This window comes from Corynebacterium sp. LK26 (assembly GCF_014335085.1).
Taxonomy (GTDB): Bacteria; Actinomycetota; Actinomycetes; order Mycobacteriales; family Mycobacteriaceae; genus Corynebacterium; species Corynebacterium jeikeium_D.
The window spans coordinates 1-115,343 of sequence record NZ_PDHB01000011.1 but is presented as its reverse complement, the minus strand read 5'-3'; the positions used below and the strand labels follow the sequence as shown (position 1 = coordinate 115,343).

The following is a 115,343-nucleotide window of genomic DNA, read 5'->3' as shown; positions in this document are numbered from 1 at the left end:
GGCATCGGCCAGGCTCTGACCGAAGACCGAATTCCGGAAGCACAGGCTGTTTCCACCGATGACGCTCTGCTTGGCGGTGTCGAGTACGGTCAGCGTTAAGTTTTTAACGCTAACCCTCCTTTAAAGCTATGCCCACCTTTGTTCGAGCGCGTAAGCGCGTGCTTGTACCTTGGTGGGCTTTGCTGTGCCTGCTGGCATTCATCCAGTCCCCCGGCAAGACTGTCGCTGACACAAAGCACGACCTGACAGAAGACCCCATCGGGTTTTTGTCCGCCTCGCTCAACATGTGGTCAGACACCATGCCGCTGGGACAGCTCCAAAACCAGGCATATGGCTATCTCTTTCCACAGGGCGCGTTCTTCGCGCTGTTTAGTTTGCTGCCCGATGTCCTAGCGCCTGGCTGGCTGATTCAGGCGCTGTGGTGGAGCCTTACTCTCTGCGTGGCTTTTACCGGCGCATATCGCGTGGCCGAAGCTATAAACGTCGGCACGCATACCTCTCGCGTATTGGCGGCATTGTTGTACGCGTTGTCGCCGCGTGTGATTACGACGTTGGGCGCGATTTCGTCCGAGACCTGGCCCGTCGCGCTGGCACCGTGGATTCTGCTTCCGCTCCTGCGGGTCGCAGCCCGGCGCGAGGAACTGCCCTGGCGTGCGACCGCCCGTGCCGTATTGCTGTCCGGTCTAACGGTACTGTGCACTGGCGCGGTCAATGCGGTCAGTACAGCGGCGGCTTGCATCCCCGCAGGTCTGATGCTGCTCTTCTTCGCTTTTACGGGGCCTCGTCGCGGGCGTGCGTGGGCGATGCTCGGCGGTTGGCTGGCTGCGTGTGCGGCGGTCAGCATGTGGTGGATTGTGCCGCTACTGCTGCTGGGCAAGTACTCACCACCGTTTACGGACTACATTGAGTCCTCCGGTGTGACCACTCGTTGGTTGAGTCTCGGCGAGACGCTCCGCGGTTCCACCTCGTGGACGCCGTTTGTCTCTTTCGAACGAGTCGGCGGAAATGCGCTGGTCGCGGAGCCCATTCTCATTTACGCCACCCTGGCTGTAGCGGCGATTGGCCTACTTGGCTTGGTCATGCGCTCGCTGCCGCTGCGTCGAATGTGGCTGATGATGCTGCTCCTCGGCCTTGTCATCATGGCGGCCTGGACGGAGCCGTTCGGACTGGCGTGGGAATCGGCTCGAGAGGTGCTCGATTCCACGCTCGCAGCAGTGCGCAACCTGCACAAATTTGACACTATTGTGCGTCTGCCACTTGTTATCGGCTTCGCTCATGCGACAGCCCAGCTGCCATGGCCGTGGCGAGAGCCGGCGAATGAGCACACGAACGAGACGGCGAGCGATTCAGCGACCACTGGCTGGCAGCAGTGGCTACACCCGGAGAAGCACCCGCGCGCTATCGCATCGATGCTGGTTCTGGTGGTTATCGCCAGTGCCACCGCCCCTGCGTGGAGCGCACGCCTCGCCCCGACAGGTAGTTTTTCCGAGGTTCCGGGCTACTGGCACGAAGCGGCCGACTGGCTGAATGAGCAGGGCGAGGACACCCGCACGCTGGTGGTGCCGTCATCGCCGTTTGCTGATCAGACATGGGGCAATACTCGCGACGAACCGCTCCAGCCGCTTGCCGACGTGCCCTGGGCCGTCCGCGATACGGTGCCGCTAGTGCCTCCAGAGGCGATTCGCGGCCTCGATGGTCTGCGCAATTCGCTGACTCGGGGCCGTGAGGTACCGGCACTGGATGCCACCCTGCGCAACAACGGTATCGGCTACGTGCTGGTCCGCCACGACTTGAGAGTTACCTCGAGGGGCGATTCGCTGCGCGCCATCACTTCCACGCTGCAGGACTCTCCGACCATGGAAAAGGTGGCGGAGTTCGCGGACGAGGACGGCCATACCGCTATCCAGATTTGGGGTGCGGGCCCGAAGGAGCTGCGCAATCACGCACTTTCACCGCGGTTGGTGGACACTACCCAGGTACCGCTGGTCGCCGGCGGCCCCGAAGTGCTCCCGCGGCTTGACGAAGTCGATTCCGATGCTCCGGTGCGCATCCTGTCTGGCAAGGATGCCGGCACTGTCACCGACACCCCCGCCCGCCGCGGCCGCAACTATGGTGAAGTCGTCGGTGCGGAGTCAGCAATCCTGGCCGAAGACGAGGACTCATATGTCCGCAACCTCGTTCCGGACTACCCCGTCGTGGGACTGCCACTGACGCAGACAGCAACGGGTCGCGCCACAATTGAGGTTTCGTCGTCGGCCTCTGAGCCATACAACGTCGGTGGTGCATCGGCTGACCACTCGGTCAACGCAATGCTCGACGGCGACACCTCCACCTGGTGGGAACCCTTGGCGGGCAAGAGCCAGGCTGAGTGGGTCAAACTGTCGTGGAAGGAACCGACCGATAACGCAGTGCTCAGCCTGACCGGTGCTCGCGTTCCAGTGCAACTGCGCATCCAGACTGATACGGCTTCGAGCTCCGTACAGTTGGTCCCGGGTGAGACGACTCGTATTCCGCTGCCCGGCGGCAAGACCACATCGGTGCTCATCACAGCGAAGATTGCTCCTGTAGGCTTTGCTATCTCCGAGCTAGGCCTGGTGATTCCAAAGCGGGACACTGGCTTCGACGCATTCGAATCCAGCAGCCCCGATTCCGATGAAGATACAGAGTTTTCCACCGAGGATATAGCGGAGGACCTCACGCCGGTTCGTGTCCCGGTGGTGCCGAATTCCTCGTCGCTGGCTCAGCGTTGGGTCTTCGGCCAGGAGATTCATGAGGGCACGCTGGTGCGCCTGTTCACCGTTCCAAAGCCGGTAAACGTAAAGGTCGATGCTGATACCTGCCGCAGCAGCATCGGAGCCCCGTGGGCCAGCCTCCAGCGCGGTGACGGCTCTGATCACCGCGAGCTGACCTGCGGTGAAGAGATTGAGCTCTCACCGGGGCCATGGCGCATCGATGCCAAGTCCGATTGGGTGTCGCTCACCTCGACTGACTACTTCGCGCCGTCAGCTGAGCAGCAGAAAGTGACGCCAATCGATCTGAACAATCCCATTGACGCTGCCGACCACGATCGCATCGTGTGGTTGCCAATCTCTGTCAATGCTGGCCATGAGCTCCGTGTCGGAGGCGCCGCCATGAAGCCGGTAACGGTCTCTGGTTGGCAGCAGGGTTGGACGATTCCGGCCGGTATTGGCGGTGCGGTCGAGCTGACCTACCCACCGCAGCAGACCTGGCGTACTGGCATCCTGGCAGGCGGCGCACTCGCAACTGTGTACGTACTGGTCACTGTGGGGCTGGCTTTCGCTTGGCGACGCTTCGCTCTCACCACCCCGATTCCCGCGTCTTCGCTGAGCAATGACTTGCCGCGGGCGGCTATTGGCATTGCGGCTGCCGCGACAGTGACGCTGGTATCCAGCTGGCCTGGCGTGGTCGTTGCCCTCGTGGTGGTTGCCACTACCCTTGGTGCGGTTTTCTGGGCACGGAAGCGTGGGGACGTCGTCAAGCCATGGCTGAACGTGCGAAACGCCCTTATTATGATACTTGCTGCGACGATGTCGATTGCGGGCTTGGTGCTGGCGGCGAACCCGTGGCCGAAGGATGACTACGCCGGTGCCGACTGGCCGCTTCAGTTACTGCTGACGGCGGCGCTGACGATCGTTGCGTGCTGCTCGATGCTTTCCGATGGCGGTGCTGATAACGACACCGACAGCGACGTCGACGACACCGACAACACCGCTGATTAAGAGCTGTTAGCGGTTGACCCAGACGCGTGCGAAGAAGCGGCGGGCAGGCTCCTCGACGAGCGCGTAGGAGGCGGCGGCCACTGGAATCGACAGTGCGACCGTAACAATGGTGACACTGAGCAGATGGCCGGTAAATAGCTTCACACCAAGCAGCGGGAATGCGATGGAGAGCATCGCCACGTGCCAGAGGAAGATGCCGTACGACCAGCGCCCCAGCGCCTGCATGATGGGGTGTTCGAGGAAGCGCGACTCCGGCGCCATCGTCCAGGGACCGATGATGGCGGCACCGAAGACCAGCCCACACAGCAGGCGGCGGGTGAATTCCCAGCTGGTCAGTTCGACGAGTCCTTCGGGGCCCAGGTAGGAAGCCAAGACCAGCGCACCAACGGCGATCGCCAGCCACAGTGGGCGGCGGCGAGCCCAGCGCTGCATGGTTTCCACCCTCGCGCGGGCAGCATCGGTATCGACGCCCTGGAGCGATTCCAGCTCGGCGAGAATCATGCCAGCTGCGAACCAGGAAAAGTATGCAATCGGCTGAATATGCGGGTTAACGCCTTCTGGGTACGGCAGTGGCAGGTAGGGCCAGCCAAAGCTCAAGATTGCGAGCACGGAAATTGTCACTATGCGGCGCCCCTGCTGGCGATGTGGGTCCAACCGGCTAAGCCCGATGGCAAACAGCGGCAGCGCGATGTAGAACGCGACCTCCACCGACAATGACCACAGGTGCGTCAACCCACCGTGCAGAGAGCCGGAGAAATACACCTGTGTCAGCGTCAGGTTTGTCAGCCAAATCTTGAGATCCGCGCCACGCCCCACCGGCAGTGCGATGAGCACAATAAGCACCAGCACCCAGTACGCAGGCATAATGCGCGCAACGCGCTTCTTGTAGTACTTCGCCCAGCTCTTCTTCCGTCCGCCGTCGGCATCGGCCAATGCTTTACGACGGGGGATTCCGCCATAACCCGAGCGGTGAGAACGCCACAACAGGAATCCGGACAGCACGAAGAAAACAGCCACGAAGAAGTCGAAGCGGCCGAGGACGCGTTCCCACAGGGCTCCCACATCATGCCCGGTCTGGAATGCGACGTGCGTACCGATGATGCCCATCGAAGCCACAGCGCGCAGCCCCTCCAGCGAGGGCAGGAAGCCTGGGCGGAATGTGGTGGCAGAGTTCGGCACAGCGCTCGACACTGTGTCTTGCCCAGCGTTCGACGCTGCCGCAAATGCCTTGGACGTCATAGTACTTTCTTACACGGATACCGGAATGAGTAAAATCACTTGTATTCTATTATGAAATAAGTCCTGTTCAGACCTGTTTTTCCAAAACTCTTTTGTTTTCCCGACAAGTTATTTTTTAAAAACACACCACATAACTCCTAACTTCCTGCTAGGTTTTGCAGCAGAAAGTTACGTACAGTTAAAGGACTATCCGCTGATGAAGAGAACTCTCGGACATGCACTGATTATCATCGGTGCTGCATTGATTGTCATTGCCGTCCTTCTGCCAACCTTCCTGGTGCCTCGCCTCCGGGTCATCCCACTTGACACTGTGAGCGACACCATCACGGAGGTGCGCGACGGCACTCTGTTGGACTCCAGCCAGCTGGGCAAGAATGAGCCAACGTCAAACCGCAAGAATGACCCGCGTTGCAAGGCAGAGACGGACGAAGAGAAGCGCGATCTCCCGGTCCACTGCTTCATCAACGACAAGACTCCGATGCAGTCGAAGCGCCACGTTGAGATTGAGGAGCCGGCTGACGACAAGATCGCAACTCTCCAGGTCGGTACCACTCTGCTGCGCGATGACCGCGAAGAACCGAAGAACCTCATCAATGCAACCCTCGACCGCATCACTGTTGACCGCAGTACTGCGTACCCGGTAGATGACCCGATCTCCAGCGTTGCTATTAACGCACCCCAGGGTGGTTCGGACACCAAGCCGCCGACGTTCACCCGTCCGGGCATCCAGTACCAGTTCCCGTTTGGTGCTGAGAAGAAGTCCTACCCATACTACGACGTCCAGGCGATGCGTAACTTCGAGATTGACTTCGTCGGTGAGGAAACTCAGGATGGCGTCAAGGTCTACAAGTACTCCATGACCATTCCGCCGCAGAACCTCTACGAGTCCCTGACCGAGCACTTCACTCGTGACGGCCGCAAGCTCACCGAGGCTGACAAGTCCTCGCTGGCTTCCATGCGCCTGAGCTTCCCGGCTCACAAGTGGGGCCTGGAGGGTGACGACGACGTCGAGTTGGATCGTTACTACACCAACGTCCGTACTGTCCGCGTCGAGCCGACTTCTGGCGTGATTGTCAACGGTACTGAAGAGATGTTCATGTTCTACGCCAAGGACGACAAGGAAGCTGAAGAAATTGCTTCCAAGGCTGGCCGCGAAAAGGAGGCCAAGGAGCAGAACCGTACCGCGATGAAGTACACCGCTCAGTGGGACGAAGGCTCCAAGGGCCGCCAGATGGACCGCGCTAAGGAAGCACGTAAGTCGCTGACTATCGGTGGCACTGTCGCACCGTGGATCCTCGGTATCCTCGGCCTGGTTCTCATCGTGATTGGCTTCCGCATTCGCAGCAAGTCTGCCTAAGAGACCAAGCCACGAGGCCCTTAAGATGCCTCATGCTCTCGCTTACCCTAAGTTTCACTGAGGAAAGCGAAAAATAATTTAATATAGGGCACGTGACACAACGTTTCCGCACTACTCTGACCCAGTCGGCTCGCTCTCATTCGGAGCGAGTCGCCTGGGTTTTTGTGTTGTCGTGGATTCTCTTACTGACCGCTGCCGTGTGCTGGCCTCTCTTTGCGCCCCTCAAGGCCCCGGCTGATGGTCGCTTTGGGGCGCCGATTTTCCTGCTGCGCGACATGGTCATCCCCAATCACCCACCGCTTACCGACGCGGCCCTGGGGCTCGGCCCCGCTGCGGCACGAGCTGTTCCTCAGGACACCGCACTGTGGGCACTGGGATACTTTGTGGATGCCAGCCATTGGGTGCGCTTCGCCATGGTCGGCGCCTGTTTGATTGGTGGTCTTGCAGCTGCTGAGCTCGCCCGCAGGTTCACTCGCCGCGGCTCTGGCGCCAGTAGCGCATCCAGTGCCGGCCTTATCCCCATGACTCCGAGCTTGGCCAGTCAGCTGATCGCACCGACGATGCTGCTCTGGAACCCGTTCGTGGTCGAGCGCTTACTCCAGGGACAGTGGTCACTGGTCATCGCCGTATTGTTACTTCCGGCAGTTATTCTGGCAACACAGATGGGTAGTGCTTTGTGGCGCACCAGCGCCATTGCCGCTGCGGGCCTCACACCGACCGGTGCCCTTTTAGCTGGTATCACCGGCATTGCTGCCACCCGCAATAACCGCGACCGCGCTTGGATTGCGGCCACAACAGTGGCGGTCAGTTCACCGTGGCTGGTGGCATCTTTGCTGAACCCGAGTGCAGCTGGGTCCTCCGATGTTGCTGGCGCTGCCGCATTTGCGGCCAGAGCAGAGGCACACGTCGGCACGCTCGGCAGCCTGTTGGGGCTGGGCGGTATCTGGAATAAGCAGGCTGTGCCGCTAACTCGCGAGGCTGGTTTTTCGGCGATCATGGTGCTGGTGCTCTTGGTACTCATGGGCCTGGGATTCCGTCGTGTCTGGCATTCGCAAGAGCGCTGGCGGGGGCTGATTATCACCGGCGCCGTAAGCATTGTGCTCGTCGCTCTCGCCGCAACAACGCCGGGCATTTTGATGATGGGTTGGGCGCTCGAGCACATCCCGGGGGCGGGTCTGCTTCGTGATGCACAGAAGTGGATCGCGCTCGCTGTCCCTGCCTATGTCATCCTCGCCGCCAGCGGTGCGGAGTACCTGGCACGCCGCGCTCGCAGCGCCACCGCCAATATCGGCCAGTGGTTGGCTACTGGCGTCAGCGCGCTCATCATCATTGCCGCTGTCCCCACGCTGCCCGCCGATGTCGCTCCACTCCGCCCCATTCCGTCATGGGAGGGCTGGTCGGCGGTTTCCGGTGTCGTCGCGCTTGACGACGATCGCGTTGCGGTTCTACCTGCCGGTTCTTACCGCATCATTAATGGGCGCCCTGTCCTCGACCCGGCTACGAAGATTTTGCCCGCTCCGGTGGTGAGCTCCGGCGAATTGATCGTTTCTGGGCAGTCGGTGTCTGGCGAGGGAGCCACAACCGTTGAGCGTACGCTGCTCGGCGGTGCAAAGAGGCAGGAGGAGCTTGCGTCTGCGCTCCAGAGCCTTCGGGACCAGGGCGTTGGCTGGGTCCTAGTGGAGAATTCGCCCGGCAACTTCGGCGATTCAGCTGACATTGTGGCAGCGCTAGATCCCGTCTATGAAACACCTGACCTGCAGCTATACCATGTTCCCGGCGTTATCAATCCGACCACAGAACCAAGCCAGGGGGCCTATGCAGCTGCGTGGATAGCCTTTGGAATCTGGACTCTTTGCCTGCTCGCTGGGCTACTGGCGGGACTATTGGCTGGAGTAAAGGAAGCGCTACTGCCCCGCCGCAGGTAGCAGCTTGTCCAGAGTTGGGTTTTCCAAGACATTCAGAACTGCCTCGCCAGTTTTATCCCAACCGAATTCCGCAGCACGCGCGACGCAGGCCTTGGACATGGCGCGATGCAGTTCGCCGTTATCGAGAATCTGTCGTGTCTTGGTAATTAGGTCCGCTTCATCGCTGGCCAGCAGGCCAGTTTCACCGTCGTTGACCGAATCGCGCAATCCCGCCGAGGAACGGTAACCGACCGTCGGCACGCCGTGCTGCGCCGATTCGATGACGGCGAGCCCCCAGCCCTCCTTGCGCGAAGGCATCAGATGCAGACATGCCTTGGAGAGGATGCGGTGTTTATCCGCCTCTGTGACCTGCCCGTGGAAGACCACGTGATCCGAAACGCCCTTGTCACGGGCGTATTCCACGAGGTTGTCGTGCCACCACCCCGAGCCAATAACATCGAGAATCGCACCTGGACGATCCTGCACAAGATCTGCGAGCACATCGATGGCGTGCTCAATCTGCTTATGCGGGACCAATCGCGACAGCGTCACCAGATGCGGTGCCGGACCGTCGCACTCGGATAGGTCTGCCATGATTTCGGTCGACTGCAATTCCTCCGGAATCGGGTCCACACCATTGCGAATCACCGCGATGCGCCCCGGCGACACTCCGAGTTCTACCAGTTCAGCGGCACTTGGTTCGGAAACGGTGATGTAGCGGCTGCGGCGGTGAATCATCGGCGACAGACGCGACTCGATGAACCACCCCAGCTGGCTAATAATCGGCCCCGCCACTGGCCACTGTTCACGGTGGCAGTGATGTGTTAGCAGCACCGTCGGTGCGCCGGAGAAAATCCGCGCGAAGAAGGGGACACCGTTTTGGGTGTCGACCACGACATCCGGCTTGCCGCCGAGCACCTTGGCAATTGGGCCCACGCCAAATCGCGCACCCAGCATCGCGGTCCAGGAGCGCACATAGACGGAGAAGTTTCCACCAGCGCGGGAGAACGTCACGCCATCACGACGCGAAAGGGCTGGTGCGTCTGGGTAACTGGCCGTGCGGAACACCACGGTGTGACCTTGGTCGGCAAGGTAACCTGCGACGCGCTCCAAATAGCGCTCACTACCTCCACCTTCGGGGTGACCAGTGTCGCGCCAACACAACAGTAAGATTTTCATAACAATATGAGCCTAACGCTCGGCGCGGCTTTCGTTGCCGCTTTAGCTCAAATCCATACTCCCAAACCCAACCAGTCCATTAGATTGTTTGACGTGACCAGCTTTCGCTTTCCCGCTTTTATCGTCCCGCCCGCTCTGAAAGAGCTGCGCAGCTTTGCTACGCTGTCGCGCTCATTCGGGCTGCTCAACGACTTCAAATACGAGCAAACCGATCCCGATATCTTCTACGGGCACCTGGCTGAGGACACCATCGGCCTGTTGGAAGGCATCGCAGCTGGGGCGGATGGTGCGGCGGGGTCGACGGACACAGGGGGCACGTCGTCAAGCGTTACGACGAATACCGCACTGCGTGGCAAGCGCATCCTTGATGTCGGCGGCGGCCCTGGGTACTTTGGCCGAGCATTTGCCCAGCGTGGCGTGGAATATTACACCTGTGAACCAGATGTGGGCGAGATGGCGGCGGCGGGTATCAAGCTGGAGTCATCGGTACGCGGATCGGGGCTGGAACTGCCATTTCGCGATGACGCCTTTGACCTCACCTACTCGTCGAATGTCGCCGAGCACGTGCCCGAGCCGTGGACGATGGGCGAGGAAATGCTGCGCGTGACCAAGCCGGGCGGGCTGGTCGTGTACTCGTACACCATTTGGTACGGCCCGTTCGGCGGCCACGAGATGGGGATGACGCATTACCTGGGTGGCGACCGCGCGCGGCGCATGTATGAGAAGAAGCACGGCAAGCGACCGAAGAACTATTTTGGCGAGTCCCTGTTCAAGGTCGGTTGCGGTGAAGGATTGAAGTGGGCGCGCGCTGCCGCGGAGGCCGGCGACTGCGAGCTGCTGGCCGCTTTCCCTCGCTACCACCCGTGGTGGGCCTGGTGGATGGTGCACGTGCCGGTGCTGCGCGAGTTCGCGGTGTCGAACCTGGTGCTGGTGCTGCGGAAGCGGTAGGGGGTTCATAGAGGAAGCCTTTAGAGCCCCTGAACGCAAACCGTCACCCTAGCCCCCCCCCAATACCACCCCTGCTTTTAGGATAGCCTGCCCTTTGTTACTGTTTCCGACATTCGGTAGAATGCTGGGCTCGGGAGTACTCAACGAGACTCTTCGCACAAACAAAGGACCTACATGAACAAAACCTTCAGGACCCTGACAATCGCGGTGGCCAGCGGAGCCATCGCATTCACCATGGCAGCCTGCGGAAGCAGCGACACGAGCAGTGAAAACAACGCCAGTAGTGTCAGCGCCTCGGACGCCAACACACAGCTCCCTGTGACCATCAAGCACGCGTTCGGCGAGACCACTATCAAAGAGGCACCGCAGCGAATCGCGACTGTCGGCTGAGCGAACCATGAAGTACCGCTTGCTCTGGGACAAGTGCCCGTTGGCATGAGCAAGGCCACCTACGGTGACGATGACGGCGATGGCATCCTCCCGTGGGTTGAAGACAAGCTGAAGGAACTCGGCGCAGATTCCGGCGACAAGAAGCCGGTGCTCTTCGATGAAACCGACGGCATCCCGTTTGAAAAGGTCGCAGACACAAAGCCTGACATTATTCTTGCTACTTACTCCGGAATTTCTCAGGAGGACTACGACACGCTCTCCAAGATTGCGCCTGTCATTGCCTACCCCGACATGGCATGGGGCACATCATTGGAAGACATGATTCTGATTAGCTCCAAGGCGATCGGCAAGGCCGATGAGGGCAAGAAGCTGTCCGAGAACTTGGACACCACTATTGCCGACGCTCTTGAGAAGTACCCGAACCTCAAGGGCAAGAAAGCACTCTTTACCTCCTTCGGTGGCAGCTCCGACCCATCAAAGCTTGGTTTCTACTCCACCGAAGATCCACGCATGGGATTCCTTGTAAACCACGGTCTTGCAGCACCGAAGATCGTCGAGGAACAGTCCAAGACTGCTGACAAGTTCTGGGTTGAAGTCTCCACTGAGAACCCGGAGCAATTCGATGACGTCGATGTCATCATCTCCTACTCCTCGGGCGATAAAGCCGAGGATGAAAAAACGTCAAGGATATGCAGGCGGATCCACTGCTTTCCAAGATTCCGGCGGTGAAGAACGGCAACATTGCCTTCCTTGAAGATGGCCCGCTAGGAGCCGCCTCGAACCCCTCACCGCTCTCCATCCCTTGGGGCATCGACCGTTACTTCGCAGCGCTTAACGAAGGATTGAAGAAGTAATAGTGCCAACCTCAGTCCATGCTGCTTCAACAAAGTCCACTCCCCCTCCTTCGACGACCACCAAGTCAGCTGTATTTGTTCTCTTGCTGATACTTGGACTGGTATCGGTGGTCCTGTCGGTTATGTTCGGCATACGCAGTATTACGTTCACCGAGGCGCTTTCCGCCTTAGGTGGAGCTACCGACACCGCGGGAGAAGCTGCAGCGTGGACACGCATTCCGCGTACCGTGCTGGCACTGTGCGCGGGTGCAGCGCTCGCCACCTCGGGCGTAGCCTTTCAAGCTGTTACTCGAAACCCGCTTGCGGACCCCGGAATATTCGGCGTTCTTGCTGGCGCTTCTCTAACAGTTGTTATCGGTATCACCTTTTTCAACATCAGTCGCACACTGCCGACAATGCTAGTTGCGTCAATGGGCGCCTTCGCAGCTGCAGTGTTTGTCTACTGCGTGGGATCAATCGGCCACGGCGGAGCCACTCCACTCAAGCTAGCTCTTGCTGGAGCTGCCACGGCCGCCGCCCTATCTAGCTTGACCAGCGCCATCTTGTTGCCGCGCGCCGATGTCATGGACGAATTCCGCAACTGGCAAATCGGCTCCGTCAGCGGTGCGCAGTGGGAATCACTGACGGTCGCTTTCCCGTTACTTGGGCTCGGGTTCGTCATCGTCTTTTTAACCAGCAGCGGCCTCAACGCACTCTCCCTTGGCGATGATGTCGCCACCAGCCTCGGCATCAACTTAACCCGCACGCGAGTCCTGGCAACACTCGGCGCGGTGCTGCTCTGCGGGACCACCACTGCCGTCACCGGTCCGATTGCCTTCGTCGGTCTCATCGTCCCCCACGTACTCCGGATGATCCTTGGAACCGACCACCGCGTTCTCATCCCAGCAAGCGCTCTGGCAGGAGCAGTATTGCTCACGCTTGCTGACACCGTCGGGCGCCTCGTCGGTGACCAATCCGAGATTGCTGTCGGCATCATCATGCCCTTCCTCGGAGCTCCACTGTTTATTTGGATCGTGCGACAGACAAGGATGCGGGAACTATGACAAACCTCGCCCCCGAAACGCGCCCGCAGAATAGGGCCAGCGAATTAGCGACCGCTATCCAAGAACAACGCGGTCACGCCCGAATTCGTTTTACGCTCACATTATTGGTTCTAGCAGCGATTACGGCCGTACTGTGGCTGCTGAGTCTCATGCTTGGAGATTCCTTCTATTCCCTTGCCGATGTCATCGGCGTCATTCGCGGTGACACCGTCCCCGGGGCATCTTTCACAGTGGGAGAGCTACGCCTACCACGCGCCACGATTGCAATTGTCGCCGGCTTCGCGTTTGGCGTATCAGGAACAATCTTCCAAACGATGCTGCGAAACCAGTTAGCCTCACCGGACATTATCGGTATTTCCGCTGGTGCGGCCGCTGCTGGTTCGACCATGATTGTGCTGTTTCAGGCCTCTCAGACTGCCGTGTCAACGGTGGCGCTGATGGCGTCGTTAAGCGTGGCCGCTCTGACCTACCTGCTGGCGTTGAAATCGGGATTTGCCGGCACTCGCCTGATCCTGACGGGAATCGGCATTGCGGCGATGCTGCAGGCATGGACCACCTACGTGCTGTCGAAGGCTTCCGCGTGGGATCTGCCGACGGCCACACGTTGGTTGACTGGATCGCTGAATAACATCTCGTGGGAGCGCGGATTACCGCTGGTTATTACCGTTCTTGTCGTAACACCGCTGCTCTTGATTGGCGCGCACAGGCTATCAATCTTGGAGCTTGGCGACGACATCGCCACCTCACTCGGACTGCGCGTGAACCTGCTTCGCGGAGCTCTTATTGTCGGCGCCGTCATGCTCATCGCAGTGGCGACATCCGCAACCGGACCAATCTCATTTGTCGCATTCATGGCAGGCCCGATCGCGATGCGAATCTTTAGGCCCGGCGCGAACCTCATAGTGCCATCTGGATTGGTTGGAGCATTCTTGGTGCTTGTCGCAGATTTAGCCGGCCAATACCTCTTCGGCACGCGTTATCCCGTCGGAGTTATTACCGGCGCGCTCGGAGCACCCTTTTTGATCTATCTGCTCGTCAGAACATCTCGATAGCTGCGCTTTGTTCATCAAACCAAGGAGTCACTCACCGTGTCCGCACAACTGAATGCTCAGTCCCTTACTTCTGGATATGGGGAAAAACCCATTGTGAAAGACCTGACTTTGTCATTCGAAGCAGGCAAGATTACTTCGATTGTCGGACCAAATGGTTGTGGCAAATCAACGTTTCTACGTACGCTAGCTCGTTTGATTCGGCCATCAGCTGGATCCGTCGAGCTGGACGGCAAGGAGCTAGGTTCCTATTCTTCCCGCGAATTGGCAAAGCGGCTCGGGCTGCTTCCGCAGACCCCTATCGCTCCTGACGGCATCACTGTCGCAGACTTAGTCGGCCGTGGTCGAACCCCCTACCAGGGAATTCTGGGTCGCTGGAGTTCAGCCGACTACGACATCGTCGCCGAAGCTATGGAAGCTACCCGAGTCGCAGACCTCGCAGGGCGGTGCGTCGAAGAGCTCTCCGGCGGCCAGCGTCAACGTGTGTGGATTGCAATGGCACTCGCACAACAAACCGATGTGCTGCTTCTCGACGAACCTACAACCTACCTAGATCTAAAACATCAACTAGAAGTCCTGGATCTACTAACTGATCTCAATCAACGCCGAGGCACCACCATCATCATGGTGCTGCACGACCTCAACCTGGCTGCTCGGTATTCGGATGTTCTCGTCGCCATGCGCGACGGACGACTGCATTCCGCAGGAGCGCCTGTCGACGTGCTCACACAAGAGCTGACCCGGGAGGCGTTCGACCTCGAATCGCTGATTATTACCGATCCGGTCTCAGGGCTACCCACGGTTACGCCCATTGGGCGCCACCACTCGAAATTAGCCCAGTACTAGCTCAGTAGATGTAAGTAACTCATCAGATTTAAGGATTCCCATGGGATACCAGCCACACCGCGTCCGCGTTGCCCGCACGCAACAGATTTCCCCGCACTTTCAGCGCATAACACTTCACGACGTGGAGAATGTCGGGCCGAAGGACACGATTCGGGACCTCCGTATCAAAGTCATTATCCCAGCCGCTGGTCAGCTTCCAGAGCTGCCGGAGGAGAATTGGTTCGCCACCTGGAAAACCCTTGACCCCGACACTCGCGGCTATGTCCGCACGTATTCCATCCGCGCTTTTCGGCGCAACTTGCCAGACGACGCTCCCGATGAACTCGACATCGATTTCGTGCTACACCCCGATGCCGCTGGGCCAGCGTCTGCATGGGCTTCAAAGGCACAGATCGGCGATGAGCTGCTCATCATCGCACCGACACGAGATGATGAATCCGGCAGCGGCATCGAATTCGCCCCTGGAGCTAGTAGTCGCATCGTGATGCTTGGAGATGAAACTGCCTTACCTGCAATTGCGAAGACCCTGGAGGAATGGCCAGCGGGAGTGCAGGGAGAAGTGTTTATTGAGGTTCCATGTACAAGCGATGCCCAGAAGCTAGAGGTGCCATCTGGAGTCTCGGTGAAGTGGCTGGCGCGAGCGGAAGATGAGCACGACACTTCGGGCGAGCTGCTGTACTCCAATCTGGTGAAGCTTGTCAGCAATGCGCTAAGCCCGGTCTCACAAGAAGCACTGTCAAACGTTCTCGAGGGGAATACGGCGGCGACCACTACGTCGACGGGCGAGGATGACCCCAGCTTTCTGGTGTGGGAGACCCCAAGCTATTCACAGTCGGGTGAAGATATTTCCAATTCCAGCGGCGAAGACAAGGCCAACACCGAATCTCCGAATCCGAGGCTAACCGGGACTTACTTTTGGATTGCAGGTGAGTCTTCAGCGGTGATTCGGATGCGGAGGCTGCTGGTGAAGGAATGCCACGTCCCGAGGAAGCAGGTGTCGTTCATGGGGTATTGGAAGCGGGGTCAGGCAGCGAAGGGATAGCAAGAAATGCAGTGCTAGCAATCGCTGCAGGCCGGATCGTCACTACGCAGGCTCGACTGGAGTCCACGCGCCGAGCTCGTGACCTGCGGGCGTCGTGAAGTAGAAGCGACGACCGCCTGGGAAGTCGTACGGTTCCTTCGTAATTGTGCCACCCGACGCCTTGACCTGCTCGTATGTGGCATCCAGATCCGACACCCGGATGAGTGGCATGATTGCGCGCGTTGGATCCTCGGCGTTAACGCCACTGGCGGTGCCGGAATCTCCAGTGTCGGCGTAGTCGTCGCCGTACATGGCGTAGGTCCAGCCGAAAACGGATGAGAAGAAGTCGCGGACTGTGTTCAGTTCTTCAACGGAAGAGGCGGGGAACTCGATGTAGTCGATGCGGGAGTCGCTCATGAGCCAAGTCTAGGAGAATTGGAGGAGCCACAATCGCCACCTAAAAATACTTATGTAATTACCCCCGGTTTCTCACATAACCGCAGGTGGGAGACTACAGGGAGTCAACTTTCTCCCCAGCACCCCTCAAATCACCCCCGGCAATCCGCCATTCGTTATAGAGTGACGCACGACACTTTACGACGAATCTGTGAGGTAAAAACACATGACTTCCGCCACCATTCAGCCGGGCGGCGAAGCCTTCATCTACGAGGCAATTCGCACCCCGCGCGGCAAGGGCAAGAAGGACGGCTCCCTCCACGAGGTACGCCCGGTATCACTTCTCGTCGGCCTCATCGACGAAATTCGCAACCGCTTCCCGGACCTGGATGAAGAACGCATCAGCGACCTCATCGTTGGCTGCGTCAGCCCGGTCGGCGACCAGGGTGCGGACATTGCCCGGACCGCAGCACTCACCGCAGGTCTGCCGTACCGCACCGGCGGTGTCCAGATCAACCGCTTCTGCGCTTCCGGCCTCTCCGCCATCAACTTGGCTGCTCAGAAAGTCCGCTCCGGCATGGACGAGCTCGTCCTCGCCGGTGGCGTCGAGTCCATGTCCCGCGTGCCAATGATGTCCGACGGCGGTGCAATGGCGATGGACGCACAGGTCTCGTTTGCGACCGACTTCGTCCCGCAGGGTATTTCCGCTGACCTGATTGCATCGCTCGACGGCTTTGACCGTGAGTCCCTCGACGAGATGGCAGCACTCTCCCACGCTCGTGCCGCAAAGGCTTGGTCTGAGGGCCGCTTTGACCGCTCCGTCGTCCCAGTCAAGGACGCTAACGGCCTGACCATCCTCGATCGTGATGAGACCATCCGCGAAGGCGTCTCCGCAGAGTCCCTCTCCGGTCTGCGCGCAGCCTTCACCATGATGGGTGAGCAGGGCGGCTTCGACGCAGTTGCACTGAAGAAGTACCCGCAGCTTGAGCGCATTAACCACGTCCACCATGCAGGTAACTCCTCCGGCATCGTCGATGGCGCTGCACTGACTCTGGTTGGCTCTGAGAAGGCCGGCGCAGACATGGGTCTGACCCCACGCGCACGCGTTGTCGCCACCGCCGTCAATGGTGTCGAGCCGACCATCATGCTGACCGGTATCGAGCCGGCTGTCCGCGAGGCACTGGCCAAGGCCAACCTGACCGTCGACGATATCGACGTCTGGGAAATCAACGAGGCGTTTGCCGCCGTCGTCAAGCACGCTCAGCAGAACCTGGGCATCGACTACGACAAGCTCAACATCAACGGTGGCGCAATGGCCATGGGTCACCCGCTGGGTGCAACCGGTGCCATGATCACCGGCGCCGCAATCGACGAGCTGCACCGCACCGGTGGCCGCTACGCTCTCATCTCGCTCTGCGTGGCTGGCGGCATGGGTGTTGCAACCATCATCGAGCGCGTCTAAAGCAAACCGGAACGAAACTCACAGCGACAATTACCGCGGTCACACCGCGATAACCACAAAGGACTGACTGATTTATGAGCACAGATAACATGTTCCGGTGGGATCAGGACGACGCCGGAATCGTCACCCTCACCATGGATGACCCGAATGCGCCGGTCAACACCATGAACAAGACCTTCCAGGACGACATCTGCGCCACCGTGGAGCGCCTGGAAAACGAAATTGGCGACGGCTCTGAGACCTCCATCAAGGGCATCATCATCACCTCTGCGAAGAAGACCTTCTTCGCAGGCGGCGACATCAAGCAGATGTCCAAGGCCACTGAAGACGATGCAGCTGACATGTTCGGCATGGTCGAGGACATGAAGGCCTCCCTGCGTCGCCTGGAGAAGCTCCCGGTGCCGATTGTTGCTGCCATCAATGGCGCAGCACTGGGCGGCGGCCTCGAGGTCGCGCTGGCTGCTAACCACCGCGTTGCTGCCGATGTCCGCGGTTCCAAGATTGGCCTGCCAGAGGTCACCCTCGGCCTGCTGCCGGGTGGCGGCGGCGTTTCCCGCGTCGTGCGCATGCTGGGCATTCAGGACGCGCTGATGAAGGTCATTCTGACCGGCGCTCAGATGAACCCGGGCAAGGCCCTCGCAGCTGGCCTCGTTGACGAGGTTGTTGCTCCGGAGCAGCTCATCGACACCGCCCGCGCATGGCTGACCAGCGAAGACGCCAAGGCCGCACAGCCGTGGGATGAGAAGGGCTTCAAGATCCCAGGCGGTGACCCGAAGACTCCTAAGTTCGCAATGAACCTGCCGTCCTTCCCGGCAAACCTGACCAAGCAGCTCAAGGGCTCCCCGATGAAGGCTCCCCGCCTTGCGATGCAGGCTGCCATCGAGGGCTCTCAGGTCGACATCGACACCGCACTGCGTATCGAGTCCCGCTACTTCACCGAGCTGGTCACCGGCACCCAGTCGAAGAACATGATGCAGGCGTTCTTCTTCGACCTCAACCACGCTCAGGGCGGCGGCTCCCGTCCGCTGCAGGCTGATGGCACCCCGTACCCGAAGCGCGAGTTCAAGAAGGTTGCCGTTGTCGGCGCCGGCATGATGGGCGCAGGTATCGCCTACGTGTGTGCAAAGGCTGGCATGGAAGTTGTCCTGAAGGACATTTCCCTGGAGAACGCCGAGCGCGGTAAGTCCTACTCTGAAGGTCTGGAGGCCAAGGCTCTCAAGCGCGGTCGCACCACTGAGGAGAAGTCCGCAGCGCTGCTGAACCGCATCAAGCCGACTGAGTCCTACGACGACCTCTCCGACGTCGATCTGGTCATCGAGGCCGTCTTCGAGAACACCGACCTCAAGCACAAGGTTCACGCCGAGATCGAGGCTGCAGTTCCGGAGACCTGCATCCTGGGCTCCAACACCTCCACCCTTCCGATCACCGAGCTGGCTTCCCACGTCAAGCGTGAGAAGGACTTCATCGGCCTGCACTTCTTCTCCCCGGTGGACAAGATGCAGCTGATCGAAATCATCTCCGGCGACAACACCGACCCGGCAATCCTCGCCGCTTCGCTGGACTTCGCTGTTGCAATCCGCAAGATTCCGATTGTCGTTACCGACTCCCGCGGTTTCTACACCTCCCGCGTCATCGGCACCGTCATCAACGAGGCCCTGCGCATGGTTGCCGAGGGCTACGACCCGGCCATCATCGAGGCCGCTGGTCGCCAGGCTGGTTACCCGGCACCGCAGCTCCAGCTTGCCGACGAGCTGAACCTCAAGCTCATGGAGAAGATCGCTGGCGAGACCCGCGCTGCCGCCGAAGCTGCAGGTCAGACCTTGGACGAGGGCGGCGTGCCGGCTCTGGTCGAGGCCATGCTGCACAAGTTCGAACGCCCGGGCAAGCTCGAGGGCAAGGGCTTCTACGAGTACGTCGACGGCAAGCGCTCCGGTCTCTGGCCGGGCCTGTTCAACGAGCTGCGCGAGGAGCTGAACATCACCCCGATCGCTCCGGAAGACACCGACCTGCAGGAGCTGGTCGACCGCATGCTCTTCATCGAGGCCATCGAGACTCAGAAGTGCGTCGACGAGGGCGTTCTGCTTCACGACGCCGACGGCAACATCGGCTCCATCTTCGGTATCGGCTACCCGGCCTGGACCGGTGGTACTCGCCAGTTCATCAAGAACTACGACGGCGCCACTGTCGTCGACCCGGCTGCAGCTCACCCAGAGCGCCGCGGTGTCGCAGGCTTCGTCGAGCGCGCCGAAGAGCTGGCCGCTAAGCACGGCGAGCGCTTCAACGCTCCGGAGTCCCTGAAGAAGTAAGTTTCTTCGCGCATCCACCCCAGTTGCTGGAATTGTTCCAGTAACCGGGGTTTTCTGCCTTCGAGGCCCTGCAAGGCGCATAGCACCGCTGAACGCACGAGCGCGGCAACACCTGTAAGGACATCCCCGTTAAACTGCGCACATGGCTAGAAACGTCGTTGATCTGCCCTCCGCACTGCCTGAACTCGCTATCGACCAGCAGGGGTTTGACGCCCCATCGCCGCAGCTAATCATGCTTAACGACGAACTCGCGACCCAGCTCGGTCTCTCCCCACAGTGGCTCCGGTCAGACGCTGGCCTGAAGTTCCTCACTGGCCGCGGAGTCGGCAAGGAAACCGATACCCCACCCGGCGCATACACAACCCCGGTGGCCACGGCCTACGCCGGCCACCAGTTCGGCAACTTCGCAGGCCTACTCGGTGATGGTCGCGCGCTCTTGCTTGCCACTGTTGAGGCTGAATCGGGGCTGACTGGGCTGCACTGTCCGCCAAACCAGCACAGCCAACCCAACCACCCCGATTCCCCCAAAGAGAAAGCCCGCAGCGACAACAACCAGGCCTACGAGATTCAGTCTAAAGGCACAGGCCCCACGCCCTTCTCCCGTGGCGGTGACGGCAAAGCTACGCTGACCTCCGCCCTGCGGGAGTACCTCATCAGCGAGGCCATGTATGCGCTCGGTGTCCCCACCACCCGCGCGCTGGCAGTCATCGCAACCGGCGAGGAAATCTACCGCGGCTCACAAACCCCTTTCGACAACACCGACCCCACCACCGAACTCCAACCGGGTGGGATCGTCGTGCGCGTAGCATCCAGCCACCTGCGAGTTGGCACGTTCGAGCTGGTCGCTCGCTCCGGAACGGACACCGGAATCATGGATCGGCTCATCGAGTTCGCCGCGCAGCGGCATGGCTACGAGGGTTCGGCGGAGTCGGTTCTCCGGGACGTCGTCAAGCGGCAAGCTAATCTCGTTGCGGCGTGGCTGGCCTGTGGATTTGTCCACGGCGTGATGAACACCGACAATGCCAGCATCGCGGGCGAGACCATCGACTTTGGGCCGTGTGCGTTTCTGGATGCGCACGATCCGCGGGCGGTGTTTAGCAGCATTGATCGAGGCGGTCGATACGCGTTCGGCGCGCAGCCGACGATTGCCGGGTGGAACATGTCGAAGCTTGCGGAGACTTTGCTACCGCATTTCGCAGGCACCCCGGAGGAAGCCCTCGCACGCGCCCGCGACCTCCTGGGCGAATTCGCCGACGAGTTCACCGATGCGCTCAGCCGCAGGTGGCTGCCCAAGTTGGGGATTCTCCCCTCGCTTTACGACGACCCGCTGGCCATCCCCCTGGTGCAGCAGTGGCAGGCGTTGCTGGCGAAGTTTGGGCTCGACCATACGAATGCTCATCGGGCGCTGATTGAGGTTCTGGCCAGCGATGATGGGCAGGATTTCACTGCGCTGACCGCGCTGACCAGACTGTCTGATGATCCTGCGTTCCCCGCTGCCGCGACTGAGTGGAGGCAGTTGTGGCAGCGGACGCGGGAGGAGCTGGGAATCGACCAGACGACGGCCCTGGCACTTATGGAGGAAACGAATCCGCTGTATATTCCGCGAAACTACCTGGTCACGGAAGCGTTAGCGGCGGCAGGGGCGGGGGATCTGACCGACTACCGGCACCTGCTGGAGGCGGTAACCAACCCCTTTGAGTCGCAAGACGCCCCTGCGGGGTTCACGGAGCCGGCACCGCGGGAGTTGGGTGCTTTCCACTCGTACTGTGGGACTTAATGCGCTGCCTCTCCGCCTCCTCCAAAGTCCACTTCCTCTTCCAAAGCCCACTTCACGACACAGGTGTCACCTCGTGCCAGCTGTGGAGGTGGCATGAGGTGACACCTGTGTCGTGAAGTCGCGGATGGGGCCGGACAGGAGCCCGGCGGTGGGACAGCCAGAAATTCAGCAGCCCCAACCCCTGCGGGGGTGCCAGGATGTTACAACGTTGCACCACTGCACAGGATTAACTCCCCAATCGAGGGTAAAAGACACCGTCAAATAAGGGATGGTTCGCCTGATTAATACTCATATGTTTTTTGGACTTGTATGGTTAGAGACTGTATTGAACGGTCGTATCCAAACCTTAGAGCCCACCACACCCAAGTTGTCACCACCACCATTGCCTATGCAGGTGGGAGGTGGGTATCTAAGTCATTTGGAGTGAGCCGATCACCAAATTCATATCGCCTATCTGGCAGAATCTAGAAAGGCTCGCGATGCATAGACCCGTTGCCTCCGGCCCCTTCCACACCCGGCAGAAACTCCGGCGGAAGCTCCGACAGCGAGAGAAGTCCCGTGCCACAAAACTGCACGCAACAACGCTCAGCGGAAAAGGAAAGTTCACGCTGCATGTCCGCCAGATCCTGGCGGCTTTGCTGGTAATCGCCTTGCCAGGAAGCGCGCTCGCTGCCTGCAGCACTGACCAGCAACAGGTCGGCGCGGGGTTCATTGTGGTCCAGAACTCCGAACCACAGTCGCCGCTGTACACCACTGACACCAATGAAACCGGTGGTGGCGATATCCTCCGCATGCTCTACTCAGGTCTGGTGCGCTACGACACCGACGGCTCGATGATCCTGGACCATGCGGCAGAAATTAAGCCCAACGAGGACTCGACCCATTTCGACATCACGCTAAAACCGGGCTGGACCTTCCACAACGGCGAACCAGTCACCGCGCAGAGCTACATCGATGCCTGGAATTACGCTGCCTACGGCCCGAACCTGCAGAAGCAGCAGTCCTTCTTCGCCAACGTGCAGGGTTTTGATGCTGTTTCGGGAGAAAAGGCCACGGAGAAAACACTCTCCGGCCTGAAAAAGGTCGATGACCTGAGGTTCACCGTGGATCTGACCAACCCAGATTCTTCCTTCCCGCTCAGCCTCGGCTATGTCGCGTTTATGCCGCTGCCGAAGGCCGCGTTCGAAGACAAGAAGGCTTTCGGTGAACACCCAATCGGCAATGGACCGTACAAGATGGCCGAAGGCCGCGCTTGGCTGCACAACAACCAGCTAACTGTGGTTCGCAATGATGACTTCGCCGGTGAGCACAAGGCCCGTAACAACGGCCTGGTATACCGCTTCTACTCGGACGTGGACACCGCATATGCAGACCTCCAGGCCGGCCGCCTGGACACGCTGCCACGCACAATTCCACCAACGGCTCTCGCCAGCTTCCAAACCGACTTCCCCGACTCCAGCGCAAACGTCCCGACCTCCTCTTCGCAGTACTTCGCAATTCCGCGAAATCTGCCAGGTTTTTCGGGTGAAGAGGGCAAGCTTCGTCGTCAAGCGATTTCCATGGCGATTGACCGGAAACTAATCACTGAGAAGATTTTCTTCGACACCCGCACCCCGGCGCGCGAGTTCAGCTCGTTGACGCTCGGCGACCTTGACCCGAACGTACCTGGCCAAGAGGTGCTGGAATACAACCCGAAGAAGGCCCGCCAACTGTGGGCCGAAGCCAACAAAATTGCGCCGTTTACCGGCTCGTTCGACATCGCCTACAACGCCGACGGCGGACACCAGCAGTGGGTCGAAGCGGTGACCAACATGATTGGCGAGACCCTCGGCATCGATTCCCACGGCAAGGCCTACCCGACCTTCAAGCAGCTGCGCGATGAAATCTCCAACGAGACCATCACCAGCGGCTACCGCACTGGCTGGGCAGCTGACTACCCATCTGTGGCCAACTACATGCTTCCGCAGTTCGTCACCGGTGGCTCCTCGAATGACAACCACTACTCCAACCCGGAGTTCGACAAGCTGATTCAGGAGGCGGCCTCGGCAAAGAGCGCAGACGATGCCAAGCCAATTTATGTCAAGGCTCAGTCTGTGCTGATGGAGGACCTGCCAGCGATTCCGCTGTGGTACCCCAATGCTTCGGTGGCGTGGAACCCGAAGCTGCGCAATGCCGTAGTGATGTGGGACGGCATCTTGGACTACCCAATGATTGAGAAGGACTAGCACCATGGGTTGGTATATCGGAAAGAGACTCCTACAGATGGTGCCGGTATTCTTCGGTGCCACACTGCTGGTTTATGCAATGGTCTTCGCCATGCCAGGCGACCCCATCGCTGCACTGGCTGGCGATAAGCAGCTGCCACCGGAGCAGGTCGCAGCACTGCGCGCTCACTACCACCTGGATGAGCCTTTCCTCGTCCAGTACTGGGAGTACCTCAAGGGCCTGTTCACCCTGGATATGGGCGAGACCTTCTCCGGCCGCTCGGTCGGCGAGGAAATTGCGCTGGCCTTCCCTATTACGATTCGCCTGGCGCTGATGGCCGTTGCCATTGAGGCCATTTTCGGTATCGGCCTCGGCGTTATTGCCGGTATGCGCAAGGGCGGCTTCTTCGACTCCACCGTTCTGGTGATGTCCCTGCTGGTTATCGCAACTCCGACCTTCGTGCTCGGCTTCGTGGCCCGCTACCTCTTCGGTGTGCGCTGGGAGATTGTCTCCCCCACCGTTGGTAGTGATGCCTCCTTTACCTCCCTGCTGCTGCCGGCATTCGTGCTGGGTCTCGTCTCGGTTGCTTATGTTCTGCGACTGACGCGTTCCGAGGTCTCGTCGGCACGCCATGCTGACTTCGTACGCACTGCCCGCGCCAAGGGCTTGCCAACCTCTGAAGTCACCCGCCGCCACATCTTGCGCAACTCGCTAATTCCCGTTGTGACCTTCATCGGCGCTGATCTCGCTGCTCTGATGGGTGGCGCAATTGTCACCGAGGGCATCTTCAACGTGCCCGGTATCGGTGGCCTGATCTTCCACGCCGTCCAGATTGGTGAAGCTCCCACCGTGGTCAGCATCGTGACCATCCTGGTGGTTATTTACATGTTCGCCAACTTGCTCATCGACTTGCTCTACGCAGTCCTGGATCCGAGGATTCGTTATGCCTAAGCCAGATTCGACGCAGTTAGATTCGACTCAGCCAGAAAAGCAGGCCAACGCCGTGCATACCGGCACCGCGCAGGCGACGAACCCCGACCACAAGCAGTTGCCGGATACCCCACCACTGGGGCTCTGGGGTTCGGCCTGGCAGAACCTGCGTTACCGCCCACTGTTCTGGGTTTCCGCATTCATTATTTTGCTCTCCATCGCAGTGGCCGCATTCCCGTCGCTGTTCACCTCTGTGGACCCGACGGCGGCAAACCTGCGTGACTCGCTGGCCCCAGCCCGTGACGGCCACCCGATGGGCTTCACTCAGCAGGGCTACGACGTCTACGCCCGTGTCATCTACGGTGCCCGCGCCTCGGTCATCGTCGGCATCGGCGTCACCCTGGCCGTGACCGTGGTGGGCATCATCCTCGGTGCCATCGCTGGCTATCTCGGCGGTTGGGTCGACGCGGTGCTCTCCCGCATCACGGACATGTTCTTTGCCATCCCCCTGATTCTCGCCGGCATCGTGCTGATGCAGCTGTTTACCGAACGCACCATCTGGTCCGTGGTCTTCGTGCTCGCTGCTTTCGGCTGGCCGCAGATGGCGCGCGTGGTGCGTTCCTCGGTGATCTCGGTGAAGAACGAGGAATACGTCACCGCCTCCAAGGCGCTCGGTCTGTCCAGCACCGGCATTCTCTTCCGCCATGTGCTGCCGAACTGCCTCGCCCCTGTCATCGTCATGGCCACGACCTCACTGGGTATTTACATCGTCGCCGAGGCCACGCTGTCCTACTTGGGCATTGGCTTGCCGACGACCACCGTTTCCTGGGGCAACGACATCTCTGTCGCACAGCAGGTGCTCCGCCAGGCCCCGTCCAACCTGTTCTGGCCAGCACTCGCCCTGGCGATTACCGTTCTCGGCTTCATCCTCATGGGTGACGCTTTGAAGGATTCTCTCGACCCGAAGGAGCGTCGTCGATGAGCACCGACACCAATACTTCCGCAGCGCCCATTCTCACCTTGAAGGATGTCTGCATTGGCTTTCCGACGACCACAGCGTCCGGCCGCCGCAGTAAATCGTTGACCGATGTGGTGCATGACGTCGACCTTGAGGTTTTCCCCGGTGAGACGGTCGCCATTGTCGGCGAGTCCGGCTCGGGTAAGTCCACCACTGTCCACGCCGCGCTGGGACTGTTGCCCGGTGATGGTGAAGTCACCGGTGGCACCATCACCTTCGATGGCCGTGACATCACACACCTGACCGACCGCGAGTTTGTTAGCATCCGCGGCAACGGCATCGGCCTGGTTCCGCAGGACCCGATGACCAATCTCAATCCGGTGTGGACCGTCGGTTCCCAGATTAAGGAGGCGCTGCGCGCCAACAACATCGCCACCGGCTCCGAGGCCCACAAAAAGGCGATTGAGCTGCTGGAACAGGCCGGCCTGCCGAACGCTAAAAAGCGTATCGACCAGTACCCGCACGAGTTCTCCGGTGGTATGCGCCAGCGCGCACTTATCGCGATGGGCTTGGCCGCGCACCCAAAGCTGCTGATTGCCGATGAGCCCACGTCCGCTCTCGACGTGACCGTGGCGAAGAAAATCCTCGACCACCTCGACAAGCTCACTAGCGAACTCGGCACGTCCGTGGTGCTTATTACTCATGATCTCGGTTTGGCTGCCGAGCGCGCTGACCGACTCGTCGTTATGCAAGCAGGACGTGTCGTGGAGACCGGCCCTGCCCTGCAAGTTCTCACCCGCCCGCAGCATCCATACACCAAGCAGCTAATCGCGGCGGCTCCATCGCTGGCTGCCCGGCGCGGTGATCGCGTGGTGGCGGCGCCGACGACATCGGATGCGGACCAGAAGGAGATTCTGGTCGCGAAGAACTTGGTGCGCGACTTTGCCATCCGCGGCGACCGTCCGTGGCGCAAGGATTCCTTCCGTGCCGTCGATGACATCAGCTTTACGCTGCGTCGCGGTCGCACCATTGGAATCGTGGGCGAATCCGGTTCGGGCAAGTCCACTGTCGCCAACATGGCGCTGGGGCTGCTCGATCCGACCGAAGGCGAAGTGCTTTTCGACGGCAAACGCGTCCAGGGCCGGAATCGTAAAGAGGAGCTGGAGCTGCGGCGTCGCATTCAGCCGATTTTCCAGAACCCGTATGCGACGCTGGACCCGATGCGCACGGTGCATTCCTCCATCGAGGAGCCGCTGCGGATTCACAAGATTGGCACCAAGAAGGAGCGTGAGCAGCGCGTATTCGAGCTTCTCGACCGCGTCGCTCTTCCCGCGGAAATGGGGCGCCGCTTCCCCGGTGAGCTGTCGGGTGGTCAGCGTCAGCGTGTGGCGATTGCGCGTGCACTGGCCCTGAACCCTGAGGTTGTGGTCTGTGACGAGGCGGTGTCAGCACTCGACGTGGTGGTGCAGGCTCAGGTGCTCGAACTACTCGCTGAGCTGCAGGAAGAGATGGATTTGGCCTACCTCTTTATTACGCACGACCTCGCTGTGGTGCGGCAGGTGGCTGATGAGGTCATCGTGATGGAGCACGGCAAGATGGTTGAACACCGTCCGACCGACGATCTCTTCGACCACCCGGAGAAGGAATACACCCAGCGGCTGCTGGACGCCATCCCAGGTGCGTCGTTGGATTTGGATCTGTAGCTGGGCAGTGGCCTGTTTCCCCAGGGCACTTCGCTCCGCCCCCCTCTGGGCCACTTCACGACACAGGCGTCACCTCGTACCAGCTGTGGAGGCGGCATGAGGTGACATAGGTGTCGTGAAGTGGCTGGGCGATTTTGAGTCGGAGCGGATTGAGCGGGAGAAGAGAGAAAGCTATCCGGAAAGACCGTCCAGACAGCCTGCTAGTCCTCCGGAGCAAGCTCGCTTTCAGTAACCCACTTGTGGTTCTTCATGGTCATACCATCATCGTCAATGTCGACCATGTACACCGGCTCCTGGGTGGAGTAGTCAACAGTGCCCTTGGCCCCCTTCATGCCCGCCATATGCTCGGCGTTGATGGTGATCTCGGAGCCGTCGGCAAGCGGTGCTTCGCCTGGGTTCTCCAGCTCCTCATGAACGACCCAGCGGTGGTCCTTCACCGGCTCACTGCCATCGGTCGGGGTGTAGGAAACGGAGTAGGTAGTGGTGTTGAAAACACCAACAACCTTGCCTTCTGCACCCTTCATGCCCGGCATGTGATCGGCGAGAACCTGCACTTCACTGCCGACCGGGAACTTCGCGTTGTCCGCCGCAATCATTCCCTCTGGAGCCGGACCACCATCGGCCGGATGGTCATGGCCGGCCATCGCGTCATCACCATGGTCACCATGACCGCCATGCTCATCGGCATCGTCCATATCATCCATGTCGTCATGCCCCTCAGAGCTGGTGGCCGACACGGAAGAGCTGGTTTCGCTAACAGTGCTGCTTGCCTCAGTACTAGCCGAATCATCGGAGGAGCAACCGGCCAGCACAAGGACGCTGGCGGCACCCGCGGCTACGAGAGCATCTAGTGGTCGAATATTCTTTGCCATGGTTGAGCTCCTTTGTTGTTGATGTCAATCAATCTATGCCCTCACCCTAACAACGCTCCCCCAGCTTCACCAGGGCTTATCGCCCGCGGCGGACGGAAATCGTCCAGCCAGCTTCACCGGTCTGCTCAAAGTTGGTGACCTTGTGGCCATCCTTCGCAGCCCAGCGCGGAATCGCATCCGTGGCCTGGGTGCAGTCGAATGGGATCACCAGCTCCTCGCCGACCTCAATCTTGTTGATCGCGTCCTTGGCCTCGATCAGCGGGAATGGGCACACCGCGCCGACGGTGTCGAGCTCGTAACGCCCATCGCCCAGTGGCGTGAGCTTGCCGTCTTCCTGCTTGACGACGCTCCGGTCGAGCAACGCTACCGGCGCGACAGTAAAGGCACCCGCCAGCGGGGAGGCCTCGGTGCCAGCGGCACCGGCACCTTCGCTACCCGGCAGGGACACAGGCGAAGTAGCAGTCGAAGTGACCGGAGCAGTTGCCGATACCGCTGTGTCGTTGGTGGTGGAAGGGGTGCTCGGGACGTCGTTAAGCGAAGGTGCGGACGGCTTCAGCCAGAGCTTTGCGGCGATAGCGACACCTGCGGCGATGGACGCCAGTGCGAGCCAACCCTGGTAGCTGAACAGCGAGGTCTGGACCATGCCGTTACCGACGGTGCAGCCGCCGGCCCACGCAGCGCCGACACCCATGAAGATGCCGCCGACGACCGAGCGTGCACCCTGGGTGGCGTCCGGGACGCGGAGGCGGAATTCACCGGAGGCCTTGGCCGCGATGAAGGAGCCGACGAGGATGCCGAGGACGAGGAGGACGCCCCAGTCGAAACGCTCGGTGTCACCAGTGACAACGTAGTTGGCGAGGTTGGAGGACGGAGTCGTGATGCCGAGGCCGTCGTTGCGGCCGGTGGCGGCGGACAGCGGCCATGCGATAACGCCAAGTACACCGACGATGGCGGCGGTGGCGTACACGTGCCAGGTCTTTTCAGTCAGAATGTGCGCGAGACCGGACTTGCGCGGCGCCAGAGTGGCCGGGCGCGGACCGGAGAATTCTTCGCGCAGGAAGCGGACAGCGAAGTATGCCGTGACGGCGCTCAGCGCGATGACCAGTGGCCAGATACTAATGCCCAGAGAGGCGTGGATGCTGGTCAGGCCGACGGTGCGGTCCTTCAGGGAATCCTGCAGGCCGTTGAGGAAGCCAGTCTTCATGGCAGCAGCGGATAGGGCGTAAAAGACCAGTGCGATCCAGGAGCCGATCAGGCCCTCACCGGAGCGGTACCAGGTACCCGAGGCGCAGCCACCGGCCAGGACGATACCCAGTCCGAAGATAACGCCACCAATAATGACAGCCAGCGGTGCCAATTCCTTGTATTCGGGAGTAATCACGCCGGCGCTGGTCAGTGCGGCCAGACCGATGGCGTGGACGGAAATAACAATCAGCAGGGCGACAAAGCCGCGCCAGCTGCGCTGAGTGAAGATGTCGCGCAAGAAGCCGGTGACGCAGAAGCGTCCTCGCTGCATAACAAAGCCGAGCACGGCACCCAGCGCTAGTCCTGAAATGAGCATGAGAGTGTTTCTCCTAAATTTATGAGCCAGTCCGCCATCAAAGCCATAATGAACAGACCTGTCTATTAGTGGATTAGAAGCTACTCTACACAGCGAAAAAAGTCCAACTTAATGAAGTTTTCACAGGGTAGAACACCTGCCAATAGACAGACCGAACCGTATAGTTGCTGGTGAGAAGCGCAAGTTGTGGCAAGCTAAAACACTATGAGCGCACAGAATTCAGCCCTGGTTGGACACCAGCGACACCAGCGGCTCCTTGCGATGCGCTCGATACTCGACCTTCCTTTTACCCATGCTTTCGCCCTTGACCCTCAGGCGGTCATCGATATTTCCGGCGTGGCCCGCCTCAACGAGCTCAATGCCAAAAATGTCGTGACAATCGACAGCTTGCGTTCACTCGCCCACACCAACACGCAGGACTTTTACGCCATCGATGACGCGGCAGAAGCTCTGGGCACCGCCTTGCGGATGGCAATTTCCTCCCGGCAGCTACTCTGGTTCAGCTCGCTGCCCGAAAGTGATGTGGACAAGGTACAAAACATCCTCGGCGGCGACATCGTTCATGTGGTGGGCCCGGAACTGGCCGTCGATAAGCTCGATGACAGTACCCTCGAGCTTCCAACTGCACTGAAGCAGCGCGGAGAACCACTGGTGCCCATCGCTATCTCGCCAAGCGAGCTGGTACAGGCCTGGGCACACGGCAGTCGCGTGCAGCAAAAACTGCTCGCTTACCTGCTGGAGGGAACAAATACGCTGGTCATGCAGCAAAAGGATCTGCATGCACTACGCAAAGTCGGGACCAAACTCATCGAGCGCAACCCCGTGTGGCGCCTGCTCTACAACCCGAAAGTGTTGGCCTACCTGGTGGTGATGGTCTACTCTTCGCTCCGCGCGCTACCTGTGGTTTTCGTCCCCGGATTCCACGGCAATGTCTGGGTGCTGTGGAGCATCGACATCATTACCGCTATCCCCTACACCTGGGGAATTGTCGAGATGATCACCGGCCGCTCATTCGGCCGAAGAATGCTGGGGCTCCTGATCACCCTAGTGACTTTCGTCTCGCCTTACGTCTACTTCTGGGCCAATGGGCGCGATTATCCGATGTGGGTCACCATCTTTGTCATCGCGTTAATTGTCGCAGCCTGCGCCGTCGAATACGTCCGCTGGCTGCGCGACCGCGCCATCTCCGCAATCCTGCGCCAACCACCCACCAACTGCCGCTAGCGACCGCTAAGCGAGCGCCGCACGCCGCCAATAATCAGCCAGGCACCGGCGGCAACGTTGACAGCCACAAGCCCGTGGATAGACGCCTTGCTTAACGACGCTGCCATCGTCTCACTTGCGATAAGCATGCCGGTCGAGACAATCCAGATGAACGTTGCGGCAATGTTGGCAATCCGGCCGCGTTCCACGCGGAATGGATGCGTGTAGTGCAGCGGCACCAGCGTCATTGCGCTGAAGATAAAAATGGCAGCGATGCACACCGCCATGGGCGCGTTCCATACCCACAGCAAGACTGCCACGATGTTCCACGCGGCAGGGAAACCAACGAAGTAGTAGTCGCCGGACTTGGCGGCTTCGTTGGCATAGCAGAACATCGACGACACCAGGACCAAAATAATCAGGGCAATCGCCAACGGCCGTGGCCCCAGTGGCAGATACATAACCATGAAAGCCGCGGGTATGGCGGTCCAGGTGAGATAGTCGACGATGTTGTCCACCACTGCGCCGTTAAACCACGGGACGACTTCCTTGATGTGATGCTTACGCGCCATATTGCCGTCGACACCATCGACGACGAGGGCAATGCCCAGCCAGAGCCACATCCAATGTGGGCTGCCCTCCAGCAGTGCGACCGCAGCCAGCGTTGCCCACACCAAACCGGTCAGCGTGAAGGCATGCACAGCCCAGGCGATGACATGCTGGCGCCAGGTGAAGCGGGTGAAGGTCGCGGCGGTGCTGGCAGTATCGGCGCAGGCAGTATCTGGCCCACTGGCGGTACTAGAACTGGCATTGTCGGAGCGAGTAGTAGCGTTCACGGCAGATGTCCTTTAGAGAACAAAATGCGCACAACTGCAAACCTTTATCGCAGTTGTGCGCAGAGTCGATTTTTTTCAATCGGTGAGTATAACGGCCGATGGGTCGTTTTCCCGTATTTTTACTCGGGCTTGTTCCGAGTTATTTAACGACGATCCTCGAACCAACCGGTAACAGCCGGTGCTGTGTTCTCGTAGACCAGCTTGGCTTCGGTGTACTCCTCCAGGCCGGTCGGGCCCAGCTCGCGGCCAATACCGGACTGACCAAAGCCACCCCACTCGGCCTGTGGCAGGTAGGGGCCAAAGTCGTTGATCCAGACGGTACCGTGACGCAGCTCGCGGGAAACGCGCTCAGACACCTCGCGGTTGGATGACCACACCGCACCGGCCAGGCCGTATTCGGTGTCGTTGCCGATCTCGATGGCCTCGTCAACCGTGGTGAAGGTCTCCACCGTCACTACCGGGCCAAAGGCTTCGTCGTGGACGCAGTCCATATCGCGGGTGACCTGGTCAATCACGGTTGGGAGGTAGAAGTAGCCGTCGGCAAGCGAGGCGGAACCATCGGCGGTGGTGCCCGTGGCGATCTCGCCGCCTACGCGCACACGAGCGCCCTGCTCACGAGCTCGATCGACGTATGCCGCGACCTTATCCAGGTGCTGCTTCGAAATCAGCGCACCGGTCTCGGCCTTCTCGTCGAGCGGACCGCCGAGCTGGATGTGTCCGGCGCGCTCGACCAGATCGTCGACAAACTTCTCGGCGATGGACTCCTCCACAATCAAGCGAGCGCCCGCCGAGCACACCTGACCGGAGTGCAGGAACGCAGCATTGAGGGCATTGTCCAAAGCGGCTTCGTAATCGGCGTCGGCGAAGATGATGTTCGGGTTCTTGCCGCCGAGCTCAAGCGCGACCTTCTTCACAGACTTAGCCGCTTCACCAGCAATAATCTTGCCAGTGACAAGACCGCCAGTGAAGGAGACCATGTCCACCTTCGGATGCGAGGACAGCGGTGCGCCCGCTTCGGCACCAGCTCCGGTAATGAGGTTGGCAACGCCCGCCGGAACACCCAGATCATCGATGACGTGCATGAGTAGAATTGCTGTGTGCGGAGTCAGCTCCGCCGGCTTGAGCACAAAGGTATTGCCCGTGGCCAGCGCCGGTGCGACCTTCCATGCGGTCTGCAGCAGTGGGTAGTTCCACGGCGTAATCAGACCACAGACACCGACGGGCTCACGCACAAGACGCGCGACGACGGACGGGTCATCCGCATCCACGAGACGACCGGCATCATTGCCTGCAAGCTTCCCGAAGTACTCAAAGCAGGCGATGATGTCATCCATATCGGCTGCCGCCTCTGGCAGGCGCTTACCGGTATCCATGGCCTCTGCCCAGGCAAATTCGTCCTTGCGCTGCCTGATGGCAGCACCGATGTCGAGTACCAACTTGCTGCGCTCAGCTGTGCTCCAGGATGCCCAGGAACCTTCCCCGGTACGTCGGAAGGCGGCGTCGGCGGCGGCGATGGCGCGCTCGGTGTCGGTCGCATCTGCTTCCGCAACTTCGGCGATGAAAGAGCCATCGGCCGGGCACTCGATAGTGCGAGTGTTGCCAGCGGCTGCAGCGGACCAGGTGCCGTCGATAAACAGCGTGGCCGCGCCTTCGTGGGATTTGGCGGTCTCGGGTGCGAGGGCCTTATCAGTAGTTGAAGGCTTAAAGGTCATTTAGGAATCCTCCTTGGCGTAGTCATCAGACCATTCGCGGACAGGTTCGGCATTATCGGACAGATCTGAGGTGCCCGGGAGATCAGACTGCATGTGCAAAAACTCCAAGTGCCGTTCGTAGAGGTCGAGGACGTCGGAAATCAGCTGCTCTTGGGTGTAGCCATAGACGTCGTAGCCGAGCGAACCGGTCAGCGTGAAGACCTCGAGGCGGTAGTAGTAAATATCAGCATCACTGTCCAGGTGTACCAGGCCAGCAAAAGACGGCGTCAAGTGTTCAACCGGATAGACCTGGTAGCGGAAGCTCATCTCCTCGCCGAATCCGACCTGCAGGTCAATCTGGTCAATACCGACTTCTTCTGCTGGTTCACGGTGCAGCGTCACTTCACCGCCACGTTCCCTGATAGCATCTGCCACCTGTTCAAGTGCGGGCTGCACCACTCGGTCGAGGTAGCGCATGACTGGCTTCTTGCCCGGGAAGGACATGGAGCGGGCAAGTCGATTGCGCCAGTCACCCTGTTGGCCATCCACGGCGCGGCCCGACATCGCCCCGTGGAGGGCTCGACGTGTCGAATCCTGTTGCAACAGCTCCAGTCGCAGCGACTTAAACAGGCCATACATCACCAGATAGATGACAAAGGCAAACGGCAGACCCATCACAATCGTTGCCGACTGCAGCGTCGGAATACCACCGACATAGAGCATGGAGATGGTCAGCACACCGACCACGACAGCCCAGAAAATACGGGTCCACTTCTTACCGTCCTGCTGTGTGTCGGTGATCTTCGAAGTGAAGTTACTCATCACCAGTGCCGCCGAGTCCGCCGAGGTGATGTAGAGCAACAGGCCAATCAGAGATGCGACTGCAGCCACCATCATCGGCGCCGGGTACTGCTCCAGCAGCAGGTAGAAGGCACGCTCCGGGTAATCCAGTGCAGTCTGGCCAAACTCCGAATCGCCATTGATGACCAGGTCCAGCGCCGAGTTACCGAATACCGACACCCACATCAGGACGAAGAGGAATGGAATGGTCAGCGTGCCGACGACAAACTGGCGCAGGCTACGGCCACGGGAAATACGAGCCAGGAACAAACCGACGAACGGTGCCCAGGCCACCCACCAAGCCCAGAAGAACAGGGTCCAGGAATTCAACCATTCCTGCGCTCCGGAGAACGCGTAGGTATCCATAGTCATGGATGGGAACTTGGAGACGTACTCGCCGACGTTCATCACCAGGGCGTCAAACAGGAACGCCGTGCGACCAGTGACCAGGATGTAGAGCATCAAGCAGATGGCCAGGCCAACGTTGAGCTCCGAGAGACGGCGAATCCCCTTGTCAACACCGGAAACCGCGGAGGCGATAGCCACCGATACAGCCACGACGATTAGAGCGATCTGCCAGGACGTACTCTCATCCACCCCGAACAGCACGCGCAGGCCGTAATTCAGCTGGACGACGCCGATACCCAGCGAAGTTGCGACACCGAAAACGGTACCGAGCATCGCTGCGATTTCGACCGCTTCACCAGCGGGGCCGTGGATGCGCTTGCCAATGATTGGGTAGAGCGCCGAGCGAATGGTCAGTGGCATGTTCAAGCGGTAAGCGAAGTAGCCGAATGCCATGCCCATCAGCGCGTAGAGCGCCCAACCGGTCACACCATAGTGGAAGAGCGTGAACACCACTGCCTGACGCGCGGCTTCGATGGTCTCCGCATCTCCGGTCGGCGGGCCATAGTACTGTGCCACCGGCTCTGCTACCGAGAAGAAGAGCAGGTCAATGCCGATACCTGCGGCAAAGAGCATAGAGGCCCAAGAAAACAGGCCGAACTGAGGTTTGGCGTGATCGGGGCCGAGCTTAATCTGCCCCGTTCGCGAGATGGCGATGTAGAGCATGAAGAGCACTGCCACCGTCGCGGTCACGATATAGAACCAACCGAAGTTCTTCGATACCCAGGCGACAATGCCCGCTAGGGTGTCCGCTGCATTGTCCGGGGCAAAAATAGCCCACAGGGCAATGGCGAGAATACCAACGCCTGAAATAATAAATACAGGCCAGTTGACCTCAGGCTCAGAGGTCACACTCGCTTGCGCTTGTTGTGGAGGGACCGACTGCGATCGCTGCATTTCTTGCGACGATCCAGATTTTTCCTCCGTTACCTTCTCAGTTGGCGGAGTATCAGACATAGGAAAATCCTTCAGATTCGGGAACTAACCCAGCATACCTAGTTTGAATAATCCCTCAAGTCTTAGAATCGATTCAGAAGAATTCTCCACCCCAACATCAACATCTTCACCTGCATATTTATCCAGTTTTCAAGGCGTTTAAAATCATTCCAACTGGAATTGAATACCAATTGTGTGGCATTCTATATAGGTGAAGGGGATTTGAGATACGCCTCCGGCCACTTATTCCAATATCAATATATAGGGCCTGCCTTTAAATATTACTTGGGGCTTATCGGGGCTTATCGCAGTCCTTGAAAACCAGTCCGATATACATCGGCAAACAACCTACGGAGGTACACCAGAACATGGGAGCTTTCCCGGCTGTCTTCAACTTCGGTAAAAAGAATGGCAACACCACAGTCGAACACCGCGACGTCGTCATCGTTGGCGCGGGCTCTGCCGGCTCTGTGCTGGCTAACCGGCTGTCCGCAGACCACACTCAGCAGGTGCTCGTACTCGAGGCCGGCCGCATGGACTCCCTCTGGGACCTCTACATTCACATGCCTTCGGCGTTCTCCTTCCCAATCGGCAACAAGTACTACGACTGGAAGTACGAATCCGAGCCGGAACCGGAGATGAACGGTCGCCGCATCTACCACGCCCGCGGCAAGGTCGTCGGCGGCTCCTCCTCCATCAACGGCCAGATCTACCAGCGCGGTAACCCCATGGACTACGACAAGTGGGGCGACACCAAGGGGCTAGAGAACTGGGGCTGGAACCACGTTCTGCCTTACTTCAAGCGCATGGAAAATGCACTCGGCTCCGACAAGGACGACCCGCGCCGTGGCCACGACGGCCCACTGCGCATGAAGCGCGGTCCGGCCGATTCTCCGCTGTTCAAGGCCTTCTTCAAGTCTGTCCAGCAGGCCGGCTACAACTACACCCCGGACGTCAACGGCTACCGCCAGGAGGGCTTCGGTCCCTTCGACGCGAACATCGACAAGGGCCGTCGCCTCTCCGCTGCCCGCGCATACCTGCACCCGGCTCTGCAGCGTCCAAATCTGGAGCTTCGCACCCGCGCAGAAGCCACCCGCATTCTCTTCGAGGGCACCAAGGCCGTCGGCGTGGAGTACGCCTGGAAGGGGCGCACACGTCAGGTGCGAGCAGACAAGGTCATCCTCTGCGGTGGCGCTTTCAACTCTCCGCAGCTGCTCGAGGTCTCCGGCATTGGCGATGAGAAGGTCTTGAATGCCGCCGGAGTGAACGTCGTCAAGCACCTGCCTGGTGTCGGCGAAAACCTGCAGGACCACCTGGAGGTCTACATTCAGTACAACGCCACCCAGCCGGTGTCTTCACAGCCGTACCTGGAGAAGTGGCGTTGGCCGTTCATTGGCCTGTGGTGGCTGCTCACCCACAAGGGCCCGGTGGCAACGTCGCACTTCGAGGGTGGCGGTTTCGCGCGCTCCAACGACAACGAGCCCTACCCGAACCTGATGTTCCACTTCCTGCCGCTGGCCATGCGTTACGACGGCACGAAGATCGATAGCCCGCACGGTTTCCAGTTCCACGTTGGTCCGATGTACTCGGATGCCCGTGGCCATGTCCACATCACCTCCTCGGACATCAAGGTCAAGCCGTCGATTCTGTTCAACTACCTGTCCACTGATCAGGACCGCCGTGAATGGGTCGAGGCTGTGAAGGTCTCCCGTAAGCTGCTGGACACTCCGGCAATGAAGGAGTACACCGACGGCGAGATTTCCCCGGGTGCAGATGTGCAGACCGACGAGGAGATTCTCGAGTGGGTCCGCAAGGACGCCGAGACCGCACTGCACCCATCCTGCACCTGCAAGATGGGGCCGGCCTCCGACGAGATGGCCGTGGTCGATCCGGAAACCATGCAGGTTCACGGCACCGAGGGCCTCTACGTGGTTGACGCTTCGGTCATGCCGGGCATCACCAATGGCAATATCTACGCACCGACCATGATGATTGCCGAAAAGGCCGCTGATCTCATCGCCGGCAAGACCCCGCTGGCACCGCAGGACATTCCATTCTACCGCGCTGGCCAGGGTATGCCGCTGGATCCGCCGGAGAGCACCAAGTAGTTCTTGAGTTTTTGAGGCGGTAGCGCGACGTCTATTGCGCAACGTCGCTCGTCGGAACCGGCCGGGTTCTCCCACGCGGGGGAATCCGGCCTTAGTGTTACTCTCGCCCTATGAGCAGTACGACCCCGAAATCTCCCGAAAGCCTCCGACGCTCATCAATCATCCTGGCACCGATGGCCGGTGGCCCATCCACGCCCGAACTCGTCGCTGCCGTTTCCAATGCTGGCGGGCTTGGCACCCTTGCCGCCGGCTATCTCACTGTCGAAAAGCTCACTGAACAGGCACAGCAGACGTGCACACTGCTTGACGACGGCAAAGGTTTCGGCATCAACCTCTTCTGCCCCAACACGGCTGACGCCGGTGTCGGAACCTCAGAGGAGGAACTTGCTCAGTGGACCGCTTTTCGTAATCGTCTGGCGCCGGCTGCTGCCCACTTCGACATCGATTTGCCTGACACTCCGACCTGGTCAGATGACTACTTCTCGGCGAAAGTCGAGGCAATTCTCGCTGATGACTTTCTGCCCAATCCCGATGCCCTGAAGTTCGTCTCCTTTACCTTTGGCTACCCAGATAACGAGGTCATTGCTCAGGTAAAGGAATCTGGCCGCAGCGTGGTGCTCAATGCGACCTCAATTGAGGGCGTACGAGCGGCGGCTGCAGCTGGCGCTGATCGCATTGTCCTGCAAGGACTAGCTGCGGGTGGGCACCGCGCATTTGTGAAGGGGAAGGATTCGTCCGACAGCATTGGGGCCTCTGTAGAAGAGCTCGCCCAAGCAGTCACCGAAGCATGTGCGGTAACCGATGTACCTATCATCGCCGCTGGTGGGGTGGGTAACCGAGAGGACGTCGTCAAGCTTGTGGAAGCCGGCGCGGTGGCTGTGCAAGCTGGCACACGGTTCCTCACCACCGCGGAGGCGGGTACGAAGGAGACGCACCGACGGGCACTGCGTGATTTGGTGGGGCGTGACACCGTTTTGACTCATGCTTTTTCCGGCAAGCCAGCGCGTGCCATCGAGAACACGTTTACCCGGGAGTTTTCTAGGATCGCGCCGGAACTTTACCCACAACTGCACTACTTGACCACGCCGATTCGAGGCGCGGCGAATAAGGCCGGCGATTCTGAATATCTCAACTTATGGGCAGGTATTGGGTTTGCGCAGTGCGAGGTTCAATATGCGGGCGAGGTTGTTGCGGAGCTTTCCGGCTTGGCCGAGTAATACGAAGCCGCCGATGCTACAAACTGCAAAATGACCAGCCCCGGACATATATCGCGGCTGGTCATTTGGCTTTATTTGTGACGACGACTTTCATGGCGACGGCGCGGTTGTGGTGTTAAGCGTCTAGCAGCCAATCGTTCGGGCTGAACAGCTCGAAGTGAACGTTATCGCGAGCAACACCGCGATCGGCGAGCTGCTGGCGAATGGCCTGCAGGAAGCCGTTGCCACCACAGAGGTAGAACTGAGCGCCCTCCGGCAGCTCCGCATCCGCCAGATTCATCAAATCCGGCTCGTACCACACCTGCTGGCGAGCATTGGCCAATGCGGCGACAGCATTGTTGCGCTCTGCGCGCAGGGCATCTGCGGTTTCTGCACGGTCCGCGTGGAGGACGACAACATCTCGCTTAGAGTCGCCAGCCACCAGGGCATCCAACATGCCGATCATGGGAGTGGCACCAATACCTGCGGAAATAAGCACCACCGGGTCGTTTGATTTGGTGTCCAACACCAGGTCACCTGCCGGCAGAGAGATCTCGATGGCATCGCCCGGCTGCACCTTTTCCCACAGCTGTGTGGAAACTTCGCCAGCCGGCAGGTCCTCGGAGGCATCGACACGACGAACCGCGAAGGTCAGCACACCTTCCTTGCCACCGACCAGAGAGTATTGACGTAGCTGGCCGGCGCCGTCCGGCATGGTCTGACGCACGGAGATGTACTGTCCCGGGAGGTAGGAAACGGGGGTTTCGTCGTCAAGCTTGACGGAGAATACTGCGACATCATCACCGCGGTCTTCACGAGAGACGACGTGAGCGGCGCGGAAAACATCACCTGCTTCGACACCGAGGTCGTCATAGAGCCCCTTCTCGAAGTCGATGAGAACACGCTGCATCTCCAGGTAGACGGCATCCCATGCGTCGCGGACAGCTCCCTGAAAGACCTCTGAGGTAAGAATCTCCTCGATGGCATCGAAGAGGTGCTTGTGCACGATTGGGTACTGCTCCGGCTTGATACCAACGGAAATGTGCTTGTGGCCGATGCGGGAAAGCAGTTCCTCCGGGGCAGGAGCGTCTGGGTCGACCAGGGTAGCTGCGAAGGTAGCGACGGATGCCGCCAGCGCCTTCTGCTGAGCCCCCTGCTTCTGGTTGCCGCGGTTGAAGGTATCGGCAATGAGTTCGGGGTGAGCAGCGAACATCCGGTTGTAGAAGTTCGGCGTGATTTTCTCGATGTTGGCACCGACGACGGGCAGGGTTTGGGTGACGACTTCGGCCTGCTCTGGAGTCAGGCCGTTCTTGTTGACATTCAGGTTTGGCATGACTTCACACTATCACTATATTGCGCATTTTGTTTGCGCAATATGGTTTGTTGGCGCCAAAACTAGTCTTTGCAGTTGCGAATCAACCGCTTTTAGCTGCAGAAACGGCGCCGCCAAAAGTCTTGACAGACAAGCTTCGACAGCACCACTCTCAGCTCTTTTCAAATCGAGATTAGGCCTTCAGTTCTACGCCTAAACCACCTAAACCGGACGAATATTGAGCCTCGACCCCTCAGGCAAGCTACCTCCCTCGGGAGTATCACCATCCGCACCATCAACCGACTTGGCGGGAATGAGATCAGCAATCAACACCGGATCCAGCGCGGCGAAGAACGCCTCCTGTGCGGCCGCTAACTTGCCGCGTAACAGGCACGTCGGCAGCAATGGACAGTCAGTGCCGACACAATCGACGACCTCGTTGTTTTCCAGAGTGCGCAGCAGCTTGCCGACGGATTTTTCCGTAGCCGAATCCCGCAGATAAATGCCACCATTGCGCCCCTTGACCGCTTCCAAGAAGCCGAGCTCCACAAGCCGCGAGACAACCTTGGAAACATGCGCGCGAGACGCATTGAGAGACTCCGCTACCTCGGCAGCGGTGTATTTGCGCCTTGGCTCCCCCGTCGCCATCAAAGTGATGACACGCAGGCTCAAATCAGAGAAAAGCGTTAGTTGCATTGCGTGTCACCCTTCATCGTTGTACTGCACAAACCACCCCCTTGCCAGCCACTTCGGGCAACAAGGGGGTGGTTCTAGGTTCTAGCTTTTAGCAAGGCTAGCTAGCAAGATCTTAGTCCTGCAGACTCTTCTCGATACGAGCCTTCAGAGCCTCGAACTCGTCCCAGACCTCCTGCGGAACGCGGTCGCCGAGGAACTTCAGCCACTCCTCGTTGTCCGGGAGGTCACCCTGCCACTTAGCAGCCGGCGCCTTCAGGGCTTCCTTGACATCGGCGAAGTCGATGTCAAGGCCAGTCAGGTCCAGGTCCTCTGCCTTAGCGGTGTGACCAACAACGGTCTCCTTGGCGCCAACGCGGCCCTCAATGCGGTCGATGATCCACTTGAGAACACGGGAGTTGTCGCCGAAGCCCGGCCACAGGAAGCGACCGTCTTCGCCGCGGCGGAACCAGTTGACCAGGAAGACCTCTGGCATCTTGTCGCCGCCCTTGACACCCATGTCAATCCAGTGCTGCAGGTAGTCACCGACGTTGTAGCCAATGAACGGCAGCATTGCCATCGGGTCGTGACGCAGGGAGCCAACCTTAGCCTCAGCGGAAGCAGCGGTCTGACCGGAAGCCAGGGTTGCACCGATGAAGGTTGCGTGGTTCCAGGACAGAGCCTGGGTCACCAGCGGCACAGTGTCCGGGCGACGGCCACCGAACAGGATGGCGTCAATCGGGACACCCTGCGGGTCGTCATACTCCGGTGCAGCGACCGGGCACTGCGAAATCGGGGTGCAGTAACGGGAGTTCGGGTGCGAGGACAGCTCGTCGGAATCCGGAGTCCAGTCATTGCCCTTCCAGTCAATGAGGTGCTCCGGCTTGCCTTCCATGCCTTCCCACCAGACGTCGCCATCGTCGGTCAGTGCGACGTTGGTGAACAGGGTGTTACCGGCCTCCATGGTCTTCATGGCGTTCGGGTTGGAGGAGTAGTTGGTACCCGGTGCAACACCGAAGAAGCCGTTCTCCGGGTTGACAGCGTACAGGCGGCCGTCCTCACCGAACTTCAGCCATGCGATGTCGTCACCGACGACCTCGGCCTTCCAGCCCTCGATGGTCGGAGTCAGCATAGCCAGGTTGGTCTTACCACATGCAGACGGGAATGCAGCGGCGATGTGGTAGGCCTTGCCCTCTGGGTTGGTGAGCTTCAGGATGAGCATGTGCTCAGCCATCCAGCCCTCTTCCTTGGCCATGACCGAAGCGATACGCAGTGCGTAGCACTTCTTGGCCAGGATGGCGTTTCCGCCGTAGCCGGAACCGTAGGACCAAATCTCCTTGGTCTCCGGGAACTGGGTGATGTACTTCTCATCGTTGCACGGCCATGCAACGTCCTCCTGGCCTTCCTCCAGCGGAGCGCCAACGGAGTGCAGAGCGTGGACGAAGTCCCCGTCCGGACCAATCTTGTCCAGGGCATCCTGACCCATGCGGGTCATGATTCGCATGGAGAGAACCACGTACTCCGAGTCGGTCAGCTGAACACCCAGCTTCGGCTCCGGGTCGGTAATCGGACCCATGCAGAACGGAACGACGAACATGGTGCGACCCTTCATGGAACCGCGGTAGTGCTCGGTCATTTCCTTCTTCAGCTCGACCGGATCCGCCCAGTTGTTGGTCGGGCCAGCGTCCTCTTCCTTTTCAGAAGCGATGAACGTGCGGGACTCCACACGAGCAACGTCCTTCGGGTTAGAGCGGGCAAGGAAAGAGTTCGGGCGCTTTTCCTCATTCAGCTTGATAAGAGTTCCCTTATCAACCAGGTCCTGGGTAAGGCGGTTCCACTCTTCTTCCGAGCCATCAGCAAAGACAACCTTGTCTGGCTGGGTCAGTTCTACGACCTCAGCAATCCAGCGCAGCAGTTCGGCGTTCTCGGTCGGGGCCTGGCCCTCGAGACCAGGAATAGAAGGTGCGGACATCAGTTCTCCTGACTCATTGATTCGCGTCTTAATTTAAGGCTACCGGGGGATACCGAAAGTTGCCGGGCCCCACATCGACAATCGGCTCGTTCCCTCATTTGCAAGCCGTTACATCACGGCTTTACAACAAATAATTTTCCTCGCCCCATTCTTGCGACCTGTTCATTTATGGCTATAACCAGCGAATAAGGCCAGCCTCACCACATAAAATTACAACCATTAACCCTTTGGCTGCAGTTACCCCCATTTGTAAGCAACCGAGACACGGGTACCCCCGCGCGCAGCGGTTCCAAAGTCATTAGCCCCAGCTGCCCCGCGCAGACTGCTCCCATGAGTACGCATCCCACTTCCCCGCTGCTGATACCGTTTCCGCTGCCGCTCCGCCTATCGCGTCAGCAGCCCTCACATCATCGCTGCTCCAAGACTCCCAAGTGCCGTCAAAACGGACCGTCGTAACGTGATCCACCGTGCCGTCACCGTCTAAATCCGAATAGATCGACAACCCGGAGTCGTCGGCAAGCGTAATTGACCCCTCGTCGTCGCCGAGGTCGTAGAGCTGCCCATCGACCTCCACGACCAACCCGGCGCCACCAACGTCCGCAGACTGCCCATCAATCGGCGTCGCCGCCTCCAAACCACACGGCGTAGCGGGCGAACGCACCTCCACCCCGCCCTCGGACGCGGGTTGGTCGGAAAAGTACTGCAGTAATGAAAACTCATCCATCGTGATATCCCCCTATTCCTCTTGGCTGTCACGGCTATCGTGCAGGCGCTCCGGTGTACTCCGCCAGCTGTTCTATTCGCCATCCCGGACCCCGCGCACCAAGGGCTTCGCGCACCGTCATCTCCACGGACTGTGTCCATTTTCGCCGCAGATGGGCGAGGTAATTTGCCCGCCACTGCGCGGTGCGTTGGCGTGCGTTACGACGAATCGTTGCGCCCACCGCCACCACCGCAACGCCGAGGCCTATTGCAAGTGCGACCAGCTGCGCCACAAGCGTCGGCACCCCAACCCACATCAGCACCCCGTGGACGATCCGCACTGCGCCGACCGCCGCGCCAAGCGAGGCCACCGCCACCAGCGCGTCCATGGCATAACTGGGGCGAGCCGGACTTTCTGGAGCGGGCACCGGGATTTCCACATGAAGGCCCAATTCGTCGCCACACCGCTGCTGCAGCCGCGTCGCTGCAATTTCGGCACGGCCCTGAAGTTCCGCTTGGTCACCCGCGGGGCCGTCAGCCACTTCCTGGAGCGCATCCCGCACTGCACTCTCAGCTGCCAACTGCATCTTCCGCTGCAATCGCGCCGCCGCCCCGGCTCCGCGCGATCGCTCCTGCGCCAGCTGAGCTCGCACATTTCGAGCCCGGCGCGCACTCAGTGTTTCCCCCGAGTTTCTGGGCGGGCCTTCTGCCAGCAGAACCAGGGTTCTGGCCATCCTCTCGTCCAGCGCTCCCATCGGGATTGTGCTGTCGATTTCCTGACGCCAGGCCTCGACATACTCACCATTGCCAATCAGGCCAACTGCAACGCGACCGGTGGCCTGGCTAATTGCTGCAACCGTGCTGACGCACTCCCGCGTGGGCTGCACCTCGCTGTCTGCAACATAGAGCACGACGGCGCTGCGTTTATCCACAAACTCCAGCCGACGTGGCGGCGTCGCAGTGTCAACGATCTGCGAGAAGTCCGCGCGGTCCGCCGCGTCCCCGGCTTTGGTGACAAGGAGCGGTGGCTGCTCAGACCCCTCCGCCGAGACCGGGCGTGGCTCAACTACGTCCGGTGTTGCCATAGCAACTCCTCCAGGCTGTCTCTAGCCGCGGGAAAGGCTGCCGCGATCTCAGTCAACTGCACTGCGAGTAGCCCGTCATCATTGCGTGATCCGCCTTCCGCACCGTAGCGTTCAGCAATCTTCCGCAACGCGGAACTGAACAAAAAGGTGTGTTCAGCTGTCTCGTTTGTGGTGATGTCGCAATACTCGTCGGCAAGCGAATGGCGAATCGGTTGTTGCTCGATGACCAGCGCGACAGGGGCGGACAGCTTGTCGGCCAGCTCCGCGTGACATTGCGAAAATGCCTCGCGCACAGCGGTTTCGCGCACGCCCCTGCGCAATCGCGCGCAGATTATCGGTGGCCGTTTCTCGCGCTCAAGCGCCTTGGCGACGCACACCTCCGCGCCGCTCGTGTTAGCGGTGTCCGAGTGCGCGGCCTGCCGTGATGACAGCCAGTCCACCACAGCACCGCGCAACGACGACGATGTAGATCCCGTTGTCGGCTGTGTTGTTTCCGTGACATCAGTTGCGGAAATAAGGTCCATCCGGCCTAGTCCCCTCCCATAAATCCCCTGCGTGGTTTAGTTAAAACCTGCGTAACCCCCATACGACCCGTAGGCCAGATTCCGCGCCCTGAAACGCTGCGCTAGGCAGACCCCAAGCACCGCTTCAACCAACGAATAAGCGCGGCTTCGCGTTCAGCCTACAGCGGACCGCGGATTCGGCAAGTCGGCAAAACAAATTGCCCCGCCGTGCCGCCAGTTCAGGACGACGCGGCATCGTCAACCGGCGTGAAACCGCCAGGACAACAACAAAAATCCTAGGGGCAATGATTGGATAGTTGGCCGATGTCGTGGACAATAGGGAACGTGACTACTTCTGATTTTTCTGAAAATATCGAACAGCCTGCGGTTTCGCAGGAATCCGAACCATTGCCAACTCGCGGAGACGAGCAGACAGTACAGCCGCATGAGCGCCAGCCGAAGAAGGGCGAATTGCCTGCAGGTCGTCCGGAAAAGACCCAATTCGACGACGGTCTTGACTACCCGCGCATCGGCAATCTGTCCTTCCGCCGCGGCACTTTGACCCCCAACCAGGAAAAAATCTGGGAAGACAACTGGGACACTTACGGCAAGGTCCTCTCCGACGAAGTCATTGACGTGGAGGAATGGTTCGGCCGCAAGGGCCCGACCATCGTCGAGATTGGCTGCGGCACCGGCACGTCCACCGTGGCAATGGCTCCGCAGGAACCGGACCACAACATCATCGCCGTTGAGCTTTACCGCCCTGGCCTGGCGAAACTACTCTCCGCCACCGTGCGCAATGAGGTGTCGAACATCCGCATGGTCCGCGGCGACGGCGTCGAGGTTTTGCAGCGCATGATCGAGCCGGAGTCGCTGGCCGGCGTGCGCCTGTTCTTCCCGGACCCGTGGCCGAAGGCACGCCACCACAAGCGCCGCATTGTGCAGTCTGGCACGTTGCGCCTGATTTCTTCGCGTCTGAAGCCCGGCGGCATTTTCCACGCCGCCACCGACCATGCGGACTACGCAGAGTGGATCGAGGAGCTCCGCGAGGTCGAGCCGACGCTCGAGCCTATCGCCTGGCCCTGGCCGGAATCCCCCATGCTTCTCGACCGACCGACGACCAAGTTCGAAGCCCGCGGCCTGAACCTCGACCACGACATCCACGAGTTCATCTGGCGCAAGAAAGAGGCATAGGAACATGAGCACTACCCAAAACACCTCTGCCAGCTACAACACCACTGAGACGCACCCGACCGCACTACTCGTGTGGGACGCCCCGAACTTGGACATGGGGCTCGGCGCCATTTTGGGATCCCGCCCGACCGCCGCACACCGCCCGCGCTTCGACGCCGTGGGCAAATGGCTTATCGACGAAGCCGAGCGCGTATCCCACAACATCGGTTCCGATGTCCTCCCCGAGGCCACGGTATTCACCAACGTCAACCCGGGCTCAGCGGAGATTGTCCGCCCCTGGGTCGAGGCTCTGCGCAATGTCGGTTTCGCGGTCTTCGCAAAGCCGAAGATCGAAGAGGACACCGACGTTGACCCCGACATGATTGCGCACATCCAACGGCGTTACGACGAAGGCGTGTTGCGCAGTGTCGTCGTTGCGTCCGCCGATGGCCAGAATTTCCAGGAGCTGTTGGAAAAGCTCGCATCCGAGGGGATTCGGGTAACCGTCATCGGTTTTCACGAGCACGCTTCCTGGGCGCTGGCCTCCGATGCGATTCGCTTCGTTGACCTGGAGGAAATCAAGGGCGTCTTCCGCGAGCCGCTACCGCGTATCGATCTCGACCGCCTGCCTGATGGCGGTGCGTGGCTGCAGCCGTTCCGTCCGCTCACGTCGTTGCTCAAGGAGCGCGACGGCAAGAACGACGACTAGGGAGACCACCGCGGCGACGTCTAGGGAGACGAACAGGAAGACGAACAGGCTTCTTATTTATGTCACGACTTAAAAAAGTCCTCAAAACCGGCAATTCGAGCTGGCTACGATCGATAATCCTCGTGGCCCTCGTGATTGCCGGTATCGTCCTGACGGTAAGAAACTGGGACAGCGTCGTCCAGGGGCTCCAAATCCTTGCGGATGTCGATGCTAAGTGGCTGTTCATCGCCATTTTTTCCGTGGCTTTTTCGCTCTACGCGATGGCGGAAGTGATGCGTCTGCTGTTGCGAGCTGGAGGCGTAAAAGCAGCCACTCGCCGTAGCACCAATGCGCTAACCCTCGCATCCAACGCGTGGGCGGTCACCGTTCCCGGTGGTGCCGCATTCTCCACGGCGCTGCAGATTAAGCGCATGATGCAGTGGGGCGCATCCGCGGTCCTTGTCAGCTGGTTCGTGCTTTTTTCGGGCGCGTTGTCGTTTTTAGGTCTGGCATTTCTGGGGCTTGGCAGCCTCTTCTTCGTCGGACAGGGTGGCACGACCGCAGTGCTCATCGCTATGGCAATTGCGGTTTTACTAGCCACCATTTTGCTGTGGCGGATTTCGCAGAACCCGGCTTTTCTCAACAAGACAGGCGCGTGGTGTCTGCGTGTCTTTAACAAGATTCGAAAGAAGCCCGCGGACACCGATGTCGACCGACTTGAAGAGTCCGTCAAACAGCTGACCAGCGTGAAGTTGCCCGTGCAAACTTTGGCTCTTTCCTTCACCTGGTCCTTTATCAACTGGGTCGCGGAAATTGTCTGTCTCTACGCCGCCATCCGTGCCGTTGGTGTCGATGACATCTCCGCTACGAAGGTGCTGCTGGCTTTCGTAACCGGCAAGCTCGCAGGTTTCATCCAGGCCACACCGGGCGGCATCGGCACTGTCGAGGCCGCTTTGACCGCGGCTCTCATCGCAGGCGGCACCACCGGCGCCGAGGCCTTTGCAGCGGTGCTGGTCTACCGCATCGTTTCCTTCGTCCTGGTGGCAATTGTGGGCTGGATTATCTACGCCCTCGGCTTCGACCACAAGGATCAGCCCGAGCATCAGCCAGTCGCTGACCGCTAATGGCTTCCTCGCCGCTGGTCGCTGGTCACCCACCAATCTGAGGGGTCGCTAGACTAAGAAGCATGAACACACGCGTATCGACGTTCTTGATTGACATCCTCGCCATCTTTATTTTCGCCGTGTTGGCACGTCTGGCTCACAACACTCCCGAGGATCCTTTTACCTTCATCAATATCCTCGATACCTGGTGGCCGTTCGCATTCGGTGTCCTCCTGGGCACCGCGCTGATTAAGAACGAGCCGAACCCGCGTGCAGTGAGTTCAGGCGCAATTGTGTGGCTCGGCACTGTCGTCGTCGGCCTAGCTGTGTGGGCCACCCGCAATTCGGCAGTCCCGCACTGGTCCTTCATTCTGGTTGCCTCAGTCATGAGCGCCTTGCTGCTGCTGGGTTGGCGAGCAGCGTCGAATGCGGTTGCTCGTAAGTCTCTGGACTAAGCCTTTGGCCCCGTTCCTAACCCTTCGATTTAGTTCACTGACTAAATCTGGTTTTTAATTTTTGCACTCCGCCTCGATAATTGAAGAATGGACAAATCTTCAGACGAGGCTCTCGGCAATCAACCAACTGCTGAGACCCAACGAACTCATAACCCCGCAGGGTCCAGCGAAGACCGCACCTTCATGGGCCAACCGTGGGGTCTCGCCAATCTCTTCGGCATCGAAATGTGGGAGCGCTTCAGCTTCTACGGCATGCAGGCCATCCTGGCTTTCTACATGTACTACGAGACCACTCAGGGCGGTCTCGGCCTGGACAAGGGTGCTGCTACCTCTATCGTCGGTGCTTACGGCGGTCTTGTCTACATGGCCGCACTCGTTGCCTCTCTGGTTGCTGACCGTATCCTTGGCTCGGAGCGGACACTGTTCTACTCCGCCATCCTGGTCATGTTTGGCCACATCTCCTTGGCATTCATCCCCGGCGTGATTGGCCTGGCTATTGGCCTTGTCTCCATCGCAATCGGCTCCGGCGGCGTGAAGACCAACGCACAGGTCGTGCTGGGTCAGCTCTACGCAAAGGACGACCCGCGTCGTGACGCCGGCTTCTCCATCTTCTACATGGGCGTCAATATCGGTGCCCTGTTCGGCCCACTGCTCACCGGCTGGATCTGGGGAATGAAGGGCTTCCACTGGGGCTTCGGCCTGGCCGCTATCGGTATGGCTGCCGGTCTGATTCAGTACATCCTGATGCGCAAGTCCACCATCGCCGAGGCTGGCCATGAGATTCCGAACCCGCTGCCGAAGAAGCAGTACCCGGTATGGATTGGCATCGCAGTGGTCATCACTGTTGTCTCGGTTACGCTGGTTTCCACCGGAATTGTTCCGGTCACGACTCTTTCCACTGTGGTCACAGTGATTGCACTGATCGCCGCTGTGGTGCTGTGGTGGCAGATGTACTCCTCGCCACTTACGACGAAATCGGAGAAGACTCGCCTGGTCGGCTTCATCCCGATGTTCGTCTCAGGCGTGCTGTTCTTCGGTATCTTCCAGCAGCAGTTCACGGTGCTGGCCATCTACTCGGACATCCGCCTCGACCGCGAGATCTTCGGTTGGGAAATGTCCCCGGCCTGGATTAACTCGATCAACCCGATCTTCATCATCGCCTTCTCGATGGTCTTTGCAGCCGCCTGGTCCAAGCTTGGTGACCGCCAGTGGTCCACCCCAGTGAAGTTCGGTGTCGCCAACATCATCATCGGTATCTCGCTGTTCTTCTTCATCCCATTCTCCGGTGGCGGTGAGAACTCCACTCCGCTGTATGCGATTATCTGGATTCTCTTCCTGTTCACCATGGGTGAGCTCATGCTGAGCCCGGTCGGCAACGCCCTTGCTACCAAGGTCGCTCCGGCAGCATTCCCGTCGCGCATGATGGCCGTCTGGCTGATGGCAGTCGCTATGGGTACTTCGCTGGCAGGCACCCTGGCCGGCTTCTACAACTATGAGGATGCCGCTGCTGAGAACACCTTCTTCATCACCCTGGGTATCGCCTCGGTTGTCCTGGGCTTGATTCTGCTCGCCCTGCGCAAGTGGATTGTCAAGGAGTTCGTCGACGTCCGATAGGGCCGTAGGGCCGGATCCGTAAGGCTGGCCCCCGCTCTGGCACAGCCCACGCCCCTCCCCCTCCTCCCCACTTCACGACACCTATGTCACCTCATGCCGCCTCCACAGATGGCACGAGGTGACATAGGTGTCGTGAAGTGTTTTTTGGGTGGCCCTGAACATGCTTCGCCACAAACTTGCCACCAGCACAACCGCCATCCACAAGTTTTCCCCACCTCCCCACCGGCTAAAATTGAGGCCATGTTTGCCATCATTACCGTCACCGGCGAGGATCACACCGGCATCATCGCCGCCGTCACCACTGCTCTGGCGGAGCAGGACGTCAACATCGTCGATGTTTCCCAGACCCTCATGGATAAATGGTTCACCATGATCCTGCGGGTGGAGTTCAACGAGAAGGCCACCCCTATCAGCACGCTGCAGGGTTACATGGATTCCGTCGGCAAGCGGGAGGGGCTTGTCATTCGAATCCAGTCTGAGGCGCTATTCAACGCCGTCAACGAGATTTAAAGGGCGCGACCAGGATGGATTTCAACTTCGCGCAATCTAAGTTCCTCGACACCATTGACATGATCGAGAAGTACCGTCTGGATATCCGGACGGTCACTATGGGAATTTCCCTGCTCGAGTGCTCTCGCTCTGGAATGGAAGCCACCGCCCAGGCGGTGTATGACCGCGTGACCACGCAGGCCGCTCGCCTCGTGGAGGTCTGTGAGGGTATCGAGGCGGAGCTGGGCATTCCGATTGTCAATAAGCGCATCTCCGTCACACCGGTTTCCCTCATCACGGCCGGTTGCGAAGGCGATCCCACCGTGGTGGCCAAGGCCCTCGACCGCGCCGCCCGCGATTCTGGCGTGAACTTCCTCGGCGGCTACTCGGCGCTCGTCGAAAAGGGTGCGACGACCAGCGAGAAGCGGCTCATCGACTCCATTCCCCACGCTCTGAGCGAGACCGAATTGGTGTGCAGCTCGGTCAACGTAGCGTCGTCACGCGCGGGCATCAACATGGATGCAGTGCGTCGCATGGGCGAGGTGGTGAAGGAAGCCGCGGCGCAAACCGCTGACCGCAGCTCGATTGCCTGCGCCAAGCTGGTGGTTTTCGCCAATGCGGTGGGCGACAATCCGTTCATGGCCGGCGCGTTCCACGGCGTCGGGGAGCCCGATTGTGTCGTATCCGTCGGCGTTTCGGGTCCGGGGGTGGTCGATCGCGCGCTCGGCGATCTACAGGGCGCCAGCTTCAACGAAGTCGCCGAGGAGATTAAGAAGGCGGCGTTCAAGATCACACGTACGGGTCAGCTGGTCGGCACGATGGCGTCGGAGCGCCTGGGCGTGCCTTTTGGCATCGTGGATCTCTCGCTCGCGCCGACCGCTGAGATGGGTGACTCCGTCGCTCATATTCTCGAACACATGGGATTGGAGCAGGTCGGCACGCACGGCACCACTGCCGCGCTGGCACTGCTTAACGACGCCGTCAAGAAAGGCGGCCTGATGGCTTGTTCACGCGTCGGTGGACTGTCCGGGTCGTTCATCCCGGTCTCTGAGGACAAGGGCATGATTGATGCTGTCCGTGCGGGGTCGATCAGCATGGACAAGCTGGAGGCGATGACCTCTATTTGTTCGGTGGGCTTCGACATGATTGCAATTCCTGGTGACACGCCTGCGACCACGATTTCCGGCATGATTGCCGACGAGGCCGCCATCGGTGTGATGAACCACAAAACCACCGCCGCCCGCCTCATTCCGGTGCCGGGTACCAAGCCGGGCGATGAGGTGAACTTCGGTGGTCTGCTCGGATATGCGCCGGTCATTGATGTCAATGCCAAGGGCAATGCCGAGTTCATTGCCCGCGGCGGCTACATCCCCGCGCCGGTGCACGGCTTCAGGAACTAGCGGATTCGGACGAGGCTCCTACGATTGCAGGCGGCGCCCATTTGCGTCATAGGCGTAGGAGCCGCTACCGACGAGAATCAAAATGAACTCGATAAATGCCCAAATGCTGACGCCGATAATGAGGAAGAAGCCAACCAGGAAGATGGCGGTAATCCAGCCGAATACCGTCAGTGCTAGCTGAATAGCACCACGCGAGTTGTGCCCCAAGTAGAAATTGTGAACACCCAGGGTGCCCAGGAAGAAAGCAAGCAGAGCCGCTGCAATCTTGGACTTATCCGAGACAGGGGAACCTGCGCCCCCGTAGCCCTGGTGCGGGTTCGGGCCGCCGAAGCCAGCGGAATACGCCGGCGCCTGCTGGTTTGGGTAACCACTCTGATACGGATTCGAGTACCCGTTGTGGAAATTGTGCTGGCTCGGGTCCTGATAGCCCTGCCCCATGTTCGGCTGCTGCGGTGGGTATGGATCCGAGTACGGCATACCGGAGCTGTAAGCACCCGAGCTGTCGGCGAACTTCCCCTTGGACCTCGGCATACCGTCTTCGTCGAAATCTCCATATGGGTTTGTCGGATTCGTCATTGCACCCTACCTTTTCGCCTAGATTTCCCCGGTCATGAACAGCAGTTCCTTGGGCGATAATAACCGGTTCCGTCAGACTGCTTCCTGCAATTTTTGTCAATTTCTTTCGAAATTTTAGCGAAACTGTTGTTTTGGAACATTAAACACCAGTTCTTGAGCAAGATTCTAACAGCAAGTCCCCGTCGGGGGCGTCTCGCACATTTCGAGCTGCCTCTACCGCGCCAGCGATTGCTCAATCAGTTCGCGAGCCCAACCCTCAGTCCAGGCCAGCGGAGTCGTCCCCGGAATTGCCACATCATTCGTGGCGTAGGTCGCGTGCGCACCCGCGCCGGTAATCATCTCCTGCGCTCGTGCAATCGCATCGGCCACTCCCGGAGGCACATCACAGAAGGAGTCCGATGGCACGCAGACATTCTGGACCTTGTCATTAAGAGGCCCAAAGCCGTCTCGTGGACCGCGCATCGTTGCGCCCGGAACCACAGCCTGCACAATGCCGCCAAGCGGCTGCAATGACAGCTCGACGCCCACACCAGCCAGCGGAACGCCCTGGTTCACGCCCTGATTGGGGTCACGCCGCGGGTCGCCCAACAGAGCCACGCCCGCGATGCGCTCGGCCGGAACTACACCGCGGCCATTGCCGATGTCAGAGGCCAAATCACCTGCGACAGCTGCCCCCTGGGAGAAGCCCATCAGGACGAAGTCCGTCAGTGGACACTGCCCGTGCAAGTCAGCCATTTCCTTAGCGGTGACATCGCGCCCGACTGCCTGCGAATCATCGTAAGTGAGTTGGTCGGGCAGCTGATGCGTCTTGATCTGTGCCGGGTACGGCGTAGTCCAGACCTTGACATCACCCTCCGAGTAGGACTCCGAAATCGAGTTCGTCAGACCAAGCAGCAGCGAATGCGGGTTCGCGGTCGGGGCCATCGGATCATCGTCAGCACGCGATTCCGCAGTTCCGGGCACAGCGATAACTTCTACCGCCGGGCACCACTCGGGTTGTTCGGCCAGAACCCCGCCATCGTCACCGGGGGTCGGTGGGGTTTGACCGCCTTGGTCGTCGTTAAGCCATTGCACTACGCCGAAGCCAATAGCGGCCACCAGCACAATGACCGCCAGAATTGTCAGCACTTTACGCATGAGTGCTAGCAATACGCCTTTTTAGCGGAGCTTGCAATAGTCTTCGCCACTTCCTCGGCGCTTTCCTGTGAGCGCCCCTGTGCGACCAGCTGCCCGGCAATCGCCAGCGCGATGACTTCACGCTCCTCCTCCGGTGCGTCCGCGCATGCCGCGCGACCTGTGCCGATGAGCTGATCCTCCACCCCATCAACATCGATTCCCGCTTTTTCCAGCGCTCCGAGGTATGAATCGTCCGCCTCGCTGAGCTTCATCTGCCCATCGGGCGCTTCGTCCACGCGCTTAGCTTGGGGATCTGTGATCTCCGGCGCAGACTTTTCGCTCGACTTCGGCGCAGAAGTCTTCGTGCTTGACGACGTCGTGGAGGTCTTCGTAGTCGTCGACGAGGTGACCTCCGAAGATTCCACTGTGGAACTGCCACAGGCGGCCACTCCGAAGGTCAGCAGCGCAACAGCTGTGGTTGTAGCCAGTGTCCGGAAGGACTTGTTCATGGACATTTGTCTATCCCCTACTCAGTGCCCTGCTTTGGTTGGCTTACTTGTCATCAGCGTTGTCGGCGGCTGGGGCCGGTGCATCTGGCTTATTGCGCTCTTCGACAATCTTGCCGTTGAGCTGACGGATCCAGCCACCCTCGAACTGCTGCTCAAGACCGCCGGCCTTGACTGGCTGCAGTGGGCCGACCGGGTAGCCGAACGGGCCATTCTCGTAGCCAGTGCTGCCCCAGTGGTCAGTGATGTCGTTGGAGCGCACCGGCTGTGCACCAGTTTCCGGAGTCCAGTAAATGGCACCGTGTTCGAAGCGCTGGAAAGCGCCGCGGGCGAGCTTGACCTCGTCGCCGTCGACAGGCAGACCCAGATCGGACTCAGCGCCACCGAGCTCCTTGTAGACACGGCCGATTTCACCACGCACGATGCGAGGTTCTTCGCCGCCGATCTTGACGATGGTGCCACCCTGGAAGTCCTGGGCGACACCGCCCGGAATATCGCGGTGGTTGGCGACTGGGTAGCCCAGCGGACCGGTCTCGAAGCCGGCCTTGCCCCAGACGTTCATAATGTCGCCGGTGACTTCGTGGGCTCCGCCTTCCGGAGTCCAGTAAATCGAGCCCTTTTCGAAGTGGACGAATCGTCCCGAGCCATCCGGCGTAGCCAGTTCGTTGGTCACTGGGTAGCCGAGCGGCGAGGACGGACCACCGAGCTCGTTGTAACGCGAACCGATGCGTCCCCAGACCACATGTGCCCCGGAATCCGGGTGCCAGTAGGCGGTACCGCCGGTAAAGTCCTGAGCCACGCCATTCTTGGCGACGCCATACTCATCCGACAGGCAGGTGCCGATTCCCGGCAGCGATGCGACGGCCTTTTCAATCTCGCCACCTACGCGGCAGACAGCGCCACGATCGGACTCCGGCAACTGCAGTGCATCGGCCAGCGTTGGCCAGGCCTGACTGACCTCAAATTGCCAGTACGGCCAAGTGTGAGTACCCGAGCTCCGGAAGTTCACAACCGGCTCGACGCCCTTTTCCCGAGCATTCCGGATGAAGGTCTCACTGGTCATGCGGGAAAGCACTTCCAATGCGTAACCGGTCGGATTGTCCGGCTTCGTCGGATCGATCTGCGACGGCACGTCCCACTCACCGGTGTTGCCGTTACCCGCCGAGATGTACAGCGACATGCCCTTGAGCTTGTCGATGTTCAGCTTCGGATCATTGTCCTTCCAACGCTGCGAACCGAGCGGGCCCCACATCTTCGTCGCGTCATAGCCACCGGTGTTCTTCATCGCCAGAGAGATTGCCTGCGGCATGCCCGGCGAAGTCATATCCAGGTAACCAGAGAGGCTACCGGCAAACTTCCACAGCTCCGGAGAGTGTGCTGCAACGTTGTAAGCACCGGTAGCTCCCATGGAGATACCGATAATGCCGCGTTCATCGTTGCCGCGGAAGCCGTTGGTGATAACCGGCACGAGCTCCTTAGTAATGAAGCTCTCCCACTTGTAGTTCTGACCGTTATCCGGCTGATCCCAGTCAGAGTAGAAGGACGATGTACCGCCGGCGGGCATAACCACCAGGACATTCTTGTCCTCGTAGAAGCGCTCGATATTGGTAGCGCGAATCCAACCGGAGTAGTCATCAAACGATGCCATACCGTCAAGGTGATAGACGCTCGGGAATGTGCGCTCCTTGTCGCGGTACCAATCGCGCGGCAGCAAAATCTCAACCTGAATTGGCTTCTCCGGCATGGCAGCCGAGCGAATGTGCGCAATGACGTGGTGATCTGTGTACCACTCGACCTTGTCTACGCTGACTCCGCTGGGCAGGTTCGCCACTGCGGGAGTATCGACTTTAAATGGCGTACGCTCCGGCCCTGGCATCGGCTTCGGCATACCCAGGCCAGGTAGCTGCGCACCAGCAGCTTGCGCTGCTTCAGCGGCCTTAGCAAGGTCTCCCAGGTCTTCAGATTGAGCCAACTGCCCCTGAACGGCCTGAAGTTCCTCGTAGCTAGGCAGACCTGGCTGAGCTGGCTCGGGAGCCGCCACTGCAGCAGGGGCACCGAGAGCGAGAGTCAACGGTAGTGCCAAAAGTGCGGTCAACGCCCGCGATGACTTCCGGCTGTTGCCGAGGCCACCACGGAGGAATCTAGCGGTTACGCGCATAAGAGGGCTTCCCTTTACAAAGTCGCTGGTTGAAATTATTTGAGACGTTGAGTGTTGCACCGGCGCCGGTTAGGCACCTGCAGATAGCATCACGCGGCGCTAGAGCTATGCGTTTACCGTTCGGCTTCGCAGAATTACGTGGTGACCAGCAACGTATCCGAAGGTTCCCCTCCTCCGGCGTGCCGCTGCACGAAGAATCTCACACACGTTCTGCGAAACAAACGGTATAGCTACCTGAATAGCTTCACCCTTTACTTTAAGGTTCGACTCTCATGTTTACCCTCTTACGGGTAAAAACCGTGGAGACACACGCAAAAGGAACTGAATTCAAGCTTTGACAGCGCAACTCTTTGCGCCCCTCTGTAGGCCGTTACCCACACCTTCCGCTCAGCATCCAAACCCGGACTCGACACAGAAAAAAGACCAATCCCAACAAAAGGATTGGTCTTTCTTCAAAATTGAGACTTCTTAAGAAGCTAGCCCCTTTAAGAAGTCATCCAGCACCAGCGCTAGGTCAGCGCGCCAGAGCGCCCTGAAATAACTATCGACCTAAAGGCCCAGCGCCCGAAGAATGTGCGGGCGAGCAAGCGCGGCATCACGGCCCCACAGCTCCCACGAGTGGATACCGTTCGGGCTGTAGACAAACTGCGCATTGAGGCCGGCAGCGCGAGCATCCTGCTCAAAGCGCTGCGTCGAAGCGCGGGATACGGACTCCATCACGGCACGCCAGACGGTGTCAGGGAGCTGCGGCACCGGACGGTTCAAAACCTCCGGATCACTCCACAGGCTCTGAACACCCTGGGCGGAGGAAACATACATCGGCAGCCCCTTGAGCTGGTCGAGCAGCATCGAAGGGTCATGGGCCTGGCGTTCCGCCGAAGCCGGAACCGGAAGACCCCACATGCCAGTCGGATTCACTACACCAGTGCTAGCCACCATTGCAGTGGTACCCGTAGCAACTACCTCGTTCGACATCTGGTAGTAACCGGACAGCGAAGTAACATGCTTGAACTGGTCACGGTGGCGGGCTGCCAAAGAAACCGCCGCAGCCGCACCCATGGACAAACCAGCGATTGCGTTGCGGTTCGGGTTGACACCAAACTCACGCTGCAGATAGACCGGCAGCTCCTGAGTCAGGAAGGTCTCCCACTTCTGGATCTTCGGACCCTCAGCAGTCACAGCCGGGGTATTCCAGTCGGTGTAGAAGGAGCCATCGCCAGCAGCCGGCGCAACCAGAGTGATGTTGTCATTGGCGAAGGTCTGAGCAATGTGACCCGACCAAATCCAACCGGACGCGCCCTTATTAAAGCCCCACAGACCGTCGAGCATGTACAGGGACGCATCGCCGCCACCAGTAGCCGCCTTAATCTGAACCGGAATATTGCGGTTCATAGCCGGCGAGAAGACCTGGCAGTACTGAACCCACCAGTTGTATGGATCCCACTCACAGCCTGGACGCAGTCGATCACGGTTTGGATCAGCACTCGCATCCTTCGCGGATGCGAGCATGATGCCACCAAACACCATTGCAACAGCCACAAGGGCAGCTACGACCTTCACCGTGAAGTTACGACTCACTGCAGTAAAGCTCATCGTTCTCCTCTTTACTTTCGGACTTACCTCCGCGCCAGACTTTTCGGAGGCAGTCGCTTACGCGAGCTTTCGCTTTTCTGCTTCCAGTTGTGACGCGACAACTGGAGACCCCACAAAAGAATCTCGAGTATGTAACGATACTCAATCGTTTCCCTACATCCAAGTTTAAATCGTAATCATTCCGTAATATTTCTCACATTTCCCCTCAAAACTATCCACCACAAGGAGAAACAATGTTTACCAGCATGGAATTACAAAATTGTAATTCCGCCCCGACTAATCCGTAGGACTGACTGAGAAACCTAAAACACGCCTACAAGAACCCCAAACACAACGTAAGTATTAGCTAGGCACAAAAAAGCCCATGCACCCCTCGGTGCATGGGCTTTCAGCTACCAACCGAACCCGACTAGAACCCGACGAGAACCCGACGGAAATCGCAGTTCGCTTAAAGGGATAAGAACTGGGAACTACCCCAGAGTCGGGACAGCGTAGACAGCGATGGCAATGGACAGCAGCCACAGGACGGCCAGTGCCTGCAGCGGTCGGTCCTTGAGCGCAATCTCATCCGGGCTTCCCGCATCACCACGGTCAACGTCGGCGGCGAAGCGCAGGATGGCCACAGTGAATGGAACCATCGAGATCTCGTACCAAATAGCCGAAGTCGATGAAGTGCCCGGCGCGCGGCCCATCTCAAAGCCCCACAGCGCGTAGCTCAGCACCACGGCGGTCGCAGCGAGGGTCCACACAAAGCGCAGGTAAGTCGCGGTGTAACCCTGCAACGACTTTCGAATCTTCTTACCCGTGCGCTCTGCCAACAGCAGCTCAGCGTAACGCTTACCGGCTGCCATGAACAGCGAACCAAAGGCGGCAACCAGCAAGAACCACTGGGACAGGTTGATGTTGGCAGCAACACCGCCGGCCATTGCACGCAGCATGAAACCCGAGGACACCAGCGCAATATCAATCACCGGCTGGTGCTTCAGGCCAAAGCAGTAACCGAGCTGCAGTGCAATGTATACAGCCACAACAATTGCTAGCCCCGGCCCCTCAGAGGCAAACCAGGACACCGCAATCGAACCAATAATCAGTGCGACCGCCATAATGTACGCCATGCTCACCGGCAGTACGCCAGCGGCAATTGGGCGGAAGCGCTTGGTTGGGTGCGCCCGGTCAGCTTCAACATCGCGGGCATCATTAATCAGGTAAATCGACGATGCGGCCAAACAGAAGGCCACAAACGCCACCAGGATGTCGACGGTCAGCGTACCGATCGAACGTCCCGAGTCCATGATCTCGTTGCCGGCTGCCAGTGGAGCCGCAATGACCAGGACATTCTTCACCCACTGCTTCGGGCGAAGCGCCTTGATCATGCCGTCCAACAGATTCTTCGGCGGATGCCCCTGCGGGTGCGCAGGCTCATCGATACCGGAAGTGTGCGGCTCGGACCCAATCCTTGATTGAGAAGCTTGCCGCTGGTTGGCCGACACATTGGCCAAGTTGTCGTTCTCCGCCTGTGTCACTGTGCATTCCTTTCCGCAATGGAGGGCTGTCCACCCTGGTTATGCTGCGCCTTTTTCGGCTCGATGACCTTATCACCTATCTTGTCCACCGCAAGAGCAGTGGCTGTACCCAGCGCTGCTCCGAGAGCGACATCGGTTGGGTAATGAACTCCCAGCACCAGGCGGGAGAGCATAATCGCCGGCACGCCCACGGCCGGTGCTGCCGGGTAACCCAACTTTGCAATCCCCACCAGCGCCGCCGTCGTCGACGTCGCGTGCGAGGACGGGAAACTCAGCTTGCTTGGCGTACCAACGCCGATTGCTATACGACGGTCATGGGGACGCGGGCGACGGACAATGCGCTTAAGCACCACCGATGCCGCATGCGAGGTAAAGGCGGCCACACCGACCTTTGCCCAGCTAATGCGTCGCTCCTTATCCACCGCCGCCCCGAGGGCAGCGAGCCCCATCCACCCAAGGGCGTGCTCACCGAAATAGCTCATGGCACGCGCGGTGGGCAGCACACCCGGGACGTCGTTAAGCGTGTGCTGAATATTAACGAGAACGTCGGACTCGCCGAACGGATCGCCTTTAATTTTCGAAGACATTCGCCCAGGCCTTCCTACTGGTCAGATCGTCATAGGCTGCGCGGTAGCGTGCCTGCATTTGCTCGAACCGCTCCTCAACCTGCTTTTGCAGCTCCCAGGATTCTTCCAGCAGAGCCTTGGCCTTGTCGCGGTCACGCTGGCGATACACCACGCCACGGCCATCAGCGGTGGTGACCGTTGCGCCATCCAGACGCGACAGGGAGAACCAACGAGCCTCCAGCGGCGCCAGGTTTGCCTGCGGCACCGCATGGTGCTCGGAGTTTTCCGGGCGCACGCTGTGCAGCAGACCCTTGGCCAGCCAACCGACCTTCTTCAGCTTGCCCAGACGACCACCGACATCCTTTGTCGGAACCCCCGGAATACCGGAGGGCTTTGGCAGATCGCCTGCGCTCGGCAGCACAACCGCGTCGGGGAAGCTCTTACGCAGGGCATTGATACGCGGCAGCGAGGACTCGAGAATATCGAACAGGTGCTCCGGACCTGCCAGGAAGTCCTTCATGGCTTCGTTCTGGATGGCAACAGTGGAGTACTCCAGGCACAGAAGGTGCTTGAAAGTGGCCTTGCGCATGGAACGCACGATACCGGCAGCATCGCCCTCGTGCTGAAGAGCCGCGACAATCAAGCGGTTGCGCAGATGGAAGTACGCCTGCCAGTCAATGGCGTCGTCCTTGTCCGACCAGGCCATATGCCAAATTGCTACGCCCGGCCACGTAGCCGTCGGAAAGCCTGCCGTGCCTGCGCGCAAACCGTATTCGGCATCGTCCCACTTAATAAACAGTGGCAGCGGCTGACCGATTGTCTCAGCGGCGACGCGTGGAATCAGGCACATCCACCAGCCGTTGAACTCAACATCGATGCGACGGTGAAGATCCTTCGAATCGACAACCTCACCGGTTGCGTTAGTGCCGTGCTCCCCGCGATCGCGCAGTGGGTGCGCATAAAAGTCGTGGTCATAGTGGACGTGCGGAGCGGAAGTCCACATGAAGTCATGGCGGCCGATGACTTCACCCATCGAGTGCAAGTGGCTGCGCTCCTGCAGGTTCAGCATCTGACCGCCGACCAGCATCGGGGACTTCGCGAACCGGCCGACAGCAACCGCACGCAGAATGGAATCCGGTTCGATGGCGATGTCGTCATCCATGTAGAGAATGAACGGACTATCGGTCGCACGCTTCGAATCCGAATCCGGACCGCCCAGGGCCTCATACATAATGCGGGAGTACCCGCCGGAACCACCGAGATTTCCCTGCGGGAAAATACGCAGGCGGTCACCAAAGTGCTCGGCGACAGCATCGAAGCCCGGCTCATCTGCCGGGTGCTTAGTGCCCTGATCAGGCATCAAAACAGCATCGATGATGGCATCGACCTCAGAATCCGAGGACAGCGCCTCAAGAGCAGCAACTGCGTCGGTCGGGCGATTGAACGTCGGGATACCGATAGTGACGCGCCCCTCCGGCGCCGGATGCTCTGTGCCGTCCGGGTACGTCTGGCTCGGTGCCTCGATATCGGAGTACCAACCTGCGGAGTGGATTACCACGTCCGTCTCACAGGTGAGGTCAAACCAAATCCAGCCGCCGTCTTCAAACTGCGTCAGCGGTACTGGGATTTCGCAGACGTGCACATCCTTGCCGTCCACCTTGGCTTCCGCGCCTTCAGCCGCCGCACCCAGATCACCGACAACTTCGCCGGTCACGGCGATGCGCGCACCGTCAATCTTCGAACGGTAGATGTCTACGCGCGCAGTACCGGACAGCTCCAGGCGCAGGACAACATTGTCCAGATTCGTCCACCGGCGCCAGTAGCTGGCCGGAAAAGCATTGAAGTAGGTTTCAAAACTAACTTCATCACCCGCCGGAACAGTGGCTGACGTGCGCGAATGCGCTTGCACACGACCGGCATTAGTCTCCGGCTCAACCAAGTAGAGCGAGCGGACATCACGGGGCTCACCCAACTTTGGCAGCAAAATCCGCTGCAGGCGTTCAACGGCAAGGCTTGACGACGTTGTCGGGGTATGTGTCCGCTTTTGTTCAGGCTGTGATGCCATGAGACGTATCAACCACTTTCCGAAAGGTCTACCGGGGGTGTTGCCGCCGATAAGTTACCGACGTTTCTATCTCATAGCATCCTAGTGCCCGTGGCGGATTGCCTCTTGTTGCCACGCTAGCGACAGCCCAGAATGTGAAAGCCCCTACGCGCTGCGGACTATCTGCTGCACATAGGGGCTTTTTCGTTCAGTTTGTAGTTTTAAGCTCCGAGGAAACCTTCGATGCGGGCCTTGGAGTTCTGGAGGTTACGATCCCAGGTCGGCCAATCGTGGATACCGGTCTGCTCGTATTCAAACGTGGCATCCAGACCGGAGGTACGAGCACGCAACTCAAACTCGCGGGTGGACAAGCGGGACAGCGACTCCAGCGCAACGCCGCCGGCCTTCGGGACGACCCGGTAGAGATTCTTCGGGTCACGAACCTCATCCGGAACACCATTTGCCGAGGTAATAACCAGATCCAGCCCCTTCATCTTCTCGACGTTCAGGTACGGATCATTGCGGACACGCTCCGCTGACATAGGCGCACCCCACATGTCGAAGGAGCTGTAGCCAGCCGACAGCTGAGCGGCCTCAATTGCAGTGGTCATACCCGGCGCAGTGGTGTGTAGGTAACCGGAGAAGGCAAGAGCCTGACCGAACTGGTCTCGGTGGTTGTATGCCAACGATAGTGCAGCAGATGCACCCATGGACAGACCTGCAATGGAGTTACCAGTGCGAGAAATGCCGAACTCACGCTCAAGGTAAACCGGCAGTTCCTGAGTTAAGAAGGTCTCCCACATGTTTACAAACGGACCGTGCACACTAACCGACGGACGCTTCCAGTCGGTGTAGAAGCTACCGCCGCCACCACCTGGAATAACCAGGTTGACGTTGGATCCTTCAAAAGTACGTGGGGCGTTACCGTGCTCCACCCAGTCAGAGGCATCAGCCGGGCTACGCAGGCCATCTAGCAGGTAGAGAGCCTTGTTACCACCATTGGCAGAGGCCACAATCTGAACCGGAATATTACGGTCCATGGCCGGCGAATAAACCTGGCACTTCTGGGTGAAGTACTGGTACGAATCCCACTCACAACCCGGGCGCAGCGAGCCTCGGTCACCCGCCGCGCTCGCGGCCGGCGCCATGGTCAATGCAGACGCGGCCACAGCTACCGCGGACGCAACGGCTGCAACCTTTCGACGCCAACCACGGAAAGTAGAGGTGATTTTCACGTGTGCATTCTCCTCACAATGTGCGATTCCCCACGGCCGGTGGGAACTATCAGGCGTGTTTCCGCTTCAGGGAATTACCTTAAGAAACAATAAATCTTCGACAAACTTACCCGCATTCACTGTCGTTTTCCAGCAGAACACGTCGAGACCCCACTTTTCGGCGGGTTCTGGTATCCGCATTTTTACTGCGCAAGCCCCCGCAGCTCGCGCGACTCCCGCGCCCCGCGCCAGGTAATAATCGCGCCAGCCGCCGCGATTAGCACGATGCCCAGCGCCATGGACCAAGTCACTCGGTCACCGGAAAACGCCCAGCCCAGGATTGCACCGATGACCGGGTCCAGTGCAAAGAGCGTGCCGACGACCGCCGCTGAGACAATCCCCGCAGCGATGGTGTCCATCACGTAGGGAATAACAGCGCCAATAAACCCGGAAATAACGATGGTGGCCCACATCGAACCGTCGACAAGCGGTGCAGCGGAAACAGAAAATGGCGCGAGCACGATTGCTGCGACGACCACTGACAGCGCCAGGTCGGGCATGCCGCCGCCCTCGGTGCTGCCCATTCGGGCGGAGAAGAGCGTGTAAGCGCCGAAGAAGATTGCACCGATTGCGGCGTAACCAATGCCGATAATGTCAAGGTCATTGGAGGGCTGGGCAATCAGGGCAACGCCGATGAAAGCGACGATGGCCCATAGGCGGGAGCGCCACATTTTCAGCCCCAGGAAGGACACGACGCAGGGGCCGAGGAAGTCGATGGTGACGGCGACGCCCTGCGGGAGGCGCGCGATGGCTGCGTACACCATCATGCTCATCATGCCCATGGCGATGCCGTAGACCACGATGTTGATGGCGCGGGCGCGGGTCATCCCGGACAGTTTTGGCCGGAACAGAACCACCATAATGATGGCGGCGGCGGTCATGCGCAGGCCCGATATGCCCGGCGCGCCGACCGTGGAAAGCATGCCAGTGACCAGCACGGCTGCAGCCTGGGTACCAAGAGAACCGATAAGAACCAGAATGACAGGTGCCACTGGCAGGGTGAGAAACTTGTTCACACGCTGCAGCAATGGCCCCTGTTGGGGAACTTCGGTTTGGGTTTTCTCACGCGACACTCGCGCAATACTAGCGCGGGAGCCGGAAGCGGCAAATTAGTGCCCGCGCTCCTGCTCGATTGCTTCGCCGTCGTTGAAGAACGGCGCAATCTTGTTGTCGAACATCGACAGTGCGGAGCCGATGGCCATGTGCATGTCCAGGTACTGGTAGGTGCCCAGACGACCACCGAAGAGAACCTTGTTCTCCTGCGCTTCTGCTGCGGCGAGCTTGCGGTATGCCTCCAGCATCTCGCGGTCTTCCGGGGTGTTGATCGGGTAGTAGACCTCGTCGCCATCGTCGGCGAAGCGGGAGTATTCCTTAACAATTACCGTCTTGTCCTTGACGTAATCGCGCTCCGGGTGAAAGTGGCGGAACTCGTGAATACGGGTGTACGGCACATCCGCGTCGTTGTAATTCATCACTGGAGTGCCCTGGAAGTCGCCGGTGTTGACAACCTCCATCTCGAAGTCCAGCGTGCGCCAACCCAGCTTGCCCTCGGCGTAGTCGAAGTAGCGGTCCAGCGGGCCGGTGTAGACGACCGGGGCGTCCGGGGATACAGCGCGCAGTTCGTCGCGCACCTCGAACCAGTCGGCATCGACAACGACGTCAATCTTGTCGGAGGTCACCATGTTTTCCAGCCAGGCGGTGTAGCCGTCGACAGGCAGACCTTCGTAGGTGTCGTTGAAGTAGCGGTTATTAAAGGTGTAGCGAACAGGCAGGCGGGTGATGTTGCCGGCCGGCAGGTTCTTCGGGTCGGTCTGCCACTGCTTGGCGGTGTAGTGCTTGACAAATGCCTCGTACAGCGGGCGACCAATCAGGGAGATTGCCTTTTCCTCAAGGTTCTTCGCGTCACGCGGATCCAGACCATCGGTCTGGTCCTTAATCAGCTGGCGCGCCTCGTCCGGGCTGTAGTACTTGCCGAAGAACTGGTTGATCAGCCCCAGCCCCATCGGGAACTGGTACGCGGTGCCCTTGTACATAGCGAACACGCGGTGCTGGTAGTCGGTGAAGTCCGTGAACTGGTTGACGTAGTCCCACACCCTCTTATTAGAGGTATGGAACAGGTGCGCACCGTACTTGTGCACCTCGATGCCAGTCTCCGGCTCTGCCTCCGAGTAGGCGTTGCCGCCGATGTGGTTGCGGCGTTCGACAACGAGCACGCGCTTACCCAGCTCAGTGGCGGTCCGCTCAGCAACGGTCAAACCGAAGAAACCCGAACCGACCACGATGAGGTCGTAGGTGTTGTCCTTGATGTCCTGTAGGGACTTCGGAGCAAATTCATTGGCAGTGGTGTTCTTTTCGCTACTCACGCCTTAAAACCTATTGCATTTCCATCCGGTTTGCGGGTGTACACGCGGGCTTTACGACGTCCACGTGAGCCCAGCCCAACGTTCGTTTGGTCACATTATTTGATAATTTTCCCAAAATTAACGAAGAAACACAGATGTCTCACTAGATTTTTTTAGTCACACTGGTAACATCCTCCTCAGAATTTTCTGTTGCTTTGCAACTTTCCTTCCTTTCGACCCCGGGTAGACCTCGGGTCGATAACCCTGTACCCCATTTTTTTGGAGCTTTTACCGTGCCAACTCGCCGTCGCATCAATGCCCCGTCGATGGGCCGTCGCACCTTCCTCTATGGACTGGCAGCTACTACTGCCGCAGCTCCGCTAGCAACATGGGGTATTCGCCAGGCCCCTACTCTGGTTGAAAGCCCAGGCGTAGGCCCCATCGCGGCCAAGATCTCAACATCGCCGCTGGTTGACGCTGTCACGATGATGATTGACGACGCAGCCGTCGGCACCCATGCCATTACCGATGCCCTGCACCCGCTTCGCGGATTCGTGAAGGACATCACCCGCGACGAACCGTTCTCCCAGTTCGCACTCACCTGGCCGGGCGATGACAATCTGCAGCTCTACGTTCGCGCCGAGCGCGAAGACGGCAGCTTTGGCCCGTGGTTCCACGCTGATTCACACGGTCCGATGAATAACTCCGGGCAGTCCGGCACCGAGCTGCTGTTCGTTGAGCCCACCCGTCGCGTGCAGGTGTCGACTGTCGGCCTGAACCTCCTCGAAGGCCTGGATCCCCGCAACATCATTGGTATCGACAACCTTGACCCCGCCACTATCGGCGGTTCCCTGCAGGACCTCGTCAGCGCTACGGCCGCATTGTCCCTCAACGCTGTCCAGGCAGTTTTCATCGACGGCGTAGAGCAGGTCGGCGAGGTTATTCAGCCAGTTGCGTACGAGTCGTCGATTGCCGGCGCGCCAAATGTAATCAGCCGTGCAGCGTGGGGCGCAGATGAGTCCATCCGCAGCGGTTCGAGCTCCTACAGCACTTTCAAGGGCGCGTGCATCCACCACACCGCGGGTTCCAATAACTACTCAGAGTCCCAGGGACCAGCCATTGTCCGTGGCATTTATGCCTACCACGCAAATACGCTGGGCTGGGGCGATATTGGCTACAACGCGCTGGTCGATAAGTACGGCAACATCTACGAGGGCCGCTACGGTGGCCTGGACAAGAACATCGAGGGCGCACACGCAGGTGGCTTCAACAACGGCACCTTCGGTATCTCGGTGATGGGCAATCACGACCAGCTGGAGATTCCGGATGCGGCCGTCACCGCACTCGGCGAGATGGTCGGCTGGCGCATGAAGGTCGGTGGCGTCGATCCGATGTCCACCGCCGCGCTGACCAGCGCCGGCTACTCGAAGGCACGCTACAGCTCCGGCCAGACCGTGAACCTCCCGGCCATCTTCGGTCACCGCGACACCGGCTACACCTCCTGCCCGGGCACCTTCGGCTACCAGCAGATGGATGCCATCCGCGCTGCAGCCAAAGCCAAGTTTGATGGTGCCGGTGGAGCGGATATCGCCGGCCGCTCGACGGATCCGAACAACCAGGACGGAGAGGCCGCCAGCATTCCGCCGATTCCGGGCACCGGCGAGTCGGGCGACAACGGCGGTTCCCTCGGAAACGTGGAAACGCCCACGCCAGGCGAGGTTGTTGGTGAGTTTCTAACTGAATCCCTGCCAACCAACCCTGCCGAAGCTACGCAGGCCTGGTTCGCACCTCAGAACTAAGCCCCCGCTTATCTAATCCAGGCATAACCACATCACATTTGTGGTGTAACACCAGATTTTCGTAATCACCCAGGAGTTATTACCGTGTTTAGTCGCCGCCGCATCAATCGCCGCGCAGGTGCCAAGCAATCCTTGGTACTCGCTGCCGTGGCGACCCTTGCCCTGACACCCGTTGCCGTTGTCGGCGCAGGTGCCGCTTATGACCTCATTGAGGAAAACGGCGCCGGCCCCATCGACCCGGTTGTCCAGAGCAAGTCGCTTGCAGACAGCGTCTCCGTTCTCGTCGAAGATGCAGCAATCGCAACGCAGTCGCTTGCCGACGAAGCTCATCCCAACCGCGGTGTCGTCAAGGAAATTACCTCCGATACCGAGTTTTCCCAGTTTGCGCTGACGTGGGCCGGTGACCCTGATATCGCCAGCTTCGTCCGCGCCGAGCGAGCAGACGGCTCCTGGTCCGACTGGTTCAGCGTTGACCCGGACTACCCCGCTGAAGGCAATGGCAACGGCCTGAACGGAACGGAGCTCATCTACATCGAGCCAACCAAGCGCGTTCAGGTTTCCACCCACGGACTTAACATCTTCGGTCCGGGTTCCGGCGTGGATCTGAAGGACATCAAGGGCGCTGAGAAGCTGGATCTATCCAAGCTCAACCTCGACGAAATTAATGCTGAGGGCGCGAAGAAGGCCGTGGAGGATGCAAAGGATTCCGCTACGGATGCGGCCAAGGATGTCGCCGAGGCCGCTTCCGACTACCAGCTGACTCCGGATGCAGCTCCTGGGGACGCACTCGATGACCCGACTGCTCCGAGCGCTAACGACGCTGCAAATCTGGACTCGCCGAATCTCCCAGTGAAGTGGACGGACATCGAACCGGTCGCCGATGAACTGCCGATCGACCAGGTCGACGCAGTGCTAATCGACGGCCAGGCTGCTGCATCCGGCATCGACCCAATTGTGGATGCCAAGAATGTCACGGGCATGCCGAAGGTCATTACCCGTGCCGGCTGGGGCGCCAACGAAAACAACCGCTGTAAGGGCGCGGACTACGACAGCAAGCTTGTCGGTGCCACCGTGCACCACACCGCTGGTTCAAACAACTACACCGAGAGCCAGTCCGCTGGTATCGTCCGCGGCATCTACCAGTACCACGCACAGACTCTGGGCTGGTGCGACATCGGATACAACGCTCTTGTCGACAAGTACGGCAACATCTACGAGGGCCGCTACGGTGGGCTGGATAAGAATGTCCAGGGCGCACACGCAGGTGGCTTCAACACCGGTACTTTCGGCATCTCCATGATGGGTAACTACTCTTCGGTTGCTCCCAGCGAGGCCGCACTGAACTCGGTGGGCAATATGATTGGTTGGCGCCTGAAGGTCGCCGGCATTAAGCCGACCGGCCAGATTCAGATGACTTCGGGTGGCACCAGCTACGCCAAGTATGGATACGGTCAGCAGGTCACTCTGCCGACAATCTTCGCGCACCGCGACGTTGGTAACACCACCTGCCCGGGTGATGCTGGCTACGCCCAGATGAGCAAGATCCGCTCGATTGCCGAGAAGAAGTACAACACACTCACCAGCGGAAAGATTGACAATGAGGGCCCTGACGGCTTGATTGACCTCCTCGTTCCGCAGGATGAAAAGGACGATAAGACCACCGAGGACACAGACTCGCAGTCGAGCACGTCGACCTCGACCACTTCGACCACCTCGGCATCGACGGGTACGTCCACGACCTCGTCCTCCGAGAAGTCCTCGAGCGCATCGAGCACCACTTCTTCGACAACGTCGAGCTCCGACTCGACCACCTCGGGTACTTCGAATACCTCGGAGCCAACCGACGCCACGAACACCGGTGACACTGCTTCGGCTGACTCCTCCGCACCGTCGGCAAGCGAGCAGAGCAACTCCTCCTCGCCGAGCGCATCCGACGAGCAGCAGAAGGCACAGGCTCTGGAGACAGTCTCGGGTGCACGTTCGATGCTGGCCTCGGCGCTGGGCATGCTCGGCGCACCGGGGCTCGGACAGACCGCCGATGCGATTCTGGGTGCAGTTGGACGCTCGATTGAAAACGGCCCGTCGATCGCTGACCTGCCGGTACTGATTGACAAGATCATCACTATCAATGAGCAGAACGACCTGGCTGCCGAATGGCGCCAAGTTTCCGAGGAAATGGGCTCCGTTCTCGGTTACGCAATGTCCGGTATCCAGAGCGGTTCTACCGTAGCGAACAATGCTGGCCAGGCCGATGCCCTGCGCTACGTGAAGTTCTCCAACGGCGTAATCACCGACTCCGACACCACCGGCGCGCACGCTATCTGGGGCAAGATTGCTGATGAGTGGGCCCGCCAGGGCTTCGAGGTCGGCAAGCTGGGTGCCCCGACGAAGACCCAGGTGGTCGATGGAAACATCGAGCGCGCTGAGTTCCAGAACGGTTCAATCACCTTCGACCGCACCACCGGCGAGGTCAAGACCGAGCTGAAGTAAACGCCCTCGAGCGCTGGGTGAGCTAGCTGGCGCGAGGAAATCCTCGAGGCTAGCTAGAACCAGCGCTCCAGCACACGAGCAACACCGTCATCATCATTGGTGGCGGTGATTTCGTCTGCAATCTCCTTGACGTTGTCAGCCGCATTGCCCATGGCCACACCCGTGCCCGCCCACGACAGCATCTCGATATCGTTCGGCATGTCACCGAAGCAGACCACATCTTTCGCGGTCGCTCCGACCAGTTCAGACACGTATTCCAACCCGGCGCGCTTAGTCACGCCCGGCGCGGACACTTCCAACAGCCCGTCGGGCATGGAGTAGGTCACGTGGGCCAAGCTCGCGTCAATTGCGGGAGCGACCAGCTCATATAGCTGGGCACTGTTCACATCTGAGTTTCGCAGCAAGAGTTTCGTCGCGGGTTCTGACAACACGGCCTCTTCAGCAAGCTCACCGTGCTCATCCGATTCCCACGCATGGTCATAGGACGGCGCCACCACAAAAAGCTCATCGATGGCATCATTCGCCGACGTCCCAGCGCGCTCTGCCGCAATGCCGATTCCACCGATGGATCGCGCCGCTTCGCGCGCATGCTTGACGACGTATCGCAGCGTCTCCGGCTTCAGTGTGTTGGCGGCAACCACTTCATCACGGCCGGAGTCGTAAATTACGGCGCCATTGGCACACACGCACAACGGCTGAACCGGCAGCTGCTCGAGCACTGGTTGCAACCACCGAGCCGGCCTTCCCGTGGCCAGCACCAACGGGGTTCCGCGGCGTAGCATTCGCGTGACGGCCTGTCGCAGGCGGGGAGTTACCCGCTCCCGCGAGTCGATGAACGTCCCGTCAATATCCGAAGCTACGAGTAGTGGATGTAGTCTCTCGGTCACTTCGAACTACTTGCCGTCCTCACTGTTGTCATCTTCACCGTCATCGCAGAACCGGTCGTGCAACAACTGCAGCGTTGCGGCTACTCCCCCATGCTCGACAGTGTCGATTACCCAATCCGCGTTCTTCAGCAGGGACCAGTCCGCATCGGCCGTAACTACCGGCATGCCGACACGCTGTGTGGCTTCCTCAAAGTTCGAGCCACCGGCAAAAAGAATCGCGGTTTCTTCCTTGCGAGCCTGCTTGCGCAGCGTGCTAACCACCGCATTTGTGACGTCCAGTTTGCTGGCGCCCTCCGGGAGTTCCACGACCTGCAGGTCAACCGACTCCAAAGCCGATAGATTCGGCTTATCTCCCGGTTCGTGCAGAACAACGATTGTGGCTCCGGCATCGCCGAGCTGCTGCAAGGCCTTCATGTTTTCTTCGCTGATATTGCCCGCGTCGTCGGCAAGCGATGCGGGGTAATCGAAGATGAACGTCTCCGGCTGAGCGGTGATGAGCCTGTTCAAGCGCTGTGGAAGCTTGTCGCGGATCATCATCGACTGGCCGATAAGACGGTAAACGGTCTGCTGCGTCTGTTCGACACCGGAGGCGGAGGCCTTCTCTAGTTGCACGTACGCTTCGCGGAAGGTCACGCGCATCGAATCCGTGGCAGTACGCACGGACTCCTTGCTCTCCTTAGCACCGGCGACAACATCATCAGCCATCTGTTCCACAGACTGACGGAACTGCGCCAACAAGGCGGTCGTCTGTTCCCTTCGGCGAGCAGACTCCGCGCTCATCGTTTGCGAGGCATCGAGGAACTGCTGCCTGGTCTGATCGCCGAACTCACGCGCACTATCGCCGAATTCACGTGCCGACTCGGCTAGCTTTTCCTTGAATGCGGCCAGATCACCGCGCAAATGACGGATACGCTGACGCTCTTCTTCGACTTTCAGGTCCTCTGCCTGGGCCTCTTCGAAAGTCGGTGCGCCGCCGCCAAGGCGAGCCGGTACCCAGTAGGCGCCCTTCGGCAGGGGACCTTCTTCAGCTGCGTACTCGTCCCAGAGCTGACGGACACCCTGATCCATGATTTCGTGTAGCTTTTCGGTGGCCTCTGCCGGATCGCCCTCCGGGGTCCACGGCGGCAAAACCGTAATATGAATCGGAGTATTACTGCGACCGAGATGCTTGGGGTGCCCCTTCGTCCACACGCGCTGGGATCCCACAATCAGCACTGGGATGATGGGCTTGCCGGTGCGCTGCGCCATACGCACCGCACCCGACTTCAGATTCTTGACTTCAAAGCTGCGCGAGATAGTCGACTCCGGGAAGATGCCTACCAACTCGTCGTTTTCCAGCTTCTTGCAGGCCTCTTCAAAAGACTTGGAGCCGTCGGTGCGATCGACCGGAATGTGTTTACAAGCACGCATGATTGGTCCTGCGATCGAATGGTCGAAGACTTCCTTCTTCGCCATAAAACGGACAAAACGGCGGTGCTTGCGGAATGGAAGACCGACATAGGTGAAGTCCATGTATCCGGTGTGGTTAGTAACGAGAACGGCGCCAGAGTCTTTCGGCACGTTTTCCCAGCCCTTAACGGTGAACTTCAAACCTTGGGCAAAGAAGACGGTGCGCGCCAATCCGATAATCGTTAAGTACACAGGATCCTTGAACATGGCCTTTACTCTACAATCTTTCGCACCCCTTAGCGGGGCGATATGTACTGGTATCTGAGACCCATGAATAAATGTCGTTACAGGCCCATGTCTTTGTGTAAAACCAGGTACATCCCCACACATCCCCCTTGCACGTACTGCGCACCTGTCATACAGTCCCGGTACACCCCATAGTCGCTTTTACCACCCCCGTTATGAGGTGGGCTCCGCCGATGGGTATTCATTCTAAAAGTAGTAAACCTCTATTAACATACCTATCTACCTGCGGAAAACCAGACAACATTTTGGGGCGGGTTTCCTTGGCTTTTTGACCCATTGTTTATATCTACGTAACCGTAAGTTACCGCTTACAAGTAAGCCGAGTTTTGGTAACCTGAGCCGTGAGCCGAGAAATTCTCTTCGACGAAAAATCAACGCCCCCACCGGGAAGGATTGGAAAATGTCGTCCTCTTCATCTCTCGCCCCATCTGCAGTTCTAAATAAGGAACAGCATGAAAAGACCTGGGAGAAATTCGGTACCGAGCAATACGACGTCGTCATTATCGGCGGCGGTTCTGTAGGCGCTGGCGCTGCACTCGATGCCGCAACCCGTGGTTTGAAGACTGCGGTCATTGAAACTCGTGACTTCGCAGGCGGTACCTCCAGCCGCTCCTCCAAGATGTTCCACGGCGGTCTGCGCTACCTGCAGATGTTGGACTTCCGCCTGGTAGCTGAATCCCTGCGCGAGCGCGAACTGTCCATGTCGCACCTGGCACCGCACCTGGTTAAGCCACTGCGCTTCGTCTTCCCGCTGACCCACCGCGTGTGGGAGCGCCCGTTCATGGCATCGGGCTTCTTCCTTTACGACGTCATGGGTGGCGCCAAGCAGGTTCCAATGCAGAAGCACTACTCCCGCAAGGGAACCCTGAAGCAGGCTCCGGGCCTGAAGGAAGATGCCGTGGTCGGCGGCGTTCGCTACTACGACACTCTGGTTGACGATGCCCGTCACACCATGACTGTCCTGCGCACCGCTGCTCACTTCGGCGCTGATGTCCGCACCTCCACTCAGGTTGTCGACTTCGTGAAGGAAGGCGAGCGCATCGTCGGCGCGAAGCTCCTTGACACCGACACCGGCGCCACCACCACCATCCGCGGCAGCGTTTTCGTCAATGCCACCGGTATTTGGTCCGATGAGATTGAGAAGCTGGCTGGCGTCACGGGCAAGTTCCGCGTCCACACCTCCAAGGGTGTCCACATTGTTATTCCGAAGTCCGCTCTTGAGGGCTCGGTGGCAATGACCTTCGTGACCGAGAAGTCCGTCCTGTTCGTGATCCCGTGGGGTGAATACTGGATTATCGGTACCACCGACACCGATTGGACCATGAACCTGGCCAACCCGGCAGCTACCCGCGCTGACATCGACTACATCCTCGACCACGTCAACGCCAAGGTTCGCCGTCCAATTACTTACGACGACATCGTCGGCGTCTACTCGGGTCTGCGTCCACTGGTGGAAGGCGACTCCGACTCCACCACCAACCTCTCCCGCAACCACGCTGTTGCCCACGTTGCCCCGGGCATGGTTTCCGTCGCAGGCGGTAAGTACACCACCTACCGCGTCATCGGCGCTGACACCATCGACGCTGCAGTCCAGGACGTCCCCCGCAAGGTACCGGAGTCCGTCACTGCAGATGTCCCGCTGCTCGGCGCTGACGGCTACCACGCACTGAACAACCAGAAGCCAGCACTGGCCAAGCAGTTCGGTATCACCGAGAAGCAGGTCGAGCACCTGCTCAACCGTTACGGCTCCCTCATCTACGAGGTTCTAGCCCCGACGGCCGAGGACAAGTCCCTGCTCGAGCCACTGGAGGCTGCTGAGCAGTACATGCGCGCTGAGGTTCTCTACGCAGTGACTCACGAAGGCGCAATGCACCTCGACGACATCCTGGAGCGCCGCCTGCGTGTCTCCATGGAGTACGCACACCGCGGTGTCGACAGCGCCCGGGCCACCGCTGAACTGGTTGCCCCAGCTCTGGGTTGGGACAAGGACACGATGGAGAAGGAGATCAAGGTCTTCATCGAGCGTGTCGAAGCAACTCTGGCAGCTGAACGTGAGCTGACTGACAAGGCCGCTAACGAGATTGCTGCTCATGCAGTGGAGACTCGCGCGGACGTCGATGTCAGCCTCGACCGCTAGTTTGCCCCTCCCCTCCCCCGGTGGCCGTACTAGTTAGTTCTTAGATGGCCACCAACGCTGTAGCCACAACGAAATAGCTTTCCCTCTTGGGAAAACGGCTTTGCACTTCAAGGGGCTAATGGGCTCGAAATAAAAGTGCCGGCGAAAAGAATCAGTTCTCGCCGGCATTTCTTATACCTAAAAGTTTACGTTGCACGATTCCTCGTGGCCTTTCCCGGTCACGACGCACAGAGAGTTTCACATCTCATGGAGACAATCACAGGATCCCAGGCATTCCTCTGGGAGTTTTTCGGAACCGCCATTCTAATTCTGCTCGGTAACGGAGTCTGTGCCTCTATCAACCTCCGGACAACCCGCGCTGCAAATGCAGGCTGGTTGGGCATTGCCTTCGGCTGGGGTATGGCTGTTTTCGCTGGTGCATCTATTGCCGACGTATCCGGTGGGCACTTGAACCCTGCGGTAACCGTTGCCCTGGCCATCAAGGGCAGCCTGGGATGGGACCTGGTTCCGTACTATGTTGCAGGTCAGCTGTTGGGCGCATTCGTAGGTGCAATCCTGGCATGGGCCGCTTTTAAGCAGCTGTTCGACGCCAATGGTGTCGACGAAAACGGCAACCCAACCAATGCGAATGCCGAAACTGGCGGCAACTTCTTCACCGCGCCGGTTCACCCAAATAACTTTTGGAATGCCGTCACCGAGTTCATCGCGACCTTCGTTCTGCTCGCATTCATCCTGTTCGGCCCAGCCGGCGGCGAACTTGGCCCGCTGACCTACTTCGGTGTCTCGTTCATCATTGTGTCGATTGGTCTTTCCCTTGGTTCCCCGACCGGATACGCCATCAACCCTGTTCGTGACCTCGGCCCGCGTTTGGCCTACGCTTTCGTGCTCCCGATTAAGGGCAAGGGCGATGCGAACTGGGCCTATGCATGGGTTCCGATTGTCGCACCGATGCTGGCAGCCGTGGCTGCAGGCGCTCTTGCCTTTGCCATCGGATAACGGGAATATGAGAGATATCGCACAATAAAATATCGCAAGCCTGAACACTCACATTTACACACAATTTCGCTAGGAGTATCCCCCATGACGCACAGCAAATACGTCCTCGCCATTGACCAGGGAACTACTTCCACCCGCTGCATCATCTTCAACCATGACGCAGAAATCGTCACTGTTGCACAGATGGAACACAAGCAGATTTTCCCGGAAGAGGGCTGGGTCGAGCACGACGCTCAGGAGATTTGGACCAACACTCGTCGAGTAGTCAGCGAAGCTCTCGCCGATGTCGACATTGCTTCCCAGGATATTGATGCCATCGGTATCACCAACCAGCGTGAAACCACTGTCGTCTGGGACAAGAACACTGGTGAACCGGTCTACAATGCCATCGTCTGGCAGGACACCCGCACGAATGAGATCTGCAAGGAACTCATGGGGGATGAAGGCGCTGACCGCTGGCGTGAGACCACGGGCCTACGTATCAACTCCTACCCAGCTGGCCCGAAGGTGCGCTGGATTCTCGACAACGTCGAGGGAGCTCGCGAAAAGGCTGAGGCTGGCGATCTACTCTTCGGCACCATCGATACTTGGCTGCTGTGGAATCTCACCGGTGGTGCAGAGGGCGACAACGGCGAAGACGCAGTTCACGCAACCGACGTCACCAACGCCTCCCGTACTCTCCTGATGGACCTCAAGACCCTCGAGTGGGATGAGGACATTTGCCGTGAAATTGGCATTCCGATGTCGATGCTGCCTGACATCCGACCGTCGGTAGGCGACTTCGGCCGTATCCGCGCCCGCGGTTCTCTTGCGGAGCGACCGATTACTGGCATCCTCGGCGACCAGCAGGCCGCCATGTTCGGCCAGGGCTGCTTCGGCGAGGGCGACACCAAGAACACCTACGGCACTGGGCTGTTCATGCTAATGAATACTGGTGAGAAGCCGAAGTGGTCTGACCACGGACTCATCTCCACCGTCTGCTACCAGGTCGAGGGAGAGAAGCCGGTCTACGCGCTCGAGGGCTCCGTCTCCATGGGCGGCGCACTTGTTCAGTGGCTGCGTGACGAGCTGCAGATGATTCCGAATGCGGCATCCATTGAGAACAAGGCAAAGAGCGTCAAGGATAACGGCGGCGTGTACATCGTGCCGGCCTTCTCCGGTCTTTTTGCTCCTCGTTGGCAGCCGGACGCTCGTGGCGTCATCGTCGGTTTGACCCGTTTCGTCAACCGAAACCACATTGCCCGTGCTGTGCTGGAGGCTGCTGCGTACCAGACCCGCGAGGTCCTCGACGCCATGGTCGCAGAATCCGACACGGACATCACAACGCTGAGCGTTGATGGTGGCATGACCATGAACGAGTTCCTCATGCAGTTCCAGTCCGACATCCTGAATGTCGCTGTCACACGCCCGAACAACATTGAAACCACGGCCCTTGGTGCGGCATACGCTGCGGGCCTTGGCATTGGCTTCTGGTCGAACCTGGATGAGGTCAAGGCTCACATCACGATTGACAAGAAGTGGCGTCCGAAGATGGAGGCCGAAGAGCGCGATCGCCTGTTCCACCAGTGGAACCGTGCCGTTGAGCGCACCTATGGTTGGGTCGAGGATACGGATGCTGAGGAGGCACCGAAGCCTGAATAAGTCCTCGTAAGAGCCGAAAAATAGCCCGGAAAACCTATTCGGTTTTCCGGGCTATTTTTATTATAAATTCAGGGCTTGTTTGTTATAATAAAATTATTATAACTATCATCCACTCCTCGATTGAAAACAGAAAAGAGCAATCATGCGTCGCGCATCAATTTTCACTGCGAGTGTGACCACCGCCCTGACTTTGGCCCTGGCCACCCCGGCAGCATCAGCAGCCCCAACGGACTTCATCAAGAACCCGCTGGAACCAACTCCCGACCCGCAGTCCACTGCAATGGTCGAGCTGCCCACCACCCCGGCACCAACCACTACGGTTGACGGACGCCACGTTACGGTCACCGACGGCTACATGACCTCACAGGATGGCAAGGGCACCCAGATTTACTGGAAGTCCAACACCATCCCGAATGCCAAAGCCACTGTCGTCGTCGTGCATGGCGCTGCAGAACACCTGGGTCGCTACGAGTGGGTAACCGGCAAGCTGCTGAACGCCGGCTACAACGTTTACCGCATTGACCACCGTGGGCACGGCCACTCGGGCCAGGTCGAAGGAACCCCAGTTGCCCGTGGCCATATTGATGATTTCCACTCGCTTGTCGATGACCTGCACATGCTCGTCGAAAAGGCCAAGGCGGAGAACCCGAGCACGAAGACCTTCCTGCTCGGCCACTCCATGGGCGGCCTTGCCGTGGACTTCCACGGCATCAAGTACCCGGGCAGTGTCGATGGCATTGTCGCCAACGGTGGTGGCGCTCTTTTCAACCCCTACGGTGGCACGGACGAGGGCGAAACCATCACCCCAGAGGCCATGACCGATGTCCAGCGCGAGGCGCAGCCGACGATTTACCAGCGCCTGCCATTCCAGGACATGACCACATTCAACACTCGCATGCTCAAGGAAGTGCCGAACCGCACCGAGATGCGCGTGCCATCACTACCCGGCAGCGACTTGATTCAGCTTGGCAACCCGCTGGGTTCGAAGACCTCTTCTTCGCAGGCAGTGCGTGATGAGTACGAAACTGATCCGTACAACAACTCCAAGCTCTCGCTCGGCATGGCTCAGCAGATGGCTTTTGCCGCCACCTACAACGGCACCAACTCCGTCGACTTTGTTGAGCCGACCCTGGTCATGATGGGCGGCCAGGATGAGATTGTGCCGCCGTTCTTCTCGCGCGACTGGTACAACGGCATCTCGTCCACCGACAAGCAGCTGATCGAGTTCGAAGGCCAGTTCCACGAGACCTTCAACGAGCCGGCACAGCACGAGGCCATTGCGACGGCTATTGCCTGGCTTGATGCGCGTATCTAATTGAACGCTAAATAGGAACCGAACCGCTTCCTAGCAGTTACGAGTTCTCCATAGAGCTAACCCGGTGGAATGAGGGGCGATTGCCTTCTGGCAATTGCCCCTCATTTTCTTTGCCCTGCCCTCTCCGCGCCGTATAAAGCATGCAGTACTTGGCAATACAAACTACTGTGCGTATAGTTGGTATTACAAGGTACTAGGTATGAAAAGTATTCTGCCTGGGCAGATTCCTCCATACCGCCGGAAAGAAAGCACAACGCTATGCCCAAACGTCCACAGACACAACTGAAGAAAGGGGTACTTGAGCTCGCCATTCTCAAGCTGATTTCTCGCGAAGAGCTCTATGGCGCGGCACTCGTCGCAAAGCTCAACGCCTACCCCCACCTCAGCGCGCCCGCAGGAACCGTCTACCCCCTACTCTCGCGGCTTACCACCAACGGCTTGATTAGCAATCGCTGGGAGGAATCCCCCAAAGGGCCGCCGCGCAAGTACTACTCACTGACAGCCAAAGGAAAGCAAACACTCACGCAACTGCATCAGGACTTCATCGACCTATCCGCCGACATGACCGCACTATTTTCCGAGGAGCCCCAATGAACACCTACCTCACTGCCATTGACCACAAACTGCGCGAAATCGGCATATCGCACGCACAACGCAAGGCGATCATCGCCGAGCAGGAGAGTCTTCTGCAAGAGCTTAACGACGTCCACGCGGACCTGGCCGAAGAGCTGGGAACGGCGACCGAATACGCCGAGCAAGTCGCCGAACAAGTTGGTGAACCGAGCGCTTTGCGACGCTACCTCAGCAACCCACTTCGAGCATTTTCCAAGCGCGGTCGCGCTTCCCTGTGGAATATGAACGACCCGCGGATCCTCCAACCTCACTTGCTGGGTTTCGGCTGGTCCGTTAATTGGGCTGCGGTGGCCACCAAGCTGGGCATTGTCCGACCGGACGATATTGACGGTGAGGTTATCTCTGAAATTCCGGCTCGCGCGCTGCAGGCGACCGCTTTTCTCCCCGCGGCTGTGACGGTTGCGCACGGAGTCGCACTGGCCAGGTGCTGGAAGCAGTTGCCTTCAGAAGTCCATACAAAATGGAAGCTAAACGGCGAGGCAGTTCAAAAGACAGCACCGAAGGAAACTCTGCTTCTTCCCTTCGTGGTTTCTACGGTCGGAGCTGGATTCTCAGCTGCTTCGCTGCTCAAGGCAGATGACCGCGAAGATACTCTGCGCGTCGCGTCCCTAGGTACTCTCACTTGCGCCATTGCTCCAGCTCAGCTGATCGGCGTCTTCACGGAAGAAAAGACCAAGCTCAATCCGGCCTTAGTCCACGCTGGTGTTGCTCTGACGTCGGTCGTGGCTTCGGCCGCATGCCTTGTCTTTCCCCTCTTCGCGGGGCTGAAGGCCACGTGGAAGAAAGCTGGAGCAGCTTAAATCACGGTGCAGGAGACATCAGCAGGTGAAAGACTCATCAGAAAGATTGTTGTAATCCGAATGCTGTAAACAACCTCTACCACCTCGAGTGAGGCTATCCCCCTGATTCAGTTGTGTTTTCGGTTGTGTTTATACACTCAACCTTCCTGGTGTTTTTACCTTCTCAATCCCCCAAGTAATTTTTTAGCGCAGCTAAACAAGTCACGCCTGAAAAAGCCACTTCACGACACAGGCGTCACCTCATGCCAGCTGTGGAGGTGGCATGAGGTGACATAGGTGTCGTGAAGTCGCGGATGAACTGGGGCGGGGCCGCACCTGCTTAACCGGCTCGCTTAACCGGCTCGCTTAACCGGCTCGAGAACTTCCTTGCCCATCATGAACGGGCGCAGCGCCTCCGGAATCACCACAGAACCATCGGCCTGCTGGTGGTTTTCCAGAATGGCGACCAGCCAACGCGTCGTGGCCAGCGTGCCATTTAGGGTGGCGCAGTACTGAGACTTGCCATCGGCATCGCGGTAGCGGGTCTTCAAACGACGAGCCTGGAAAGTCGTGCAGTTCGAAGTCGAGGTCAGCTCGCGGTAGGTGTTCTGCGTCGGCACCCATGCCTCGGTATCGAACTTGCGGGCAGCCGATGCACCCAGGTCACCACCAGCAACATCGATGATGCGGTATGGAACATCGACCGCGGCCAGCATCTCGCGCTCCATGTTCAGCAGCTTCTGGTGCTCTGCCTCCGCCTGCTCCGGCGGACAGTAGGAGAACATCTCCAGCTTGTCGAACTGGTGTACGCGCAGGATACCGCGGGTGTCCTTGCCGTAAGAGCCCGCTTCACGACGGAAACAGGAAGACCAACCAGCGTAGCGACGCGGCCCCTCCGACAGGTCAATAATCTCGTTGGAGTGGTAGCCGGCCAGCGCGACTTCCGAGGTACCGACCAGGTAGAGGTCATCTTCCTGCAGGTAGTAGATCTCATCGGAGTGCGCACCGAGGAAGCCAGTACCCGACATGGTCTCCGGACGAACCAGCACCGGCGGCACCATCAGCTGGAAGCCATTCTGAGTTGCCTTCTGAGCAGCCAGGTTCATCATGGCCAACTGCAGCATGGCACCGTAACCGGTCAGGAAGTAGAAGCGGGAACCGGAGACCTTGACGCCACGCTCCATATCAATAAGACCCAGCGACTCACCGAGGTCCAGGTGATCTTTGGGCTCAAAGTCGAACTGTGGAATCTCACCGATTTCCTCCAGCACGACAAAGTCATCTTCGCCGCCGGCGGGCGCACCCGTAACGATGTTGCCAATCAGGTACTGCAGGCGCTCGACCTCAGCCTCGGCTTCCTTCTGCTCCGCTTCGGCTGCCTTCACGGCGTCGGAAAGCTCCTTGGCCTTCTCCAGCATGGCCGGGCGCTCTTCCTTCGACGCCTGACCAATCTTCTTGCCGAAGCCCTTCTGCTCTGAACGCAGCGCGTCGGTGGAGGCAATAACCTCACGGCGCTTAGCGTCAGCTTCCAGCAGCTGATCGACCAATGCCGGGTCCTCACCACGGGTGCGCTGGGACTCGCGGGCTACTTCAGGGTTTTCGCGGAGAAATTTGAGATCAATCACGTCCCCTAGAGTACCTGGTTTACGTCGGCAAGCAGGCACAAGGCTTGCTAGAGTGCCGCTTCCGCTCCTGAGGCGACCAGCAGCGCGCCGAGGACGAGGAAGATCACGCCGGCGACAGTGTCAATCCACGGCCCTGCCAGCACCATTCGCTTGACGACGGCATCCGTCGACACCACGATTGCGATAAATAGGAAGAAAGCGATTTGGGAGACGATTAGCACCAACGTACAAAGCACAAGCGTCCCCACGGATGCGCCTGCGGGAATGAACTGTGAAAGCACTGCCGCGAGGAAGAGAACAATCTTCGGGTTCGACATGTTGGTGAAAAAACCCTGGCGGAACGTCGCCTTCGGTGACCGGAGCGCCTCACTTCCCAAGGCTGGTGCGGCACCGGCGCGCAGTTCGCGGAGAGTATTGATGCCTGCCTTGGCCATACTGATACCCATGTAAATGAGATAACAGCCACCGACAAGCTGGATTACGCCCATCAGCAAAGGATTGGCGGTGATGACAGCTGCGAACCCAAAAACTGTGAGGGTCATCCAGATAGTGGCGCCAGTACTGATACCCGCAACCGCTGCGATCGCGTGCTTTCGGGATTTGGTGGCAAGGCGCAGGATTAAGAAGACGTCAGGCCCTGGTGAGGCCATACCAATAATGTGGACGCCCAGCAGGCTGAGTAGTGCAGTCCAGGTCAAGACTCGTGTCCTCGGGTAGCGAACGAATACCGGACTATTGTAGTGCTTAAAGCTCTTGAGCAAATTTGGACCGCAAACTCGGGCAGAGCGTCGATGACTGAGCTCCCTGCAACGGCATCAACGCTCATGGCAGCGTTGTCGCTTTTAGCGTTACCTTGTCCACAGGCTCATTGGCGGTGCACAATGGGGTCACTATGGCTGATGACAATATGAACCAGGATCGCGAGCACGCTGCCGCCACAGACACTGACTCCGGTGCAGGTACTGGCGCAGATGCCAGCGCTGGTGCATCCTCCGCAGCCGGCAACGATGCCAACGCTTCGAATAACTCCCGTGGAAGCTGGGGAATGCGCGCTTTGTCGACGGCAATGCTGGTTGGCGCCGCGGGAATGGCATTCGCGCTGCAAGCGGGAGTCATCGAGCCACCGAGTGGGCCACTTGGGGGCAAGGGTTCGTCGGCAAGCGCGTCATCGTCGACAACGACAACCATCGTCGACAAGGAGACGACGGCGTTCACCAGCGCAACCGCGGGCAACTGTCTGGACTGGAATCTGGCAGAAGATCTGAATGTTTCTGACTTCCGCGTCGTGCCCTGTGAGCAGCCGCACGCTTATGAGGTCGCCAAGAAACTGAATCTCGCCGACTACGAGGAACATCCGGGGCAATACGCAAAAACTGCCAACTACCCGACAGCGGACAATTTGGTGGCTCTGCAAAATGGCGTGTGTCGTGACACTGTGACTGAATACCTGGGCGGCCAGTACGATCCGGATGGTCGCTTTATCACTGCGCCAATCATTCCTTCGCCTAGCCAGTGGGAAAAGGGTGACCGAACCTTCCTGTGCGGTATCCAGGTCGTCGATGAAGACGGCAACACGACGCACATGTCCGGGCCTGCGGCCGGGCAGGATCAGTCCCGCGTGTTCGAGGGCGGCCGCTGCGTGACATTGGATGAAAACGGCGCCATCCGCCAGGTGCCTTGCGTGGAAGATCACCTGATGGAGTCGACGGGAATTGTCAATCTCCGCGACCATTTCGGTGACAACATCCCCACTGACCAGGAGCAGAATGATGTGCTCGCGGAACAGTGTGTGACTCTCGCGCAGAATTACCTCGGCGGTGACGACCCGCTGTATAACTCAACGCTGTTGCCATTTTGGACCTCCTTGTCGCAGGAGTCGCTCAATGCTGGCTCGCGCAGTGTGAACTGCTGGTTGATTAAGGACAATGGCCAGGGCGGGTTCTCCACTCTCAACGGACACGCTAACGAGTCCTTCACTATCGACGGCCAGCCGCCCGTGGCTCCGCCGCCGCGCAATCCGCTGCGGGAGGAGCAGGGTGACGCTGGCACAGGTGACGCCGGTGCGGTCGGTGCCGACGGTACTGGTGCTGAAGCAGGCGCTGTGGATAACGCAATCGCTCCCGCAGGACAGTAGAACAACAGGACATTGCGAGGCAGCACCATAAATGGTTGACGTTAGCCCGGAGCGGTTCGATGCGCTTGTCGATGAGGCCATCGACCGCATCCCGACGCAGTTTCTCGATCAGCTCGATCAGGTCATCATCCAGGTCCACCCGTATAACCTCGACGAGCCCACACTGCTGGGACTCTACGAGGGCATTCCTCTGACCGAGCGTTCTAACAACCACTGGGGTCCGCCTGACCAAATCAGCTTGTATCGCGACATGCTCTGCCGCATCAGCCACACCGAAGAGGAGCTGGTGGAGCAGATTCGGGTCACTCTCCTGCATGAAATCGGGCATTATTTCGGCCTCGAGGAGGAGGATCTGGACCGACTCGGCTACGGATAAGTGTGTCCCGCCCTGCGAGGTCTCGTTCCTCTCGGCTTCTTCACGGCAGCTTTCTTCCTTGTAACCTTAATAATCATGAGCGACAACTCGAGCGAGAAGCCAGAAATCAGGGTCGGCGATAGGGAGCGCAACGCTGCCATGGAGCGTCTCGGCAATCATTTCGCTGACGGCTACTTGGATGTCGATGAATTCTCCAAGCGCGCCGAAGCTGCCGCAGTCGCTAAAACCCGCTCCCAACTACAAACACTCTTCGCAGACCTGCCCGCTGAGACATCCCCCGAGAGTTCACAGGGCACCCCGGCTAAACCGCAGCACCAAAGTGTCGATCAAGAGCTGCAGACTCTGATGAAAAAGGGCCGCCAGCTCAACATTGTTGACTCTGCTGCAGGCATCATCGTATGTGTCTCTATCGTTCTGATGTTTGCAACCAATATCGACAACGCATGGCTCGGCTTCATCGTCGCTGCGGCCGTTGCCCTCATCGGGCGCGCCGCACTGAACATCAATGATGACGAAGAAAAACTCCTCAACGAAATCAACGAAGCGGAATCCAAGCGTCGCACGGAACGCCTACGCCTGGCAGCTCAGAAGCGCCGCGAGATTCAGGAAGGCCAGCAATAACGGCCAGCAGTAACGGTCGCCGCCCAGCTGCCTGTCTAAGGCAACTCGCTGTCGCCCCAGCGGCGCACATCCCACGTGCCCGGTTCAATGCCAGCAGGCTTGCCGACGTCCACAGCGCTCGGAACCAGCTCGATTCGCTCAGTATTGGCAATGCGGTGCCGCAGTGCGTATTCCGGATTCACCCCGGTCAGATACTGCCCAATCAGACGAATAGCCGCGCCGTGGCTGACAATGACGACATCCTTGTTGCCGCCCTCCTTCGACTCCTTGGATTCACCACCTGTCGCTCCTGTCTGCTCCAGCAGCTGCTGTATCGTCGGCAGGTAGCGATTCAGCACGTCAGCACCGGATTCACCGCCGGGAAGGCGGTACTCCAGCTCCCCATTGAGCCACTGGTAGAAGGCGCGCATGTACTCCATGTGCGCATCGCGATCATTGCGCCCCTCCAGGTCACCGGCCTGAACCTCGTGGAGGCCACCCTCATGGCGGATGCGAACAGAAGTCTCTCCCAGGTGGTGCAGACTTGCGACCGCGCCTGCGCCAGTCTGGCGGGCACGCAGGGCATGGGATGTGACGATGTCACCGATTCTGTGCACGTCGGGAAGCAAAAGACGTCCCAGACTGCGCGCCTGCCTCACACCGAGGTCGGTGAGCGGTGCGCCCGGCAATGCGGTATCCAGACGGCGGTTGATGTTGCCGGTGGTCTGCCCGTGGCGGATGAAAATGATGCGCTGGGAATCAACCGGCATGACAGATTCAGGGCGGTCTGGGCGGTCACCGAGGAAAGGCAGCTGTCCAACTGGATTTTCGGGCGCGGCGGGTGTCATGTTTTACCTTCGTCCTTCCTTAAGCGCGTCGACCCACTCAATTGACTGGGAAATATCCGGTGGCGGGGTCATAATGCTGCGCCGACCGCCCTCAGCGACTGGCCAAGACCCCAGATAGCGCAAATCTTCGGCGTATTCGTGCAGTGCCGCGAGAGCCGCGGCAACCTGTGCATCATCAACGTGGCCGTTGCAGTCGATGTAGAAGCGGTAGAGGCCGAAAAGCTCGCGTGTCGGCCGTGACTCGATGCGGGTGAGGTTGACCTGTCGCACTGCGAACTCATTCATGGCACGCATTAGTGTGCCGGGCTGGTTCGGCAGCGTGAAGGAGACCGAGGTGCGGTCGGCGCCGGTGCGCGGCGTCGGCACGCCGGGGCGCCCCACCAGCAGGAAACGGGTGCGGGCACCGCGCACGTCGGCGACCTCAGTAGCCAGCGCCTCCAACCCGAGCAGTTCACCCGCGCGGGCCGGGGCAGCGCAAGCGTCGCGGGTGCCCTCGGCGACCTGGTGGGCCGCCGCCGCATTGGAGCTGGCCTGGTGAACTTCCACGCCCGGAAGGTTGGCGTCCACCCACTGTTTGACCTGCGGATACGCTACGGGATGTGTCGTAAAAGTACGCACCTGTTCCACCGTCGTACCGGGACGGACCAGGATAGAGAACACCACCCCGACCTCGGTTTCGCGGAAAACCTGCAGCTCTGGCCCAGCGGCGAGGGCATCAAAAGTTGGTGTAACGGGACCGTCCACGCTGCTCTCGATAGCCACGCAGGCAAAGTCCGCTTCCCCTCGGCGCACGGCTCCAAGCGCAGCCGCGGGGCTATCCACCGGCACCGCATTGACCGCGGATTCCCCTGCCGGATCAATCTCGCCAGCACGCGCCATGTCCCACAGCGCCTGCTCGGTGAATGTGCCCGCAGGACCCAAATAAGTAACCGTCGTCATAAGCTCAGAGTAGAGGGCTTCTACACTTATTGCATGACCTCTTCTTCCGAGATGCCCGCCCGCGCCCTCACTGAAGCCGTGCGCAGTGGCGCAATCTCGGTATCGGAAATCGTTTCGGAATTCGCCACGCTTGCCGACGACGCCGCGACCAATCCCGCCCGTTTCGGTATTGCCACGTCCTTGGCCGAGCACGCTGTCGACCGCGCGCGCAGCCTCACTGCCGAATCCGAACCCGCCCGGCGCGCTAGCCACGGACTCCCGCGTGACCTCCTAGGTCTGCCAGTGGCAATCAAGGACCTATTCACCATCGCTGGTGTCGAATGCACGATGGGCTCGACCAACTTGGCTTTCACCGCCACCGAAACCTCGGAACCCGTGGCGAAACTGCTGGCTCGCGGCGCGGTCCTCACGGCGACAACGCACACCTCCGAGGTCGGGATGACGGCCTACACCGAGCCGATTGGCTACCCGGCCCCAGAAAACCCCTACTTCGCCACGCCCAATCAGCTGTCCAATCAGCCGGATACCACGCCACGCACTCCCGGCGGTTCCTCGGGCGGCAGCGCGGTGGCTGTCGCAACTGGTGTCGTTCCCGCAGCTCTGGGCTCTGACGGCGGCGGTTCTATCCGTGTGCCCGCCGCCTGCTGTGGCCTCGTTGGGTTGAAGCCAGCACACGATATTGCGGGTGGAAATCTCTCCACGCCCGCCTTCCTCACTCGCACAGTTGATGACGCAGCACTGCTGGCCGGGGTGCCACTTTCCGCAACCCCGCATGCTTTCCGACGGCCCCAGCGTCCCCTTCGCATCGGTGTCACTGTCAGCCCTTTTCATGCTGAGGTGGACGTCGATAAGCGCTGGGCAAACGGTGCGTGGGCGGCGGCTGACCGTCTTGCCGACGCCGGGTACGACGTGGTGGAAGTGCCCAGCCCCTACGATCCGGCAGGTCCGGACGTGTTCGAGATTTTTCGACGGACCATCACGCGAATGGCCACGAAATTGCCGCGCGCGGACTACTCCGAGATTGTGCAGTGGATTCGAGCCTGTGGCCAGGAGATTTCCACAGCAGAGGCGGCGGCGACACATCAGCAGCGGATGGCTCTGCCCGGCGCGATTCGGTCGCGTTGGGAAGTCGATGCGGTGATTACGCCAACGCTGGCGTTTGATCCTCCGCGTATTGGGCATTTCTCTGCGTTGGCGCCGTGGGAGGACTTTGACGAGCAAACCCGGTGGACACCGTGGTTGTCGCTGTGGAATCTGACTGGGTGGGCAAGCGTGTCCGTGCCCATTGCTGTGCCGGACACTAGCGGCAGCACGCCCAATGCGAAGCTCCCCGCCACCAGCGTCAACATCGGTGCGGTGCGCTGCGGCGAGGCAGAGCTACTGGAGATGGCTAGCGTGCTGGAGGCTGCTAACGCCAACTAGCGCACGTACTTCGCCGCCATTGCCGCCGCCTGTCCGGCGTATCCGCCACCAAATAGCACCGCGTGCATGAGCACGGCGTAGAGCTGATGGAGTTCGCAGCTCTCGGCGAAATCCGGCAGCGGATGTACGGATTCGTAGCCACGCAAGATCTCGTCGAAATGCGTTGCCCCGAATAGCGCCAGCAGTGCCAGATCTTCCTCGCGGGCTCCGCCGTGCGCCGCGGGGTCAATCAAGATCGCGCCGTCTGCATCCCACATAAGGTTTCCCCACCACAGGTCACCGTGGACACGCGCAGCATCTGGCTCGTTGTCGAAATCCCCAGCCAAGAGGCGCTCAATGAGCTGGTCAAAGATATCTAGCTGACGGTTATTGTAGGAGCTTTCCAACTTTCCCAGCGCTGGCAGCAGACGCCCTTTCGCCCAGTATTCACCGAAGCTCTCCCGTGGAGTCAGGTCCATCTGCAGGGGCTGATCCAGTGGACCGAAGTAACCGTGCCCCTCCCACCCATCGGGGCCGGCACCCCAGCCAACGGCGCCCAGATTGTGGGTAATGGCCAACGATTTTCCGAAATCGTACGCCGCCTGTGGAGTCGGCGCTTTCGACTCAATTCGACGCAATTTCAGCGCATGCCCGCTCACGCCCAGCACCTCCACTACGCGCGCACCGCCGTCAGATTCGCCCTCGCGCAGCCAACCCAGCCCCGCCGCCTCACAGGCGAAGAAATCCCTAGGGACACCATGCCGGCTCTTGACGTAAACATCCGAGTCGTTGACTGCACGTTCGTTGTTCTGGTTCATTGCGGACATATTTCCAGCATATTCTTCTTCGTTCCCAACCCCTTTCAGCACGTCGCATGCAGGGTAACGCCAGCGCTACCAAGACTTGTATTGCTGTCTCGGTTCTCTTAGTCCACTGTCGTTGCCTATTCTTTATTGGTATGGAAGGCAACTTCGACGACTCGCGCATTGCCCGCGACCGATACGGTAGGCCGCTTAAAGATCGCTATGGCCGCCCCATCTACCGCCGTGTGGACGAGGCGTCGCCGAAGCATGCCGGCCCCCGTGAGGCCGATTCGCGTGGCGCTTCACGACGCCCCATCCCGCCCCGTTCCGACCGCCCATCTAGGGCAGGGGCAGCCCGCCCAGCGCCTATGCCTCCGCGCAGGTCTAGGCCGCAACCGGAACGTCGGCAGGCGCCACTGAACGAAACGCGCATTGAGTCCCGTCCACCAATGAACCGGGCCGGTAGCGGACGCGCTGGCAGCGATCCGCGGTTTCCCCCACCCGGATATAATCCGGATGCGGATTTCCAATCTTCCTCGCGCGGCTCGTCACAGGACTACTACAGTGCCCCACAAGCAGCGAGTTCTGGCCGTGGTGGACGCCGTGGCAGTCGTGACGGCGCCGGCGTCAGGTCTGGGTTCCGCATGCCACGCTTGCGACTGCCACGCTTGCGCTTTAAATCCATCATCCTGCTTCTCGTCATCTTCCTTGTCGTCACGATGGCACTTGTCGACATCCGCCTGACCAGGGTCGATGCGTTCTCCGGTCTGGCAGATCGCCCTGCCAATACGATGTCCTCCAACTGGTTGCTTGTCGGTTCGGACTCTCGTACGGGCTTGTCAGAGGAAGATGCCGCCAAGCTGTCGACGGGCAGTGGTGATTTCGGCCAGCGCACCGACACCATCATGATTGCCCACATTCCGGTGCTCGGTAAGCCGAAGTTGGTCAGTATCCCGCGTGACTCCTTCGTGGATATCCCGGGCAATGACAAGAACAAGATCAATGCGGCATTCGCATTTGGTGGCCCCCAGTTGCTCATCGATACCGTAGAGAAAAACACTGGAATCCACATCGACCACTACGCCGAAATTGGCTTTGGCGGTTTCGCCGGTGTCGTCGATGCTGTCGGTGGTATCGAGATGTGCCCTGAAGAAGCCATCGACGACCCGCTGGCAGGCCTGAATATTCAGGCCGGTTGCCAGAAATTCGATGGCGCGAGTGCCCTGGGTTACGTGCGCACGCGTGCTACCGCCCAGGGAGACTTGGACCGCGTAGAGCGGCAGCGTGAATTCATGAGTGCGCTGATGGGACGGCTGAAGTCACCTGCGGTATGGCTCAACCCCTACCGCTGGATTCGCCTGGCCAATGCTGGCACTAAGGCCGTGCTCGTCGGCGATGGTGACCACGTCTGGCATCTGACCTGGCTGATGTTGCGCATGCTCTTCGGTTCCGATTCTCTTACCGTGCCCACCTCAGGCGCCATGGATACCGGTTATGCGGGCAATGTGCTGCTCTGGGACGAAATCGAAGCGCCAACACTTTTTGCGGAACTGAGATAGCCAAGAGAGTAGCTAAAACTGCTTCAGATAACTTAGAGACAACTAACGCGTGTGGCTCAGTTTTTCGCTGAGCCACACGCGTTAGTTCTTAAACCAGTTCCGCCAGGCTGTCTAGGTACCTAGTTCCGAATGGTCACCTGACGGGACACGATGGTCTCACGGGACTTACGCTCCTCGGCGGTCAGCGGCTCTTCGCTGGCCAGCGCCTCAGCGATACGCTTGTCGGCCTCTTCCACGGCAGCAATCCAGTGGTCGTGCGGCTTGGTGTTATCCAGGTCCCAGACCGGCACCAGCACGCCATCGGTACGGAAGACACCGGCGAACTTCGTGCCCTCTCCCAGCGAGAGGTTGTCCGCAGCGTGCACGCGTGCCAAGGCATCCAGCAGCGGCTTCTCATCTTCACGACGCACCCAGCGGATGTGAGCGCGCTCGCCCGGATCAATCCACCAGACAGCACCAGCGACCTTCGCGTCCAGGCGGTATGACGGGAGAATCGCGTCGTTAGCCACGGCCAGGTTCTGCTCGATCATCGGGGTGCGTTCAATGCCCTTGGGAATCCACCACTCGAAGTCCTGGTGGACCTCCATGTTGTCGAGATCCACGGCGGTCAGGACGTCGGTAAGCGGTGCAGCCTCGCCGTCAGTAGCGGCGGAGAGCTGCTGACCCGACTCTGCGTCGCGAGCCCACGCCAGCGCACGGGAGAGATCCGCAGCGCCGTCATTGGTGCGAGCCTGCGTCTGCAGCGCGACGAAAGCCTCATTGCCCTGGTCAGCGGCACGCGTCAGCGCGGCTACGCCACCCGGCAGCACGGTGCAGACCTTGATGTCACGCTCAGCGTCAGCGACCGTGACCGGAATGACCACAGCCGGTGCGAACTCGCGGACAGCCACGATGTCAGCCTCTTCGTCGAAGTCCTTGAACGGACGCGGATTGCCCAGCAACGCTGCACGCTCAGCAGCGCGGGCTGCCAGCTTCGCCTGACGGCGGCTCATGCCCTCCGGGGCCTGATTATTCTTCTTACGAGATTTCTTTCCCACAAGGCCACAGAATACCTATTCGCAGTCCGTAATTCGCGACTGCCTGGGCTACTTATAAAAATCGTCGACGAATTCGCTCGCCGTTCCTTCGAAAAGCTGCTTGTCGACGGCCATTGCGCCCGCCTCCCCTTGTTCATCGGTAGCTTCGCTGGGGATGAAGCCCTTGGACCAGAAACCGGGCTGGGTGCGCTCGCGACCTGCCCCAACGGGAATGTTGCGATGCACTTCCTCGGGAGCCAACACGTAGCGGAGTAGCCGCGCCGTAAGGGCAGTTGTCACACAAGCTAAAACAGTGATGATTCCGGCCTGGAAGTACGTCCTGGACACGTCGGCAGCGATAAACCAACCCGTTGCAAGGGGCCACAAAACGCAGGCCAGATACCAGATAAAGCGACCTGGCCCCATTACGGCAGTGACTCCTGTTTCAGCCAACGCGACCACGGGCCCCGTGATGTTGCGCACTGGCCACATGTGCATCGTGCGCACATCCGTTGCCGTGCGCGACAGCAGTGGGCGGGCATACGTTGCGCGGTCACGCAGCACCTGGAGGGTCTTGTAGACCGAAAAACCCAGCCCAATGAGGGAAACCATTCCGCAGAGACCGAAAGCCCATGCTCCCAGTTCGCCGAGGAGGGAAACCACCAGATCCTGACCTGGACTCAGAATGCTCATCCAGATGAATACGGTAAATGCGGCGAATACTCCAGCGCCGCTCATTGCCCATCGAAAGACGCTGTCCGCACGCTTGCGAACAATCTCATCGGCCTTCCAGCGCGGTGTCGCACCGGTGATGGCCGAATCCGAGACAGCCGGCTGCCAGCTCTGCTGCGGTGGCAGCACCACCTGAGGTGGGGACTGCTGTGGCTGCTGTTTTGGAGACTGCGGCGGCACAGCCCACCCCGCGTTTTCTGCCTGTTCATTAGACATTTTCCGCAGGGCTCCTCTCGTACGCGCGGCCGGCTTCTTCCGCAGTCTTTTCTCCCACGGTGTTTTTAAGTGCGCTCCCCCTAACCTACCTAAACTAGCCCGGCCCCTACCCCAGCCACTAGTCCGACCAGCTGCGAATCTTCCGCAGCATGATGCGGCTCTTACGCTGCGAACGTCCCATCTTCCGGGCCAGGTTGTTCAAAATCGCGATGGCCTCGGTAATGTGCGGCCCCTTGTTCAGCATCACGCACTCGGCACGCAGGGCGAAGGCCGCATCGGTAATCTCCGCGCGGGACGGCAGGCCGGCCTTGGCCATGTTCTCCAACACCTGAGTACCCAGAATGGTCGGCACACCGGCTGCCTGCGCCAGCGTCAGAATCTGGCCTGGGACCTCACCCATACGGTCGAAGCCCAGCTCCACAGCCAGGTCACCACGAGCAATCATCAGACCGGACTTGGCGCGCTTCATGCTGGCGATGATGATTCCCGGCAGATTCTGGAATGCCGGAATAGTCTCAATCTTCAGCACAACACCCAGATTCCGAGCCTTCGACGCCAGGTCCTCGCGGCCCGCAGCCTCATGTTCCGCCGCAATCTCATCGAGCACCTTGTAGACGTACTCAGCATCCCCCTGCGTGCGAATAAAGCTCACCGCAGCAATATCCGCATGCTCCACCACAAAGCGCAGGTGCTCAATGTCTTCGTCGGTAAGCGAATTGAGCGGCAGGTCGGTGTTCGGCAGATTGATGCCCTTATGCGCCGCTAGCGGCTGACCATTCGGCTTCGTACGCAGGACACGCAGCCGGGCATCGACGTGACTATCTTCGCTTGACGACGTCTCGGAGACCTCAACCACCTCAGCGCCGAGTGCACCGTCGTCGAAAAGCACCGGGTCGCCCGGCTTCAGAGCCGCCACGGCAGACGGCAGCGAGCAGGAGACTCGTGGAATTTCATCCTCGGTGCGTGGAATGGTGGTGATTTCCTCGCGGCTGGTGAGAATGAACTCATCCCCAGTGTGGAAACGCAGCTTTTGCACGGTCGGTGGCACGCCGCCAGCACGTGTGACCTCGTAGTTGCTGCGCAGGTGTGTGCCCTCGGCGATCCAGGCGTTCTTCTCACCCTCGGCGAGCACGGCCTCGACCTCGCCCTCGACGTCGGTGTCGATGCGCACAACGGTGAAGTGACGCTTCGCTGAGCGGGAGTCATGCAGCGTAATGACATCATCAAGCTGCAGCTGCTCCAACCACCCCTGATCTGCTTCCAGTGGCAGAGCAGGACGCCCCGGCAAATCGTTCGGAACTGGCTTGGGGTGCTCATCCAGACGTGGAGTCAGCCAAATCTTGGACTTGGAGATGACCGTGCCGGCGTCGTCACGCACAACGCGGGCGCGACCCACGCGCGGTCCCGGTTCGATATCGCCTGTGCGCAGCTTCGGGCCAGCCAGATCCATGGACACGAAGATGCGGCGACCGGCCTTCTCAGCTGCAGCATTGACGTTGTCAATCATGCGGCTCCACTGCTCAGGGCCGTCGTGGGCGCAGTTGATGCGAGCGAGATCCATGCCAGCGGCAGCGAAGCTCTCCACCAACTCTGCATCGTCGGCGGCCTCGGCGGGCAGGGTCACCATAATGTGCGAAGTGACATCCGCGCGCTCCTGACCGAACAGCTCGGTGGCGTTGTTATCCAGGGCAATATCCGCGCGCTCATCGTCGGCAATAATGCGGGCGACATCGATGTCTGAGGTGCGCCCCGCCAGCGCCAACAGCGCGTTGAGAGCGAGCTCAAGGCGCCCCCGGGTGAAAGTCTCCACCGTGGTCAGACTGGTCACGCCGAGGTCGTGCAAGCTGTTTTGCAGCTCACGGATGTCAATTGTGCGCAGGTGTGCGTAGTGCAGCAGGTTTTCCGCGTGCCGACGGCGCTCTTCCGGCACCTCTGCGAGCAGTGCAGAAGCCTCCACCGAGACGTCGTCCAACTCTGTGATCAGATCAGTGACCTTGCTGATGAGGTCATCCAGACGCGGTACGGCCGCGCCGCTTTCAGTGTTGTCAGTTGCTGTGTCTTGAGGGCTCTGCGCTGCCATAGAGAAGGCACTCCTGTGTTGAAGACGAAGCGTTGGCCAGAGTCGGCCACGCGGGCCAATAGAAGGTGGGCATTCTCATTCTCAAATGAGACGGCCGAAAGCGCATGTCGAGAAGACATCTACTCTCGCTACCAGCAGTTACTTCCAGAATGGATCCTGCACATCTCGGAGCGTCTGAATGGACTTGTCCAGCTGCTTCTTTTCGTATTCGTCCAGCTCAAGCTCGATAACGCGGCGAATTCCTCGACGGTTCACAATGGCTGGTGTTCCGATGAACACGTCCTCATGACCGTATTCACCTTGCAAGTATGCGGAGACCGGCAGAGCTACCTCTTGGTTCTGGAAAATGGCGCGCGTAATGCGGGCCAGCCCCATACCGATTCCGTAGGAAGTGGAGCCCTTGGCATCGATAATCTCGTAGGCGGCATCACGGGTTCGGATGAAGATGTCCTCCAGCTCGTCGTGAAGCGCGGGGTCGGCGGCGAGGCGCTTGGACAGACTGACGCCTGCAACGTTGGCGCTGGACAACACCGGCAGCTCGGAGTCGCCGTGTTCACCAATGATGTATGCGTGCACGCTCATCGGGGAAACATCGTAGTATTCACCCAGCATGTAACGGAAACGTGCGGTGTCCAGGATGGTGCCGGAGCCGAAGACACGGTTGTGTGGCAGCCCGGAGTACTTCCACGCGGCGTATGTGAGTACGTCGACGGGGTTGGAGGCGATCAGTAGGAGCCCATCAAAACCGCTGGCCATGACGGAATCGACGATGGACTTCATAATTTTCATGTTCTTGTCCACCAGCTGTAGGCGAGTCTCGCCGGGCTTTTGTGCTGCGCCTGCACAGATGACTACCAGCGCGGCATCGTCACAGTCGGCGTACGTGCCCTGAGTGACTTTGGTGCGCGACGACGCCCACACGACGCCATGGTTTAAGTCCATGACGTTGCCCATCGTCTTCTTTTCGTCGATGTCAATGATTGCCAAATGGTCGACAGTGCCTTGGTTGACCAGTGAGTACGCATATGCCACGCCGACGTCGCCAGCGCCGATCAGCACGACCTTATTTCCTGTGGATAGCTTCATAGCCCTCGGATCCTTCTCAACCGATTCGGAAAACGTTGCGACACCCCACAGGCTACGCTTTGTGCGGAAAACTGGCGCGAGATGAATAAACCCCGTGGAAAAAATTTTGCCATGATGGGAGTTATGGGATTCCTGCGTCGCGCATTTACTTCGATTGCGCCCTCGATTGCGTCTACGGGCAACACACCTGTAGCTCAGCCAATCGAAACCACCAGGACAGTGCGAGCTGCACGAGCAGCGCGAACGGGAATTACAGGAGTCGCTGGCACAGCTGGCATGGCCAAAGCGCTGGGCGCAGTCGGCACCGGCAGTCTGATGGCGACCAAAGTCTTTCGCGAACGTCTCCTAGGTACCGGCCCTGGCACTATCCGCAGCGCACTGCGAGCGGGCATTCCCTCCAACCCCGGTCTAATTGGTGCAGAAATTGCGTCATGGGCTGCCTTTAGCCCCTCGCTGATGCCGCGTACTCGGATCGCCACCGTTACTGTGACCTTCCTGGCACAGCTGGCGGGCCATGTCACCGGGGTGGCTATCGGCTATGGCTACAACACGACGATGCGGCGTCTGGCCAGCACTCCGCTCAGCCGCTTTGCGCCGGCACCTCGACACGAGCGCGCACTGGCCGTGACCTGGCATGTTGCCACCACGGCCACCACCGCGGCGCTGTGGCTGCGCTCCATTTCCCAGCAGCGCGAAATTGGCCGCCTGGTGGGCAAGGATGAGCAGGAATCCGCACGCAGCCAGTTCGCCTCCACAATGATTGCCAGTGGTCTCTACCTGACCACTCGGGGGCTCTCCGCGCTGGCCAATCGCGGCTATGACTTACTGCGGGACAACCTCCGCCCCTGGCTGCCGCGCGGTCTCGCCCCGGTTCTCAGCGGTGCCATCGTCGGTGGTGCCGTGGCCGCCAGCATTGATCGACTGCTTATCCGTCGGACTTTGGAGTCCATCGCCAAGAAGTCCCGATACCTGAATACCCTGGTAGTTCCAGGCCGCATGCAGCCCTGGGAGCCGGAACGTTCCGGGAGTCCATGGTCTTTGGAGCCGTGGTACGCACTCGGCGCCGAGGGGCGCGTCTTCGTCGCCGAAGGCCCCCGTGCCCGAGATTTGGCGGTGGTCACTGGCAAGCCGCTCTCCGAACTGCAGGAACCCATCCGCATTTATGCGGGCAAGGTGCCAGGTCGTTCTCTGCGGGAACAGGCGGAGCTCATCATCCGCGAGATGCACCGCACCGGCGCGTTTCGGCGCGATCATCTGGTTGTCTTCACCACCACCGGCACCGGTTGGGTGCCACCGTGGTCGGCGCAGGCTGCAGAGTTCTTGACCCTTGGCAACTGCGCCACTGTCGCTCTGCAGTACTCTGACCTCCCCTCCCCAGTGGCATGGCTAACGGACCACGAAACCCCAATCGCGGCTGGCCACACCCTTATCCATCGGGTGTTGCAGGAAGTCGACAAGATGCCGGAGAACGACCGGCCAAAGGTCTACGTCGCCGGTGAATCCCTCGGCGGGTTTGGCGGTCTCGGCGCATTCGAGAATTCCGCTGACATGCTCGCACGCGTCGACGGTGCTGTCTGGACGGGCGCACCACAGTTCTCCGCGATGTGGAAAGAGCTGACGCACCGTCGGACAAAGGGGTCTCCGGAAATCGCTCCAGTCATCGACGAGGGGCGAAACATCCGCTTCGCTACGCGCCCCGACGAGCTGTACCACTCCTTCTATGGCACCAAGTTCGGGCCGTGGGAATTCCCGCGCGTCGCATTCCTGCAGCATGCCTCTGACCCCATCGTTTGGTGGGATTACCCACTGGCCTGGCGCCGCCCCGACTGGCTTGCAGAGCGCGTCGGCCGCGATGTTCTCCCCTCCATGCGCTGGCATCCGTTCGTCACCTTCTGGCAGGTGCTTATCGACGGCCTCGCCTCCGTCACCGTCCCCGGTGGTCACGGCCACCGGTACGAGGAAGAAATGTTGCCAACGTGGGCTTCCATCCTCGACATTCCGCTTGACGACGACCTGGGTGGCGCAGCCGGAATGCGCTTCAAGCGCGTGAGTAAGTGGATTCGCCGCACTCAGCCGCCGCGTTCATAAACTTGTGACAGATATCCCTGAACAGCATTTTTTATGAATTTCGCATTAATTGTATTGCTTAAATGGTTGCGCATCCACTCATCTTGAGTACCATCGACGGCACAACCTAAAAACGTGTTGAGGAGGAATTTTCCTAATGACTAAGTACGAACTTCCTGAGCTGGATTACGCTTACGACGCTCTGGAGCCGCACATCTCCGGCGAGATTATGGAGCTGCACCACAGCAAGCACCACGCTAATTACGTCAACGGCGCCAACGCTGCTCTGGAGAAGCTCGCTGCTGCTCGCGAGTCCGGCGACTTCGCAGCTGTTACCGGCCTGTCCAAGGACCTGGCCTTTAACCTGGGTGGCCACACCAACCACTCCCTGTTCTGGAAGCTGCTGTCCCCGAACGGTGGCGGCCAGCCGACCGGTGAGCTGGCTGAGGCTATCGAGCGCGACTTCGGCTCTTTCGAGAAGTTCCAGGCTCACTTCAACGCTGCTGCTCTGGGCCTGCAGGGCTCCGGCTGGGCTGTTCTGGGTTACGACACCATTGCAGAGCGCCTGGTTATTGAGCAGATGACGGATCAGCAGGGCAACCTGTCCATCAACCTGAAGCCGGTTCTGCTGCTGGATATGTGGGAGCACGCTTTCTACCTGCAGTACAAGAACGTCAAGGCTGACTACGTCAAGGCTGTCTGGAACGTCTTCAACTGGGATTACGCTGCAGAGCTGTTCGCAGCTGCCAAGTAATTTCAGCTAACAGCGCGCGGCTTTTTACGCGTCCCTGCCGCGCGCTAAAGATGGCTTACCGGCTCGCTGACGGGGCTTACCCTCAGCGGGTCGGTTTTTTGTGTCTTGTTTGAGACCACTTTTGGTATTTCCCGGGCGGCACACGTAGCCGTCGTTTAGCGTTAGTGCCCATGAACACCAGCAACAATGTCAACGTCGCCTATGAATACCTCGCCGTAGCTGATTCAGAGGCGGCGAAAATCGCTGTCGTCAGTTTGGACCGCGGAGACAAACTCAACGGTCTAACACTTGAGATGCTGACCGAGCTGTCCGCCGTCGCCCGGAAACTGGCAGCTGACCGTGATCTGCGTGGCGTAATCCTACGTGGCGAGGGCAAATCGTTTTGCGCTGGACTCGATTTCGCCTCGGCATTTAAGAAGCCCTCACGCATCCTGCGCTCATTCGTCCCCGATATCCACGGCACAAACCTGTTCCAGCGCGCCTGCTGGGACTGGCGAGGCCTGCCGGTGCCGGTCATTGCGGCGGTGCATGGGCACTGCTACGGCGGTGGTCTACAGATTGCACTAGGTGCTGATTTCCGCATTACTACGAGCGATGCCAAGTGGTCAATCCTCGAAGCGAAGTGGGGACTGATTCCGGATATGTCCGGTATGCGAACCATCCTCGATGAGGTCAGCGCCGATACTGCACGTTGGCTGACCATGTCTGGCGAAGAACTCAACGGCAAGGAAGCAACTGAGATCGGTCTGGCGACGTGGGCCGTGGACACGGAGGACGCTGCACTCAAGCTGTCCAAGGAGAAGTTGGCACAGCTGGCGACACGCTCGCCGGATCAGCTGGCGGCGACGAAGCGGCTTTTCCGCGATGTGCACCGCTCTCCTCGCGCAACATTCCGTGCCGAGCGCACACAGCAGCTGCTGCTGTTAGCCCGCAAGAACACGGCCATTATTCGCAATGCTGCGATGAAGAAGGTCTCACCTAAGTTCGCCCGGCGCGGCACGTGGGCGCGTGGTTAGCGCGCTAAGGAACCGGCAGGTCATCCCCATGCGGCAGGTCCGCGGCCGCGCGCTGTGAATCCAGCCAGTCGCGGACGTGGGCTACCGATCGGCAGTCATCGCCGTTGTAGCGCAGCAGCATGGCGCGAGCCTCGGCTTGCGTGAGCTTTTCAAAGGACTGTTCCGAGACAAAGTCAAGGTCAGTGGCCGTCGCAATGCGATACAGATCCAGCGATGCCTCGCCGTCAACATCGGCGTCGCGCCAGTGGAAGCCCGACCACGGGGCCACGACTTTAAGCCCCATGCCGACGGTGGAGAGGATCTGGCGACGGGCGACCTTCAGCATGTCCACCCAGTCCTCCGAGGCAATGAACTTGTCTACTTCTTCGCGGGTCGGCACCCGCACAATCTTTGTCGGGCCAGCTGCCTCGGAACTGGAACCAGCCGCATCGCCTGTAGCCAGCTCCGCCGAATCTGCGGGCACCACAAATTCCTGGCCGCCGAACCGGGTGGCGCTCTGACGCAGCCAATAGTTCTCACCCTCTGCCGCCCAGCAATAGGCGCGGAAGGTCTTGCCTTGTTCATGCGCCGCATTTCGACGACGCATCAGGTAATCCCAGAAAATCGCAAAGTTCCTGGCCTCTGCCGTGCCACCGAGCCCTTCTGGCCCCGGTGGCTCCCAGGTGATAAACCCGCGGTAGTCCTCCCCAGGCACCCACGTTCCCCACAGGTAGGCGCCATCGTTGGGGTACGCCTCCATATCGATATCCATCTCAATATCGCCACGCGGGGCCGATGTCTTAGCGGCTACCCGGAGCGCGTCGACGTCGGCAAGCCGCGCCCTCGCCATCCACACCTGCTCCTTGCTGACGTGCGGAGTGTTGGTACTGGCCTGCGCCAGTGCCATGACTGTGTCGATGCCCACACTGCGCAACCGCATGGACTTATCCCCAGGTAGGAGGAGGGAAATATCGTCACTTGCGGTCAGCTCATCCAAGCAAAGGTCGTGGTGACGGCAGGTTCGGCACTCCCGGATGCGCCGTGGCGCCAGCGGCCAGGTGCCTGGCGTAAACCGTGACGGTCGCCCCTGAGTGGCAGCGACGGCATCACGCGCGTCCCGCAACGCCATCCGGTACGAGGCCACGCGCGAACCTTCATCGGCAATGACAATATGCCGTGTATCCAGGTTCATCCCGGTGGCACTAATCGCCCCCACCAGACCACAGGACACGCCCAGGCGGTGCAGTATCGCCGCTGCCTGCCCAAGCTTCACAGCATCGGGTCCGTAATGCCGTAGCTTCCACTCGTCCGTGACAACCATCGCCTGACGCAGGGTCCGCCCCATCACGCCAGCACGCCCGAGCCGATCAACGCCCAGCAGTCGCACCTGCATCGCCGCCGCACGCGCCGCATTGCTTGACGACGGCTTACGCCGCCGGCCCGGTTTGCGCGCAGAAAGCAGGTGCCGTGTGACAACCAGGACCGGCATGTACGTCGGTGAGGTCGTCTGTGGTGAATCATCGACCTTGACCAGCAGATCGGGGTGGCAAATCTCGTCGATTCCCGAGTACACCCCACCGGGAATCGGACGCTCATGCATGAGCACGCCACCGGCGATGACGCTTTCTCCGCGGGCGATGGCCTCAAGGGTATCCAGGTGAGCGTCCGGCCCCGGGGCCACTGTGTACAGGCCGGGGATGGACGCGATGGACGTCGGCAAGCGGTGCTCATGATGAGAAGCAGGTTCGACTAGCCGCCCCTCGCGGAGGTCGAGGCTCAGCCGGTAGCGGCAGCCGATGAGGTCGCTCGCGTGGAGAAGCGGGCGCGAAACGGATGAATCAGTCACAATGAGAATTAGCGTATCGCCACTCGGTAGGAAGTTTCACGTTAAGCTTGGATAGCAAGAATCGTGATGCAGCCACTGCATCTGGCAAGCGCACTCCGGCGCGGTGGGGTTTACGGGTTTTCCGCCCCACTTTTCCGGAGGGACTATCTGCGAGCAACTAGGCGAAGGAAAAAATGAGCTTCTTGGGTGACATCCGTGAGCGTCGGCGCGAAACCGCCAAGCAGGTGAAGGCTGCCAAGGCGAAGGCTAAGGAAGAGGCTCGCCACGCAGCTCGACTTAATCGCAAGGCACATAAGGCTGAGGTCAAGGCCGCTAAGCGCGACCAGAAGCACCAGCACAAGCTGGAGCTGAAGGAGGCCGCTGGCCGCGTTCGTTCTGAGGAAAAGCTCGGTAAGAAGGAACTCAAGCTGGAAAACCGTGCTCTGAAGCGCGCGGAGAAGATCCGCAAGGCAAGTGCCAAGGACGAGAAGAAGGCGCTGGCCGCCAAGCAGCGTCACCAGACCAAGATGGCCGAGAAGATCCTGCAACAGCAGCGCAGCCAGGGCTTCAACAAGGACAAGGCAAAGTCGTGGATCGGTGGCGCACGCCTGCTGGTACCGGTGCTGGTTCCGCTGGCCTACCGCGCCATCACTGCCATTCAGCGCCGTGAACACTCTTCGGCCGCGCAGAAGTTCGGTGTTTCCGCTAATGATGCCGCTCGTTACCAGGGGCACGGTGCGCCGCTGCTGGCCCGCATTGAGGCCACTCGTGGTTCACTGACAGAGCTGCGTAAGTCGGGTGTCAAGGGTACCGATGGTTTTATCAAGGACGCCAACTCGCGTCTGGATGTCATGACTGACGCCATTAACACTGCCGAGAAGATGACCCCGGAGCAGCGTCGTCGCGCACACCACTCCATTACCGCAGAGCTGGATTCTCTGGATCGCCAGATCATTTCGGAGCTGGGCGCGTAAACCTGGCCGCTTCGGGTTAAGGCCACTCGCCGAGATTCGTCGAACTAAGCGCGACTGTTGTTGAGCAGCAATAGTCGCGCTTTCGCTCTTAGTACCCCCGTATCGGGCTATTTTCTCCCTCCGATGGCGCTACGGACTGAGAACTACTGTAATGAGGGCTATGCCATCTTCAGATAAATCTCAGACTGCAGCCTCGGATCTGAACGGCGCAGTCTCGAACAGCGACGCAACAGCCCAAAAGCCATTCACCCCTACTCGTCGTGCCGTACTGCGTGCCGGCGCTACCGGTGCTGCTGCTGGCGCCATCGGCCTGGCGACCGCTACTAGTGCGGGGGCCAATCCTGAGTCGCAGTCCCCAGCTAATGCTGGCGGTTCTGGTGGTTTTCAGGTCTTCCAACACGGTGTGGCCTCTGGCGATCCACTGCCGGACTCCGTTCTTATCTGGACTCGTGTGACATCGCACCCAGGCGACACCGCAGGTGCAAACCAGGGCCGCCCTGTTGCACTGAAGTGGGAAGTCGCTTCTGATGAGGGCTTCGGCAACATCGTTGCCTCTGGTGCCCTGAACACCGACCCGGATGCTGACAACACCGTCAAGATCGATGTCAAGGGTCTCTCCGCTGATTCCTACTACTTCTACCGCTTTACCGTCACCGCTGGTAATCACGCGGGACAGGTTTCCCCGATTGGCCAGACTCGCACTGCGCCGCCGGTGAACTCCTCGCCAGATCACCTGGGCATCGCGCTGACCTCCTGCGCTAACTGGGAAAGTGGCTTCTTCTCCGCTTACCGCGATATGGCGGAAAATGACCGCATCGACATCATTATGTGTGTCGGTGACTACATCTACGAGTACGAGGCCGGTGGCTACTCCGGCAAGGGCCCGGTTCGTGACCACAAGCCGGCTCACGAGATTATTTCTCTCGCTGACTACCGCCTGCGCTACGCCACCTACCGCACCGATGCGGACCTGCAGGAAGCTCACCGCGCAAAGCCGTGGATTGTGACCTGGGATGACCACGAGGTCGCCAACGATGATTGGCACAGTGGCGCTGAGAACCACGACCCGGAGACCGAAGGCGACTACGTTGCCCGCCGCGACGCCGCTATCCAGGCTTACCTGGAGTGGCTGCCGGTTCGCGCTGTCCCCTTCTCCCAGGGCGGCAAGCTCTACCGCAGCTTCCGTTTCGGCGATCTCGCCGACCTGACCATGCTGGACCTGCGCACCTACCGTGACCAGCAGCTGAAGTTCATCCGCGCTGGCGAAACCGATGATGAGAGTCGCTCCATGCTCGGCTCTGAGCAGTTCAATTACCTGCTCGGCCAGTGGCGTTCCTCGAGCGCAAAGTGGCGTGTCGTGGGCAACTCCGTCATGTTCACTCCAGTGCTGGTTCCGCCGCTGGATCCGGAGGCCACTCGCGCTGTCACTGAGCTGCTGAGCTTGCCTCAGGACGGCCTGCCGTACAACTTGGATCAGTGGGATGGCTACGCTGCTGAGCGTCGTAAGCTGATCGACATCATGGGTAAGGAGGGCTACGACAACGTTGTCTTCCTCACCGGCGATATTCACTCCTCCTGGAACTGCAACGTACCGAAGGTCCCGGGCCAGTACCCGAGTGCCGGTATTGCCGCCATTGAGATTGTCTGTACTTCCGTCAGCGCCCCGAACATCGATGACATTGTGAAGCTGCCTCAGGACAACCCGATTTCCTTGGCTGCTACCGCTGGACTCAAGGCTGCGAACCCGTACGTCAACTACCTCGAGTTCGACCGCCACGGCTACACCGCTGTCTACTTCGGCCGCGAGGACGTTACCTCTGAGTACCGCCTCGTCGAGGTCAAGGAGGAACCGAACCAGCCACTTTTCGTCGCCGCTACCTACCGAGGCAAGCCTGGTGAGGGCATGACCCAGGTTTAAGCGCCTTCTCATCCTTTCGCTTTCCGACGACCACTGAGAGCGCACCCCGCATTGCGCTCTCAGTAGCGTAGTTGCTGTTCACGACGGCCCTGCACAACATGCAGGGCCGTCTTTTTATTACCCCAAGTTCTTGTGCACAATTAATCGAATTATTAACAAACCATGTATTCGATATAAGTTGCACAATCTAACTCAATTATCGCCAATAGACATTAAATTTCTTTGCACTTATACTGTGGGGGAAAGAAAACAGGGCTTGATATTAATTTGAAATTTCACCGTATTGAAGTTTCACCGTAAGCCTTCTTCATTATTACAAGTTCAGCACCAAGCTTAGGCAGGGATTCTATGGCACGCCGCGAACTAATTCAGTACATCGACGACCTTGATGGGACTCCGCTTGATTCCGCAGATCACCAAGTCGTTCGTTTCTCTTTCCGCGGTAAGAACTACATTCTCGACCTCTCTCAGGAAAATGCTGAGAAGTTCGAGCAGGTATTAGAACCGTATATTGCGAACGCTTCTATTGATCACAGCACGGTTGTAGCTCCGCGTAAGCGCTCTTCCGCTAATCCCAATGCCGCTGAGGCCCGTGATCGCAATCGCAAGATTCGCCAGTGGGCACGAGAGAATGGCATGGATGTTGCAGACCGCGGTGCGCTGCCAAAGCACATTATTGAAAAGTACGAGAGCGCTAACTAGTTCTCACCCAGGTTCGTTTGCCTTCCACTGGATGTCATCCAGCTTCACTATCTTAAAGACAGGGTCCCGCCACAGCGGGGCCCTGTTTTAAAGTTGGGGCAGGTGATTCGAGTCGCTAGGATAGCGGCTGGAATTGGCACACCGGCCTAATCCGGTTGTCTTACTTTTCTTATCCTTGACATGGAGGAGTCGGCCCGTGGTTATTTTGGAACCATTTGTTTGGCTGGTCTCGTTTGTCCTTAAGGCGTGGCACCTTTTACTGGCCTCAGTGTTTCACCTGCCATCTTCTCTGTCCTGGACGCTTTCTCTCTTCCTGCTGGTGTTTACGGTGCGTGGCGCTCTGGCGTTTCTCGCGTTCCAGCAATTTATCTCGGCGCGCAAGACGGCCAACCTACGGCCGCAGCTTTTTATGCTCAAGGAGCGCTACCGCAGGAGCATCGAGCCGAACTCGCCACAATACGTAAACTTTGCCAGCAAGGAAATGCGCAAAGATGAGGGGATTAAGACCTCGGTAATGCTGGCGCCCCTCTTCGTCCAGATTCCCGTGATTATGGGCCTTGTTCGCATGCTGAGGCACATGCTGCGGGCGTCTGAGGGGCCTGGGCTGCCTGCGTCTCATAATGTCGGATTCATCTCTCAGGATGAGATTTCCGACTTTCTGAGCGCGACATTCTTGGGGCAGCCTCTACCCGCGTATCTGCGCATGGACCCGGAGCAACTACAAATCCTTGGGGGCAATCATGATTCGCTGTTAGCTTTCTGCATTATCGGCATCGTGGCAGCGGCCATTTTCACCGGTTTTAACTTGGTCATTTCCTACCGCCGGTTGCAGCGCACTCTCGACTATTCCAATAGCGTCAGTGTATTCCTCAGCAAATTCATGCGCGTAATGCTTATCTACGCACCGCTGATGATCCTCTTCGCGGGGTTCTTTGGCCCAACACCTGTGGCTCTAATTGTCTACTGGGTCACCAATAACTTCTGGACACTGACCCAAAATATTATTCTCACCCGCTATGTAGAAAAGACCTACCCACTCACGGACGATTTCCGAACTCTGCAAAACCACCAAAAGGGTGAATACGAATCGGAGCGGGAAGAAAAGAAGAAGTTAAAGCAGGCCAAGCGTCACTTTTATATCAAATCCGCATTCGCTCCGTGGAAGATAAAGCAGCATAAGAGCGAATATGCCGCTATTGAGAAGGAATCGCGGGACCGTCGTAAAGCAAAGCAGGAAGAAGAATATGCCCAGGCTTTGAAAATTGCGAAGGTTCGCTACATGGTGACCCAGATGCGGCCTGGTGCTCAGGACAATTTGCCATCCCTGACGCAGGATATGAAGATTTCCTCGGGTATAGTTCCGCCGCTTCCCGGCCTGGCTAAAGTGCGGGACGACATGAAACGACAAGCCGAGAAAGCGCAAAAAGCACAGAAACGGCCGAAGCCAATTCTGATTGCAAAGAACCTGGGAATGCTACTCGGCCAGAATACGAAGAATATGGTTAAGAAAGCCACCGGCTCAAAGGAGTCGGACTGGAAACGCTTCCGAGATTAGCCCGTGAGTAAAAAGGCGAGAACTACGACGCGTTAAAAAAGGGAATTAAGTATTTACGTGACCAGGTCACGGGCCAGGTCGCGCGCCATCTGCAGCGGGTTCAGGTCTTTGGACATCTTGGCACCCGCGAGGCCGCCGTCGAGGTAGAGCAACAGCATATTTGCGTGAGCGGACGGCATACTAGATTCATTTTCAGTCAGCAGCGTGTGTAGCTGTTGCCAAACCCAGGAACGGTGATCGGCTGCAGCCTGACGGATGTCCTGCTCCGACTCCGTTTCCGGCCGCGGATATTCACTAGCCGCATTCTGGAAGTGTGAACCACGGAAGTCGATTGCCGGCTGCTCCGCAATACACTGATCAAAGAAAGCGAGAATCTTCTCCGCCGGGGTATCCAAAGAGGCCACTCGCTGCTCCCAAGCCTCCCGCCATTTGGCGTCAAGGTCTTGCAGATATGCGATGACTAGCTTGTCCTTGGATCCAAACAACGAGTACAGGCTCGCTTTGGCCACATCAGCTTCCCGCAGGATGCGGTCAATGCCGACGACTCGGATGCCCTCCGTTGTAAACAGAGTTGTCGCTGATGCCAGGAGGCGCTCCCGCGGACTGGGGCGGTTACGACGGCGAGAGGAAGCGCGGCCGCCTTTTGCGCCCTTGCCCGTTGTCGCTTCTGCCACGGCAGTACCTCTCGTCCTTCCAAAGTCACACCTCGTTCTAACAGCTGCTTACTCGCAAATACCGGCGTTAGCGCCATTGCTTTCAGAGCACTGAACAGGGCGTTCATAGTCTGTGATATTCCATTGTAGGCGTATCTGCGACTGTGATTTTGTAAAAGAACAAACTAGTCAGTCTTTCAGCCTCTAGTCCTACTTTAGCGTGCGATGATTGCTGCCCCCAACAGATGTCACGACAATCGCAGAACGCCAACGTCACGACAACCGCACAACAAAAAAGGGCATCTCAATGTTGATGAGATGCCCCGCGCTCTAGCTCACTATCCAGTAGATAGCAGCGTTACGACGCTTCGTGCATAGTCGCGCTGTTTTGCTTGGCTTACTTGCGCTTTTGAACCAGGCCGACAATCCACAACAGGATCACGGCGCCGAGCAGACAGGTGAGGAAGCTGAAGAACTTTCCGCCACCGGCGACATCAACGCCGAACAGGGTGAGCAGCCAACCGCCCAAGAAACCACCGACGATACCAACGACGATATTCAGGACGACGCCCATCTGTTCATCGGTGTTCATGATCTTAGAGCCGATCCAGCCGGCAAGACCACCGATGATAATCCAGCTGATGAAGCCCATCGTGGGACTAAAGGAGGCAGCAAGAAGAATCTCGTTCATGATAGATATTCCTTTCCCGAAATCGTTCTGACTCAACTATAAGTCTTTCCGAAAAATCTTGCATACACTGCAAGCACTATCAGGCCATTTCGGCCACTGGGAAACTAGCGAGATAACAGTCGGATAACCACAGGAAAACTCTTATAAAATCTGTACTTTCTGCATGAAAACGGGGTTTATGCAGACGAGAGCCCTCATTTGGATAAGCCAAAGCCGGCCCCCGACGCCTGTCGGAAACCGGCTAGGTTCTACTTATAAATATTCGGTAACGGTTTCTGCACTCGGCGCTAAAAGCGCCTCGACGACCGCCGCCGGCGTCTTTTCTCAGCCCCCTCGAAGGGCGCTTTAGGCGTCAGTCTCCGGGCGGACGACCATCATCGGGCAAGCAGCCGCCTGCAGGAGTGCACGCGAAGTGGAGCCGAGCAGCATGCCCTTGAAACCTCCGCGGCCGTGGCTGCCGACGACCAGCAGCTGCGAGCCTTCCGAGGCATCAGCCAGAGCACGAACCGGGCGGTCGCGGGTAACAACCTTCTTGATGGCCACTTCCGGGTACTTCTTAGCGTACTTCTCCAGACGGTGGCCGAGCAGAGCCTTCTGCTCCTCTTCCACAACCTGCCACTGGCTCTGAGCTGCAGAAAGGCCAGCCAGGGAAGCCTGTACCTGCATGTCCATCCAGGTGTGAACCGCAATCAGTTCGGCACCACGAGCATCGGCCTCACGGAATGCGTACTCCGTTGCCTTTTCGGAAATATCGGAGCCATCGACACCGACAACGACAGGACCGTACTTGGTCTCATCGGTTACCAGGTTGTCCTCGCGGACAACAACAACCGGGCACGATGCGTGGGAAACAACAGCGGCGGAAACCGAACCCATGACCATGCCAGAGAGCCCACCCAGACCGCGAGAGCCCATAACCACCATGGTTGCCTGCTCAGACAGGTCGAGCAGCATGTCAATCGGACTGCCCTCTTCAATCTGGTGGCTGACATCTACCGACGGTGCGAAGTCGAGGGCAATCTTCTTGGCCTCGTTAATCTTCTCCAGGGTCTCGGCCTCAAGATCGTCGTAAAGCTCCTGCGGCGGAACCATGCCCTCTGCGTAGAGGAACTGCGGCATGGAGTAGCTGCTGACCAGACGGAGCGGCTCACCGCGCTTCACTGCGGTGTTAGCGGCCCACTTGACGGCGGTCTTGGATGCCTCCGAGCCATCGACCGCGCACACAATGATGTTCTGCCTTGGCATTGATTGCCTCCTTATTATGCGATCCATAAAAATTGGCTCTCCGCGGCCCGACCGCAACGCAGCTACACCTATCGCACCTGCTTGGACGCCATTTTAATGGACAAGCTTTGCTATTTAGTCAACTCTTCCGAGCCAACCCTTTTATTACTTTCACCTCCACCCTACCCCCATTATGTTGCGACCGACAGGGCAGAATGTTGTCCACCTACGCCATTAGGGGCGGTACCAACACAGCCCTGCGCCAGCAGCTCCGCTTGCCCGCCGGGTGAATCCGGGGCACCTGTTAAAGTCAGCCGTATGCGTCGCATGCCACTGCCCATTCGCGATGGGCTCAACCCCTCCCGCATCGCCGCTCCCGGGCGTCGTGGCGATGCCCCCACCCGTGCGTGGGATCTGCTCGCAGGCGCTATCGCAGGTCAAACCTACCGCCACCCAGACGATGATGAAGCGGCTGTGGCCAAGCGTTTTGCAGATGGGCTCGTCGTTCGCGCCAACTCAGTGCCCTACAGTCCAGATGACATGGTGAAGCCCGGCGCGGAAATGTGGTTTTACCGCACCCCGGCACCGGAGCGCACAATCGCGGGGCCGATGCCGATTGTCTTTCAAGATGACAACCTTGTGGTCGTCGACAAGCCGTCGTTTTTGGCAACGATGCCGCGCGGCCGACACATTACGGAAACTGCTGTGGTTCGCCTGCGGCGGGAGCTGGGTAATCCGGAGTTGGTTCCCGCGCATCGCCTCGACAGGCTGACGTCGGGGTTGCTCATCTTTACCGCCCGGCGCGAGGTTCGCGGCGCCTACCAGGGGCTTTTCGCATCGGGGGAAGTCACTAAGCGCTATCACGCGCTGACGTCGCCTACACCCATCGCTGGCGCGGCCAGCGAAGCCCTGCCCGAGACCCCACTGGAATTGCGCACACGACAGCACAAAATTGCTGGCCAGATGCAGGCTTATACTCTCGAGGGCGAGCCAAACGCCCACACCATCATCGAGCGCATTTCGCTTGTCGACGTGCCTTCGGACGCCGACGGCCTCGCTGCCGACAGTGGTCGCGTTGCGCTGTGGCAATTGAAGCCCATCACCGGACGCACTCATCAGCTGCGGCTGCACTTGAGTGAACTGGGCTTTCCCATCCTGGGTGACCAGTACTACCCGGAGATTCTGCCGCTGGAGGCCGAGAATACCTCGGAGCCCCTGCACCTGGTCTGTGTTGAAATGAGTTTCGCTGACCCCGTGACTGGGGAACAACGAACGTTCCATTCCCGTCGCAGCGTTTTCAATCCGCTTTCGCTGCCGGATATTAATTCGCCGTTGATCAAATCTAATTAGAAGAGAGCCCCTCCCCCATGTCTGCCAAGCATGCAAAACGCCCCACCAAATCATCCGCTGAGTCTTCTTTGAAGCATTCCGCCCCACCAGCGGCGGCCTACGCTGAGGGGCTCACCAAGAAGTACGGTGTCGGCAATGCCGCTGTCACTGCACTGGACCATGTCGATATCTCTTTTGCCGCTGGTGAGTTCACCGCGATCATGGGGCCGTCCGGGTCGGGTAAGTCGACATTGATGCACTGCATGGCCGGCTTGGACTCCGCGACGTCGGGAAGCGCGTACATCGGCACGACGGAACTGTCGAAGCTGTCGGACAAGGAGATTACGGCGCTGCGGCGTGACCGCCTGGGCTTTGTGTTCCAGTCCTTCAACTTGGTGCCGACGTTGACAGCGGCGGAGAACATCACCCTGCCTATCAATATCGCTGGTCGTAAGGTGGATAAGCAGTGGTTCGAGGAAATCACCACGCGCCTCGGGCTTAAGGAACGGCTTACGCACCGCCCCTCGGAACTGTCCGGTGGCCAGCAGCAGCGTGTCGCCTGTGCGCGTGCCATTGTCAGCCGGCCGGAGATCATCTTTGGCGATGAGCCGACGGGCAACTTGGACTCGAACTCATCCCGTGAGGTGTTGACGATTCTCCGCGATGCGGTTGATGACATCGGCCAGACCGTTGTCATTGTGACGCATGATGCCACCGCCGCGTCCTACGCAGACCGTGTTGTGTTCCTCGCGGATGGCCGCGTGGTTGACGAGCTTCGCAACCCCACGCCCGCCGATATTTTGGCGCACATGGCAGATATTGAGAATCTTTAGGAAGGCAGGTCATCTCTCCCCATGGCATCATCGTCTTCCACGCTAAGCCGCGTCGCCTGGCGTAATATCACCTCGCACAAGTTGCGCCTCGTGCTCACAATTATTTCGGTCGTGCTGGGCACAGCCTTCATCACCGGCGCATTTGTGTTCACATCATCGCTGGACAAGGCCTTTAAGGGCGCAATGAGTACCGCTTATGACGGTGTCGACGTGGTGGTGACGGCCCCAGCTGACAATCCCGGTGCTCTCACCGAAGAAACCGCGCAGGAAATCGAAAGCTTCCCCGGGGTCCGAGCCCTCAACATTGGCGATCCCAACAACAGCATTACGGCCACAGGAGCCGACGGCAAGCCGATTCAAACCAATGGTTCGCCATCGATGGGTCTTCCCTACTATCCAGCGGCCGAAGCGGTGGGCAACAAGGTCACGGTTACCGAGGGGCACGCGCCAGAAACACCAGGTGAGGTGGTCGTCAACTCCACTACCGCCGAACTCGGCAACCTCCACGTCGGCACTGAAATCAAGGTGGCCACCCGTCTCGAGCGGGCGACGGTGAAGGTTGTCGGCATCGCTGATACCTCCATCGACGAAACCGGCTACCTCGCGGTCTTTTTCACCCAGAATCAGTGGCGCGAGCTCTACGGCGCGGACAGCCATATGGACATGTTCACCCTCGCCGCAGATTCCACCACTGACGCTGCCACGCTTACCCGTGATGTCGCAGAAGCATTTCCCGAGCTCAAGGTAGAGGCAGGCTCTAAGCTCGCCGACGAGGCCTCCGAACGTGTCTCCTCTGCCTTAAGCTTTGTCAACTACTTCCTCATCGCTTTCGGGCTCATCGGGCTGCTTGTGGGCATCTTCATCATCTCCAATACTTTCACCATGCTGGTCACTCAGCGCATGAAGGAGTTCGCTCTCCTCCGCGCCCTCGGTGCTTCACGACGACAGCTCACTGCGTCCGTCCTCTTGGAGGCATTCATTGTTGGCCTCATCGGTTCCGCACTAGGTGTCATCACGGGATTTGGGCTGAGCCAGGGGCTATTCATGCTTCTCGATGCCATGAGTATCTCCATGCCCGGCGATGGCCTGACATTCGAACCGGTGGCAGTCATCGTTCCTCTCCTTGTCGGCGTGGCCATCACCATGATCGCCGCCTGGACGCCGGCCGCCCGCGCTGGCGCGGTCCCTCCTGTAGAAGCCATGCGCTCTGGGGATCAAACAACCAGCAATAGCCTCAGTGCTAGGACGTGGACCGGTACTGTGCTGGCGTCCGCCGCGATCGCAATCATTGCCTGGGCATTGCAGTGGAACGACGCAGAAACCAAGATTCGTGCCGTCTTCGTTGGTGTCGGTGCAGTGATGGCCGTAGCCTCCGTCTGGCTTGTCGGCCCCGCGCTGTCCATGCCTCTGATCGGAGGACTGGGGCGCGTCGTAGGTGCGCCTTTTGGAACCGTCGGCAAGCTTGCGGCGACGAACTCCCACCGCAATCCGCGCAGAACGGGAACCACATCGTTTGCACTGACGCTCGGGCTTGCGCTGGTGACTGTGATTGGCATGTTCGGTGTGTCCATGAAGGAGGCGGTCAATGAGTGGTCAGAGACCAATCTGACGGCTGACTTCGTGCTCTCGCCACCTCTGACCGCGCATTCGGCCCTGCCACTTGGGGTCGAGGATGCGGTGAAGGATATCGATGGTGTCGACGACACCGCAACCTTGTCGATTGGCGCGCTACTGGTAATCCCACCTGAGGAAGCCGCCACGATGATAGCTTCCGACGGCGAACAAACTGAAGTCGGACCGGAATCTAGTAATGCGTCGGTTTTCAACTCCAACGTCGGCAAATGGTACGGCACTCGCGCCATCCAGGGCTCCCTGGATCTGGCCAAGCCGGATGCGGGAATTGTCATCAGCGAATCAACAGCGAAAAAGAATAGTTGGAACGTTGGCACTGAACTCGCAGTTGTTTCCAAAGGCGGCATAACACGGCTCCCCGTCACCGGCATTTTTGCTGACACAAGTGATCCCGGCCAGTCGATTATTGTCTCCGACGAAGCCGCCCATAAATATGTCAAAAGCAGCCACCTGTTGCCTTTCCAGACCTACGTTGATGTCTCCGATTCCATCGCCGCAGACAGCGGCTCCATGGATGAAATGAAGCAAAAGCTTAGCGACGCAGTTGCGGACTACCTCGTAGTACAGGTGATGACTGCTAAGGAGTTTGCGGGTCTGGCTAATGCCTCTATCGATGTCATGCTGGGAATCGTCTACGCGCTGCTGGCCCTGGCGGTCATCATTTCGATTCTGGGAATTATCAATACTGTCGCGCTCTCGGTTGTCGAGCGCCGCCAGGAGATTGGCATGCTTCGGGCCGTCGGCCTGCAACGCTCGGGGATTCGCCGGATGATTCGCCTGGAATCTGTGGAAATCTCCATTTTCGGCGCGGTTGTAGGTATTGTCCTCGGCTTGTTCCTCGGCTGGTCACTTCTGACCGTGCTGAAGGATGAGGGCCTGAATACTATCGCGGTACCGTGGCTGCAGATCGTACTCATGCTGCTTGGGTCTGCGCTTGTGGGCATTATTGCTGCTCTCGGCCCTGGTCAGAAGGCCGCGAAGACACCGCCCCTGGCCGCTATCGCAGACGAATAGTCGCCGTTATATGAAAGCGCCCCGTGCAGATATTGTTTCTGCACGGGGTTTCTATTTCGCCTTATCGCCTACGCTGAATCAGCTATCCGGCTCACGCATTTCCGCTGGCAATTTATACGGCCGCGTTGGCCTTGCGAACCTCGCGTTCTCGATTCTTCAGCGCCTTATTGAGAAGCATAAAGAACCACACAAAGCCGACCGTCAGGATAATGTGGCCGAGTCCTGCAATTCCCGAGTACATCGCACCCCAGGCCTCCGGGCCTGAAACAACGTGCACGATACCGTTAGCCACCATCATGCCAATCGTCCAAACAATGCCGACATTCTGAACGATGAACCAGCGATCAAAGCCCTTGACAGCTGAAATATTGAATTGACCATCCAATGCCAGCGCAACCAAGAAAAAGATTGTGCCAAGAACAAGGAAATGCGTGTGCAGCGTATTGAGCTGCGTTTTATCCCCGAAATCCATCGCACGGGTAAATTCACGATAGAAAACGCCAGAAAACAGACCAAGACCGAGATACACCGAAGCAGCTGTGAATAACTTACGCATACTTCGTAGCCTACTCAGATAACGCTGGCTTCTAAACGGACCAAACCCAGGGGGTTAAACGAAAGTTTGATTCCGCGAATCTAGACGGCCTCAAACTAACCGCGCGAATCGAGCCACCACACGTTTCGGCACAGTTTTGGATAGGGCCATCACCAGGCCATATAGGCCGGGCGCTACCTCCGCCCGACCCCTCTCCGCTCCACGTAACGTGCGCTCCACTAGATAACTGAGATTCTGCTCCGGCATGAGACGCAACTTCACCGACTTCGCCTGCTTCACGACGTCCCGTAGCGCCTTGGTCTTAACCTTTCCCGGGTAGCAAATAGTTACAGTTACACCATTAGGTTTCAATTCCTCTCCAAGGCAGATACCCCAGTGCCGAATAAACGCTTTCGATGCTGTGTACACCGCCAGCCCTGGAGTTGGTGCTACAGCTGAGATCGATGAAACGAAAATGATGTGGCCGTTCTTTTCGAATAAATCGTTTAGCGAGTAAACCGCTGCGACCGTACCGCGAATATTCGTCTGTATCATTTGATCAGCCTGCGAAAAATCCTGGGTTTTAACATCGCCATAATTCGCATACGCGGCATTGAGGATTAAATAAACTATCGTCGCGTGATGGCGGTCAACATGATTCCGGAGTTTATCGCCAAAATCATCATCGGACTGATCTAGACAAAGATATCGAAGACGAGGACCTTGCCTCTGCGAGAACTCAGCGTCTTCACCGGAAGAATCATCGTTGTAGCTACGAGAAACACACCAAATTTCATCTAGGTCTGGACGTAGCTGCCCAAGTCTATCGGCAAAGACGGCGCCTATGCCCCGAGATGCTCCAGTCACGATTCCCACTCGCATGAATTCCAAGATACAGCCGACTGAGTCGAGCAATTAAAACGGCGCCGACGTAGCGCGCCGCATAGGAATAAGCATACGAACAGCAAAATGCAGCACTAAAACGCTAGTTAATTCTGTTTACCCGTAGGTACAAAAGTGGGCCGCAGCACCCA

General features: G+C 59.2%; 91 protein-coding genes and 1 pseudogene (1 of these 92 running past the window's edge). 50 read left to right on the top strand and 42 right to left on the bottom strand.

From position 1 onward, the window contains the following. Positions 1–99 carry the 3' portion of a DUF2613 domain-containing protein gene (locus CRD13_RS07115; RefSeq protein ID WP_005510537.1) on the top strand. 96 nt of this gene lie to the left of the window's left edge, so only the last 99 of its 195 coding nucleotides appear in the window; its start codon lies beyond the left edge, outside the window; it ends in the stop codon at positions 97–99. Positions 100–128: 29 nt separating this feature from the next. Next, positions 129–3,740 (top strand): alpha-(1->3)-arabinofuranosyltransferase family protein, encoded by a 3,612-nt coding sequence (locus CRD13_RS07110; protein WP_187401474.1) that lies wholly within the window; start codon positions 129–131, stop codon positions 3,738–3,740. A gap of 6 nt (positions 3,741–3,746) precedes the next feature. On the opposite strand, the gene CRD13_RS07105 is transcribed toward CRD13_RS07110, so the two are convergent. Next, a complete protein-coding gene (locus CRD13_RS07105; RefSeq protein ID WP_187401473.1) occupies positions 3,747–4,979 on the bottom strand; it encodes an acyltransferase in 1,233 nt (410 codons plus the stop codon). A 196-nt stretch (positions 4,980–5,175) separates the two neighbouring features. On the opposite strand from CRD13_RS07105, the gene CRD13_RS07100 reads away from it, so the two are divergent. Both CRD13_RS07100 and CRD13_RS07095 read left to right on the top strand, forming a co-directional pair. Then, the gene (locus CRD13_RS07100) at positions 5,176–6,336 is read left to right on the top strand and encodes a DUF3068 domain-containing protein (RefSeq protein ID WP_187400698.1); all 1,161 of its coding nucleotides are present in this window, start codon (positions 5,176–5,178) and stop codon (positions 6,334–6,336) included. Positions 6,337–6,428: 92 nt separating this feature from the next. Next, entirely contained in the window at positions 6,429–8,261 is a 1,833-nt protein-coding gene (locus CRD13_RS07095; RefSeq protein WP_187401472.1) for a hypothetical protein, read from the top strand. Here CRD13_RS07095 and CRD13_RS07090 read toward each other — a convergent pair. After that, positions 8,241–9,419 carry a glycosyltransferase family 4 protein gene (locus CRD13_RS07090; protein WP_187401471.1) on the bottom strand — a complete coding sequence of 393 codons (1,179 nt, stop codon included), beginning with the start codon at positions 9,417–9,419 and terminating at the stop codon, positions 8,241–8,243. The two genes, CRD13_RS07095 and CRD13_RS07090, sit on opposite strands and share 21 nt — an antisense overlap. Before the next feature lie 93 nt (positions 9,420–9,512). Here CRD13_RS07090 and CRD13_RS07085 point away from each other — a divergent pair, with 93 nt between their 5' ends. The 6 genes and pseudogenes from CRD13_RS07085 to CRD13_RS07060 all read left to right on the top strand — a co-directional run bounded on the left by CRD13_RS07085 (position 9,513) and on the right by CRD13_RS07060 (position 15,591). Next, the gene (locus CRD13_RS07085; protein ID WP_141739555.1) at positions 9,513–10,367 is read left to right on the top strand and encodes a bifunctional 2-polyprenyl-6-hydroxyphenol methylase/3-demethylubiquinol 3-O-methyltransferase UbiG; all 855 of its coding nucleotides are present in this window, start codon (positions 9,513–9,515) and stop codon (positions 10,365–10,367) included. A 174-nt stretch (positions 10,368–10,541) separates the two neighbouring features. After that, a pseudogene (locus tag CRD13_RS07080) lies at positions 10,542–11,611 on the top strand (iron-siderophore ABC transporter substrate-binding protein). Between the two features lie 122 nt (positions 11,612–11,733). After that, positions 11,734–12,654, top strand: a complete 921-nt coding sequence (locus CRD13_RS07075) for an iron ABC transporter permease (protein WP_070437322.1) — start codon at positions 11,734–11,736, stop codon at positions 12,652–12,654. Then, the gene (locus tag CRD13_RS07070) at positions 12,651–13,706 is read left to right on the top strand and encodes an iron chelate uptake ABC transporter family permease subunit (protein ID WP_049171768.1); all 1,056 of its coding nucleotides are present in this window, start codon (positions 12,651–12,653) and stop codon (positions 13,704–13,706) included. The genes CRD13_RS07075 and CRD13_RS07070 overlap by 4 nt, the downstream gene beginning before the upstream one ends. A gap of 36 nt (positions 13,707–13,742) precedes the next feature. After that, positions 13,743–14,549, top strand: a complete 807-nt coding sequence (locus CRD13_RS07065; protein WP_049171770.1) for an ABC transporter ATP-binding protein — start codon at positions 13,743–13,745, stop codon at positions 14,547–14,549. A 40-nt stretch (positions 14,550–14,589) separates the two neighbouring features. Continuing rightward, positions 14,590–15,591: a siderophore-interacting protein gene (locus tag CRD13_RS07060; protein ID WP_147719431.1), complete on the top strand. Its 1,002-nt coding sequence runs from the start codon at positions 14,590–14,592 to the stop codon at positions 15,589–15,591. A 42-nt stretch (positions 15,592–15,633) separates the two neighbouring features. Here CRD13_RS07060 and CRD13_RS07055 read toward each other — a convergent pair whose 3' ends face one another. Beyond that, the gene (locus CRD13_RS07055; protein ID WP_070595687.1) at positions 15,634–15,987 is read right to left on the bottom strand and encodes a VOC family protein; all 354 of its coding nucleotides are present in this window, start codon (positions 15,985–15,987) and stop codon (positions 15,634–15,636) included. 205 nt (positions 15,988–16,192) lie between these two features. Between CRD13_RS07055 and CRD13_RS07050 the strand changes: the two genes are divergently transcribed. The 7 genes from CRD13_RS07050 (at position 16,193) to CRD13_RS07020 (ending at position 27,307) form a co-directional block, all read left to right on the top strand. Next, positions 16,193–17,428: an acetyl-CoA C-acetyltransferase gene (locus CRD13_RS07050; protein WP_048760224.1), complete on the top strand. Its 1,236-nt coding sequence runs from the start codon at positions 16,193–16,195 to the stop codon at positions 17,426–17,428. Between the two features lie 74 nt (positions 17,429–17,502). Next, on the top strand, positions 17,503–19,734 hold the full coding sequence (locus CRD13_RS07045) for a 3-hydroxyacyl-CoA dehydrogenase NAD-binding domain-containing protein (protein ID WP_187401470.1): 2,232 nt from the start codon (positions 17,503–17,505) through the stop codon (positions 19,732–19,734). 142 nt (positions 19,735–19,876) lie between these two features. Then, positions 19,877–21,511, top strand: a complete 1,635-nt coding sequence (locus CRD13_RS07040) for a protein adenylyltransferase SelO family protein (RefSeq protein WP_187401469.1) — start codon at positions 19,877–19,879, stop codon at positions 21,509–21,511. Positions 21,512–21,990: 479 nt separating this feature from the next. Then, positions 21,991–23,736 (top strand): ABC transporter substrate-binding protein, encoded by a 1,746-nt coding sequence (locus CRD13_RS07035; RefSeq protein WP_187401468.1) that lies wholly within the window; start codon positions 21,991–21,993, stop codon positions 23,734–23,736. A 4-nt stretch (positions 23,737–23,740) separates the two neighbouring features. Next, positions 23,741–24,667 carry an ABC transporter permease gene (locus CRD13_RS07030; protein ID WP_187401467.1) on the top strand — a complete coding sequence of 309 codons (927 nt, stop codon included), beginning with the start codon at positions 23,741–23,743 and terminating at the stop codon, positions 24,665–24,667. Beyond that, positions 24,660–25,628 carry an ABC transporter permease gene (locus CRD13_RS07025; protein WP_070605268.1) on the top strand — a complete coding sequence of 323 codons (969 nt, stop codon included), beginning with the start codon at positions 24,660–24,662 and terminating at the stop codon, positions 25,626–25,628. The genes CRD13_RS07030 and CRD13_RS07025 overlap by 8 nt, the downstream gene beginning before the upstream one ends. Further along, positions 25,625–27,307 (top strand): ABC transporter ATP-binding protein, encoded by a 1,683-nt coding sequence (locus CRD13_RS07020; RefSeq protein WP_049171783.1) that lies wholly within the window; start codon positions 25,625–25,627, stop codon positions 27,305–27,307. The genes CRD13_RS07025 and CRD13_RS07020 overlap by 4 nt, the downstream gene beginning before the upstream one ends. 200 nt (positions 27,308–27,507) lie before the next feature. Here CRD13_RS07020 and CRD13_RS07015 read toward each other — a convergent pair whose 3' ends face one another. Together CRD13_RS07015 and CRD13_RS07010 are read right to left on the bottom strand one after the other, a co-directional pair. Next, the gene (locus CRD13_RS07015) at positions 27,508–28,179 is read right to left on the bottom strand and encodes a YdhK family protein (protein WP_172954625.1); all 672 of its coding nucleotides are present in this window, start codon (positions 28,177–28,179) and stop codon (positions 27,508–27,510) included. Positions 28,180–28,255: 76 nt separating this feature from the next. Next, positions 28,256–29,740 (bottom strand): YeeE/YedE thiosulfate transporter family protein, encoded by a 1,485-nt coding sequence (locus tag CRD13_RS07010; RefSeq protein ID WP_187401466.1) that lies wholly within the window; start codon positions 29,738–29,740, stop codon positions 28,256–28,258. Positions 29,741–29,944: 204 nt separating this feature from the next. Here CRD13_RS07010 and CRD13_RS07005 point away from each other — a divergent pair, with 204 nt between their 5' ends. Further along, positions 29,945–30,964, top strand: coding sequence for a hypothetical protein (locus CRD13_RS07005; RefSeq protein ID WP_187401465.1), 1,020 nt, complete (start codon positions 29,945–29,947; stop codon positions 30,962–30,964). Here CRD13_RS07005 and CRD13_RS07000 read toward each other — a convergent pair. The 3 genes from CRD13_RS07000 to betT all read right to left on the bottom strand — a co-directional run bounded on the left by CRD13_RS07000 (position 30,961) and on the right by betT (position 35,672). Continuing rightward, positions 30,961–31,779, bottom strand: coding sequence for a phosphatidylcholine/phosphatidylserine synthase (locus tag CRD13_RS07000; protein WP_080971496.1), 819 nt, complete (start codon positions 31,777–31,779; stop codon positions 30,961–30,963). The two genes, CRD13_RS07005 and CRD13_RS07000, sit on opposite strands and share 4 nt — an antisense overlap. 143 nt (positions 31,780–31,922) lie before the next feature. After that, a complete protein-coding gene (locus tag CRD13_RS06995) occupies positions 31,923–33,491 on the bottom strand; it encodes an aldehyde dehydrogenase family protein (protein ID WP_147719423.1) in 1,569 nt (522 codons plus the stop codon). Then, entirely contained in the window at positions 33,492–35,672 is a 2,181-nt protein-coding gene (gene betT / locus CRD13_RS06990; protein ID WP_070437253.1) for a choline BCCT transporter BetT, read from the bottom strand. It lies immediately after the preceding gene. Between the two features lie 347 nt (positions 35,673–36,019). On the opposite strand from betT, the gene betA reads away from it, so the two are divergent. Then, a complete protein-coding gene (gene betA / locus CRD13_RS06985) occupies positions 36,020–37,759 on the top strand; it encodes a choline dehydrogenase (protein WP_049193170.1) in 1,740 nt (579 codons plus the stop codon). Positions 37,760–37,869: 110 nt separating this feature from the next. Continuing rightward, complete coding sequence (locus CRD13_RS06980; RefSeq protein ID WP_187401464.1) at positions 37,870–38,976, top strand: nitronate monooxygenase family protein; 1,107 nt, start codon at positions 37,870–37,872, stop codon at positions 38,974–38,976. A gap of 115 nt (positions 38,977–39,091) precedes the next feature. Here the strand turns inward: CRD13_RS06980 and CRD13_RS06975 are convergent, their stop codons facing one another. From CRD13_RS06975 to CRD13_RS06950, 6 genes are all read right to left on the bottom strand, one after another. After that, the gene (locus CRD13_RS06975) at positions 39,092–40,288 is read right to left on the bottom strand and encodes a globin domain-containing protein (protein ID WP_187401463.1); all 1,197 of its coding nucleotides are present in this window, start codon (positions 40,286–40,288) and stop codon (positions 39,092–39,094) included. A 201-nt stretch (positions 40,289–40,489) separates the two neighbouring features. Then, positions 40,490–40,963 (bottom strand): Rrf2 family transcriptional regulator, encoded by a 474-nt coding sequence (locus CRD13_RS06970; protein WP_049193165.1) that lies wholly within the window; start codon positions 40,961–40,963, stop codon positions 40,490–40,492. 112 nt (positions 40,964–41,075) lie between these two features. Next, a complete protein-coding gene (locus tag CRD13_RS06965) occupies positions 41,076–42,911 on the bottom strand; it encodes a phosphoenolpyruvate carboxykinase (GTP) (protein ID WP_049171801.1) in 1,836 nt (611 codons plus the stop codon). Between the two features lie 298 nt (positions 42,912–43,209). Next, on the bottom strand, positions 43,210–43,635 hold the full coding sequence (locus tag CRD13_RS06960; RefSeq protein ID WP_049171803.1) for a DUF6802 family protein: 426 nt from the start codon (positions 43,633–43,635) through the stop codon (positions 43,210–43,212). A gap of 34 nt (positions 43,636–43,669) precedes the next feature. After that, the gene (locus CRD13_RS06955) at positions 43,670–44,698 is read right to left on the bottom strand and encodes a hypothetical protein (RefSeq protein ID WP_187401462.1); all 1,029 of its coding nucleotides are present in this window, start codon (positions 44,696–44,698) and stop codon (positions 43,670–43,672) included. Then, on the bottom strand, positions 44,680–45,222 hold the full coding sequence (locus CRD13_RS06950) for a hypothetical protein (protein WP_070605247.1): 543 nt from the start codon (positions 45,220–45,222) through the stop codon (positions 44,680–44,682). The genes CRD13_RS06955 and CRD13_RS06950 overlap by 19 nt, the downstream gene beginning before the upstream one ends. A gap of 324 nt (positions 45,223–45,546) precedes the next feature. Between CRD13_RS06950 and trmB the strand changes: the two genes are divergently transcribed. The 7 genes from trmB (at position 45,547) to CRD13_RS06915 (ending at position 52,123) form a co-directional block, all read left to right on the top strand. Further along, entirely contained in the window at positions 45,547–46,395 is an 849-nt protein-coding gene (gene trmB, locus CRD13_RS06945) for a tRNA (guanosine(46)-N7)-methyltransferase TrmB (RefSeq protein ID WP_231367157.1), read from the top strand. 4 nt (positions 46,396–46,399) lie between these two features. After that, entirely contained in the window at positions 46,400–47,083 is a 684-nt protein-coding gene (locus CRD13_RS06940; protein WP_049171810.1) for an NYN domain-containing protein, read from the top strand. 122 nt (positions 47,084–47,205) lie between these two features. Then, on the top strand, positions 47,206–48,186 hold the full coding sequence (locus tag CRD13_RS06935; protein ID WP_242458653.1) for a YbhN family protein: 981 nt from the start codon (positions 47,206–47,208) through the stop codon (positions 48,184–48,186). A gap of 62 nt (positions 48,187–48,248) precedes the next feature. Then, positions 48,249–48,620, top strand: coding sequence for a DUF3054 domain-containing protein (locus tag CRD13_RS06930; RefSeq protein WP_016421636.1), 372 nt, complete (start codon positions 48,249–48,251; stop codon positions 48,618–48,620). Between the two features lie 87 nt (positions 48,621–48,707). Beyond that, entirely contained in the window at positions 48,708–50,234 is a 1,527-nt protein-coding gene (locus CRD13_RS06925) for a peptide MFS transporter (RefSeq protein ID WP_016421637.1), read from the top strand. A 240-nt stretch (positions 50,235–50,474) separates the two neighbouring features. Then, entirely contained in the window at positions 50,475–50,744 is a 270-nt protein-coding gene (locus CRD13_RS06920) for an ACT domain-containing protein (protein ID WP_016421638.1), read from the top strand. Between the two features lie 14 nt (positions 50,745–50,758). Further along, entirely contained in the window at positions 50,759–52,123 is a 1,365-nt protein-coding gene (locus CRD13_RS06915; protein ID WP_147766142.1) for a PFL family protein, read from the top strand. A gap of 18 nt (positions 52,124–52,141) precedes the next feature. Here CRD13_RS06915 and CRD13_RS06910 read toward each other — a convergent pair whose 3' ends face one another. The 11 genes from CRD13_RS06910 to glf all read right to left on the bottom strand — a co-directional run bounded on the left by CRD13_RS06910 (position 52,142) and on the right by glf (position 65,785). Then, complete coding sequence (locus CRD13_RS06910; RefSeq protein ID WP_187401461.1) at positions 52,142–52,699, bottom strand: TM2 domain-containing protein; 558 nt, start codon at positions 52,697–52,699, stop codon at positions 52,142–52,144. A gap of 213 nt (positions 52,700–52,912) precedes the next feature. Next, positions 52,913–53,836, bottom strand: a complete 924-nt coding sequence (locus CRD13_RS06905) for a cutinase family protein (protein ID WP_187401460.1) — start codon at positions 53,834–53,836, stop codon at positions 52,913–52,915. A 5-nt stretch (positions 53,837–53,841) separates the two neighbouring features. Next, complete coding sequence (locus CRD13_RS06900) at positions 53,842–54,330, bottom strand: DUF732 domain-containing protein (protein ID WP_016421642.1); 489 nt, start codon at positions 54,328–54,330, stop codon at positions 53,842–53,844. Between the two features lie 37 nt (positions 54,331–54,367). Further along, positions 54,368–56,479 (bottom strand): alpha/beta hydrolase-fold protein, encoded by a 2,112-nt coding sequence (locus CRD13_RS06895; RefSeq protein ID WP_187401459.1) that lies wholly within the window; start codon positions 56,477–56,479, stop codon positions 54,368–54,370. 549 nt (positions 56,480–57,028) lie between these two features. Next, positions 57,029–58,072: an alpha/beta hydrolase family protein gene (locus CRD13_RS06890; RefSeq protein ID WP_049193152.1), complete on the bottom strand. Its 1,044-nt coding sequence runs from the start codon at positions 58,070–58,072 to the stop codon at positions 57,029–57,031. Positions 58,073–58,542: 470 nt separating this feature from the next. Beyond that, on the bottom strand, positions 58,543–59,562 hold the full coding sequence (locus tag CRD13_RS06885) for a decaprenyl-phosphate phosphoribosyltransferase (RefSeq protein ID WP_049193199.1): 1,020 nt from the start codon (positions 59,560–59,562) through the stop codon (positions 58,543–58,545). Between the two features lie 29 nt (positions 59,563–59,591). Further along, positions 59,592–60,182 (bottom strand): phosphatase PAP2 family protein, encoded by a 591-nt coding sequence (locus CRD13_RS06880; protein WP_049190962.1) that lies wholly within the window; start codon positions 60,180–60,182, stop codon positions 59,592–59,594. Then, the gene (locus CRD13_RS06875; protein ID WP_126108233.1) at positions 60,166–62,226 is read right to left on the bottom strand and encodes a glycosyltransferase; all 2,061 of its coding nucleotides are present in this window, start codon (positions 62,224–62,226) and stop codon (positions 60,166–60,168) included. Before CRD13_RS06875 ends, CRD13_RS06880 begins: the two co-directional genes overlap by 17 nt. Before the next feature lie 200 nt (positions 62,227–62,426). Further along, positions 62,427–63,440: an alpha/beta hydrolase family protein gene (locus CRD13_RS06870; RefSeq protein ID WP_049171829.1), complete on the bottom strand. Its 1,014-nt coding sequence runs from the start codon at positions 63,438–63,440 to the stop codon at positions 62,427–62,429. Between the two features lie 182 nt (positions 63,441–63,622). Continuing rightward, on the bottom strand, positions 63,623–64,552 hold the full coding sequence (locus CRD13_RS06865; protein WP_239272136.1) for a DMT family transporter: 930 nt from the start codon (positions 64,550–64,552) through the stop codon (positions 63,623–63,625). Between the two features lie 36 nt (positions 64,553–64,588). Next, entirely contained in the window at positions 64,589–65,785 is a 1,197-nt protein-coding gene (gene glf / locus CRD13_RS06860) for a UDP-galactopyranose mutase (RefSeq protein ID WP_042388989.1), read from the bottom strand. A gap of 329 nt (positions 65,786–66,114) precedes the next feature. On the opposite strand from glf, the gene CRD13_RS06855 reads away from it, so the two are divergent. Continuing rightward, the gene (locus CRD13_RS06855; protein WP_016421651.1) at positions 66,115–67,620 is read left to right on the top strand and encodes an N-acetylmuramoyl-L-alanine amidase; all 1,506 of its coding nucleotides are present in this window, start codon (positions 66,115–66,117) and stop codon (positions 67,618–67,620) included. Between the two features lie 84 nt (positions 67,621–67,704). Further along, positions 67,705–70,110 carry an N-acetylmuramoyl-L-alanine amidase gene (locus tag CRD13_RS06850; protein ID WP_149420763.1) on the top strand — a complete coding sequence of 802 codons (2,406 nt, stop codon included), beginning with the start codon at positions 67,705–67,707 and terminating at the stop codon, positions 70,108–70,110. A 53-nt stretch (positions 70,111–70,163) separates the two neighbouring features. On the opposite strand, the gene CRD13_RS06845 is transcribed toward CRD13_RS06850, so the two are convergent. Both CRD13_RS06845 and CRD13_RS06840 read right to left on the bottom strand, forming a co-directional pair. After that, positions 70,164–70,997, bottom strand: coding sequence for an HAD family hydrolase (locus CRD13_RS06845; protein ID WP_049190951.1), 834 nt, complete (start codon positions 70,995–70,997; stop codon positions 70,164–70,166). Between the two features lie 6 nt (positions 70,998–71,003). Beyond that, complete coding sequence (locus tag CRD13_RS06840) at positions 71,004–72,653, bottom strand: 1-acyl-sn-glycerol-3-phosphate acyltransferase (protein WP_149420762.1); 1,650 nt, start codon at positions 72,651–72,653, stop codon at positions 71,004–71,006. 439 nt (positions 72,654–73,092) lie between these two features. On the opposite strand from CRD13_RS06840, the gene CRD13_RS06835 reads away from it, so the two are divergent. The 6 genes from CRD13_RS06835 to CRD13_RS06810 all read left to right on the top strand — a co-directional run bounded on the left by CRD13_RS06835 (position 73,093) and on the right by CRD13_RS06810 (position 80,214). Continuing rightward, positions 73,093–74,829, top strand: a complete 1,737-nt coding sequence (locus CRD13_RS06835) for a glycerol-3-phosphate dehydrogenase/oxidase (protein ID WP_016421655.1) — start codon at positions 73,093–73,095, stop codon at positions 74,827–74,829. Positions 74,830–75,075: 246 nt separating this feature from the next. After that, positions 75,076–75,825: an MIP/aquaporin family protein gene (locus CRD13_RS06830; RefSeq protein WP_187401458.1), complete on the top strand. Its 750-nt coding sequence runs from the start codon at positions 75,076–75,078 to the stop codon at positions 75,823–75,825. A gap of 84 nt (positions 75,826–75,909) precedes the next feature. After that, positions 75,910–77,466, top strand: coding sequence for a glycerol kinase GlpK (gene glpK / locus CRD13_RS06825; protein WP_048732791.1), 1,557 nt, complete (start codon positions 75,910–75,912; stop codon positions 77,464–77,466). Positions 77,467–77,608: 142 nt separating this feature from the next. Beyond that, positions 77,609–78,781 (top strand): alpha/beta hydrolase, encoded by a 1,173-nt coding sequence (locus CRD13_RS06820; protein WP_048732793.1) that lies wholly within the window; start codon positions 77,609–77,611, stop codon positions 78,779–78,781. 258 nt (positions 78,782–79,039) lie between these two features. After that, on the top strand, positions 79,040–79,375 hold the full coding sequence (locus CRD13_RS06815) for a PadR family transcriptional regulator (RefSeq protein WP_049190945.1): 336 nt from the start codon (positions 79,040–79,042) through the stop codon (positions 79,373–79,375). Then, complete coding sequence (locus CRD13_RS06810) at positions 79,372–80,214, top strand: hypothetical protein (RefSeq protein WP_187401457.1); 843 nt, start codon at positions 79,372–79,374, stop codon at positions 80,212–80,214. The genes CRD13_RS06815 and CRD13_RS06810 overlap by 4 nt, the downstream gene beginning before the upstream one ends. A 332-nt stretch (positions 80,215–80,546) precedes the next feature. Here CRD13_RS06810 and serS read toward each other — a convergent pair whose 3' ends face one another. Then, positions 80,547–81,818, bottom strand: a complete 1,272-nt coding sequence (gene serS / locus CRD13_RS06805; protein ID WP_048731242.1) for a serine--tRNA ligase — start codon at positions 81,816–81,818, stop codon at positions 80,547–80,549. Between the two features lie 47 nt (positions 81,819–81,865). After that, positions 81,866–82,516 carry a LysE family translocator gene (locus CRD13_RS06800; RefSeq protein WP_016421665.1) on the bottom strand — a complete coding sequence of 217 codons (651 nt, stop codon included), beginning with the start codon at positions 82,514–82,516 and terminating at the stop codon, positions 81,866–81,868. A gap of 194 nt (positions 82,517–82,710) precedes the next feature. On the opposite strand from CRD13_RS06800, the gene CRD13_RS06795 reads away from it, so the two are divergent. The 3 genes from CRD13_RS06795 (at position 82,711) to CRD13_RS06785 (ending at position 84,949) form a co-directional block, all read left to right on the top strand. Further along, positions 82,711–83,952, top strand: a complete 1,242-nt coding sequence (locus CRD13_RS06795) for a septum formation family protein (RefSeq protein ID WP_222866681.1) — start codon at positions 82,711–82,713, stop codon at positions 83,950–83,952. 31 nt (positions 83,953–83,983) lie between these two features. Beyond that, positions 83,984–84,328, top strand: a complete 345-nt coding sequence (locus CRD13_RS06790; protein ID WP_016421667.1) for a metallopeptidase family protein — start codon at positions 83,984–83,986, stop codon at positions 84,326–84,328. 75 nt (positions 84,329–84,403) lie between these two features. Next, positions 84,404–84,949 carry a DUF1707 domain-containing protein gene (locus CRD13_RS06785; protein WP_069359729.1) on the top strand — a complete coding sequence of 182 codons (546 nt, stop codon included), beginning with the start codon at positions 84,404–84,406 and terminating at the stop codon, positions 84,947–84,949. 35 nt (positions 84,950–84,984) lie between these two features. Here CRD13_RS06785 and CRD13_RS06780 read toward each other — a convergent pair whose 3' ends face one another. Then, on the bottom strand, positions 84,985–85,776 hold the full coding sequence (locus CRD13_RS06780; RefSeq protein ID WP_187401456.1) for a histidine phosphatase family protein: 792 nt from the start codon (positions 85,774–85,776) through the stop codon (positions 84,985–84,987). 3 nt (positions 85,777–85,779) lie between these two features. Further along, positions 85,780–86,715 (bottom strand): prephenate dehydratase, encoded by a 936-nt coding sequence (pheA, locus tag CRD13_RS06775; protein WP_049190938.1) that lies wholly within the window; start codon positions 86,713–86,715, stop codon positions 85,780–85,782. A gap of 33 nt (positions 86,716–86,748) precedes the next feature. On the opposite strand from pheA, the gene CRD13_RS06770 reads away from it, so the two are divergent. After that, positions 86,749–88,137, top strand: coding sequence for an amidase (locus CRD13_RS06770; RefSeq protein WP_049190935.1), 1,389 nt, complete (start codon positions 86,749–86,751; stop codon positions 88,135–88,137). Here CRD13_RS06770 and CRD13_RS06765 read toward each other — a convergent pair. Beyond that, the gene (locus CRD13_RS06765; RefSeq protein WP_049190932.1) at positions 88,134–88,943 is read right to left on the bottom strand and encodes a fructosamine kinase family protein; all 810 of its coding nucleotides are present in this window, start codon (positions 88,941–88,943) and stop codon (positions 88,134–88,136) included. The genes CRD13_RS06770 and CRD13_RS06765 overlap by 4 nt on opposite strands. A gap of 131 nt (positions 88,944–89,074) precedes the next feature. Between CRD13_RS06765 and CRD13_RS06760 the strand changes: the two genes are divergently transcribed. Further along, complete coding sequence (locus CRD13_RS06760) at positions 89,075–90,478, top strand: LCP family protein (protein WP_255467816.1); 1,404 nt, start codon at positions 89,075–89,077, stop codon at positions 90,476–90,478. A gap of 119 nt (positions 90,479–90,597) precedes the next feature. Here CRD13_RS06760 and CRD13_RS06755 read toward each other — a convergent pair whose 3' ends face one another. From CRD13_RS06755 to CRD13_RS06740, 4 genes are all read right to left on the bottom strand, one after another. Continuing rightward, positions 90,598–91,515 carry a DUF5926 family protein gene (locus CRD13_RS06755; protein WP_016421674.1) on the bottom strand — a complete coding sequence of 306 codons (918 nt, stop codon included), beginning with the start codon at positions 91,513–91,515 and terminating at the stop codon, positions 90,598–90,600. Between the two features lie 48 nt (positions 91,516–91,563). Next, positions 91,564–92,442, bottom strand: coding sequence for a hypothetical protein (locus CRD13_RS06750; RefSeq protein ID WP_187401454.1), 879 nt, complete (start codon positions 92,440–92,442; stop codon positions 91,564–91,566). Positions 92,443–92,560: 118 nt separating this feature from the next. Further along, positions 92,561–94,522 carry a pyruvate kinase gene (locus CRD13_RS06745; RefSeq protein WP_187401453.1) on the bottom strand — a complete coding sequence of 654 codons (1,962 nt, stop codon included), beginning with the start codon at positions 94,520–94,522 and terminating at the stop codon, positions 92,561–92,563. A 138-nt stretch (positions 94,523–94,660) separates the two neighbouring features. Further along, positions 94,661–95,608 (bottom strand): L-lactate dehydrogenase, encoded by a 948-nt coding sequence (locus tag CRD13_RS06740; protein ID WP_016421677.1) that lies wholly within the window; start codon positions 95,606–95,608, stop codon positions 94,661–94,663. Between the two features lie 123 nt (positions 95,609–95,731). Between CRD13_RS06740 and CRD13_RS06735 the strand changes: the two genes are divergently transcribed. The 3 genes from CRD13_RS06735 to CRD13_RS06725 all read left to right on the top strand — a co-directional run bounded on the left by CRD13_RS06735 (position 95,732) and on the right by CRD13_RS06725 (position 99,445). Continuing rightward, positions 95,732–97,696 (top strand): alpha/beta-hydrolase family protein, encoded by a 1,965-nt coding sequence (locus CRD13_RS06735; RefSeq protein WP_255456348.1) that lies wholly within the window; start codon positions 95,732–95,734, stop codon positions 97,694–97,696. Positions 97,697–97,832: 136 nt separating this feature from the next. Beyond that, positions 97,833–98,429: a superoxide dismutase gene (locus tag CRD13_RS06730; protein ID WP_005510435.1), complete on the top strand. Its 597-nt coding sequence runs from the start codon at positions 97,833–97,835 to the stop codon at positions 98,427–98,429. Positions 98,430–98,599: 170 nt separating this feature from the next. After that, positions 98,600–99,445: a crotonase/enoyl-CoA hydratase family protein gene (locus CRD13_RS06725; protein WP_069359720.1), complete on the top strand. Its 846-nt coding sequence runs from the start codon at positions 98,600–98,602 to the stop codon at positions 99,443–99,445. A 4-nt stretch (positions 99,446–99,449) separates the two neighbouring features. Here CRD13_RS06725 and CRD13_RS11150 read toward each other — a convergent pair whose 3' ends face one another. Continuing rightward, the gene (locus CRD13_RS11150; protein ID WP_187401452.1) at positions 99,450–101,270 is read right to left on the bottom strand and encodes a ribonuclease H-like domain-containing protein; all 1,821 of its coding nucleotides are present in this window, start codon (positions 101,268–101,270) and stop codon (positions 99,450–99,452) included. A gap of 173 nt (positions 101,271–101,443) precedes the next feature. Between CRD13_RS11150 and CRD13_RS06715 the strand changes: the two genes are divergently transcribed. The 4 genes from CRD13_RS06715 (at position 101,444) to yidC (ending at position 106,398) form a co-directional block, all read left to right on the top strand. Continuing rightward, entirely contained in the window at positions 101,444–102,223 is a 780-nt protein-coding gene (locus tag CRD13_RS06715) for a DUF6474 family protein (protein ID WP_016421682.1), read from the top strand. Positions 102,224–102,383: 160 nt separating this feature from the next. Then, on the top strand, positions 102,384–104,141 hold the full coding sequence (locus tag CRD13_RS06710; RefSeq protein ID WP_255467815.1) for an alkaline phosphatase: 1,758 nt from the start codon (positions 102,384–102,386) through the stop codon (positions 104,139–104,141). Positions 104,142–104,489: 348 nt separating this feature from the next. Then, positions 104,490–104,843, top strand: a complete 354-nt coding sequence (locus CRD13_RS06705; RefSeq protein WP_016421684.1) for an Lsr2 family protein — start codon at positions 104,490–104,492, stop codon at positions 104,841–104,843. A gap of 196 nt (positions 104,844–105,039) precedes the next feature. Then, the gene (yidC, locus tag CRD13_RS06700) at positions 105,040–106,398 is read left to right on the top strand and encodes a membrane protein insertase YidC (protein ID WP_187401450.1); all 1,359 of its coding nucleotides are present in this window, start codon (positions 105,040–105,042) and stop codon (positions 106,396–106,398) included. A gap of 53 nt (positions 106,399–106,451) precedes the next feature. On the opposite strand, the gene CRD13_RS06695 is transcribed toward yidC, so the two are convergent. From CRD13_RS06695 to CRD13_RS06685, 3 genes are all read right to left on the bottom strand, one after another. Beyond that, positions 106,452–107,072: a TetR/AcrR family transcriptional regulator gene (locus CRD13_RS06695; protein WP_048731284.1), complete on the bottom strand. Its 621-nt coding sequence runs from the start codon at positions 107,070–107,072 to the stop codon at positions 106,452–106,454. A gap of 376 nt (positions 107,073–107,448) precedes the next feature. Further along, positions 107,449–107,742 (bottom strand): GlsB/YeaQ/YmgE family stress response membrane protein, encoded by a 294-nt coding sequence (locus CRD13_RS06690; protein WP_049171710.1) that lies wholly within the window; start codon positions 107,740–107,742, stop codon positions 107,449–107,451. Between the two features lie 345 nt (positions 107,743–108,087). Beyond that, positions 108,088–108,987, bottom strand: coding sequence for a universal stress protein (locus CRD13_RS06685; RefSeq protein WP_005510554.1), 900 nt, complete (start codon positions 108,985–108,987; stop codon positions 108,088–108,090). A 297-nt stretch (positions 108,988–109,284) separates the two neighbouring features. Between CRD13_RS06685 and CRD13_RS06680 the strand changes: the two genes are divergently transcribed. From CRD13_RS06680 to CRD13_RS06670, 3 genes are read left to right on the top strand one after another with little or no spacing between them, the layout of a single operon-like run. Continuing rightward, positions 109,285–110,316, top strand: coding sequence for a pseudouridine synthase (locus tag CRD13_RS06680; protein ID WP_049171712.1), 1,032 nt, complete (start codon positions 109,285–109,287; stop codon positions 110,314–110,316). A 17-nt stretch (positions 110,317–110,333) separates the two neighbouring features. Further along, the gene (locus CRD13_RS06675) at positions 110,334–111,128 is read left to right on the top strand and encodes an ABC transporter ATP-binding protein (RefSeq protein ID WP_187269767.1); all 795 of its coding nucleotides are present in this window, start codon (positions 110,334–110,336) and stop codon (positions 111,126–111,128) included. A 21-nt stretch (positions 111,129–111,149) separates the two neighbouring features. Then, positions 111,150–113,774: an ABC transporter permease gene (locus CRD13_RS06670; protein WP_187401449.1), complete on the top strand. Its 2,625-nt coding sequence runs from the start codon at positions 111,150–111,152 to the stop codon at positions 113,772–113,774. Positions 113,775–113,886: 112 nt separating this feature from the next. Here the strand turns inward: CRD13_RS06670 and CRD13_RS06665 are convergent, their stop codons facing one another. Together CRD13_RS06665 and CRD13_RS06660 are read right to left on the bottom strand one after the other, a co-directional pair. Beyond that, positions 113,887–114,330, bottom strand: coding sequence for a DUF2871 domain-containing protein (locus CRD13_RS06665; protein WP_016421692.1), 444 nt, complete (start codon positions 114,328–114,330; stop codon positions 113,887–113,889). Positions 114,331–114,420: 90 nt separating this feature from the next. Then, positions 114,421–115,185, bottom strand: coding sequence for an SDR family oxidoreductase (locus tag CRD13_RS06660; protein ID WP_187401448.1), 765 nt, complete (start codon positions 115,183–115,185; stop codon positions 114,421–114,423). Positions 115,186–115,343: the final 158 nt, after the last annotated feature.

Coding starts and splice junctions, on each gene's coding strand:
- CRD13_RS06665 (WP_016421692.1), bottom strand. CDS start 114,330: ATGCGTAAGTTATTCACAGCTGCTTCGGTGTATCTCGGTCTTGGTCTG.
- CRD13_RS06680 (WP_049171712.1), top strand. CDS start 109,285: ATGCGTCGCATGCCACTGCCCATTCGCGATGGGCTCAACCCCTCCCGC.
- CRD13_RS07015 (WP_172954625.1), bottom strand. CDS start 28,179: ATGGCAAAGAATATTCGACCACTAGATGCTCTCGTAGCCGCGGGTGCC.
- CRD13_RS06705 (WP_016421684.1), top strand. CDS start 104,490: ATGGCACGCCGCGAACTAATTCAGTACATCGACGACCTTGATGGGACT.
- CRD13_RS06675 (WP_187269767.1), top strand. CDS start 110,334: ATGTCTGCCAAGCATGCAAAACGCCCCACCAAATCATCCGCTGAGTCT.
- betA (WP_049193170.1), top strand. CDS start 36,020: ATGGGAGCTTTCCCGGCTGTCTTCAACTTCGGTAAAAAGAATGGCAAC.
- CRD13_RS06780 (WP_187401456.1), bottom strand. CDS start 85,776: ATGACACCCGCCGCGCCCGAAAATCCAGTTGGACAGCTGCCTTTCCTC.
- CRD13_RS06730 (WP_005510435.1), top strand. CDS start 97,833: ATGACTAAGTACGAACTTCCTGAGCTGGATTACGCTTACGACGCTCTG.
- CRD13_RS06840 (WP_149420762.1), bottom strand. CDS start 72,653: ATGTTCAAGGATCCTGTGTACTTAACGATTATCGGATTGGCGCGCACC.
- CRD13_RS06920 (WP_016421638.1), top strand. CDS start 50,475: ATGTTTGCCATCATTACCGTCACCGGCGAGGATCACACCGGCATCATC.
- CRD13_RS06965 (WP_049171801.1), bottom strand. CDS start 42,911: ATGTCCGCACCTTCTATTCCTGGTCTCGAGGGCCAGGCCCCGACCGAG.
- CRD13_RS06995 (WP_147719423.1), bottom strand. CDS start 33,491: ATGACCTTTAAGCCTTCAACTACTGATAAGGCCCTCGCACCCGAGACC.
- CRD13_RS07100 (WP_187400698.1), top strand. CDS start 5,176: ATGAAGAGAACTCTCGGACATGCACTGATTATCATCGGTGCTGCATTG.
- CRD13_RS07105 (WP_187401473.1), bottom strand. CDS start 4,979: ATGACGTCCAAGGCATTTGCGGCAGCGTCGAACGCTGGGCAAGACACA.
- CRD13_RS07075 (WP_070437322.1), top strand. CDS start 11,734: ATGTTCGGCATACGCAGTATTACGTTCACCGAGGCGCTTTCCGCCTTA.
- CRD13_RS06890 (WP_049193152.1), bottom strand. CDS start 58,072: ATGAGCTTTACTGCAGTGAGTCGTAACTTCACGGTGAAGGTCGTAGCT.
- CRD13_RS07090 (WP_187401471.1), bottom strand. CDS start 9,419: ATGAAAATCTTACTGTTGTGTTGGCGCGACACTGGTCACCCCGAAGGT.
- CRD13_RS06685 (WP_005510554.1), bottom strand. CDS start 108,987: ATGCCAAGGCAGAACATCATTGTGTGCGCGGTCGATGGCTCGGAGGCA.
- CRD13_RS06745 (WP_187401453.1), bottom strand. CDS start 94,522: ATGGCAGCGCAGAGCCCTCAAGACACAGCAACTGACAACACTGAAAGC.
- CRD13_RS06795 (WP_222866681.1), top strand. CDS start 82,711: ATGGCTGATGACAATATGAACCAGGATCGCGAGCACGCTGCCGCCACA.
- CRD13_RS07055 (WP_070595687.1), bottom strand. CDS start 15,987: ATGAGCGACTCCCGCATCGACTACATCGAGTTCCCCGCCTCTTCCGTT.
- CRD13_RS06910 (WP_187401461.1), bottom strand. CDS start 52,699: ATGACGAATCCGACAAACCCATATGGAGATTTCGACGAAGACGGTATG.
- CRD13_RS06815 (WP_049190945.1), top strand. CDS start 79,040: ATGCCCAAACGTCCACAGACACAACTGAAGAAAGGGGTACTTGAGCTC.
- CRD13_RS06880 (WP_049190962.1), bottom strand. CDS start 60,182: ATGTCTTCGAAAATTAAAGGCGATCCGTTCGGCGAGTCCGACGTTCTC.
- CRD13_RS06810 (WP_187401457.1), top strand. CDS start 79,372: ATGAACACCTACCTCACTGCCATTGACCACAAACTGCGCGAAATCGGC.
- CRD13_RS07010 (WP_187401466.1), bottom strand. CDS start 29,740: ATGCTCATTTCAGGACTAGCGCTGGGTGCCGTGCTCGGCTTTGTTATG.
- CRD13_RS06740 (WP_016421677.1), bottom strand. CDS start 95,608: ATGAAGCTATCCACAGGAAATAAGGTCGTGCTGATCGGCGCTGGCGAC.
- glpK (WP_048732791.1), top strand. CDS start 75,910: ATGACGCACAGCAAATACGTCCTCGCCATTGACCAGGGAACTACTTCC.
- CRD13_RS07020 (WP_049171783.1), top strand. CDS start 25,625: ATGAGCACCGACACCAATACTTCCGCAGCGCCCATTCTCACCTTGAAG.
- CRD13_RS07005 (WP_187401465.1), top strand. CDS start 29,945: ATGAGCGCACAGAATTCAGCCCTGGTTGGACACCAGCGACACCAGCGG.
- CRD13_RS06750 (WP_187401454.1), bottom strand. CDS start 92,442: ATGTCTAATGAACAGGCAGAAAACGCGGGGTGGGCTGTGCCGCCGCAG.
- CRD13_RS07060 (WP_147719431.1), top strand. CDS start 14,590: ATGGGATACCAGCCACACCGCGTCCGCGTTGCCCGCACGCAACAGATT.
- CRD13_RS06760 (WP_255467816.1), top strand. CDS start 89,075: ATGGAAGGCAACTTCGACGACTCGCGCATTGCCCGCGACCGATACGGT.
- CRD13_RS06915 (WP_147766142.1), top strand. CDS start 50,759: ATGGATTTCAACTTCGCGCAATCTAAGTTCCTCGACACCATTGACATG.
- betT (WP_070437253.1), bottom strand. CDS start 35,672: ATGTCTGATACTCCGCCAACTGAGAAGGTAACGGAGGAAAAATCTGGA.
- CRD13_RS06830 (WP_187401458.1), top strand. CDS start 75,076: ATGGAGACAATCACAGGATCCCAGGCATTCCTCTGGGAGTTTTTCGGA.
- CRD13_RS06975 (WP_187401463.1), bottom strand. CDS start 40,288: ATGCCAAACCTGAATGTCAACAAGAACGGCCTGACTCCAGAGCAGGCC.
- CRD13_RS06895 (WP_187401459.1), bottom strand. CDS start 56,479: ATGCGCGTAACCGCTAGATTCCTCCGTGGTGGCCTCGGCAACAGCCGG.
- CRD13_RS07045 (WP_187401470.1), top strand. CDS start 17,503: ATGAGCACAGATAACATGTTCCGGTGGGATCAGGACGACGCCGGAATC.
- CRD13_RS06690 (WP_049171710.1), bottom strand. CDS start 107,742: ATGAACGAGATTCTTCTTGCTGCCTCCTTTAGTCCCACGATGGGCTTC.
- CRD13_RS07025 (WP_070605268.1), top strand. CDS start 24,660: ATGCCTAAGCCAGATTCGACGCAGTTAGATTCGACTCAGCCAGAAAAG.
- CRD13_RS07110 (WP_187401474.1), top strand. CDS start 129: ATGCCCACCTTTGTTCGAGCGCGTAAGCGCGTGCTTGTACCTTGGTGG.
- CRD13_RS06970 (WP_049193165.1), bottom strand. CDS start 40,963: ATGCAACTAACGCTTTTCTCTGATTTGAGCCTGCGTGTCATCACTTTG.
- CRD13_RS07035 (WP_187401468.1), top strand. CDS start 21,991: ATGCATAGACCCGTTGCCTCCGGCCCCTTCCACACCCGGCAGAAACTC.
- CRD13_RS06875 (WP_126108233.1), bottom strand. CDS start 62,226: ATGGCATCACAGCCTGAACAAAAGCGGACACATACCCCGACAACGTCG.
- CRD13_RS06905 (WP_187401460.1), bottom strand. CDS start 53,836: ATGCGTAAAGTGCTGACAATTCTGGCGGTCATTGTGCTGGTGGCCGCT.
- CRD13_RS06835 (WP_016421655.1), top strand. CDS start 73,093: ATGTCGTCCTCTTCATCTCTCGCCCCATCTGCAGTTCTAAATAAGGAA.
- CRD13_RS06940 (WP_049171810.1), top strand. CDS start 46,400: ATGAGCACTACCCAAAACACCTCTGCCAGCTACAACACCACTGAGACG.
- CRD13_RS06955 (WP_187401462.1), bottom strand. CDS start 44,698: ATGGCAACACCGGACGTAGTTGAGCCACGCCCGGTCTCGGCGGAGGGG.
- CRD13_RS06725 (WP_069359720.1), top strand. CDS start 98,600: ATGAACACCAGCAACAATGTCAACGTCGCCTATGAATACCTCGCCGTA.
- CRD13_RS07030 (WP_187401467.1), top strand. CDS start 23,741: ATGGGTTGGTATATCGGAAAGAGACTCCTACAGATGGTGCCGGTATTC.
- CRD13_RS06785 (WP_069359729.1), top strand. CDS start 84,404: ATGAGCGACAACTCGAGCGAGAAGCCAGAAATCAGGGTCGGCGATAGG.
- CRD13_RS06710 (WP_255467815.1), top strand. CDS start 102,384: ATGCCATCTTCAGATAAATCTCAGACTGCAGCCTCGGATCTGAACGGC.
- CRD13_RS06765 (WP_049190932.1), bottom strand. CDS start 88,943: ATGTCCGCAATGAACCAGAACAACGAACGTGCAGTCAACGACTCGGAT.
- CRD13_RS06960 (WP_049171803.1), bottom strand. CDS start 43,635: ATGGATGAGTTTTCATTACTGCAGTACTTTTCCGACCAACCCGCGTCC.
- CRD13_RS06735 (WP_255456348.1), top strand. CDS start 95,732: ATGGGATTCCTGCGTCGCGCATTTACTTCGATTGCGCCCTCGATTGCG.
- CRD13_RS07070 (WP_049171768.1), top strand. CDS start 12,651: ATGACAAACCTCGCCCCCGAAACGCGCCCGCAGAATAGGGCCAGCGAA.
- CRD13_RS07040 (WP_187401469.1), top strand. CDS start 19,877: ATGGCTAGAAACGTCGTTGATCTGCCCTCCGCACTGCCTGAACTCGCT.
- CRD13_RS06670 (WP_187401449.1), top strand. CDS start 111,150: ATGGCATCATCGTCTTCCACGCTAAGCCGCGTCGCCTGGCGTAATATC.
- CRD13_RS06925 (WP_016421637.1), top strand. CDS start 48,708: ATGGACAAATCTTCAGACGAGGCTCTCGGCAATCAACCAACTGCTGAG.
- CRD13_RS06980 (WP_187401464.1), top strand. CDS start 37,870: ATGAGCAGTACGACCCCGAAATCTCCCGAAAGCCTCCGACGCTCATCA.
- CRD13_RS06770 (WP_049190935.1), top strand. CDS start 86,749: ATGACCTCTTCTTCCGAGATGCCCGCCCGCGCCCTCACTGAAGCCGTG.
- CRD13_RS07050 (WP_048760224.1), top strand. CDS start 16,193: ATGACTTCCGCCACCATTCAGCCGGGCGGCGAAGCCTTCATCTACGAG.
- CRD13_RS06790 (WP_016421667.1), top strand. CDS start 83,984: ATGGTTGACGTTAGCCCGGAGCGGTTCGATGCGCTTGTCGATGAGGCC.
- CRD13_RS06950 (WP_070605247.1), bottom strand. CDS start 45,222: ATGGACCTTATTTCCGCAACTGATGTCACGGAAACAACACAGCCGACA.
- pheA (WP_049190938.1), bottom strand. CDS start 86,715: ATGACGACGGTTACTTATTTGGGTCCTGCGGGCACATTCACCGAGCAG.
- CRD13_RS06820 (WP_048732793.1), top strand. CDS start 77,609: ATGCGTCGCGCATCAATTTTCACTGCGAGTGTGACCACCGCCCTGACT.
- CRD13_RS06900 (WP_016421642.1), bottom strand. CDS start 54,330: ATGTCCATGAACAAGTCCTTCCGGACACTGGCTACAACCACAGCTGTT.
- CRD13_RS06715 (WP_016421682.1), top strand. CDS start 101,444: ATGAGCTTCTTGGGTGACATCCGTGAGCGTCGGCGCGAAACCGCCAAG.
- CRD13_RS06930 (WP_016421636.1), top strand. CDS start 48,249: ATGAACACACGCGTATCGACGTTCTTGATTGACATCCTCGCCATCTTT.